This window comes from Shinella sp. (assembly GCF_052438155.1).
Taxonomy (GTDB): Bacteria; Pseudomonadota; Alphaproteobacteria; order Rhizobiales; family Rhizobiaceae; genus Shinella.
On record NZ_JBQVPI010000023.1, the window covers coordinates 1 to 81,182 of the forward strand.

Here is an 81,182-nt window from a genome sequence, read left to right on the forward strand (position 1 = left end):
GTGGCGGCCACGACTCTCCACTGCGCCAGTGCGCGGATTCGATGAATGTGGGTGGCTAGGGCTGAGTGTTTCTGGTGCGATGCGACAATCGATGGCCCATTGCTGATCCTCCGATGAATCAGCGAGACCCCCCTTCACGAAAACAGCAAATATGAGCCAGAGCCGATTGTAAGTGATAATTTCCGGCTATCCAGGGACAGCTCAGTGATAATCAACAATATGTTAAGCCGATACACTAATCTCGTGCCTTAAATCCACGACTTATACCGCAAGGAAGTCTTCCGCAACGCTACGGATGCCGGCCGCATCCAGTTTGTAATGTGCGTAAAGATGGGCCGGCGGACCGATGAGACTGTATTCGTCATAGATGCCGTGCCGCTTCAGCTTTACGCCGGCACCTTCATCCGTCAGCACTTCGGACACCGCTGCGCCAAGTCCGCCGAGCACGTTGTGCTCTTCGACCGTCATCATCTTGCTTGCGCGCGCGGCAGCCGACAGGATCGCGTCCCGGTCGAGGGGCTTGATCGACGCCATGTCGATGACCCCCACAGAACGGCCTTGCGCATTCATGACGCGCGCCGCCTCGAGCGCCCCATGAACGGCCATGCCGCAGGCGATGATCGTCAGTTCCTCTCCCTTGATATGCTCGTGCGCCTTGCCGAACGTGAAGGTCGCGTCCTTGCCGTAGACGACCGGATCGCGACCGCGGCCGATGCGGAAGTAGATCGGGCGATCGTGGTCCGCCGAAGCGCGGATTGCCGCTTCTAGCTGCGCACCGTCGGCTGGCGAGACCACCGAGAGATCCGCAATCGAACGGGTCGTGGCGATGTCCTCGGTCGCGTGATGCGAGGTGCCGTAGAAACCAAGCGAGATGCCCGTATGGTGGCCGATCAGGCGAACCGGCTGCGCGGAATAGGCGACGTCCATGCGGATCTGCTCGCAGGCGAGCAGCGCCATAAAGGATGCGAACGTCGCGACAAAGGGCGTGACCCCGCAGGTGGCGATGCCGGCCGCCGTGCTCACCATGTTCTGCTCGGAAATGCCGAAGGGAATGTAGCGATCCGGATAGACGGCTGCAAAACGGTTGAGGCCGTTCGAATATTGCAGGTCAGCGGAGCCGGCGACCACGTTGTGGCCCGCCTTCACGAGATCGATAAGGCCGTTCGACAGGTGATCCAGGCCGGGATTTAGCGCGTTGAGGCCGCGATACTGCCAGGAATTGGGCGAAAGGGTGCGGCTCATGGTCAGGCCTCCTGCGACAGGATTTCGGCGATGGCGGCGTCGGCGTCGGACGGGTCGAGATAGCCGAGGTGCCAGCCCGGTTCCGTTTCCATGTAGTCAATGCCCTTGCCCTTGACGGTCCTGGCGATGATGCAGCAGGGGACCTGACGCTCGTCGTCGGCGCGCACCCGGCGCAGCAGCTCGGTCGTCGCCGCGACGTCGTGGCCATCCACCAAGTGGACCTCCCAACCGAACGCGCGCCACTTCTCGTCAAGCGGTTCGACATTCATGACATCGTCCACCTTGCCATCGAGCTGGTAGCCGTTGCGGTCGATGATCGCGATCAGGTTCTTCGCCTTGTGCTGAGCTGCGCAGAGTGCCGCTTCCCAGACCTGGCCTTCCTGCATTTCACCATCGCCCATCATGCAGAAGACCTTGTAGTCCTCGCCAGTCCAGCGCTGTGCGAGCACCATGCCGAGACCGTTCGACAACGCATGGCCGATCGAGCCCGATGAGAAATCGACGCCCGGAACCTTGCGCATGTCGGGATGGTCGCCGAGCGGGCTGCCGAGGCGCGTATAGCTCTCCAGCCACTCCTTTGGGAAGAAGTCAAGGTCGGCATAGATCGGGAACAGGCCGACGGCCGCGTGCCCCTTGCCGATGGTAAAGCGGTCGCGCGACGACCAGCCGGGCTCGCCGCGGCGTATCCGCATGACATCGTAATAGAGCGCTGCAAAAATCTCCGCCGCGGAGAACACGGATGTGTAGTGCCCCGTCTTCGCGATCTCGATAAGGCGGATCGTTTCAAGGCGAAGGAAGCGCGCCCGCTCCCGCAGCATCGCAACCGTTTCGTCGGACGGCGCGAAACTGTTCGACTGACGCGGTTCGGACATACTGGCTGATGAGACCATCAGTGTTCTCCTGTTCGAATTGGGGCATCCCTGCCCCGGCATTGCCGATGCCGGGGCAATAGCCGATCACAGTGCACGGCTTTCCGCCTTCGCCTTGATGCGCGCGAGAACGGCGGGGTTGGACTGCGGCGGCAGCGTGGCCCAGGCGCGCTTCAGCTCCGTGAAGGCTTCGTCCGTCGCAGCAAGCGTTTTTGCGATGTCGGCATCCGTCAGCGCCGATGTCGCGAACATGTTGTGGTAGGGGTGCAGGTAGACCCCTCGCCGCACGGCGGCGGCAGCCCAGAAATAGCCGATGCGCATGTCCGGATCGTCGTCGAAGAAGATCTGGGGCATCTGCGCAGGCCCGGTCTGGCGGATGGCAATGCCGTGTGCGAGCGCCTGCTCGGCTATGCCTGTTCTCATTGCTTCCGCACGCGTGCTCATCTGTTCCAGATAGTCGGACGAGCGCACGACCTGAAGGGTGGCGACCGCGGCGGCCATCGGCACGGCGGAAAACCAGAACGAACCGGTGACATAGATGCTGGAGGCGGCTGCGCGCACCTTCTCGCTTCCGAGAAGGGCGGAGATGGGATAGCCGTTGCCGAGCACCTTACCCCAGGTGGTCAGGTCGGGTTCCACCCCGAGCAGGCTCCAGCTCGCATCTCGCGAAAGCCGGAAACCGGCGCGGACCTCGTCAACAATCAAGAGCGCATCCGCATCGTCGCAGAGCCGCCGGGTTTCCCGCGCAAAGTCCACTGACGGCAGGAACTGGTCCTCGAAGACCTCGTGCCGGAAGGGTGTTGCGAAAACGCCGGCGACATCGCCATCCGCCTGCCGGAAAGCGTCCCGCAGGCTGTCGAGGTCGTTGTAGCGGAAATAGATGACGTGCGCCCGGTCTTCCGGCAGCGTGCCCTTCGGGTTCGGCGTGTTCCAGGGCGAGGCGCCGTGATAGGCGCCGCGGGCAACAAGGATCTTGCGGCGGCCCGAATAGGCGCGCGCTGCCACCATGGCCATCGATGTCGCGTCGCTGCCGTTCTTGCAGAACATCGCCCACGCCGCATGTGTGATCATGCCGACGAAATCTTCCGCGAGCGTCACCATCGCTTCCGATGGGCCGGTCAAGGTGTCGCCCTTCAGCGCCTGGGCGCTTGCGGCCTGTTCGACGGCTGGATGACGATAGCCGAGAAGGTTCGGCCCGAAGGCGCACATATAGTCGACATACTCGTTGCCATCGGCATCCCAGATGCGCGCGCCCTCGCCGCGCGAGAAGAATTGCGGGAATTCTTCCGGCAGGAGTGCTACCGACTCATGGCCGTACATGCCGCCCGGAATGACCACACGCGCCCGCTCCCTCAACGCTCGATCCCTGGAATTCGTTCTCATCGTCATCGTCCTTCTCCCTCTCGAAACCGGCGTCCTCTCCCGGTCCGTCACTATCCATAGGCAAGCAACGCAACGCGCACCCGTTAGGCGAAGACACGTCCGTCACCCTCGTTCCAGCCGATGAGGATGTCCTCGCCAATGGCCGGTCGGCTGGCAAAATCCAGAAGCGGTTTGCGAACCACCATCGTTTGCCCCCCGCCAATATCCACGAGCGCCCGTAAATGGTCGCCAAGATAGGTCGTGTCGGCGATCCTGCCCTTGCACTGGTTGAGCCGATCACTTGCCGCTGCACCGACCACGAGGTTTTCCGGCCGCACCGCGATCTTCAGGGGCTCGCCCGTTCCGGCAAATCCGGCGGAGACGCGCATGCGCACCGTCTGGCCGCAATCCAGCAGGATGCGTCCACGACCGCTGTCGTCCAAGCCTTGCGACCGGCCGGAGAGAATATTGTTCTCGCCGATAAAGCCCGCCACGAAGACGCTCGCGGGCTGCTCGTAAAGTTGCTGCGGGCTTGCGATCTGGGTGACGGCCCCGCGCTCGAAGATCGCGATGCGATCGGACATGGCCAGCGCCTCGGACTGGTCATGCGTGACATAGACCATCGTGACGCCAAGCTCGCGGTGGATCTGCTTGATCTCGTACTGCATGTGCTCGCGCAGCGTCTTGTCGAGCGCGCCGAGTGGTTCGTCCATCAGCACGAGGTCGGGCTCGAACACCAGCGCGCGGGCAAGGGCTACACGCTGCTGCTGGCCGCCGGACAATTCGCTCGGCCGGCGGTTCTGCATGCCCTCCAGACGAACCATCTCGATCGCCTTGCCGACCTTGGACTGTATCTCCTGCTGGCTTTTCCCTCGCATCCTCAGTGGATAGGCGAGGTTTTGCGCCACGGTCATATGGGGAAACAGGGCATAGTTCTGGAACACGACGCCTATTCCCCGGCGATGCGGCGGCAAGTGCTCGATCGGCTTGCCCTTGACGAGAATGTGGCCCCTCGTCGGGGTCTCGAAGCCCGCAAGCATCATCAGGGTCGTCGTCTTGCCGGAACCGGAGCCGCCGAGAAGGGTGAGGAATTCACCCTGCCTGACGGACAGGTTGAGGTTCTCGATAACGACGGTTCGCCCGTCATACGTCTTCTCTACGCCGACGAATTCGACGATGTTGCCGGATTCCATATAAGACCTTCCATGCGCGCCCTGGCGCATCCCCTGTTTTCCGCACGTACCAGAAGTGATCTCCGCTTCGCGCTAATCCCTGTAGGAAACCTCTGTGCCGAGCCAGCCGTCCTCCTGGCGCTGCCAATAGAGGTCGTGGAGGCGGCGCGTCACCGGACCGGGCTTGCCACTGGCGACAGCCGTGCCGTCGATCGTGGTCACCGGCATGATGCCGCCGGCCGTGCTGGTCATGAAGATTTCGTCCGCGCCGAGAAGCTCAGTGATCGCGACGGGCCGGACGTCGCAGCGCAGCTGCAACTGTTCGCACAGTTCGATGACCGTACGTCGGGTCATGCCTTCGAAGACGCCGCTATCCGGGGTGTAGAGAACGTTGTCCTTCACCACGAAGACGTTGAAGCCGGCGCCCTCCGTGATGTTGCCGTCGCCATCGCGCAGCACGGCCACGATTGCATCCCGGTCATAGGCCTCGAAGATGCCCATGGTGAGGTCCAGCCAATGAAAATTCTTGATGCGCGGATCGACGGCCTGCGGCGCGATGCGGTGAACGGAGCTGACGACCATGGGGATCCCATCCCGGCGCTGCTCGTCATTGGCGATCCAGACGAAGGGCGTGGCGAATGCGTAGAACCGCTGCGTGCACAGGCGGGGATCGCGGCTGCCGACCGGCGGCAGACCGCGCGTGCATGTCATCTGCACATAGGAGTCGCGCAGTCCGCTCAGCCTGACGCACTCGATGAGGATTTCAGCGATCTGCTCGTACGTATAGGGCAGAGACATGCGCAGGCCGCGCATCGATGCGAAAAACCGCTCGATATGATCGTCGAGACGGAAGAACCGCCCTTTCCAGACATGCGCGACGTCATAGGTGGCGTCGGAACGCACGAAGCCTCGATCCAGGATCGGCACGGTTGCTTCCGCAACCGGCATATACCTTCCGTCGATGAATGCGACGCCGGCCTGCGGATTGGGAATGTGAATCTCGTTCTGCTGGGTCATGTCAGGCCTTTCCGAGGTTTCTTGCGTTGCGGTTCACCAGGAACAGCGCGGCGACGAGGCTGAGGATGGCGACGAGCATCAAGAATGTCGCCATCGCGAGAATGGAGGGTTCGATATTGTCGCGCAGCCCCTCGAACATCTTGAGGGGCAGGGTCCGCTGGCTGGGCCCGGCAAGGAACAGTGTCACCACCACCTCGTCGAACGAGGTCATGAAGGCGAAGAGCGCTCCGGAAATGATCCCCGGCGAAATGACCGGCACCAGCACGGTCATGAACGCCTTGAAGGGAGATGCGCCGAGACTGGCCGCCGCCCGCAGCAAGCCCATGTCGAAGCCCTGCAAAGTCGCGGTGACGGTGATCAGCACGAAGGGCGCGGACAGAACCGTATGGGCGATGATGACACCCGGCATGCTAGCCGTCAGCCCGAGTTTCGCCATCAGGAAGTACATGCCGAGGCCGCTGATGACGGGCGGCACGATCATTGGCGCGATGAGAAAACCGAGGATGGCGGTTGGCATCGGCAGATCGCGACGGGCAAATGCATAGGCCGCAAGCGTGCCGAGGATCGTCGCCGCCACCGTCGATACGGCGCCGATGATCAGGCTGTTCTTGAGAGAAGCGAGCCAGGGGCCGTCCGAAAACACCCGCTCGTACCACTGCATCGACACGCCCGGCAACGGATAGGAAAGGAAGCTGCCGGAACTGAAGGACAGCGGCACGATGGCGATGAGGGGCACGACAAGGAACAGCATCATCACCACGCCGAAGGCGTAGTAGAGCGCGCGCACGAGCATGGCTTGACGATGGTATTGCATGGGCGGCCTCACTTCAGTCCAGCGAGCTGGCGCACGCCCACCGTTCGTGCCGCAAGAAAATAGACGGCGACGGTGCAAACAAGCAGGATGATGCCGAGTGCTGACGCCATGCCCCAGTTGATGGTGGTGTTGGCGAAGAAGGCGATGAAGTAACCAATCATCTGGTCACGGGCGCTGGCGACCAGCGATGGCGTTATATAGTAGCCGGCGGTGACGATGAAGGTCAGCAGCACGCCCGCCCCCACGCCCGGCAGCGTCATCGGCAGATAGACGTTCAGGAAGCCCCGGACCGGATGCGCACCGAGAGATGCCGACGCCCGCATGAATTGCGGCGGGATGCCCTTCATCGTGGAATAGAGCGGAAGCACCATGAACGGTAGCATCATGTGGATCATCACGATGTAAAGCCCGCTGGTGTTGAAGATCAGTTCGAGCGGCTGCTGGATGAGGCCTAGCGAGCCGAGGAGAGAGTTCACCAGCCCCTCGCGCTGGAGGAGCACGATCCAGGCGGAGGTGCGCGCTAGCAGCGACGTCCAGAACGGCAGCATGACCGCAATGATGAGGGCGATGGAGAACGGACGCGGCGCGATCACCATGAGATTGGCAAGCGGATAGCCCAGCAGTGCGCAAACAATCGTGACGACCGCAGCCGTCTTGAGCGTGCGCAGGAGGATGTCGACATAGGTGCGCTGCTCTTCGGGCGCCTGCACGACTTGCCCGGCATCGTCAACGGTCAGATCGACTGCGGCCAGCATGTAGTAGGGCGTGTAGGCCGGAGAGGCCCGCTTCATCGCATGCCAGTATGCCGGCTCCTCCCAACGTTTGTCGATGCCAGCTAGGAACCCGCGCGCAACGCCTTCCTCGGCCAGGTCGTCGGGCAGGACGCGCAGTTTGCGGATCGTGCTGGTCAGAAGCGTGCGATAGCCGCTCACTTCGTAGTTCAAGCGCCGTGCGGCTTCGCCGACAAGGTTGCGCGGAGCAGCCGAGATTTCCTGCAGGAATGTCGTGAAAACGATATCGGGCGGCAGTTCGCCCGGCTCCTGTGGTGTCCACCGTGACAGCGCCGAAACCGTTTGCGGCATGGACCGCAACAGCTCGACATTCTCCACAGCCTTGTAGAGCATCATGCCGATCGGCAGCATGAAGGTCACGATGATGTAGATGAGCAGCGGTGCCACAAGCAGGAGGGATGTGACGCGCCGACGCTTGCCGGCACGGTCCCATGCGTGGCGGGTCGCCTTCGTTGCGGTGCTGTCTCGATCGGTCGGTGTCATCGGGATCCTGCGTTAGCCAGCCATGCCGGGCGGAGATTGCCCGGCATGGTTTTCAACGGTTTCAGCGAGATTATTGGGCAACCCAGCTGGCGAAGCGTTCCGCCAGTTCTTCGCCGTGGTCAATCCAGAACTCCGATTCGAACCGGACGGCGTTCTTCAGGTTGTCAGGGGCCGATGGCAGCTTGGCCAGACGCTCGGTCGGCAGGGCTTCCATGGCTTTGACGTTGCTGACGCCGTAGGCGATTTTGTTGGCGAAGGTAACCTGCGGGTCCTTCGACATCAGGAACTCCACGAATGCGATGGACTGGTCGAGGTTCGGCGTGCCTTTCATGATGGCCCAGAACTCGGTGGAATTGATCTGCCCGTCCCAGATGATGGCGAAGTTCTTGCCTTCCTTCTGCGCAGTGTCCACGCGACCGTTGTAGGCAGATGTCATGACGACATCGCCGGACGACAGCCATTCCTGCGGCTGGGCACCGCTTTCCCACCACTGGATATGCGGCTTCAGTTCGTCGAGCTTGGCGAATGCCCTGTCCTGTCCTTCCTTCGTGGCGATGACGCTGTAGACCTCCGAGGGCGGCACGCCATCGGCCATCAGGGCCACTTCCATGGTCAGCTTGGCGGTCTTGCGCAGCCCGCGCTTGCCCGGCCACTTCTCGACGTTCCAGAAATCCACCCAGTTTTTCGGGCCATCCGTCAGCTTCGCCGTGTCGTAGGTTAGGATGTTCGCCCAGCTGAGCGCGCCGACAGCGCATTCCTTGAACTGGCTGGGGTCGATTTCATCCGCATGGGCTTGTTTCGACCAGTCGATGTTCTCGAGAAGGCCCTGTTCGCATGCCATGGTGACTTCGTCGTCTTCCATCTGCATGACGTCCCAGGTGACGTTTCCAGCGTCGACCATCGCCTTCTGTTTAGCAAGGCCACCGTTCGTCGTGTCCTCGAGCACCGTGATGCCCTTTTCCTTGGCGTAGGGCGTGAAATAGGCATCGCGAAACGCGTCCTGAACCGCACCGCCAAAGCCCACGACCGTCAGGTCGCGCGCCTGGGCGCTGGAAAAACTGGCCGCAGCCACGACGCCGGCTGCAAGAAGCATCGTTTTATATTTATGCATGATCCTGTTCCTCTCTTTTGTTGACTTTTCGAACTGCTTTTTTTTGCGACGAGGCATTCCGCCTCAGACGAGAATTCGCATCGGGTTCTGGACAAGCCCCTTGAAGCTCGACAGCCATTGCGCCCCGACGGCACCGTCGATCGCGCGGTGGTCGAGCGAAAGCGTCACGCGCATCATCCGTGCATCGACGGCCACGCGGTCCCGGGAGACGATCCGTTCCTCGATCGACCCGATCGCAAGGATTGCAGCCTGCGGCGGGTTGACGATGGCGGTGAAGTCGCTCACCCCGTACATGCCGAGGTTGCTGATGGTGAATGAGCCTCCGCGATATTCCTCCGGCCGCAACGTGCCGGCCCGGGCACGCAGGGCGAGGTCCGAAATCTCGCTCGAAATGGCGGAGAGCGACTTGTTTCCCGCGTTTTTCACCACCGGCGTGATGAGCCCGCCATCCGTCGCCACCGCAACGCAGATATCCGTCCGTTGCAGGCTGAGGAGGGCGTCCTCGGTCCACATCACATTGCAGGCGGGAACCTGATCGAACGCGACCGCAGCCGCCTTGACTAGGAAATCGGTGACTGACAACCGGTCATCAGAAGGTCTGTCCGCATTGATCCGAGAACGCATTTCAAGCAGCACATCGACGGCGATATCGGCATTCAGGTAGAAGTGCGGGATCGTCCGCTTGGACTCGGTGAGGCGCTGGGCAATCGTCCGGCGCATGGCGGAGTGCGGCACGGCGACATGCGGAATATCGACCGCTACCGTAGCGACAGGCGCGTAGGCGCGAGGCGTTTCCGCCGTCTGCACCAGGTGCTCGGCGGCAGACAAGGCAAGCGATGCGGCGGCGGTGAAGGCTTCGACATCGCCGCGCAGGATGCGCCCGCGCGGGCCTGTTCCGTTGATGTCACCGAGGGAAATGGCGGCCTCGCGGGCGAGCCGGCGGGCGAGAGGACTTGCGAGTATCCGCGTCCCCACGCCCGGTCCAGGCGCCTTGATGGCAAGCGCCGGCGTTGCCTGTTCGTCCGCAGGTGCTTGCCGTTCTGGCGCGGTGCTCGCGGCAGCCGACAGGAGCTGCGAGACGGCGGCATCGTCCTCACCTTCATCCGTCAGAACGCCGATGGGCGTCTCGACCGCCACCGTAGAGCCATCACCATACAAGATGCGCGCGATGCGACCCGCCCTCGAACTGGGAATTTCGATGACGGCCTTGTCTGTTTCGATCTCGGCAAAAGCCTCGCCGGCGGCCACAGCGTCTCCCTCGGCCTTCAGCCAGCGGGCGATGGTGCCGTCACGCGCATTGGCGACCACGGACGGCATGACCAGAAATTCAGCCATTGCGCCGCTCCGGCAGGGCCGCCAGTGCCATCGCGATTTCCTCGCGTCCGGCATAGGCTGCACGTTCGAGGACCTTTGAAATCGAAGGCGAGGCCTCGCGCCCGGTGACCCGCTCGATTGGATGGTCCAGCCAGTCGAACAGGCGCTGCTGTATCTCGTCGGAGAGCCATGCGCCGTAGGAGGAACCGCGCGGCCCCTGCTCCACGATCACGACCATGTTGGTTTTCTTCACGCTTTCCGAAATTGTTTCCCAGTCGATGCTGGCGCGGTCGAGACATCTCAGGTCGATGACCTCGGCATCCGCGCCCACCTGTTCCACCGCGTCGAGCGTTGCCTGCACCATGGCGGAATAGGTCAGCACCGTTACCGCCGATCCCCGGCGACGCACCGACGCCTTGCCAAAAGGAATGAAGTAATCGAGGTCCCCTACCAGGGCCGGCCCCATCGTCTGGTAGAGATCGACATGCTCGATGACCAGAACCGGGTCGTTCGAGGCGAGCGCCGTGTTCATCAGACCGACATAATCGAAGGGCGTCGAGGGTGCGATAATTCTCCAGCCCGGCGACGTTGCGAAGATGCCCGCCGGATCCATTGAATGCTGCGATCCATAGCCGGTGCCGATCGCGATTTTCGTGCGCAGCACCAAAGGAATGGCCATGTCGCCGCCGAACATGTGGCGAGCCTTGCCGACCTGGTTGAACACCTGGTCGGCCGCGACCCACATGAAGTCGGGATACATGAACTCTACGATCGGGCGGTATCGCCCATCCATCGCAAGCCCGCCACCGAGACCCATGAAGGCGTTCTCGCTGATCGGTGTGCCGAGAATGCGGTCGGGATACTTCGCCTTGAGGCCGCGTGTGGCGCCATTGGTGCCACCCTTCAGGCGGTGGATATCTTCGCCCAGAATGACGATGCTGTCGTCAGTCTCCATGCGCCGGTCCAGCACGTCGGCAATGACGTCGACGAACTTGCGCTGTTCGATCCCACCGGCAAAGCCAGACTGCTCGACATATCGCAGGCCCAACAATTCAGACCCGTCGCTGCGGATGCCGACATCGCAGAAATCGGGCTTCGGCCACAGGGCAGCCTTGATAGTCCGGCGATTGTCGACCCGATCCGTGAGGTCTTCTGCCACGTCCTGCATGGCGAGCTTGCACCGCGCCCTCAGTGCATCGACCGTCGCCTGGTCGGTCAGGCCACGCGCGATCATCTCGCGCGCCACTCGGTCGAGCGGGTCCCTCGCCCGCCAGGCTTCCTCTTCCTCTTTCTTGCGATAGCCGAAGGCGCTGCCGGGAAAGGAACCGTTCTGATGGAAGTAGCGATAGACATCCGCTTCAATGATCGTCGGGCCTTTTCCGGCGCGCATGTGCGCCAGTGCCTGCTTCATGGCAAGGTTGACCGCGAGGACGTCCATCCCGTCCACATGCCAGGACGGGATGGCGAAGGCCTGTCCGCGCGCCGCCAAACGGGTTTCCGCCGTCGATTCTTCCAAACTGGTGGCAACCGCGTAACGGTTGTTCTCGATGAAGAAACACAGAGGCAGGCGCCAAGCCGCGGCGAGGTTCATCGTCTCCAGAACCGAACCGATATTGACCGCCCCATCGCCGAAATAGCTCACGGCGACCGCGTCCGTTCCGGACTGCTTGTGCGCAAAGGCGGCACCCGCGGCCAACGGCGCGCCGCCTCCAACGATAGCATTCGTGCCGAGGGCGCCTGCCGCATGCCACCGCAGATGCATGGACCCACCGCGCCCGCCGCAGAACCCCTCTGCAAGGCCCATGATTTCGGCAAGCGAGCGGCGAAGAAGCGAGCGGACCGAACCGTCAAACGCCATCCCGAGCGGCAAGCCTTCGGGCGCGATATACTTTAGGGCTTTTGCAAGAAACTGATGGTGCCCGCGATGAGAGCCGTTGATCTGGTCGTCCGGCCTGAGCGGCAGGATGGATCCCACCGCGCCGCCTTCCTGACCGATAGACGAGTGCGCCGGGCCGTGAACCAGCCCTTCGTTCGCCAGTTCGAGCACGGCCTCTTCGAAGGCCCGGATCAGGTGAAGGGACGAAAGAACCGTTTCCAGTTCACCGGCTTCTGCCGCATCCCAATCCTTCTTCGTCGTGCCCAACTCCAGCCAGCGGGTGGAACTCGATAGTGTCTTCGTTTGCGGCATGTCGTCCTCAAAAAGGCAAAGCACGGCCATGACCTGCAAGAAGCTCGCAGGCGACAGGCAATGTTCGGGCGCTACGCGCTCGGTGTCGGCGAATTGGATACGTCCGGCTGAACCGGAGCAGTTCCCACGTTTTCTGATTGTCTTGTTATGGCGAGGCTTTCACTTTCCGGCCCCACTGTCAATTGATTGTATCCATAAAAATCCTGGCCTATGCGAATTTTGCACTAAAACGCCATTATACGGCTCGACAAACCAAATTTAGCCGTCCAATTATCATCGAATGGATACATTGGCTCTTATGGCCGGGAAGGCGACCGAATGTCAGAAAGCGATCAGGGCGATCGAAACACGCGCCCCGCGCAGGCCGGTGGACTGCCAGGCCTGCGGGGCACGGAGCATATCGGCTTCACGGTCCCGGACCTGGACCAGGCAGTGGAATTCTTCGTGAACGTCATCGGATGCGAGCCCTTCTATGAGCTTGGCCCCTTCTCCTCGGATGGGGATTGGATGGAAACGATGCTTAACGTGCACCCGCGCGCCGTGATGAAAAGGCTGCAATTCCTGCGCTGCGGGAACGGCTCCAATTTCGAAATTTTCGAATATTCGTCGCCCGACCAGAACACGCGCCAGCCGCGCAACAGCGACATTGGAGGCCATCATCTCGCCTTCTATGTCGATGATATCGAGCTAGCCTTGACCTATCTGCGCGCACAAAACGTGCGCATCCTCGGCAATCCTGTCGTGCGGATCGACGGTCCGAGTGCCGGCCAGACATGGGTCTATTTTCTGACACCCTGGGGCATGCAACTCGAACTCGTGTCGTTCCCAAAGGGCAAGGCCTACGAAGCAGGTCTGTCGCGCCATCTGTGGAGCCCGGTCATTCCCGCGCCCTGACGAGACGGGACTGTCGGCCTGCCGCTAAAGTAGTGGACGGACTACGGATGTTGTCTGCTATATCTGCCGCGCCGTTACAGCATGTGGGAGTCCACTTTCATGAATGATGCCACATTGGGTCTTCGGGTCACGGGGGAAATCCGCCAGAAGATTCTCAGCGGCGAGTTTGCACCCGGCCTGCGCATTCGGCAGGAGGAGCTCGCCGCGCAATTCGGCACGAGCCGTGTGCCGGTACGCGAGGCCCTAAAGCAGCTCGAAAGCGAAGGCCTCGTCGTCATTGTCCCCAACAGCGGTGTCTGGATCGCGCGGGTCGACATCGATGAATGCGTGGAAATGTGGAAGATTCGTGAGCGGATCGAGCCGCTTGCGCTCGGTGAAAGCCTGCCGCATCTCACCGACGAGGATATTAGCGGGCTCGAAGACATCTGCCGGACCATCGACAGCACAACGGATGTCGAGGAGTTCCTGCGGCTTGATCGCCAGTTCCACCTCGCAAGCTATCGCGCAACAGCCATGCCGACGCTCATCCCCATGATCGAGCGCATCTGGAACACCACACAGCATTATCGCCGCGCCTATACGATGCTGCTCGGCAGAGAACGCTTTTGGATCATCCAGTGCGAGCACGAACTTCTAATGGAAGCGATTAAGCGACGAGATGTAGAGGACGCGGAAAGAGCGCTTTACAGCCATATCCGCCGCACTCGTATGGAGTTGGAGCGAAACCGCTTGTCTTTCAGTAATATGTCCATTTAGCATTGTTGAATATCCCCTCAAATGAACCCAATTTATTGATCCGCCGTGACCCACCTTCAGGCCGAAAGCCGATTCAGTCGGGGCAGTGCCAAATGAAAAACTGGGGAAAATCCGGCTGACATTCAACAGCACCGGCGGTGAATGCCTCAAAACGCATACCAAGCTCTGTACCCACAAGGTCGCGACTTAGATCTTCGAAGTCGTCGGGCGAAGAGTCGCAAAATCATAATTCATTTTGCGATGATGAGTTGTAGTACCGGCGTTCGCCGAGCATTCGGACCAGAACACTGCGTGGTAGCGTGGCCTTAACATTTGCGGCGGTATTTACCGGCATGCCCCCGAACCCGTCGACCGATGTCACGACGCCGCGATATAAGCGTCGTCGTTTTCTCGCCGAGATCATGGCGCATGTGGTGTGGCTCTATTTCCGCTTTCTGCTGAGCCTGCGTCACATAGAAGTTCTGCTGGCTGAGCGCGGCATAGAAGTCTCGTTCCAGACCGTAGCGGAATGGGTTGCCAAGTTCGGCCGAGAGTATGCCCGTTCCATCCAGCATCGATCCAGGGGAAGTTTGCCGACAAGTGGCATCTCGACGAAATGGTCGTTGCTATCAAAGGCAGAAAATACTGGTTGTGGCGGGCCGTCGATGCTGATGGTTATGTTCTCGGTGCATTGCTCCAGAGCCGCCGGGACAAGACGGCGGCCCTTCGACTGATGCGAAAGCTACTGAAGGGCCAGTGCGGCGCACCACGTGTCATAATCACCGACAAGCTCAGATCCTACAATGCAGCCAGGAGAGAAATCATGCCCAGTGCCGAACATCGCTCGCATAAGGGCCTGAATAACCGGGCGGAGAATTCGCATCTGGCTGTTCGACGACGAGAACGAGGCATGATCCGGTTCAAGTCGGCAGGGCAATGCCAGCGCTTCATCTCCAACCATGGCCCGATCGCAAACCTCTTCCATCTTCAACGCAAGAAGACGACCACTGCCGAATATCGAAAACTGCAAAACGCCGCCATGAACACGTGGCGGGAAATCTCCCTGTCGTCCGCAGCATAACCCAGGCCTATCGTGGCCATCCTGTGCCCGACGCAAGTTAAGACGACGCTACCCCTCGGTGACATGATCTATACACGCACGGCGGCGGGCGGGGCTTAGAAGTTTCCCCTGGCGGCCTCCGCCAGGATCATCTTGTCCAGGGGCAGGTCGGAAACAGCCCGCCGAAGCCGGGCATTCCCGATCTCCAATTCCTTCAGACGTTTCACCTGATCGCCCTTCAGACCACCGTATTCTGCGCGCCAGCGGTAATATGCAACTTCCGTCACGCCTATCGAACGGATCGCCTCCGCCATCGATTTGCCCTGTGCATTCAGCACGTCAACCTGTCGCAACTTCGTGACGATCTCTTCCGCCTCGTGTCTTTTCGCTGCCATTTCAATGGCCTTCTTCGGATCATAAGCCATACTTCAAAAAGGGTCACTTTTCAGGGGGCAGACCAAGCATCTTTGAGTTGTATAAAGGGGACCGACTCTCAAGCGGTGACGGACGCCTTGGCAGGGTGGCGTCTCCTTCACATTCGCGGAATGATATCTGGCACCAGGATGAGGTCGCCATCTCCGGCAAGAAACACTGGCTGTACGGACCGTCGGTCAAGAAGGTTACGCGCTCGACGAGATCATCCAGATTCGCCGCAACACCGAGGCTGCCAGGCGCTCGCTGATCAGACTGCTGAAGAGGCGGGCGTGGCGCCCAAGCTTCTGATCACCGACAAGCTGCACCCCTATGATGCAGCAAATCGCCTTATCATGCCGAATGTCGGGCATCGCTCGCACAAAGGCTTGAACAGCGGGGCGCCGAGGATTTCATGCGCTCCGTCTTCCAACGACGCGACAGCACCCGCGCAGGCTCCTACGCAACGCGCGATCTACCTCGACTGAAGGGTGGCGGCTTTGACGATGCGGCCGGACAGGCGTAATCTCGCAGCACATCATTTGGAGCATCAGCCATGCGTCCTGGAGTGCTCGTATTTGGTCTGGTCGCGGCCCTGGTTCCCACCTTGACCAATGCCCATAATTGCAAATGCCGAAATCGCGGTGTCATGTTCGAGCTCGGCCAGACGTCCTGCCTGAAGGTCGATGGCGGCTCTTATCTCGCGCGCTGCGAAATGAAGCTCAACGTCTCGTCCTGGACCAAGATCCAGGAAGGTTGTCCCGTGACGGAACGTGCGCTATCGCGGGCGACGCGCGTCAATTGATCACCTCCTCAGGTGGTGTCGGACCAAGCCTGAACATCGTGACCGCTTGCCGTTCGACTCAATGCGCCGGCGCTTCCGGCGTCAGCCGAAGGGTCAGGTTGCCACGGTGGCGAAGACCTGCTTCGTATTTTGGACAGTTCGCTACTTTGAAACTCATCTCGCCGATGTGGTGGCGGATGGTGGAGCTATGCTTATGTGGCAACACAGCTCAATTGTCAGGGTTTCCATCTCGACGGCTTGATGCCAAACCATTGAATTTTGATCCCTGCGCCAATGCCATCCGTACACCAACGCTCTTCTCCGGTTCTTTACTTTGCCGCAAGGACTTGCAATTTAAAGGAAGTTCTCGCATCCAGATGGGGTGTGAGCGGGCTTGGGCTGCGTTTGCGACCATTTCGCGGGAACCGAACTGTTTTTGCATTCCCTGCGCCGGTCTCCAGCAGTGAGTGCTGAGTTTCCAGTAGGTTTTCTTTGCTTTGCCGATCACGAGAGGCCAATAAATGGAGCCAGCGAGCAGGGCCAAGAGCTCGAAGATCAACGAGATTTCAGAAATCTTGATGCGTCGGATCTCGGACGGGCTGTATCAGGTTGGCGACAACATCCCCAATGAGCTGGACCTGTGTTCGGAATTCGATGCAAGCCGCTACACAATTCGTGAAGCGGTGCGCCATCTGCAGGACCGTGGGCTGGTTCACCGCAAGAAGCGCTCGGGCACGAAGGTCATCAGCGCCTCAAGCACACCGATATACGGGTTGAATTTCGAGTCGTCCGACAGTCTCGGCCATTATCTCGTCCATACCGATCTCAAGTTGCAGCGTACAATTCCGCAGCTGGCGCAGCAACCGGCCGAAACCCACCTGGATGGAAGCCTTGCGGATTGGGCCCAGTTGAATACCTACCGTTGCGCCTCGGGTACGAACCGTGCCGTCTCTTGGTCTTACATTTATCTGCGCAGGGAGTTTCTGGGCGTTGTCGACCTGATCGGCCACGAGCGCGGCGGGATCTATGAGCTTCTGATGAAAAAGTTCAAGAAGGCCGTCAAGTTCATCGACGTCGAGGTTTCGTCTGCACCCTTCACCCGCGAGGCGGCCGATGTGCTGCGCAAGGGGCGCAACAGCCAGGCCCTGCTGATCATTCGCCGATTTTTTGGCGAGGACGACAAGCTGTTTGAAGTCTCGGTCTCCTATTATCCGCCCGAGGAAGTGCAGTACAAATCCCGCATCATGGTCAATCAGCTCTGACGCTTGCCCAGCCCTGAGGCTCAACCATCTAGCGCAGGAGAACCGGACGCACCGGTGCCGCTGTTGCGCCGCGGAACTTGGGCGACAGCAGGATGAAACAGGAGGCGTGGAGCTGCTCCTGAGCCGCCTGTTCGAGCGCGAGATTCTCGATCAGATAGACGCCATGTTCGACCAGGCAAAGCTGATGCACGGGCATGATAAGGCTGGGATCGGGATTGGGCAGCACCTCGACGGCCATGTTGTCCGCGCCGATTGCGACCACGCCCTGTTCGATCAGCCACTCGGCGCCTGCGACATCGATGCCGGGCTCGCCATGCAGATATTGGGCATTGTTGATTTCGAAATGCCGACCCCAGCCGGTGCGGATCATCGCCACATCGCCGTTCTCGACTGCAAAGCCGCCGCGGTCCGCAGCACGCTTGAGGTCGTCGACCGTCACGACCTGACCGGTTTCAAGCCCGTCCTTGCCGCCGACATCGAAGAGCAACCCGCGCGTGATCATCGGTGGAATATGCTCGGCGCCCAATTCTTCCAGCCCCCAGTTCGTCACCACCTCCTCGGCGGAGCGGTTGTTGAACAGGCGATCGCCGATCGAGGCATGGCCCAGCGCATCGATGTGGGTGCCGACATGCATCGTCATCTCCACGCGTTCGAGATTGGTTCCCATCTCGTTGACATGGCCCATCTTGCGGCGGCGCTTGATCGTGTCCTTCCAGCCCGAAAAGATCGACATCAGGAAGGGCGTCTGGTTGGGCGGCATGCAGGGCGCGCCATAGTAGATGTCATGGCTGATATCGAGAACGCGTGCTTCGCGCACGAGCGCGAGCGCCGCGAGCGTTTTTTCCGGCGTCAGGTGAACGCCCGCCCCAATATCGTCACGGCAGCCCCATTGCGAATGACAATGATGCATCGGATTGCCTCCATTTTCCGGCGCAAGCGCCCTTGACCTCAATTGGCGACGCCGCCGTCCAGAACGATCGTCTGCCCCGTGATATAAGCTGCGCCGCCAGCAAGAAAGAGCATCGCTTCGGCAATGTCCTCAGGCTGTGCCATACGCTTGAGCAAGGTCCGTTCCACCGCCTTGGCGCGCCGGTCGTCGGACCATTTCTGCGTCCAGGGCGTATCGACGAAACCGGGGGCGACCGCGTTCACCCGAACCTCGGGTGCGAGTGCCGCCGAGAGGCTGCGTGTCATGTTGATCAGCGCTGCCTTGCTGGCGGCATAGGCGATGCTGCTGCCACGTACGCCGAGGCCGGAGATGGAGGCGGTGTTGACCACCGCACCCTTGCTGGCGCGCAAGGCACCGGCGGCTGCGCGCGTGCAACGAAAGACGCCGAGCAGGTTGGTCGACAGGATCTGCTGCCAGAATTCCTCGGTCATCCGGTCGAGTTCGGTGAAGGGGATTGGCTGCGGCCCGCCGGACGTGCCGGCATTGTTGATGAGGAAATCGAGCCCGCCGAGGGAGGCGACTGCGGTCGCGACCATGGCTTCGGCCTCTTCGGGCTTGCTCACGTCCCCCGCAAATCCTTCGGCCTCTATTCCAAGGCTGCGCAGTTCCACAAGCCTGGCATCGACGGACGCGTCGTCGGCAAGATAATTGATGCCGACGCGTGCCCCGCACAGGCCGAACATCCTGGCCGCGGCAAACCCGATCCCCGAGGCGCCGCCCGTGACCAGCACCGTCTTTCCCGTCAAATCAGCCTTGATCATGTACGCCTCCAAGAGTGCAGTTTTCCGCCTGAATGGATTAGGCCGGGTCGACCGCCATCGGCCGGGCGGGATCGGCCGACCAGTCGGTGAGCGAACCGTCATAGAGCGCGGCATCATCGCGGCCGATCAGGTGCAGCGCGAAGGTCGTGCCGCTCGCCGCCACGCCTCCGCCGCAGTAGCTGATGATGCGTGGACGCGCCAGGACACCGGCTGCCTCGAGGATGGTGCGGATCTCATCCTCGCTTTTGAACCGCGAGGTGCCGGGCTGAAGCAGGTCGCGGAACGGCACGCTGATGCTATCGGGAATACGGCCCGGCCGCCCGTAATGCGCGCCGCCGCTGCCCTTGAACTGCTCGGGCGCCAGCGCATTGAGCAGAACGACATCGTCGTTGCCAATTCCTGCCGCCACCTCGTCGGCGTCTGCGACCAGATCCGGGCGCGGACGGGCGTGGAAATTGCCTGACTCTGGAGCGGTCGAAGCATCGTTCAGCGGCAAACCCGCGTCCCGCCAGCCTTCCAGCCCGCCGTCGAGAATGCGGACGTCCTTTGCACCGGATGCCGTCAGCACCCACCAGCTACGCACGACCGAACCGAGATAGCCCGAACCATAAAGCACGATGATGTCGCCATCATTGACCCCATGGGCACGCAGCACATGTTCGATCTGCTCACCGCCAGGCAGCCCATAGGGGATATTGCCCGATGGGGCCGAAAGCTCGTCGGGCATCGACAGGTAGCGGGCGCCCGGGATATGGGCGCGCGCCCAGTCCTGATAGCCGCTGATGAGGATGGACTTGCCGACCGGCTGCGGCCGCATCTCGACCGTGCAGTCAAAGATGCGCAGGCGCGGATCGTCGAGATGGGCAAACAGCCATTCTTGGGAGCAGAGCATGTGGTTCTACCGAAAATCGAGGGAATAGCGAAGGGCGGAATGCGTGCTCAGCCAGGCGGATTGGTTTGTACGAACGAGGCGCGTTCGGTCATCTCAGCGTGATAGGCTGCCAGGTGCGGCCAGAACGGCGCAAGCTCGATCTCCGGGAAGCGGAAGGCCAGGTAGCCGGTCACGCAGGCCACTGAAACGTGACCGATATCGAAGCCTGCCGGCGGTTCGGCATAGCGGCGGTCGAGTTCGTGGAGCACGCTGTCGATCTTGGCGCGCTGGGCGGCGATCCAGTCGGCCGATTGCTGGGCTTCGGGCCGGGTGCTTCGCTCATAGCGGATCGAAAGGCAGGCAGCCAGCAGCCCGTCGCAGATCGACTGTTCGGTCAGTGCGCTCCAGCGCCGGGCGTCTTGCGGGAGGATTTTCTGGCCGGGAACCAGTCCGGCGAGATACTCGCAGATCACCCGGCTGTCGCAAAGGATTTCGCCGTCATCCGTCTCTAGCGTCGGGATTTGCCCCAACGGGTTGAGCGCAACCAGACCCGCATTGCGGTTGATCGGATGCGGCGTCGTCTCGATCCGTTCGATCCTGTCGTCGATCCCCAGTTCGAGCGCGCATATCAGCACCTTGCGCGCGAAGGGTGAGTTCGGCGAATAGTAGAGTTTCATTGCTGTCTCCTCCGTCATTTCACGGCCAGTGGATCGTCGCCCAGATAGGCGCGCTTGAGATCCTCGTCGTTCAAAAGTTCGGTCGCCGGCGCAGAGCGCACGAGCCGCCCGCCCTCCAGGACATGCCCGGTCTGCGAAAGGGAAAGGGCGAGGTGGGAATTTTGCTCGACGAGCAGCACCGTGACCCCTGTCTGCGCGATCTTGCGGATGGCGCCCGCCATCATATGGATCACGGCCGGCGCCAGTCCAAGGGAAGGCTCGTCCAGCAACAGGAGCTTCGGAGCGGCCATCAGCGCACGGCCAATCGCTACCATCTGCTGTTCGCCTCCAGAAAGGTTCCGGCCGAGATTCTGCCGGCGTTCGGTCAAACGCGGGAACAGCGCATAGACCATGTCCAGATCGTTTCGAACCGCCTGCGTATCGCGACGCAGAAAGGCGCCCGTCTGCAGGTTGTCGTGCACCGTCATCTCCGGGAAGAGCCTTCGGCCCTCGGGCGAGAGCGCTATACCGCTGCGGGTGCGCTGTTCGGTCGGCATGTTGGTGATCTCACGGCCATCGACGCGGATTGCGCCACCCGACAGCGGAACCAGCCCGACGATCCCGCGCATGATGGTGGATTTACCCGCGCCGTTGGCACCGATGATCGCGGCGACGGAGCCCGAGGACACGTCTATCGAGACAGCGCGTACGGCCTGGATTGCCCCGTAGTGGATCGAGACCGTGTCGAGTTCAAGCCGCATCCGCAGCACTCCCCAGATAGGCTTCGATGAAGGCGGGATTGTTGCGCACCTCTGTCGGCGTGCCGTCGGCGATCAACTGGCCTTGCGCGAGCGCGACGATCCGGTCGCAAAGCCGCATCACCATCGGCAGATCGTGTTCGATCACGATCAGCGCTATGCCGCGCTCGCTGTGCATGGCGCGGAAAAGCGCTTCCATGCGCGCGGTTTCCGCCCCGTTCAGTCCGGCAGCCGGCTCGTCTGCCAGAAGCATCTTGGGTCTGGTGGCAATGGCCATGGCGACACCGAGGATTTTCTGCTGCCCGTACGGCAGCGCTGCGGCGATCTCGCCGGCGCATTCGTCAAGCCCGGTAAATGCCAGCACGTCCTGCGCCAGCGTCTGGGCTTCCTCGCGCGCCGCGCGCATCCTGCGCGGCGAAAGCATCGCCAAGGGCGTGCCCGCCGTGTGAAAGAGGACGGCCTGTTCCAGGTGCTCGCGCACCGTCAGCCCCGGAAGGGTCATGGCGGCCTGGAAACTGCGCACCAACCCTGCACGCGCCACCTTGCCCGGCGCCCAACCCGAAATGTCACGTCCACCGAAATGAATGTGTCCGCTATTGGCGCGCATGCCGCCGGTGATCAGGTTGAAGAGTGTCGTCTTGCCAGCACCGTTGGGACCAACCAGACCGGTGATGCGGCCGGGATCGACAGCAAAGGAGACATTCTCGATCGCCTTGATGCCACCAAAGCTGCGCGAGACCGCTTTTACCTCGAGTTGCGCTGCGGTCATTTCTTTCTCCTCAGCAGGCCGGTAAGCCCTTGCGGCAGGAAGAGCATCAGCAACAGAAGCGAGACACCGTAGAGGAGCTGCTGATAGGTGATCGCGCTACGAAAGAGTTCAGGCAAGGGCACGAGGATGATCGCGCCGATGATCGGCCCGGCGATTGCCGCAACCCCGCCCACGACGTTCATCACCAGGGCGTTGATCGTGGCGGTGACGTTGAAGGCCTCGGGCGAGATGTAACTCATGTAATGGGCGTAGAGGCTTCCCGATGCACCGGCGATCCCGGCGCTGACCACGAAAACAAACCGGCGCCAGCCGAGCGCATCGATGCCAAGCGACTGCACCAGCGGCTCATTCTTGTCTAGCCCGTCGAGAATGCGTCCGGGCTGGCCATGCAACATGCCGCGCAGCACCAGAAGCGCGATCCCGACGATCACCAGAACAAACACATAGAAGCTTTCCCGGCTATGCAACGGCAGGCCGAAAATTGATGGGGCTGGAATGCTCATCAACCCGTTGTTGCCGCCGAAGGGGAAAACGAATTCGACGAAGATCAGGACGATGGCCTCGCCCATCACGAAGGTGAGGAGCGCGAAATGCACGCCGCGTACCTTGAGGATGACCGTGCCGATCAGATAGGCGATGGCGGCAGGAATGACGATGGCTGAAGCCAGTCCCAGAAGGAAGGGAAAGCCTACGTCCTGCGTCAGAAGCGCCGACGCATAGGCTCCCATTCCCATGAAACCGGCCTGGACCAGCGACAGCTGGCCGATGCGCAGCATGAGATGCAGGCTGAGGGCCAGAAGCGCCTTGATGCCGATCAGGATCGCGATGTGATAGGTGAAACGCCCGCCGAGGAAGAAAGGGCAGAGCGCGACAACGGCAATGAACACCGCGAGAATGATATGGGATTTGCGCATCAAGACCTACCCAGAATCCCTGCCGGCCGAACCAGCAAAACAACGATGACGGCCAGGAAGGACACAAGTGCTGCAACGGTTGCGTTGAACAGGATCGAAACGCCCGCCTCGATCGTTGCCAGAAGGACGGCCGCCAGCAATGCGCCCGGGATCGAGCCGAGCCCGCCCAGAACCACGACGATGAAGGCCTTCATCAGCGCGGCATCTCCCAGATTGGGCTCCGCCCCATAGATGGGCGCAGCGAGCGCGCCGGCGAACCCGGCCAGTGCACAACCGATGCCGAAGGCGATCGGGTAGGTCTTCCAGGGCGTGATGCCCTGCAATCGTGCGATCTCCGGTGATTGCGCGACCGCGCGCATGGCGAGCCCCATGCGGGTATGATTGAGCATCCAGTAGATGACGGCGACCAGAACCAGCGCCACGGCGGCAGCGAAAAGCTGGTCATAGGGAATGAAGGCGCCCCAGAGCTGGAAGGAACCGGAGAAGGGCCGATCGATCGGTTGGCTGTCGACACCCCAGATCGAGGTCACTGCACCCTTGATGGTGATGGCAAGCGCCAAGGCGACGATCATGCCGCCTGTCTCATCGCCGGTGAAGCGGCGAAACAACAGGCGCTCGGCCACGATGCCGAAACCTCCGGCGACCAGGGCCGCCAGAGGAAGTGCGATCATATAGTCTAGCCCCAGCGTGTGCTGTGCCACGAAGACCGTATAGGCGCCGATCAGCAGGAACTCGCCATGTGCGAAATTCACCACACGCATGATCCCGAAGATCAGGGTGAACCCGAGAGCCGTCAACATGTAAGTCGCAGACGAAAGCCCGGCGACAACGAGGAATTGCTGTAGCATACGACGCCTATCCGTACTCGCTGACTAGTTCAGCTTGGCTTCGCCAATGACAACGCCGTCGCCATTCTTGATCTCGACCAGCACCACCGAGCGGTAAATCTGGTGATTGATCCCGTAGGCATCAGCGCCACCCCAGGTGAGGTTGCCGACAGAACCCTGGAAAGGCGCGTTGCCTTCGAGCGCGGCAACCACGGCGTCACTGTCCGTCGAACCCGCCTTCTCGATCGACGAGAAGAGCAGGTTGGCAGCGTCGTAATACATGACGACGTAGTCGTTCATCTCGGCCTTATGAAGCGTGCCGAACTTGTCGCCCAGACGCTTCCAGACCTCGGTGCCGGGTGCCGCCATGGTGATGCCCACGACGCCTTCGGCATTTTCCGCGCCAGCCGCCTTCACGACCTCTTCGACGTCGAAGCCGCCGAATTTGGTAAAGCCGCCCTTGTAGCCGAGTTCGCGTGCCTGCCGCACGATCAGGCCCGCCGTGCGCGGCGGGGTGGTGTCGAGTTCGATTGTCTCAGGGGTCTGCGACAGCATCTTTGTGAGAATGGCGCGGAAGTCGTTCTGGTTGCGCTCGAAGAACTCGGCCGTCACGATTTCGAACCCGGCTTCGCTATAGGCGCTGCTCTGGATCTTCTGGCTGTTCCAGCCGGTTTCGTCATTGGCGGCGATCAGGCCGACGCGCTTGACGCCAGGCTTGTTTTCCTTGACCCATGCCACCGTCGACGGGGCGAATTCCTGGGTCGTGGGGCCGACGCGGAAGATGTACTTGCTGTCCTTGAGGACGCTTGCCGCCCATGCGCCGGTGAAAAGCTGCACGCCATCACGCTCCGTCAGCGGCTTCATCGCCAGAAGCGAGGCCGAACCGATCGGACCGAAAATGAAGCGTACACCATCCGGGCCCATCAGGCGGTTCGTCGCGGTCACGGCCTCGGCCGCCTTGTACTGATCGTCATAGGAAACGACTTCGAGCGTATAGGTCGTGTCGCCCACCTTGAGGCCGCCGCGCTCGTTGACTTCCTCGGCGGCGATCCTGACGCCGCCGTCAGTGCCCAGCCCCCAGGCCGCACCTGCGCCGGTCAACGGGCCGAGCACGCCGATCTTGAGCACGTCCTGGGCATTGGCGAAGCCAGCCGACAGCACGGTGCACGCGAGCGCGGCAAGGACGATTCTGCGATTGAGTTTGAACGTCATTTCTTCTCTCCCTGAAAGTGCGACGGCGATTTTGCCCTCGTCGGTCTTGGTTTCATCCACGGCGCCGAGCGTCAGTCCCGGCCGATTTCACTGAGGGCGTGTTTCAATGAAAAAAGCTTGCGATCCCGGTCCCGCAACAGTTCGGTCGGGGTCTTGTCGTCGTAGCTGTAGAATCCGTGCCCGGTTGCCACGCCCAGCTTCCCCTCGGACACCAGACGGTCGACTGCATCCGAGCGGCCGCGCAGCGCCGGTGGGCTGTAGGCCTTGTTGGCCAGATTGAGCTGGGTCACCTTGAGGCCGGTATAGTCGATCCGCTTGAGGTGGCCGAGCAGCGTCAGGCGCTCGGCCAGGCCGTACTTGATCGCCGTGTCGATCATTTCGGCGGTGGCCAGCCCTGAATCGATCAGATGGAAGGCTTCGAGACTGATCGCAGTCTGGATGCGGTTGGCGATATAACCGCTGAGAAATTCCGGCAGAAGGACCGGTTTCTTGCCGAGGTCGCGCAGGAAGCCGCACATGGCTTCGGCCAGGCCCGGCTCGGTCTTCGGCCCATTGACCACGTCGACCAGATCGATGGCGTAGGGTGGCGTATACCAGTGCACGATCAATGCACGCGCCTGTCTGCGCTCGGGCAGCAGCGGGAAAATGTCCAGATATGACGTATTGCTGGCGATGACGGCCTGTTCCGGGGCATATTGGTCAATGCGGGCAAACATCGCGCGTTTGGCATCGGCTTCTTCGGTGATCGCCTCGACGACCAGATCAGCTCCCTGCAACGCCTCGGCGAGATCGACCTCGGTCGTCATCCTCAGGAGGGCGTTGTCGACGTGCTCGCGGCTGTGGGCTCCCACCTCGACGAGCACGTCACCGGCTGAACGCGCCAGTTCCAGCGCCCGGCCAAGCGTCGCTTCGCTCAGATCGTGCAGCGTCACCCGGCACCCGCCGAGCGCGTGAACCAGGCCGATCGCATGGCCCAGAAGCCCCGCTCCAATGATGGTGACCTGCCCGAAGGCGCCTTCACTCACGTTCATTCCCCATTCTTCCGGACCGTTCGGCGCTCAGAGCAACCGTGTTTTCCAGCATGTGCGTATTCTTAATATCAACTATAGAATATGTCGATAAATCCGCAATATGTCGAACATATTGGCTAAAGACTTGTGCTGTCAACGGAGAAAACTTTCGCCAAGTGGCCCCGAATGAGCAGATAATTTCAATTTTCGAGCCCTGTGCGGATGCCTCGGTCGCTCGCCGTCTCCCGGTCCGTTACCGGGCCTGAATAAACCGGGCGGCGACATTCTCCGACCAGGCGCCGATGCTCAGCGTTGGCGGTGCGGCGGTCGGCTCCGGGAAGGCTGCCGCATCGACCACGTAGAGCCCGGGAACGCCGTGCACCTGACCGTCGGCGCCGATGACCCCTCCGGCCTCGGGACGTCCCACACAGGCGCCGCCCATCGGGTGCACGGTCGAGGGGCGGCGGCTCGCATAGACCTTGCGACCGGACAGGCGAGCCATCTCCAGCATGGTTTCATAGATCTGGGCGTAGATCGGGCTGTTTGCAGGATTAAAGCGGATTTGGAACCGGCTGCCCTCGAAAGCCACGGTGCCGTCCATGGCATCCGCCCCCATGCCACTGACCACCAGCCCGCGCTTGAGCCTCTCCCTGAATGCCTTCGGAAAGGGGTAGGCATCGACGCTGGGCATATTGTTGCGCCCGATCGCCACCCGTGGCCAAGCCTCGTCCCGCAACAGGATCGCGCCCTTGCTGGGCATGCCCTCGGTGAAATCCGTGCCATCCGCATTGAGATCCCAGAAGCCTCGGATATCGCCGTTCCCACTGAATCTCTGGCCAAGATGTGGCATGCCCGAAAGCCCGCCATGCCTGTCGCGGCTTTCCAGCAGCAGGCGCAGCGTATTCATCGTGCCTGCGCCGACGAAGACGTGATCGGCCTCGATCGCATGCCGCGTACGTTGTGCATGATTGTGGAAATCCACGCGAAAGCGCCGGCTCGCGCCCCTGGTCGCGGTGATGGAGATCGCTTCGCAAAGCGCGCGGACCTCCAGCCCATGTTTGAGCGCGGAGGCAAGATAGACGATATCCATCGTGGATTTCGATCCGGAAGGTGCGCCGAGAAATCCGTGATCGCCTGTCCTGTAGTCCGTTTCCCAGCGGCTCACCCCATGCCCGGTCTTGACCAGCTGCGGGTTGTCCTTGTCGCGTGGAAACAGAAACCCCACGCGCACATCGACCTTGGGGATCGCCGGGGCGAAATCGGGGTGGTTGGAATACATCGTCGCGGCGGTATGCGGTGGGGCATTCTCAGGTCCGGGTCGTGACGACCCGACCCGCGTGAGGAAGCTCTCGTAATGCGCTGCAATCGAGGCTTCGCTCAAATCCTCGCAATGCCCGTCCCAGTAGTCGGGCCGCAAGGGGCGGCGATGGAGTGCCGAATAGACATGACTTCCCCCGCCGACACCCGATGCACAGACAACTTCCATCCCCTTGGAGAAATAGACTTCGAACAGGCCCTTGCGGTTCAGGCGCGTGCGTCCCCAGGGGAGCAGGGGATGGTAGACAGAACGCAGGGAATGGGTGAGCAGGCGAAGTCCGCGCGGGAGAGACGTGCGTTTCTCGATCCCCATCGAACGGGTGGGCACCGTGTCCCACCAGGGTCCACGTTCCAGCAACGTGACCTTCGCCCCGGCCTCGGCCAAACGCGCGGCCGCGACCGAGCCCCCGAACCCGCTGCCGATCACGACAACGTCTGCCGCTCCGGATTTCATCGACCTTGCTCCCCTTCAATTCCACACGCAGCTGCTGGCCACGGGCGCAGATGATATTTGACAAGCGCTCGAGCCAAATGTCTAATGCATTATAAGCTTTAGATATAAGTGAATGTTATGGGGTCGATGGCTAGATTGAACCTGCGCCAGGTCGAGGCGTTCCGCCTGGTTTTCCAAACCGGCAGCATGACCACCGCCGCACGACTGATGTCGATCACGCAGCCAGCAGTCAGCCGGCTGATCCGCGATCTTGAAGAAACGACGGAACTATCGTTGTTCAAGCGCAACGGTTCGGGCATCAGCGCCACACCGGATGCGATTTCTTTCTTCAGCGAGGTCGAGCGCAGTTTCTTCGGCATGCAGCAGCTTGAGCACGCGGCCTTGGCCATTCGTCAGCAGCGCGAGAAAGTCATCCACATCGCCGCCACCGGTGCCTTCGCCTACCAGTGTCTTCCACATGCTCTAACGAAAATGCGTGAGAAATTTCCGGGCGTTCGCGTCAATCTCACCGTAACCCGATCGTCCGAGATCCTCGAACTGGTGAGCACGCGGCGCTGCGACCTGGGTATCACCGCCACCCCCCCCAATCCCGCCGGGATCGATTTCGAGGACCTGCCGAAATTCCCGGTGGTTTGTGTGTTGCCCCAGGGGCACCGTCTCGGCAGCCGTGCAGCCCTCGGTCCGCAGGATCTGCAGGACGAGGCGATCTTTTGCCCACCTCAGAGCGCCCGCCTTCATCAGGAGATCGCGCAGAGTTTCGCGCTGGCAGGGGTGCCGTTCAATATTGCCGGTGAATGCACCCTTGGTATCTCGATCTGCGAGATCGTCGCGTGCGGGGCAGGCATTTCGATCCTCGATTCACTATCAGCGCGCGGGACCGGGCACGAAAAGACGGTTATCCGCCCATTCGAGCCACGTCTCGAATGGCAGCCGAAATTGCTCTATCCCGCCGGGAGCACGCGCTCGAAACCGCTGACAGTTCTGATACGCGCGATCCACGCGCGCCTTGCGGAGATCGACGGCCTGGCGCGCGTGGATTGACGCGCGCCTAAGAAGTTCACTGGGAGAGGCGGGAACTGCCCGCCTTTAGCCTTTGCCGGGCAAGGGTTCGACCACACCGTTGATGGACAGGGCGTTGTCGACATTATCCAGAACGACATGGTTGTCATAAAAGGTCAGTTTCGGGCGCGCACCAAAGCGCTGCTCGATTTTATCAGCCCATTCCGCGGTGTACCAGGCCTCGGCCTGCTCGCGCGAATCCCAAATATAAACACCGCCGCCGCCATTCTCGCCGTTGAGAAAGTACTTCCGCGTCAGGCCCGGCATGCCGGCGAAGGTGGGGACCGACGTCCTCGCCGATCTTATTGCGTCTTCTTCGGAGCGTTCCAGGCCAGGTATCTGGACGATGGCGATCAACATGAAACTTACCTCCACTTTGGCATGTAGTCGTTTTCTTGGCCTGTCCCGCAGCGATGTCAAATGGCAATTCCTGATGGCTCATGCAGCAATGTTATGAAGCCGATCACAATCGCGCGCTCCATCATGGATAGCCCTTACGCCTCCTCGGTTCCACCGCGACGCCAGTAGGAAACTACGAGATGCTGGTCGTTGGTGAGGCACTTTACCTGGCGGGCAAATGCGCGGATAGCGCGGAAGGTTTCGAACTCACAGCCCGCCCAAACGTAGACACTCTCGGCATTTTCGGGAAATGAGACGGTCTTCATCACATCAATGAGCAGGGTCGTACTGCCTGGCGGCCGGCCGCGACGGAAAAGCCACTCGACACTGACTGCAGCAGGCGCAAGGAGCGCCTGTACTTCAGCCTCGTCTTCAACCTCGAGGAAAACTCTGCCGGAGACGGTTGGCGGCAGATGTTCGAGCATGCGGGCAATGGCTGGCAGTGCCGTCTCATCGCCGGCGAAGAGATACCAGTCGGCCACCGCAAGGCCGCCGCCTCCAGGGCCCATCACCCCGACACGGTCGCCGACCGCTGCCTTCTCCGCAAAGCAGGAACCAGGGCCGGTATCCGTGTGCAGCACGAAGTCGATGTCGATTGTACCTGCGCCAAGATCCACGGAGCGAACCGTATATTTGCGCAGGAGCGGCCGAAGATCCGGCGAATCCCAGACGATCACGCCGCTCGCACCGACCTGCGGCCATTGCGGTTCACGCGCCTCGGGTCGCTGCACCAGGATGTTAAGATGCAGCGCATCCAGACCGGCGAAGCGGGCGACATTTTCGCCGGAGAGCGTCAGCCGGCGCATGTGCGGCGTCAGCGTCCGACATTCGACCACTTCGAGAATCTGGAAATTCGGCGGCCGGACGATCTGGCCGCCGTCCCCCGTCCAGGTGATGGCGGCCAGATCGTCGTCGGAAAATTCGAGGATGTGCGATGCCACCGACATGCGGGCGAGGTAGAGGCCTTCGAGGTCCGGGGCGGCTACATCGACAAGCGTCACCTCGCCTTCGCGCGAGAACGTGGCACTGATGCCGCCAAGCCGAAGCACAGGACCGGACGGGCCTTCGGTCACGTCGGCATTGTGCTCCAGCATGTGTTCACAGAATTCCGCGATGACGGGACCGGGATTGCGAAGAGCGATGCGCCCCTGTGCGGTGTATTCTCTGCCTTGCATGACACGTCCTTACTGAGGCTGGGAATCGATCCATAGCGTGCCGTCGAGGCGCACGGTCAGGAAGTGCTGGTTGATCTCGGCCAGCGTCTCGGCGGGATTGACGTCCTTGAAGAGGTCCGGATGCATCCACTTTGCGATGCACTCGAAAAACAGGATGTTGAGCACCGAGATGGAAAGCTGGTGCGATACCGCATGCGCCCTGCCCTCGCGCACCGCGGAAAGCGCGTTGCGCGAACCTTTTTGGAGAATTCCGCTGAAGGATTTTTGCGCGGCGTCGGCGTCGATGCCACCACCGAGCACGAGGCCGCGTTCGGCCATCAGATGCGGGCCACCGGTCGCGATATAGACCTGAGGGTCGGCGCCGAGCACGAATTCCGAGCTGAGCTGGCCGTCATAGCCCGGCACGTTCGCGCCGATGCTCGCCCCGCCGGCAAGCCGCAGGTATTCCGTCATCCGATTCCCCTTGCCGGGCGTCGAGCAGCAGGTCACGCCGGCATGGGCATCGACGAGAACGGAAACCGGCGCCAGCGCTACGGTGCGATCCGTAATGCGCTTGTAGCGTTCGCGAACGAAAGCACTGAACGCGCTGCCCTTCGCATCCCGCCCGATCGCTTTTGCGAGAAGTTCGATGGAAAACGCCGTCGTGTCCGCCGGACCCTTTCCGTCATTCACAGGCCCATCGAGGAAAATGACCGGCACCCCGGCCGCCTCCAGTGTCGTGGCCGTCTCCGCCCAGCCCACTTCCCAGATAGAAACGACGAAGAGGTCCGGCTTTACAGAGAGGATTGCCTCCACCGATGTCTTCGCCGGCACGACACCACCGACGGCGGGGATTGAATCTATGGCCGGGAAACGCCGGCGGTAGGCCTCGTACATGCCGCGATCGATGCGCTGCGGCGCGGCCCAGCCGACGATGCGGGCCACCGGATCGGGATCGATCACGGCGAGCGACATGAGAAGCAGGCTCTCGTTCGTCGCGATCCGCCGCGCCGGTTCGGTGAGGCGCACCTCGCGCCCAGCCGCGTCCGAAAGCACGATCTCTGCCCTTGCAGGCACGATGACGACCACCATCAGCAGGATAAAGATAGCCGCCAACCGACTGAGAGCCGCCGGCAAGCCGGCAAGCCCTCTCTTTTCGGCGGTCACCATGAATACTTCAGGCTTGCGGTGATCGCGCGACCCGCGCCGTAATTGCAGCTTCCACCGGTGATGTTGAGGCAATGGGAGACATACTCCTTGTCGAACAGGTTCGTCACGTTGACGCGCAGCTTCGTGCCGGCAAAGTCCTTGTTGATCGCTGCGAAATCAAGTTCCGCGCCGATATCGACGAGCGCACGACCGGGAATACGCAACAGGTCGTTATAGGTGCTGTCCGTCTGGTAGGACGACGTTGCCCGCACACCGGCACTTAACGTCAGCCCTTCGATGACGTTCGGCCGATAGCTCAGCCATACGCTGCCCTGGTGTTCCGGCAAGCGCAGCATCTCGCGCCCCAGTTCCACCGCGTTGCGGGACTTCACCACCTCCGAGTCTGAAAATGCATAGGCGGCCAGCAGATCGACTTCCGGCGTCAGCTCGTATTTACCCTCGATCTCGAGACCACGAACACGCTGCTCACCGATCTGAAGGAACTGGTTCATCCCGATGCTGGTGAGCGCGTTTTCCTGCGTCATGTCGAACAGCGAGACGCTGACCAGCCCTCGCCCTTCCGCTGGCTCGTATTTGAGGCCGATTTCGAACTGTTTGGCCGTCTGTGCCTTGTACGGTTCGAGGTTCGCATCCACCCCGAGCGTCGGCAGGAACGATGTCGAATAGCTGGCATAGGGTGCAAGGCCATTGTCGAAGAGGTAGGTGAGCCCTGCCCGCCAAGTCAGCCTCTGGTCGTCGTTGGCAACGGTCTTGCCGGCGATGCGATCCGTGCTGTCTATATCGGAAAAATCATAGCGCAGGCCGAATGTCCCCACCCAGTTATCGTAGCGGATCTGGTCCTGTGCATAGAGGCCGACCTGTTGCTGCTCCTGCAAACCGGAGCGTTGGATGGCCGGCACGGGAATGTCGACCTCGCCGTATCGGGGATCGAGCAGGTCGAGCGGAGGCACGTCGACCAGGCCATTGCCGAAGTTCGTTGATGAGCTCGACTTCAGGTAGTCGAGCCCGAGCAACAGCGTATGGCCGAAAGCGCCGGTATCGAAGCGTGCTTCCACCTGCGTATCGACGTTGAAGGTCGAAACCCAGTCGTCGGACACGGCCGAGGCACGGTTCAGCGTATGGCCGTCCGGCTGATAGGCAAAAACCGGGTTGACCAGGGCCAGGAACATGTTCTGGTCGGAACGACCGTAGCGCAGGTTCTGGCGCACCGTCCAAGTCTCATTGAACTCGTGCTCGAATTCATAGCCGAGCGCGTAGAAATCCCGTTCGAAAACATCGGCATTGGGATCGCCGAAATACATGTCGCGCGGAATGTTGACGATCGGGTTGTCAATCAGCGTGCCGACGGCCGGATAGAAGCGCGGGCTGAAGTTCGGCGTGTCCTTCTGGTAATAGCCGTAGAGGGTGAGCGAGGTCTGATCCGTCGGCGCCCAGGTGAGGCTCGGCGCTAGCATGAGCTGCTTTTCGCGCTCCCGATCGACCTGCGTCCCCATGTTCTTGCCGAGCGCGACGATGCGGTAGAGCCAGTCGCCATCCTCGGTCAGGGGGCCGGTCATGTCGAGCGTGCCCTGGACGCCGCCGTGCGAGGAGGTCTGCACCCCGACCTCGTTCATCGCCGCATCCTGCGGCCGCTTGCTGACCTGGTTGACAAGTCCGCCCGGAACGGCGCGGCCGTAGAGCACTGATGTCGGACCCTTGATAACGTCGATCCGTTCCAGCGCAAAGGAATTGATGCTTGGCGTCGCGTAGTTGTTCGGATCGCCCGGCAGGACGAGGCCGTCAAGCCACATCGTGCCGTAGGTGTTGAAGCCGCGAATATAAAGCCAATCATAGCGGATGTCGTAGCCGTTTGGATCCGGAAGCACACCAGGCGTATAGCGCAAGGCCTCGGCGACCGTGTTGGCGCCCTGGAGGTCCATCTGCTCACGCGTAACGACGCTGATCGCCTGCGGCGTTTCACGCAGCGACGTATTGGTCTTCGAGGCACTGCGGCTGCGCTTGGCGACGATGCCCTGAGCCGGTCCCTTCCCATTGTCTGTTCCGCTCTCCACGATGATGGTGGCGAGCACCGTCGTACCGGCATCTTGAGCCCGTGCAACGACGCTGGTTGCGGTTAGGGAAAGCGTCACGGTAGAGGCAAGCCAGAGACGTTTGCGCCGGACTGCGCGCCTTGACTTCATCGTCGCTTCCACCGTCGTCTTTTCCAACAAACTCATAGTCCCGGCCCGCCTGTGCACTAGCTTCCTTAAACTTGACCACTTAAATCAAGTTAAGCTATCCTTATGATAACGATGGCACTCCCGACAATGGCGGCGTCTTTGCGGGAGATGCAGTTGCCTTTGCGAACCAACAAATCTGCGCAAGGTGTGGGGGTTCAACAATAACCGCAGGTCACGTTGCGCAGTTCACGGACTGCGAACACTGAAGGGTTCAGGATGGCGGCCTCATTCGGCGACGCAGGAAAACAGGGAAACGGCGGCAACATACGCGTGCGCGACTTCATCCACCATGAAGGCATCACGCTCGACAGCCCCGACGACCAGCTTTCCCCCGACGATACGTTGATGAAAGGCGCGTTTCTGCATCGGGAACTGCGCCGAGGCCTCGTGCTGCATGTCAGCGATGCCATGGAACAGCGGGCTTTCACGGCGACATCGATGCTCCCGGAAGAGCTTTCCTGCATCTTTTTCCTAGAAGGCAATGTCGATCTTGCGATCGGCGACCGCCGTTTCGCCTTCCAGGCGGATCACGGGGTGGCACGCGGGGCGACGATCATGAACGCCTCCCCGGAAAGTTTCACGCGCATTTCGCGCGGGCCACAGCGATTGCGCCACCTTGTCATATCCGCAACGCCTGAGTGGCTGTATCGCGATGCGCTGGAAGCCATCGCCGACACCAAGGGCGGCGCGCGGCTGCTTCGCAACCATCTTGCGGAACATCGCTGGACGCTGACACCGAATATGATGGAGCTTGTCCGCCAGATATTTGCACCTTCGCCTCTCATTCCGGAGCTCCTCGACCTCTATCTCGAAGGTCGTGCGGTGGAACTCGTTGCGGAAACCATGGCGACGGTGCTTCAATCAGACCGCAGCGATGCCGGCGGCAAACAGTTCAAGCGGCGGGACGCAGTCTGCCTGGGACGCGCAAAGGACTACATAGAAGCACATGTGACCGAACCGCTGAGCGTCGACACCATTGCCCGCGAAGCCGGTATCAGCGCCAGCGGCCTGCAGCGCCTTTTTCGCATCTCGGAAAATCGCAGTGTCTTCGACTACGTGCGCAATATCCGTCTTGAACGTGCTTTCGTCGCGCTCGGCCGGGGCGATGTCAGCATCCAGGAAGCCAGCGTCATCGCCGGCTACACCAGCGCGTCCAACTTCGCCACCGCTTTCCGTCGTCGCTTCGGCATCATACCGACCGCCGCGCGCGAGTAGGAGACATGTGGGTGACCCTGACCTAGCCGATGACGCGGTCGAGTCGTGCCTCTCTCGCCACGATCGCCGCGAGGTGGTCCTGCGGCGACGTGTATCCTGCAGCGTGAGCCAGATCGAGAAATGCGCCGACCCGGCGCTCGACCTTCTGCCTATGGTTTTGGGCAATATCGGCCAGCCTGTGATCCAGGAAGGGATTGGCGAAACGCTCTGTCGTGACGGCCAGGTAGCGCTCTGCCGCCTGTCCGTGCCCGAGGTGGGTAAAAACCGGCAGAACATCATCACGATAAATCGCCGTCAACTTGTCCAACACCTGAGGATTGGCGATAAAGCCACGCACGATCGGATCGCCCTGCCCGCCCCCTTGCTGCCAGATATCGACCAGAACCGTATGGCCGAGATTGAGCATGTGCAGCTTCAACCGCTCGATATCCTTCAGGTCGTCGACCATCTCGATCGCCGGATGCGTGCAAGGGGCAACGACGCCGCGCCCTTTCTGGATCGCCCAGAGCGCATAGGGTTCCGCCACGGCGCCGGCAGGCTCGATCGGCTCGGAAACGATACGATCGACAAGGCTGCAAGCCCAGACCACGCGGACCTCTATATACGAGATAAGTGCACCGCCGGCACCTTGCAGGCGCCCCACCGCCAGAACCGCGTCCCTGAGAACCTTGCCGTTGTCGACGACGAGTTCCATCGGCATTATGATGATCGCTGCCGCTCCGGCGGCGTGCCGGGCAGCCAGCAGATGGAAGAGCTTGGCGGGAAAGCTCATGGCGGGGTGGTAAGCCGCCGCACCGTCCTCCGGCCGGCTTTGATAACCCGCATCCCCTGTGTTGGACAAAACGAACTCCGCCTCCTCGACGAAAACCCGGACCACCTCCGGCCAGTCGGTGACGGCGGAAAGGCAGCGCTTTACCGACGTGACGGTCCTCGTCTCATCGACTGTGTTGCTCGCCTTGAGCCCCCGGATGCGAACCGGATAGCCCTCCGGCGCGGCAAGAGCGGCCAGCCGATGGCTGCGGGTCGCATCACCGGAGGTCTGCACCACAGTGATCGCCCGGTGCGGTGTTCCCTCCGAGAGAAAGAGATCGGCATGGGCTTGCAGGAACCGACTGGTTCCGAACTGGATGACGGGCGTCTTCATCGTGCTATCCGCCGTCAGAGTGCAAGCTCGTGCCGAAGGGTTTCCAGCCGCTCCATGGCGATCACGCCATCACGGATCGTCGGTGCCGGCGTTTGCGCACCCGCAAGCGCCGGGATCACGTCGGCGAGCAGCGAGTGATAACCTTTCGGGTCCTCGTTGGCGGCGGCGGTGAAGTTGGGCTTCCATGCCAGCGTGTCGACCGCGTCATCGAGCGTGGCCGCCGCATCGTCCACCTTGAAGGGCGGATTGCGGTTCCAGCGCACTTCGATGACATTGTCGATCTCGATGCGCTGGTGGTCACCCATGATCTCGATTCGCTCGACCGGTGCGCCGCGTGATTGCATCGTGCCCATGGCGATGGTGCCGATCGCGCCGCATTCGAAATCGAAATTAACGTGGAACAGGACCTTGCCGCGGTCCTTCTCAACCTTGCGCGCGGTCAGCTTCGTGACCGGTGAGACGAGGAAGGACACGAGGTCCATGTAGTGCACGCAATGGTGCAGGAAGAAGCCGGTATAGTCGACATTGCCGGCGAAATAGCCAGGCGCAGTCATGTAGTAGCCGGTGAGGCCATAGATATCGCCGAAGCGGCCGGAGCGCAGGATGTTTGCTGCGATCTTGTTGCCGGCGGAGTAGCGCTTCATGAAACCGACGAGCAGCGGCTTGCCGGATTTTTCCGACGCGGCGAGCAGTTCGCGCGCTCCGGCTGCACTGCCTGATGGTGGCTTTTCCATGAAGACGGGAAGACCCCGCTCCAGCGCCTTCTTGCCGAAGACGAGATGCTGGTCCGGTCCCACGGCGATGCCGACGGCATCGATATCCGTGCTCCGGATAAGCGCCTCGGCATCGCTCGTCAGGTTCGTCACGCCAAACTGCCGCCCGGCGGATGCGAGGCGTGTGCCGTCGATGTCGCAGAGCGCGGTGACCTGAACGTCATGCCGGACGAGTTGCGGAAGCAGCATCTGGGTGGCGTGCACGCCACAGCCAATCCAACCGATCTTGAGTGTCATCGACGATATTCCGTAAGCAGGATGTGGGACTTGATGAATTCGGCACTGGCGGCGAGACGCTCGCTCTCGTCCTCATGCGGGGGGCGCCACTGGGCGAAGGGAACGCCGAAGCGGTCGTCGTTGCGGCGGAAGGGTTCGAGCGACACCGGACCTTCGTAGCCGACCCCGTGCAACGCCCGGAACACCGCGACCCAATCCGTGGCCCCCGTACCCGGGAAGCCGCGGTGGTTCTCATTGGCCTGGAAATGCACGATACGCTTGCCGCCGAGCCGGATCGCCTCGGCGATCGAGGCTTCTTCCATGTGCATGTGGAACGTGTCGAGCATCAGTTGGACAGCGGGGTGTTCGACCGCATCGAGCAGTTCGATCGCCTGCTGCGTGGTGCACAACACGTCGCTCTCGAAACGGTTGAGCGGCTCCACGGCAAGGACGATGTCGCGCGCCGCCGCATGATCGCCCGCTTCCTTCAGTCCTGCAACGCAACGCGCCTTTCGGGCAAGCCGCTCCTCTTCCGAAACCGGCTGCGGCGGGCGCCCGGCGAAGACCAGCGGATTGCCGGTGAGCGGGCCGCCAACGATGGTGGCACCGAGTGCCGCGGCGCAATCGGCCGTGTATTTGAGATAGTCGATGCCGGCGCGATGGGCCGCAGGATCGTCCGACGAGAGATTGCGCTGCAGGTTGACACGGGCGGCGAGCACGACACCAATCCCGGCGGCCTCAAGGGCACGGCGCGTCTCCGCCAGATCGAGTTCGCCCGGCTCCGGCACGAGAAGTTCGACGAAATCATAGCCGAGCCTGCGCATTTCGGAAAAGAGCGGGAAGTGCTCAGCCGTAAAAGGCCGCGCATATTGCATGGAGATCAACCCGACGGGGTTCATGGTCTGTCCTCTTTCATTCGCATTCAGCCCTTCACCGCGCCCTGGGTCAGCCCGCCGATAAGGCGACGTTGCACGAGAAGGAAAAGGATGGTGGCGGGCATGGCGCCGACGACCGCACCGGCGGCGAGCAGCCCCCACTCGATCTGATATTCGCCGATCAGCGTCTGGATCGCGACCGTGACGGGGCGGACATTCTTACCGCCGAGCGTCAGCGCGTAGAGATATTCGTTCCAGGCGGTGATGAAGATGTAGATGCCGGTAGAGATGATGCCCGGCATGGTGAGCGGCAGCACGACGCGGCGCAGAGCCGTCAGCCGCGAGCAGCCGTCGATCATCGCCGCCTCATCGAGGCTCTTCGGGATCGCGCCGATATAGCTCGTCAGCATCCAGACCGCGAAAGGAATGGCGACGGTCGCGTTGGCCAGGATGAGCCCGAAATGCGTGTCGAGGATACCGACTTTGCGCATCAGCACGAAGAGCGGCAGGATGAGCAGCACGACCGGGAACATGTTGATCAGCAGGAACTGCAGCATCAGGAGTTTGCGGCCCGCGAACCGGAAGCGCGAGAAGGCATAGGCTGCCGTCACTGCGACGGCGAGGCCGAGCACCACCGTGCCGCAGGCGATGATCAGGCTGTCAAGCATATTGCCGAGGAACGACGTCTGCTGGAGCAGGCGCACGTAATTGTCGAGGCTCCAGCCGGCCGGCGAGACGGAAACACCCGTTGCGTTCAGTGCCGCGGTCGGCGTCAGCGAGGTCAACACCATCCAGGCGAAGGGCGCCATGGCGAAGAGCACGATTGCCAGCACCGGCAGGTCGGTGGTGAGGATGCGGCGGAGCGTGGACGGCTTGTTCATCGTTCGACCTCCCGCATGGTCCGGGCGAGATAGACGGCGACGATCGCGCCGAGAAGGATGGTAAAGGTCACGGCGATCGTCGTGCCGTAACCAAAATCGAGGTTCTGCCGGGCGCGCACGAATGCATAGAGCGGCAGCGTGTGCGTGGCATAACCCGGCCCGCCGCCGGTCATGACGAAGATCACGTCCATGGAATTGGCGACCCAGATGACACGCAAGAGCCCCGCCGTTGCCAGCACCGGCGCGATGCCCGGCAGCGTGATGTGCACGAACTGCCGCCAAGCCGAAGCACCGTCGATGGAGGCGGCCTCGTAGTGGCTGCGTGGAATGCCTTGAAGAGCGGCGAGGATCATGACGGCGAAGAAGGGAAAGCCCTGCCAGGTCAGCGTCGCGATGATTGCATAGAGCGCAAGGTCGGGATCGGCGAGCCATGGCACGGCCGACTGCACGATCGAGAGATAAAGCAGGATATCGTTGAGCACGCCGGTGTTGGGATCGTAGATCCAGCGCCACATCAGCGCGATCACGACGCTCGGCAACGCCCAGGGGATAATGATGAGCGCCCGCGCCAGCCCCCGCCAGGGAAACTCGCGATTGAGCAGCAACGCCGTCAACAGGCCGAGCCCCATCTGGAGCGGCACCGTCAGGCCGATCCAGAGAGCGGTGTTGCCGAGTGCGGTCCAGAACACCGGGTCGGCGAAGAGCTTCGCATAGTTGCCGAAACCGACGAAGCGGCTCGCATTAGGCTTCCAGAGGACAAGATCGTAGAGGCTGGTGAAGACCGCCTGCACCATGGGAAAGAAAACGATGAACAGCGTGACGAGCACCGCCGGCGCCAACAGCATATAGGGCATCATCCGGACGCTCCAGGGCGTCGGGATGGTCAGGGCGGTTGAAGTTGGGGCGGTTGTCGCGGTCATTCGGTCGTTCCGGGCCTTTGGCAATCAAAAGGTCCCATCCGCCCTGATGTTCGGGCTGGGCGGATGGGAGATCGGAGCGGGCCAAGGACTGCCCGCTCCAGGGAGGATCATTGCTGCGCGAAGAGCGCCTCGAGCTGCTGCATCATCTGCTCGGAGGTGATCTGGCCGGTCAGCGCCTGCTGCATCGCCGTCTGCCAGGCCGTGTTGACGAATTCCGACGTCGCCGTGCTCTGCGGCAAGACATGCGCGAAGGGCAGCGACTGGACAGTCGCATCGACGAAGCGGCGCTCATGCAGCGTCCAGTTCGCAGACCCGCTCTTGGTCACCGTCATCTGGCCGGTCGCCTTGTTGAACGCGACGTTGTTCTCGCCCTCGGCAAGGAACGCGATCCATTTCCAGGCGGCATCCTTGACCTCGGAAGAAGAGAAGACAGCCAGCGATTCATCGCCATAGGACGTCCAGCGGCCACCGCCGCATTCCGGCACCGGCGTGGCCGAAACCTTGTCGCCGAGCGCCTTCACCATGTCATTGGACGAGCCGATATGGTGGATCGTCATTGCCGTGGTGCCGTTCTTGAAGGCGGCGGTGATTTCCTGGAAGCCGTCGTTCGGCGCCGAAGCCGGGATGACCTTATCCTTCTGGAAGAGATCGATCAGCCACTGGTTTGCGGCGATCGCCTGCGGTGTCGTCAGGCCACCCGGCTCCAGCTTTGCGCCCTGCGAGAGCACGAAGGCACCCCACTGATCCCAGCCGCCCTTGCCGCCGCGCAGGCCGAAGCCGTAGGTCGCCGGCGCCTTGGTGAGCTTGATCGCCGCGTCACGGAACTCTTCGCAGGTCGTCGGCGGCTTCAGGCCGGCCGCCTCGAAAAGATCGGCGCGGTAATAGAGATAGAGCACGACATACTGGATCGGCAGGTAATATTGCTGGCCATCCGGTCCCTTGTTGAGCTCCAGAAGACTATCGAGCAGATCCGCCTTGCCGGCCCAGGCGTCGATGCGTTCACCGAGCGGTTCCAGCACGCCCATCTCCAGCAGGCGCGGCTGGGCGAAGAGCTTGACCATCGCGGCATCCGGCGCATTGCCGCCAACGAGCGCGGTATAGAGGTTGTCGTAATAGCTGTTCCACGGAACGTTTTCCGCTTCGATCTCGATGCCCGGATTGGCCACCTCGAATTTCGCGACCAGATCGGCCATCGGGTTTTCCGGATTGTCGAAATGATACCAAAAACGAACGGTTTCCGCCGACGCAGTGCTTGCCAGAAGCGACGCCGCGAGTGCGGCGCCGATTGCCAGGGTCTTCCAGATTTTCATTGTCTCCTCCTTTGAAAATCGAATTCAGTTCGAGCCGGCCATGTGCCTCGCCGCGGCTCCTGCCGCTGCCAGCGCCTCCCGCGCGGCAGCCAGATCAAGCGTGTTCTGCAAGAACCCGTGCGTGACGCCCGGCACCACCGTCAGCGCCTCGCTTCGACCGAGGCGTCTCAGGTGCTCGTGCAGCGTACTGCTGTCGGACAACAACGGATCGACGCCGGCTGCCATCAGGTGGAGCGGCGGCAATGCCGCCAGGGCCTCATCCGTCGCGAGCAGCGGGCAGGCGAGCGGGTCTGACGATACGTCACGATTTCCGACATACCATTGCCAGTAGCGCTGCATCTTCGCGGTCGTCAGACCCGGACCGTTCTCGAAGTCGCGATAGGACTCCGTGTGAAAATCGCCGGCATAGGTGCCATAGAAAAGCAACGCGCCCGCAACAGCCTGACGCCCGCTGGATTGCTCATGCAGCATCGCGGCAAGGGCAAGATTGGCGCCAGCCGAGTCACCGGAAAGGATAAGCGGACCGTCCTTGACCCCGCTGGAACCGGAAACGGCAAAGGCGTTGCGGATCGTCGCGACGACATCCATGAGGCCCGCGGGATACGGATGCTCCGGCGCCAGGCGATAGTCCGGCAAAAGCACGGGTAGACCACATTCCAGCGCAAGTACGCGCGCGCAACGCTCATGCGTCTCCGGGCTGCAGAAGGCGAACCCGCCGCCATGCACGAAGATTACCGCACCCGCGCCGTGGCCGGGCGGAACAAGGACCTTGACCCGCAGCCTTGCCGAGCCGAGGTCCGTATCCTCATCGATCCAGACGTCGGCCACCCGCGCCATCTCAGGCAGGTCGACATTCCAGCGGCGGTTGCCATCTTCCGAAAGCGCGCGACCTACGGCCGGCGAAAGCGTCGTCGGATCGACCTGCGGCCCTGCCTCGGCGGCAACGCGGGCGAGCAGCGCCGCCATTTCCGGCGAAAGCCGCGATGTGCCGGAAATGGCGGTCATTGTGTAGCATCCGGGAAGACGTCGGGGCCGAGATCGACGATCGTCGCAATGTGATGACGCAGTGCGTCGCTTGCCGCAGCTACATCGCCGCTTGCGATCGCATCGATGATCGAGCGGTGGCGCTGGGCCGTCGCCACGAGGTCGCGCGGCATCGTGCTGCGCGAGATCTTGAAGCGATGGTTGTGCACCAGGCAGCGGTGCAGGATCGGGTCAAGTGCTGGAAGCTGCGCGTCCTGAAAGATGCGACGATGAAAATCCCGGTCGAAGGATGCCAGTTCGAGCTCGTCGCCAGCCTTTGCCGCCTCCAGCATGTCGGCGAAAATCGCGTCGAGATCGGAAACCAGCGTGCGGCCTGGTGCGCGCAACACCCGAACGATGCCGTTGCATTCGATCTGCTGGCGCACGCGGAACATCTCGACGGCTTCGGCCTCGGTGCATTCGGAGACCTGCGTGCCACGGTGCCCCTGCCGGCGCACCAGCCCCTCCTCCTGCAACTGAAGGAGCGCCTCGCGCACTGTGCCCTGACTGCACGAGAAATGCGCCGCCAGCTCCAACTCTGTCAGAGCCGTCCCTGCCGGAAGCACACCCAGCATGATGTCGCGCTTGATGGCATTGAAGGCAGCAGCCGACTTGGCCGGCCTTGCCGCGTTTCGTGCATTCGACGGTGTAGAAAAATAAGTCATCACCCGACCTGCGGAGTTGCCAATCGTCGTTAGTATCATTATTGATATTGATATCGATAATGAAGGTCAAGGGCGGATTGACCGGCTGGAGGAGAAAACCGTGACAGCAATCGCATTGAGGCAGATCCGGAAGACCTATGGTTCGCTAGAGGTCATCCACGACGTCGACATCGATATTGCGAGCGGTGAGTTCCTGGTTCTCGTCGGGCCGTCCGGCTGCGGCAAGTCCACGCTGCTGCGCATGATCGCGGGGCTTGAGGAAATTTCAGGCGGCGCGCTGGATATCGGCGGCAAGGTGGTGAACGCGCTGCCGCCGTCCGACCGCGACATCGCCATGGTCTTTCAGGACTACGCGCTCTATCCCCACATGACCGTGCGCGAAAACATGGCCTTCGGCCTGAAGATGCGTGGCACCGCCGTGGAAACGATCGACCGCCGGGTATCGCATGCCGCCGATATCCTGAAAATTCAATCCTTCCTGGACCGGAGGCCCGCGCAACTTTCCGGTGGCCAGCGCCAGCGCGTCGCCATGGGCCGCGCCATCGTGCGCGAGCCCTCCGCCTTCCTCTTCGACGAGCCGCTGTCCAACCTCGATGCAGCCCTTCGCGTCGAAATGCGCCTGGAGATCGCTAAGCTGCACAACCGCATGAAGGCGACGACCGTCTATGTCACCCACGATCAGGTCGAGGCGATGACACTTGCCGACCGTATCGTCGTGCTGAATGCCGGCAGGATCGAGCAGATCGGCCCGCCGCTCGACCTCTATCACCGCCCGGCAAGCCTCTTTGTCGCCCGCTTCATCGGTAGCCCGACGATGAACACAATGCCGGTCGACGTGGTTTCCGACGGCAAAGAGACTGCGCTACGGTTCAAGGGGAAGCCCCTTCCCAACTCGGATGTGGGTGTGCATTCAATACAGGCCGGCGCGGCAACGCTCGGAATCCGCCCGGAAGACCTCACGGCCTGTCCGCAGGACGGAGCCTGGTTCAGCGGCGAACTCGCCGTTGCGGAGCGACTGGGCAGCCAGACATACGGCTATGTGGAGATCGGCGAAGCCCGCATGCTGACCGTCGAATTTCCGCGCGGCACCCCGATCAAGGTCGGCGACAAGATCCACGTGCGTCCGACCATGGACGCGATTCACCTGTTCGACACGACGTCCGGCATTCGGCTGACCTGATCGACACGACGAACTATATCGCGCCAAGATGAGCCAGCGTTAACCGGACATCACCATCAAGACCTCAATGGCGCGGGCTACCTGTTGCCGGATGCCCGTTTTGAACAATCATGTCGCGTCTTCGAAGGCCTGCGGGAAATTTTTCCGCGCCAGGGGTTCGTTGATTTTCAGCATCGCCTGATAGGATGCCGGATCGAATCCCCGTTCCGCCGGAAGAATTTCCCGCCCGAGCAACCGCGACAAACGCTCCCCGTCGAGATTGCCGCGCTCGAAGGGAGCCGTTCCGAAATAATGCCAGAGCGCATGCAGAAAGGCCGTATCGGCCAAGGCGACCGTTTGGTCGCGGGTAAGATGGCGCGGCCATTGGCCAATCACCGTGACCTTGGGGTTCGGGCGGCGAATGGTGAATTGCCACTGCGTCCCGGTCAGCCCGGGCGGAAAACCGCGATGTTTGGTCATTTCGGAGATTTTGGCCATGCCGTTTCCTTAGGCCCATGGTGCGTTGTTGGTCAAAGCATCTTGTCTCGTCGTCATTAAATTTCAACGGAATCGTATCGCCCTTTCTCCAACACGCCGCCCCCCAGCTTGTCGCGCAGAGGGCGAATGTGCGGGCGATGCCACGTCACGCTCTCGACCGTTGGCTGGATCCCAGATATCGGCAGCGCGGCGTGACCAGCCACTCCGCACTGCCGTTTCTCCATAGCTGCAAAGGTTATCCCTTTCGCGTCACCAGGCGGGTATCGAGATAGGCCTGGAGAGCCTCGGCGCCGCCTTCAGTGCCGTGGCCGGAATCCTTGATGCCGCCGAAGGGGACTTCGGGAAGTGCCAGGCCCAGATGGTTGATCGACACCATCCCGGCCTCTACCTCGTTGCCGAGTCGCGTCGCAGTCGCGCTGCTTTGCGTAAAGGCGTAGGCGGCAAGGCCGTAGGGCAGTCGATTGGCCTCGCTGATCGCTTCGCCGAGATCACCGAACCGGTTGATCACGGCGACCGGACCGAAAGGCTCCTCGTTCATGATGCGTGCCGAAAGGGGTACATCAGCCAGCACGGTCGGCTCGAAGAACCACCCCTCGTTGCCAATGCGGCGCCCGCCGGTCTTCAGCTGCGCGCCATGCTCGACGGCATCGGCGACCAGGCTTTCCAGCGCCGGTATGCGGCGGTCGTTTGCGAGCGGCCCCATCTCGATACCGGCATCGAGCCCGTTGCCGACCCGTATTGCCTTGGCGCCAGCCGTGAAGCGTTCGGTGAAGGCGTCGGCTATCTGCTCTTGCACCAGGAAACGCGTCGGCGAGACGCAAACCTGCCCGGCATTGCGGAACTTGTTGGCCACCATCAGGTCCACGGCGAGGTCGAGATCCGCATCCTTGGCGACGATGACCGGCGCGTGCCCGCCAAGCTCCATGGTGGCGCGCTTCATATGCGCGCCGGCGAGCGCCGCAAGCTGCTTGCCGACTGGGGTCGACCCCGTGAAGCTGATCTTGCGGATGACGGGGTGCGGGATGAGATATTCGGAAATCTCCGCCGGGACGCCATAGACGAGATTGATGACGCCGGCCGGAATTCCAGCATCGGCAAAGGCCCGGATGAGCGCTGCCGGCGAAGCCGGCGTTTCCTCCGGTGCCTTGACGATGATCGTGCAGCCGGCGGCAATCGCCGCCGAGAGCTTGCGCACGACCTGGTTGATCGGGAAGTTCCACGGCGTGAAGGCGGCGACCGGCCCGACGGGCTTCTTCAGGGTAATCTGCAGGACATCCGGCGACCGAGAAGGAATGACCTGGCCGTAAGCGCGCTGCGCCTCGCCGGCAAACCAATCGATGATGTCGGCGCCGGCCAGCGTTTCGACCCGCGACTGCGAGACCGGCTTGCCCTGCTCCATCGTCATCATGACTGCGATGTCGTCGGCCCGCTCACGCAGGAGATCGGCAGCCCGGCGCATCAACCGGGCGCGATCGTGGGACGATGCCACGCTCCACGAGGCGAAGGCGCGTTCGGCCGCTGCCAGCGCTTCGTCCAGATCCGCGCGATCCGCCCATGCGACGCTGCCGATCGGCTGGGCGGTCGCCGGGTTGACGACGGGAATGGTCCTGCCGCCGGATGCCGGACGCCAGACGCCGTCTATGAAGAGCAATGTATCGGGATAAGTCGTCATCATACGGTCCTCGTTATGGTCATGTCTTGCCTGTCCGGCCGGCCTGGAACATTGGTCCACCGCATTTTCGCGGAAAGCCATAGCCGTGAACTTCGACAAGGTCGATATCGGCGGCACCAAGTGCAATGCCTTCGGCAAGAATTGCATGGCCCTCTTCCGCCATGCTCGCCATCAGCCGGGAGACGATCGCCTCGCCCGCCATCTCTGTCTTCGCCCCGACAAGCGGCGCGATGACCCGCTCCGCATCGGCGGAGGGTCTTGGGCGACGGTCGCCCGCGGCATAGTCGTACCAGCCGCCGCCGGTCTTCTGCCCCTTGCGCCCGGCACGCACCAGAAGGTCCCCGGGCATGTCCGGCAGGGGCTCTCCGCGGGAACGCGCCGCCTCGCGGTAGAGGAACGCGATATCGAGACCCGCCATGTCCTGCATTTCGAAAGGCCCCATCGCAAAGCCGAAGGCCCGCATTGCCGCATCGACGGCGGCAATGCCGACACCGCCGCGAACCAGCGTTTCCGCTTCCGCCCGGTAGCGCCGCAGAATGCGGTTGCCGATGAAGCCGTCGCAGATGCCCGACCGCACCGGAATCTTGCCGAGGCGACAGGCAAGATCGTAGCCGGTTGCCAGCACATCGGGCGCCGTTTCGGGCGTGGGCACGATCTCCAGCAGTTTCATGACCTGTGCCGGGCTGAAGAAATGCAAGCCGAGAAAACGCTCCTGCCCCGGCAACCCGTCGGCGATCAAACGCGGGTCGATGTAGGACGTGTTCGTGGCAAGGATCGTATCGGGCCGGCAGACGCGGCCGAGTTCGGCGAAGACCGAGCGTTTCACGGCAAGGTCCTCGAACACCGCTTCGATCACCATGTCGCATCGCCCGGCCGCACCATAGCCGATGGCCGTTTCGAGGCGGGCCATCCACCCGGCTGCGTCGTCGTCCGAAATCAGACCTCGACGACGGGACGATTCGAAAAGGCTGGCAAGTGTCGAACGCGCGCGCAAAACGGCCGCTTCGTCCTGCTCGATCAGCACGACGGAAAGGCCGGCATTGAGGAGGGCTGCGGCAATGCCGCTCCCCATCGTCCCGCCACCGACCACGCCGACCGTTTCAATCGGGAGCGGGTTCAGAGCACGCATGTCCGCCGGCCGCAGTGCCGCGCGTTCGGCAAAGAAGAGATGGCGCAACGCTGCCGCTTCTTCCGTGGCGCGAAGCGCGAGGAAGGTCGATCGTTCGAGCGCCAGGCCGGCCTCGGCGCCGTGTTCGATGCCGTGCTTCAGGGCTTGCAGCGCCTGGGGCGGTGCTGCCGCTCCTCTCGCGCCAGCGGTCACCCGGGCTTCCGCCTCCGCCCACACGTCTGGAGGAGGCATCGAAGCCGCTCGCTGGATGCTCGACGGCGGCAACGCCTGTCCGACCACCGATCGCGCAAAGGCAACGGCAGCCGGCACAAGCGGTTCGTCGACAAGGGTATAGACCAGACCGAGCCGCAGGGCCTCCACGCCGTCCGGTGAATGGTTTTCCGCAACGATGCGGATCGCCTCGGTGACACCGACGACCCGCGGCAGGCGCTGCGTGCCACCGGCGCCCGGGATGATGCCGAGGTTGATTTCCGGTAAAGCGAAACGGGCGCTAGCAGTGGCAACGCGGAAGCGGCAGCCGAGCGCCAATTCGAGCCCGCCGCCGAGTGCTGCCCCCCGGATCGCCGCGATCCACGGTTTTGCCGAAGCCTCGATGCGGGCGATGACGTCCGGCAGGAACGGCGGCTCTGGCGGCCGGTCGAATTCGGCAATGTCGGCGCCTGCGACGAAGAGTTTTCCCGCGCCGGTCAGAACGACCGCCCGGACATTCGGATCATCATCGAACGCCACCGCCAGTGCCAGCAAGCGCTCCCGCACCGCCCCGCTCACGGCATTGACCGGTGGATTTTCGATCGTGACGATCGCGATCTCGCCATCGATTTCGACGTTGACGGTCATCATCGTTTCCTGTTCGGCTTGAAGTTTCAGCCTATGCGACCGCGCCCTGAACCGTCTCCAAGGGCGGCGCGTCCTGCAGATCGTGGCAGGCGACGACGCCGGCAAGGGCAAGGCCTTCGATGCGAGCATCGTCGAAACCCAGCACGTCGCGCAGGACGCTGCGCGTGTCCTCGCCGAGAAGCGGCGGTGCCTTGGCACCGGCATTCACCTGCGCCGCTAGGCCGTGGGCCGGACGAATGAGTGCGACCGTGCCGAGTTCTGGGTGCTCCAGATGCTGCACCACGCCACGCTCCGTCACGCTGGGGCTCTTCAGCGCCTCGGAGACGGACTTGACCTGGCCGGCCGGCACGCTCGCCGCAAGGCAGGCGGCAAGCCAGTGCGCGCAGGTCTCCTCGCGGACGATCTCTGCCAGCAGGGGGAGCAACGCTTCGCGATGCACGGCGCGCTGATGCGATGTGACGAACCGCGGATCGCGGGCAAGTTCCGGGCGCTTGACGACCTGCTCGCAGAAATCGACGAACATGCGGTCGTTGCCGACGGCAAGCGCGAACGTGCCGTCGCTTGCGTCGAAAATCTGGTAGGGCACGACGGTCGGATGCGCATTGCCGTAGCGTACGGGCTCGACGCCGGCATTCAGGTAACCCGTCCCGACATTGATCAGGAGGTTCAGCGTGGCGTCGAGCAGCGCGACGTCAATATATTGTCCCCGCCCGGTATCCCGGCGCTGGTAGAGGGCGGCCAGGATCGACTGGGTGGCGATCATGCCGGCGACGACATCTGTGAAGGCGACACCGAGCCTGTTCGGCGGACCATCCACCTGGCCGGTGATGGACATAAGCCCACTTTCGGCCTGCATGATGAAGTCGTAGCCCGGGCGCTCACGCTCCGGACCCGTCTGACCGTAGCCGGAAATCGCGCAGTAGACGATGCCCGGATTGATCGCCTTGATATCCTCGTAGCCGATGCCGAGACGCTCGACCGTGCCGGCGCGAAAATTCTCGACGACAACATCGGCCTTGGCGGCGAGATCCAGCACGATCTGCCGACCCTCCGGCGTCTTGAGGTCGAGCGCGATGCTCTGCTTGCCGCGATTGGCGCAGAGATAGTAGGTGCTCAGCCCCTTGAAGTTCGGGAAGGACCAGGCACGCGTGTCGTCGCCGCCCTTGATGTTCTCGATCTTCCAGACCTCGGCACCGAGATCCCCGAGGCTCATGGTGGTCCATGGTCCTGCGAGAACGCGCGTCAGGTCGAGCACACGAATGCCCTCGAGCGGCAATGTCAGTTCCGTCATTCCATTCCTCCAGACCCGCGTCGCTCGCGGGCCGACAAACCTGTCTCCATGGCATTCGGGAAGTGGCAGGCAACCGAATGGCCTTCTTCTTGCGCCGTCAGCGGCGGCTCCACCTGCGCGCAAAGCGGCTGGGCGATGGGGCACCTGGTCCTGAAGCGACAGCCCGACGGCGGGTTCAGCGGGCTCGGCAGATCGCCCTTCAGCACAATGCGGGTCCGGCTGCGCTCAAGCGCGGGGCTTGCGAGCGGCACGGCGGACATCAGGGCCTGGGTGTAGGGATGAAGCGGCGCGCGATAGAGCCGGTGCTTTTCCGCAATCTCGACGATCTTGCCGAGATACATGACGGCCACCCGGTCGGAAATGTGCTGCACGACCGAAAGATCATGCGCGATGAAAAGATAGGCCGTGCCGAAATCCCGCTGGATATCCTTCAGGAGGTTGAGCACGCCGGCCTGTACCGAGACGTCGAGCGCGGAAACCGGCTCGTCGAGCACCAGCAGCTCCGGTTTCAAAGCCAGCGCGCGGGCAATCACCACGCGCTGGCGCTGGCCACCGGAGAGTTCGTGCGGATAGCGTTGCCCGTGTTCCGGATTGAGCCGGACGAGATCGAGCATCTCGACGACACGCGCCTTGCGCTGCACGGGCGAGAGGTCGCTGATGCGCAGCGGCTCGGCGATGTTTTCTGCAACCCGCATACGCGGATGCAGCGACGCATAGGGGTCCTGGAAGACCAGCTGGATCTTGCGGCGCAGCGCTCGCATCTCTGTCGGGTTCGCCTCGTTGATGTTGCGACCGCGAAACAGCGTCTCCCCGCTTGAGGGCTCGATCAGCCGCAGGATGCAGCGGCCGAGCGTGGACTTGCCGCAGCCGGATTCGCCGACGAGCCCCAGCGTTTCGCCGGGCTTCACGTCGAAAGAGACGTCGCTGACGGCATTGACCTGCGCGACCTGCCGTTCGAACAGCAGGCCGCCGGTGACGGCGAAGCGCTTCGATAGGCCGCGGACGGAGAGAATGGGTTCCGGTAGTGTCATGCGGCGCTCCCGATCGGCAGGGTGGCGAAATGGCAGGCTGCCGTGTGCTCGCCGTCAGCGCGAACGGGCGGCGGCGTGTGGCGACAGATGTCCTGCGCCTGCGGGCAGCGGGGATGGAAGGCGCAACCGCCGGGCAGTTTGCCGAGCGGCGGCGGAGCACCGTCGATCGAGAACAGCCGTTCTTTTTCCTCTGCCATGTTGGGGATCGAGGCGATGAGCCCACGCGTATAGGGATGCGCCGGGCGCTCGAAGAGATCGTCCACGCCCGCCTGTTCCACCACCTCGCCGGAATAGACGACCGCGACCCGGTCGGCATGCCCCGCAAGGACGCCGAGATCGTGGGTAATGAGGATCAGCCCCAGATTGAGCCGGCGCCGCAGGTCCGTGAGCACGTCCATGATCTGCGCCTGGACGGTGACGTCGAGCGCCGTCGTGGGCTCGTCGGCGATCAACAGGTCCGGGTCATTGGCGACCGCCATTGCGATCATCACGCGCTGGCGCATGCCGCCGGAAAATTCGTGCGGGAACTGGTGGATTCGCCTGTCCGGCTGAGGGATCGCGACCAGCGAGAGAAGCTCGGCGGCACGGTCCAGCGCCGCTCTTTTCGAGACGCCCGCATTGTGCAGCCGGATCGTCTCGGCAATCTGCGCGCCGACTGTCATGACCGGATTGAGCGAGGACAGCGGATCCTGAAAGATCATGGCGATGCGGGAACCGCGCAACGTTCGAAGCTCGCTTCTCGGCATTCCCACCAGCTCGCGCCCCTTGAACCTTGCCGATCCGCTGACGGTCGCGGTCTTCGGGTGGAGGCCGAGGGCCGCCAGCATTCCGACCGATTTGCCGGAGCCGGATTCGCCGACGATGCCGAGCACCTCGCCGTGATCGACATGTAGGCTGATGCCCCGCACGGCCTCGAAGGACTGGCCCTGGCGGGTGAAAGAGACACGAAGGTCGCGAACGGAGAAAAGTGGTTCCTGCTGCATCGTGCCCCTCATTTCGACTTCGGATCGAAGTAGTCATGCAGGCCGTCACCAATGAAGTTGAAGCCCAGCACGATGGTGAGGATGGCAAGGCCCGGACCGAGGGCAACCCACCAGGAATAGAACTGCGACGCGCCATCGGAGATCATCGAGCCCCATTCCGGCGACGGCGGTGTTGCGCCGAGGCCGATGAAGCTGAGCGAGGCGGCCAGCAGGATGACCTGACCTAGATCCATCGTCGCGCTGATCAGGACCGGCGTCCAACAGAGCGGCAGGATATGTTTGAAAAGGATGCGCGTCCTGCTCGCACCGGCGGCGATTGCCGCCTCGACATGCTCGCGCTCGCGGATTTCGAGCACTTGCGCACGCATCAGGCGGGCATAGACCGGCCACCAGACGATCACCATGGCGACCGTCGCATTTTCAAGCCCGGGGCCGAGCGAGGCCGCAACCGCCATGGCGAGAAGCATGGGGGGAAACGACAGGGTGACATCGACCAGCCGCATGATCGACGAGCCGAGCAGGCCACCGGCATAGCCGGAAATCGCGCCCAGCATCGCGCCGATCGCCACCGACAGCGTCACGACGACGACGGCGATCGGGATCGAATATTGTGCGCCGTACAGGGTCCGGCTCAGCACGTCGCGGCCGAGCGCATCGGTGCCGAGCCAGTGACTCCAGCTCGGCGCCTGGAGCCTGCGCCCAACCATGTCGAGGGGCGCATAGGGGCTCATCAGCGGCGCCAGCACCGTGACGGCCAGCCAGAACAGCACGATGGCGATACCGATGGCGAGTGGAACCGACAGCCATGACGGTCGGCGAAAGGTGGTGAGGGCTATTGCAGTCATGATCTCATCCCAGACGCACGCGCGGATTGGCAATGACATAGGCGATGTCGGTGATGAGGTTCGTCAGGAGGAAGACGACGCCCCCCACGATCGTGACCCCGATGATAGCAGGGAAATCGAGGCCGCGCGCCGCCTCGACCGCATAGGAGCCCATGCCCGGCCAGGAGAAGATCGTCTCCGTCAGCACCGCGCCGGTGAGCAGGTAGGCGAAGGAATAGCCGATGACCGTCAGCGTCGGCACGAGCGTGTTGCGCAGCGCATGACGGACCACGACGCGAAGCTCGCCCGCCCCCTTGGCCCGCGCCGTCAGGATGAATTCGCGGTCGAGCACCTCCAGCATGTTGGCGCGCACCAGCCGGGAGATGGTGCCGGCAACGGCCCAGCCGAGCACAAAGGCGGGCAGGATGAGGTGCCACAATGCGTCGAGGAAGAGTTTCACGTTGCCGGCCAGCAGGGAATCGATGGTCATGAACCCTGTGATGGAGGCCGGCGGCGCCACGCGCGGATCCAGCCGGCCAGGACCGGGCAGCACGCCCCACTTCACCGAGAAGACATAGAGCAGCGCCAGTCCCAGCCAGAAGACCGGTATCGACGAGCCGAACAGCGCGAAGAAGCGCGCGGCATGGTCGATGGCCGTGTTGCGGAAGTAGGCGGCCAGAACACCCAGCGTAATGCCGATCGTCGAGCCGATGAGCATCGCGGCAAGCACCAGTTCCATCGTCGCCGGCAGGCGGAAGAACACGTCCTGCGCAACGGGCCGGCGCGTGATGAACGAAGTGCCCATGTCGCCGGTCAGAAGATTGCCGACATAGATCACGTAGCGCTCCGGCAGGCTGCGATCGAGACCCCAGCGCGCCTTTGCGGCCGCAACTGCCACCGGATCATTCATCTGTCGGTCCGAGACGATCGCCGACAGCGGGTCGCCCTTGGTGACCGTCGTGAGCAGGAAGGCCAGCGTCACGATGCCGAGAACCAGGAAGGGCATCGCGATCAGGCGCCGCAGTATGTATCGTGTCACAAATCGCGTCCTTTAATCCGTGTGCCACCCGTGTCGGCCGGGAAGATCGATACGGGCATTATTGACAAGAGGCGATGCCGACGTCAACATAAATGAAATTATATTCCAATTACGAGATAACGACGAATCCCCGGACGTCGACATCGCGCTGGAAGGAAAGGCAGAAAATGCGCAAGAGGACCAAACCGGCAGACGGAAGCGAGGGCGCGGAGGTCGGCAATTCGGCGGCATCGCTGACCCGCGGGCTTGAAATCCTGCGCGCGTTCACCGCCGACGACGCCACGCTGGGCAACCAGGACCTGATCGAGCGGACGGGCCTGCCAAAGGCAACCGTCTCGCGCCTGACTTCGACGCTGGTTGGCCTTGGTTATCTCCATTACGACGAGATGCTCGGCCGCTACAGTATCGGGCCGGCGACGGTTTCGCTTGGGTATTCGGCGCTGAGTTCGAGCGCCGTCATCCATATGGTGCGCCCCCTGATGCAGGAGCTGGCGGACCAGACCGGTGCCGCCGTCGCCCTCGGCACGCGCGACGGGCTGGAAATGGTCTATCTCGCCAATTGCCGCTCGATGAGCCCGGTTTCGCTGAGGCTGAACGTCGGTTCGCGCCTGCCGATCTATCGCACGGCGATGGGGCTCGCCTATCTCGTGGAAATGAAGCCGGAAATCCGCCAGTCCGTCGTCGAGCAGCTCGTCGCGGCCGAGCCCGAAAAGGCTGCCGACCTCGAACGCCTGATCGAGAATGCCACAGAGGACCACCGGCGCGACGGCTTCATCAGCGCCTTCGGCAGCTGGCACAGCTATATCAACGCCGTCGGTGTCGCTTTCCGCCCGACGGACGGCTCGCCGCTCGTCGCCCTCACCTGCGGCGGGATTGTCGACATCCTCTCGCGCAACCATTGCCGCGAGATCGTCGGGCCGGAGCTCGTCCGGTTGACCCGACGCCTGCGCGCAAGGCTTGCCGGGGAATCCGACACGCTCACGACCGCGCCGCGCACGCCCACCTGGAAAACCTCGGCCGAATAGGCTCAAGCCTGCAAGGACCTCACATGCCCATCCATGTCGTCTATCCGAAGGTCAGCCTCGAACTATCGAGCGGCCGCATCGCCCGCTGGCTGGTCGCCGAGGGCGAAACCGTCCGGCAAGGACAAGTGCTGTTCGAAATCGACAACGACAAGGCCGCCGTCGAGGTCGAATCACCGGCCGATGGCGTCATCCGCGAGCTGACGGGCAGCGAGATCGAGGTCGAGGTCGGCGGCAATGTGGCGCGCATCTATGCCGACGGGGAGGCCTACGGCGATGGCAAGGCCGAGGTCATCGCGGCGCCCGCTGTCGATGTGAAGGCGGCGCTTGCCGCTCCGGCGGCGGCTGCGCGCCAAAACGGTCATCGCCAGCACCCGAACCCCACCCCCCTCGCCCGGCGCATTGCCAAGGAACACGGCATCGTGCTGGACGGGCTTCACGGCACCGGCCCGGGCGGCAGGGTCCAGAAGACGGATGTCGTCGCGAAGATCGGCAGTGCCGGACACGCACGCACGGCGGCCGTCGAGAGCATCGCTATCCGACCGCAGCCTGACGCAAGCCACGCCCCCCTCAACGCCGTCTGGCTGCGCAGGGGCCAAGGTCTTCCGGTCGTCTTCCTCCACGGTTTCAGCGCGGATCTCAACAACTGGCGTGGCCTGCTTGCCGGCGCACGCGGGGATTGGCCGGCCCTGGCGATCGATATACCGGCGCACGGCCGCTCACCGCGCGACGTGCCGCAAGACCTTGACCGGATGGCGGACCATGTCGAGGCAACGCTTGCCGCCGAACAAATCGGCCCGCTCGTGCTGGCCGGCCATTCCTTCGGCGGCGCGCTTGCGGCGCGGCTGGCGAGCCGCGGCCAGCTGGATATCCGCGGGCTCTGCCTTTTTGCGCCGGCAGGCCTTGGTCCTGAGATCAACGCAGCCTTTGTCGACGGGATCTTGCGCGCGCGTCGGAGCGAGAGCCTCAGACCCTGGCTCGACCTGCTGTCCCATGACCCCGCTACCATCTCGCCCGCCTTCCTTCAGGCCGTCGTGCAGCAGCGTGACGATGAGGGCCTGACAGCGGCGATGCGCGCGTTTGCCGAACGGTTCCTGCCGGACGGCACGCAGGCGACGTCGATCCGCAGCGATCTCGCCCGCCTGCTATGTCCGGCGCGCATCGTCTTCGGCCGGCAGGACCGCATCCTGCCGTTCAGCGCGACCGCAGGCCTGCCCGGCAATGTCGGCCTGCACGCCGTCGACAATTGCGGTCACATGCCGCATCTCGAATATCCGGCGCTGGCGATGACCATCCTCGAGGAAGTCAGGCGAAGCGGCTGAGGATCAGCGCGTCGCCTGCTGGCCGTAGGTGCCGTAGCGGGTGCGTACGTCCACCAGATCTTCCGGCGTCAGCAGCACCGGCTGGCCGACGGACCGGGCGAGCACGTACTGTCGTGCCAGCATTTCCAGTTTTTCCGCCCTTGCGAGCGCAATGGTAATGTCAGGTCCGATCGTCACCACGCCATGATTGGCCATCAGGCAGGCGGAATAGGTCGTGCCCATGGCGGCGACCACGGTTTCCGACAGCGCCTCGCTGCCGAAGCAGGCATAGTCGGCGCAGGGTATCTCGCCGCCGCCGAAGCCCGCGACCATGTAGTGGAACAGCGGGATGGGCTGGCGCAGCGCCGCTAGGGCGACGCAATGGTCGGGATGGGCGTGCACGACAGCACCCGCCGTCGTCGTAGCATAGAGCCGCGCATGGATTGCCCATTCCGAAGACGGACGCCAGTCGCCCACCCAATGGCCCGCGAGATCCATCGCAACGATCTGCTCCGGCGAAAGCACATCCGGCACAATACCGGTCGGCGTGATCAACATGCCCGCGCCATGCCTGACGCTGAAATTGCCCACCGTGCCGCTGTTGAGGCCGATGGCCACCGATCGCCGGCTGGCTTCGACCAGCGCCTCTCGTGCTGCCAATTCTTCCATCATCGTCCCCTTCTAAGTGTCCATCGCTTCGATTGCCCGTAACAGGATATCGTCGGCACCCAGTTTGCCCGGCTTGAGATACAGCGACAGCGAAACCGGCCCGGGCGACACGCAAAAACCCGTTCCAAGCTTGCCTTCCGGCAGGGCGCGGACGGACGTGATACCCAGTGCATCGACAACCGCCCCTGAGGTCTCACCGCCGGCGACGACGAACCGGCGCACGCCGCGATCGCGCAGGCCTTTCGCAATGGCGCCAAGGATCCGTTCGGCGCGCCGCGCTGCCGCAACCGGACCGAACGCCGCCTGTACCGCGGCCACTTCCTGCGGGTCGGCTGCCGTCGAAATGGCAAAGGGTCTTTCGCCGATCCGCTCATCAGCCCAGTCGAGGGCGCGGGAAACCAGCCCCTCCTCCCCCGCCGGGTCCATGAGATCCAGCTTCAGCACGGGGTAATGTTCCGAAAAGGCGGCAAGCTGCGCCAGCACGACCGGGCCGACGCTGCCGGCGAGAACCGCCGCGGGACCATCCACATGCCGCGGCCACGCAACGGCATCCGCCTGTTCGGCAAGCCCGAGACGGGTCGCGTAGGCGATAATCAGCGGATCGCTCGCGACGACGACGCAAGGCATGGCCGCCGCGATAGACGCGGATACCACGACGTCACCGTCGTCGGTCGTATCGAGGAGCACATGACCGGCACCTTCGGCGGCAAAGGCCTCGATGGCGGCGATGGCCGCTTCCGGCCCCTTCAGGAGCGTCGCATGGTTGAGAAGGAGGACCCGGTGCGGCGTCTGGCGGCCCAGGAAGCGGACGAGATCGGGATCGGACATGGGCGTCAGCGGATCGAACCGCTTGATCGAGTCGGAGACGAGACGGCCACGATAGAACATGTAGCCCTGGTGCACCGTCGCGCCGAAACGCGGAAAACCGGCGCTCATCAACACCGGCCGTATGCCCGCGCGATCGGCAAGATAGTCGGCGGCAGGCCCGATATTGCCGTCTTCCGTGGAATCGAACGAGGCGCAGGCCTTGTAGGCCAGGCGCTTGCAACCGGCTCGAGTGAAGGCGTCGGCAAACCGTGCGAGTTCGCCAAGCGCCTCTGCGACGGGCACGGTGCGCGTGCGCGTGCCGGCGATCACCACGGCGGAGGGCGGAATATCCGCCCCGGGATCGAACAGAACGGGACAGTGCACGCCCGCGCTTTCGAGATAGCCGGCGACCATCAAGGCGCCGGTAAAGTCATCCGCGACGATTCCAAGGGCTCGCTGCATCGATCCTGCCTCAGGCGTTGAGCATTTCGCGTGCGATGATGATCTGCTGGATCTGCGACGTACCCTCGTAGAGCCGGAACAGGCGCACGTCGCGATAGAAGCGTTCCACTGCATAGTCCTGCATGTAACCGGCGCCGCCGTGGATCTGCACCGCCCGGTCGGCAACACGCCCCACCATTTCCGAACAAAACAGTTTGGCGCTCGCCGCCTGCTGGACGACCCGCTCGCCCCTGTCGAACTGGCGGGCGGCCTCCAGCACCATGGCGCGTCCGGCAAAGGTTTCCGTCGAACTGTCGGCAAGCATGGCCTGGATGAGCTGGTGTTCCGCGATGGGTTTGCCGAACTGGACACGCTCGCGCGCAAACCGCACGGCCTCGTCGCACAGTCGCTCCGCAGCCCCCACGCAAACCGCCGAGATATGCAGGCGGCCGCGATTGAGCACCTTCATCGCCGTCTTGAAGCCCAGGCCCTCCGTGCCGCCGATCACACTGTCGGCCGCAATCCGGCAATTGTCGAAGATGACGTCACAGGTGCGAGTGCCGCGCTGCCCCATCTTCTTGTCAATCGGGCCGAGGCTTAGGCCCGGACTGTCTTTCGGCACGAGGAAGGCACTCACGCCTGCCGGCCCGGGGCCGCCGGTGCGCGCCATGACGGTGAAGACATCGGCCACCGGGGCGTTGGTGATGTAGCGCTTGGTGCCGTTGAGCACGTACTGGTCGCCGTCCCGCCGCGCCGTGGTTTTCACGGAACCGGCGTCCGAGCCGACATCCGGCTCGGTCAGCGCGAAGGAACCGATGACCTCGCCCGTCGCCATGCGTGGCAGCCAGTAGTGTTTCTGCGCCTCGGTGCCGTCGACGATGATGCCCTGCGAGCCGATGCCGTTGTTGGTGCCGATGACGGAGCGGAAGGCGGGAGAGGCATAACCGAGTTCGAAGGCGACGCGCACTTCCTCCTCCATCGTCAGGCCAAGCCCGCCAAAATCTTCCGGAATGGACATGCCGAAGAGGCCGAGCCCACGCATGTCCTCGATGATTTCAGGAGGAACGGCGTTTTCGTCTTCGACACGCGCCTCTGCCGGCAAGAGGCGTTCGCGCACGAACCGACGCACCACCTCAACCAGGGCGTTCAGCACTTCGGCGTCCCGGATCATCGCAATTCTTCCTCTTTGGCGGCTCACGAAAATTTCTGTTGCATCCAAAGGCTGGCACAGCTTAGTGTGCCATTCAACAGAAATCGGAATTTATTTCCATAAACGAAAAATCGGCGCCCGAGACCAACGACGCGGCTCCCCTGTGAACCCGAGGATACGAATGGCACGTCAGATACCGCTCGCACCGTCCGCGCCCTGGTTCCGGCTGGAACTGGAGGAAGCGGACTGGCGCGAGGAACAGGCCCAGGACCTCGTCCACTGGTACGGCCAGATGCTGCTCATCCGCCGCTTCGAGGAAAAACTGCTCGATCTGGAAAAGGCCGGCCTGATCCACGGTCCGGCGCATGCCAGCATCGGCCAGGAAGCGGGTGCCGTCGGCGCCATGTCGGCGCTCGGCACTGGCGACAAGATCAATGGCACGCACCGCGCCCACCACCAGGTACTGCTGAAACTGCTTAATCCATCGGTCCCGGACGGCTTCGACATCCGCAAGGACACTTTCACGCCCGGCATGGACGATGCGATCTACCGCTTCATGGCGGAGATCATGGGTCTGACCCCCGGATATTGCGGCGGCCGCGGCGGCTCCATGCATATGCGGTTTTCCGGTGCGGGCGTCGTCGGCACCTCGGCCATCGTCGGCGGTAACCCGCCGCATGCGGCAGGCTATGCGCTCGCCGACAAGATGCTCGGTCGCGACCACATCTCCGTCGCCTTCTTCGGCGATGGTGCGGCCCAGAATGGCGCCAGCTACGAGGCGATGAACATCGCCGCCGCGCAAAACCTGCCGGTGATCTTCTTCATCGAGAACAACCTCTACGGCGTCGCCACCCATATTTCCGATGTGACGCGCGAGACGCGGCTGTCGTCGCGTGGCGCGATGCTCGGCATCGCCGCGATCGAATGCGACGGCATGGATGTCGTCGCCGTTCACCGGGCGATGGTCGAGGCCCGCCGCATCATCCGCGAGACGGGTGGCCCGGTGGTTGTCGAAGCGCTCTGTTACCGCCATTTTCACCAGTCCGGCTCCCGCACTGGCAGCGACTTCGGCTATCGCACGAAGGAAGAAGAGACCGCATGGCGCGAGCGTGACCCGATAGCACTTGCCGAAGCCCGCCTGACGGCGCTCGGCCTCCTCTCCGCCGAGGACCTTGCGCATATCGATGCGCTGGTGAGCGACCGCGTCGCATCCGCCGCCGCGCGGCTGACCGAGCCGGTCCCCGGCGGCAATGCGCTCAGGATTCCGGAGCGCCTCTGGCCCGATCCGGCGACGCGCGACCATGGCATTCTCGGAGACCTCTCCGAACTGTCCGGCAAACGCATGCTCGACCACGACGACATGCGGCCCGGTGCCACCGAGAAGGTGAAGTTCGTCACCGCCGCCTCCGAGACGCTGGCGGCCGCGATGGCGCGTGACCCGCGCATCATCGTCATGGGCGAGGACGCCCACCAGATGCGCGGCGGCGTCAGCGGCTTCACCAAGGGTGCGCTGGAGCGCTGGCCCGAGCGCGTCCTGCCGATGTCGATCGCGGAAAACGGCTTTACGGGCGTGGCGCTAGGTGCTGCGCTCAACGGGCTGCGGCCGGTGGTCGAGATCATGTTCGGCGATTTCTGTTTCACCGCCGCCGACCAGATCGCCAATGGCGTCGGCAAGGTGCGCCACATGTTCGGCGACGGTTTTCCCGTGCCGATCGTCCTGCGCGTGCGCATCTCGCCGCACACCGGCTACGGCTCGCAGCACTCCGGCGATCCGTCCGCGCTGTTCGGCATGTTCCCCGGCTGGCGCATCGTCACGCCGTCGAACGCCTTCGACTATATCGGCCTGATGAATTCCGCCCTCGCCTGCGACGACCCCGTCGTCGTGTTCGAGCATACCGAACTCTACCAGAAGGAATTCGACGTCCCCCGTGGCGACCGCGAGTTCTGCATCCCCTTCGGCTCGGCGCGCATCGTGCGCCCTGGAAGCGCCTGCACGGTGCTCGCGACCTCGGTCATGGTCCAGAACGCGGTCAAGGCGGCCGAAGAGACAGGGATCGACGCCGAGATCATCGACCTGCGCAACATCGATCATCATGGCATCGACTGGTCGCTGATCGGTAACTCCATCGACAAGACCGGCCGGGTCGTCATCGCCGAACAGACTGCGCGCAGCCTGTCGATGGGCGGCACCTGGGCCGCTGAGATCCAGGAGCGCTTCTTTGACTGTCTCGATCACGAAATCCTGCGCGTGACCGGGGGGCTTGCCGCCCCCACAGTTTCGGCCGCCCTCAACCGTGCCGCGCTGGCGACGGTTGCCGACGTGCGGGACGCATTGCTCAGAATTGCGGAATAACAAGTGGAACGGGCATCCGCGGCCCATCAAACTGGAGGTATAAACCGATGAAACGACTTCTTCTGCCGAAATCCAGACTGGCCTTTCTCGCCCTCGCCCTCTCGGCCACCGCGCTCGGCGGGCTCATGCAGCCCGCAGCCGCCGAGGAGCGTGCGCTCGTCATCGCCCGCGATATGGACGTCAACTCGCTCGACCCGGCGCGCGCCTGGTGCGACACCTGCCAGATCTACAACACATCCGTCTACGAGCAGCTTGTCACGCTCGACAAGGACAACAAGGTGCAGCCGTTGATCGCCTCGAGCTGGGAGGTCAACAAGGAACAGACCCAACTGACCTTCAAGCTCGACCCGGCGGCGAAATTCTCCGACGGTTCGCCCGTCGAGGCGAAGGATGTGAAATGGTCGTTCGAGCGATTGAAGAACATCAAGGGCAACGGCGCCTTCATTGCCGACCCGATCAGCTCCATCGACATTCCCGATGCACAGACGGTCATCGTCAAGCTCGCCGCGCCGAACTCTGAATTCCTCAACCAGGCGGCCGCGGGCTTCCTTGGCATCATCAACAGTGACGTCGCTGGTGCCAATGGTGCGCTCGCCGACGCGACGGCCGTCGATAAGGACACCTCGGAAAACTGGTTCCTCGCCAACTCCGCCGGCAGCGGGCCGTTCGTTCTCGAATCCTACGAACCGAACGCGGAACTGCGCCTGAAGCGCAACGAAAACTACTGGCGCAAGGCGCCGACGATCCCGCAGGTCGTCTTCCGCCAGGTCAAGGACGCCGTGGCGCAGGCGCAGATGCTGCAGTCGGGTTCGGCCGACATCGCCATGCAGATCGATCCGGAAACCGCCAAGACGCTCGAAGGCAGCGATATCGTGGTGGAGAAGGTTCCCTCCTACAACTTCGTCTACATCTCCCTTTCGCCGGGCGCGAAGGCCAACACCGTCAAGCTGACGCCTGAGGTGCGTGAAGCCATCTCGATCGCCATCGACCGGACATCGCTGATCGACTTCACCGTCGGCGGCGCCGGCCGTGCGATCGCCACGCCCATTCCGCTCGGCTTCCCGGGTGGTGATGGTCACGAGATCCCCGCCTATAACCCGGATCGCGCCAAGGAACTGCTTGCCGCGGCAGGTGCCGGCGACGGCTTCACGCTGAAGTCGATCTACCCGGACATGAACGTCTACGGCGTCGACTTCTCGCTGATGATGCAGAAGATCCAGCAGGATCTGGCAAAGGTCGGCATCACGGTAGAACTGTCGCCAGTTCCCTTCGCCAACTGGCGTGAAGCGGCCAATGGCGACCACATTCCGCTGACCGCCGTCTTCTTCGCACCCGACTTCTTCGGCACCTCGCAATATGTCGACGTCTTCGGCCTGTCGGAGGGTTCCGTCTGGGCGAAACGCGCCGGCGGCGCGACCGATCCGTCGATCATCAACCCGCAAACCGGCAAGCTGCGCGAACAGGCGCTTGCCGCCGCCACGCCGGAAGAGGCGGAAAAGCTGTGGTTCGAGGCCGGCGAGCAGATGGCAAAGGCCCGGATCATCATTCCGATGGTCAGCCCGGACCTCATCCTGGCGCATAGCCCGAGCGTCAAGGGCGTTCGCTACAGCGCCTGCTGCAACCTGCCACTCGCCGAAATCTCGAACTGATCGCCCTATCGGGAGAGGCGCAAATGCCTCTCCCGCCAAGAAAGGAACGCAAGATGACAGCGAGACTGCTCAACAGCCGCGACGCGGAACTTCTGGAACGCGCCCAGCGCGTCGTTCCGAACGGCGTCTGGGGACATATGGCGACCCGGGCGATCGCGCCGGGCTATCCCCAATTCTTCTCGCGCTCGCAAGGGTGCCGGGTCTGGGATGCCGACGGCAACGAATATATCGACTTCATGTGCGCCTGGGGGCCGAACGTGCTCGGCTATCGCCATCCCGAAGTGGAGGCCGCAGCCCTTGCCCGCATTGACCAGGGCGATATCGGCAACGGCCCGACGGACACGATGGTCGAGCTCGCCGAACTGCTCGTCGATACGCTTGACCACGCCGACTGGACACTCTTCCAGAAGAACGGCACGGATGCGACGACGGTCTGCGTCACCGTCGCGCGTGCCTCCACCGGCCGCCGCAAGATCCTCGTCGCCCGTGGCGCCTATCATGGGGCCGTTCCATGGTGTTCACCGTCGCTCATCGGTGTGACGACGGAGGATCGCGCCCATCTCATCCTCTTCGACTACAACAATATTGAAAGCCTCGACGCCGCCGTCGATGCGGCCGGCGATGATCTCGCAGGCATTCTGCTCACCGCCTTCCAGCACGATGTCGGCAAGGACCAGCATCTGCCGGAGGCCGACTTTCTCGCCCATGCCCGCGCTGTCTGCGACCGCACGGGTGCAGCCCTCATTCTCGACGACGTGCGCGCAGGCTTCCGCCTCGACGTCAGGGGAAGCTGGGCACGCTACGGCGTGAAGCCGGACCTCGCGGCCTATTCGAAGTCGATTGCCAACGGCTGGCCGCTTGCCGCCGTCGCGGGTGCGGACCGGTTCCGGGAGGGTGCCGGCAAGATCTTCACCACGGGTTCCTTCTGGTATGGCTCCGCCGCCATGGCAGCGGCCGTCGCCACGATCCGGATCCTGCGTGACAGCGACGCGCTCGCCCACACCGAAGCGATGGGCAACCGGTTCCGCGACGGTCTTGCGACGATCTCCGCCCGCCATGGCTTCACGCTTCGCCAGACAGGTCCGGTGCAGATGCCCATGGTCCTCTTCGACGGCGACCAGGATCTCAGGATCGGCAACGCCTTCTGCGTGGCGGGCCTGCGTCGTGGCATCTACCTTCACCCCAAGCACAACATGTTTCTGTGCGCCGCGCATACGGCCGAGGACATCGACCAGGCGCTGGACGCCGCCGACGGCGCCTTCGCCGACATCGTTTCCGCCGGCATCCTGGCGGCCTGAACGACGCTGCCTTTCAAAGCCTGCACGCCGCCCCATGGACGGCGTGCAAGGGCGCTTGATCATATGCTTTTCAGGGAGGACAGATCATGTCCTACACGGACCACATCTTCACTGACTATCGCCGGCGCGTGAAAGAACTCGAGGCCAGCGACAACCCGTTCGCCAAGGGCATCGCCTATATCGCGGGCGAGTACGTCCCGCTCAACGAGGCGCGCATTCCGATCCTCGACCAGGGTTTTCTCCATTCCGACCTGACCTATGATGTGCCCGCCGTCTGGAACGGCCGGTTCTTCCGCCTCGACGATCACCTCGACCGGTTCGAGAAGAGCTGTGCGCAGCTGCGGCTGAAAAGCCCGCTGCCGCGACAGGAAATTCGTGACCGGCTCGTCGAAATGGTGGCCAAGAGCGGCATCCGCGATGCCTATGTCATGTTGATCGTGACGCGCGGCCTGCGGTTCGTGCGCCAGTATGCGCCGGAGGAGTGCGACAATTTCTGCTACCTCATGGTCATGCCCTATCTCTGGGTGATGGACGAGGCAACGCAGAAGACCGGCGGCACCGCCGTCATCACCCGCACGGTGCGCCGCGTGCCGCCAGGCGCAATCGACCCCACCGTCAAGAACCTGCAATGGGGCGATTTCACCCGCGGCCTGCTGGAAGCGCGCGATCGCGGCGCCATGTACCCGATCCTGACGGACGGCGACGCGAACCTCACCGAAGGCTCCGGCTTCAACGTCATCCTCATCAAGGACGGCAAGCTCTACACGCCGAAGAAGGGGGTTCTCGAGGGGGTCACACGCAAGTCGGTGCTCGCCGTCGCCGAAACGCTCGGCTACCCATACACGATCGACGACGTGCCCGTGGAACTCGCCTACCAGTGCGACGAGATCCTGTTTGTCACGACCGCCGGCGGCGTCATGCCGATCACGACGCTCGACGGACAACCGGTGGGTGACGGCAATGTCGGGCCGATCAGCAAGGCCCTATGGAGGGGGTACTGGGATGCGCATTCTGATCCCTCGGTAAGTTTTGCAGCCCACTACTGACCGGGCTGTTTGCAGGATCACGATGCGTTGCGCGCAAGAGGCTTCGATACACGCCGGCTGGCGACGCCGTGGAGTGCGCTTCACTTCACTCCAACTGGTACGAACTCCAGGGCCACGGGCGCGACCAGCGAAGCGCCGGACAGTACCAGCAGGACGAACGCCGCGAGGCGCGGGGTACGCGCCGAGAATGCCGGGGGCCAGCGACGGGCCAGATAGATCGAGGCCAGGACAGCCGGCAACCCGGCGGCCGCCCACAGAAGCGTATGAGGCTGCCAATCACCGTGCGCCGCCACGAGGCCGAGCCGGAACAGGGAATTGAGCGAGAAGATCGCCACGAGCGTCTCGCGGACGACCCGGTGCGGCAGGGGCTGACGGTAGAACTGGAAGACCAGCGGCGGTCCCGCCGTGGAGAAAAGGCCACCCATCAAACCGCCGAGTGCGCCGAAGAACACGAATTCAGGCCCGCCCGACGATTGCGCCAGCGGTGACGGTCGCCGGATCAACTGGTACAGCCGTCGGCACAGATGGCCACGATAGGCCTGGGTTATGCTGCGGACGACAGGTGATTTCCCGCCACGTGTTCATGGCGGCGTTTTGCAGTTTTCGATATTCGGCAGTGGTCGTCTTCTTGCGTTGAAGATGGAAGAGGTTTGCGATCGGGCCATGGATGGAGATGAAGCGCTGGCATTGCCCTGCCGACTTGAGCCGGATCATGCCTCGTTCTCGTCGTCGAACAGCCAGATGCGAATTCTCCGCCCGGTTATTCAGGCCCTTATGCGAGTGATGCTCGACACTGGGCATGATTTCTCTCCTGGCTGCAAAGTGACCGGGCCGAGGAGGACGGGACGGGTGTGGATACCGAGCGCCTTCGCCTCCAGGAAGCTTTGCAGCGGCCGGTTCTGCGTCAGCGTGAAGGCCAGATCGGCGGAAAATTCCGGCACCATGTAGTGGTAGTTCGTGTCGAACCATTTCGTCATTTCGAGCGCCGGCACGCCCTGCCCGTGATGGATGTGGCTGCAGGCGGCATGCTCGCCGCCGGCCGCACCGCGTGCCATGGCGAAAGAGATGTCGAGGTCCACAGGCCCGCCGGTCCAGCCGTAGGCCGGCGGAATGGCACCCACCATGACGGCGGTATCGAGAACGTGGTCATAGAAGGAGAAATCGTTGGACGGGATCGCGTCGATCCCCTTCTCCTGCTGGAGCTTTCAGTTTTCCGCCCTCAGCGTCTTTCCGACGTCGAGCAGCGATGCACGGTCCGTCTTGCCGGACCAGTAGGCTTCGAGCGCGAATTTCAGCTCGCGATGTCTTCCAATCCTGGGAAAACCGAGATTTGCAGTTCTGATGGTCATTTTCCTACCCCGTAGGTTATGGTCAGGGAGGAATGACGCATCGACGACGACGACGCACAGGTGGCCGGTCGCAAAAGCGGCACACCGGGACACCCCGCCCGTGGACGTTATCTATCGGGGCAGGTCTCCTGGCTTGCGGGTCAGCGCTTGCGTCCGTCTTCCCGAGGCGTCTTCCTCAGTGACATGGTGGACGAAACTCGCCGCTTACAGTTGCGGGGGCAGCCCCGGCATGGACCCGAAGGTCGCACCGGATTCCCTCTTAGCTTCGGATCGGAACCCGAAGAACCTCGATGGCGGGATCATCGTCTGTCCGGAGACATTCGTCAATGATATAAAGATATCTTTATGTCTTTTTCTTATGCGCTCACGCCGTCCAGGCGGCTGATCTCGTCGAGATACCAGTCGATATAACGAAGTTCGTTCTGTTCCATCGGCGCGATCGGGCCAGGCACAAAATAGTGCGACTGTACACCGCGCGCGGTGTGCTCGATGATCGTCTTGTCTTCCGCCGTCGTGACCTTCCAAAGCCAGGTGAGCTTTTCGAGATCGTAGTCCCTGCCCGCCTCCGCCTTGCCGTCGACGAGCCAGATCAGTTCCATCTCGCACGTCTCCGCCGTCTTCGGGATGAAGCGGTAGATCATGCCGTGGTCGGGATAACAGACGAGAAAAGTCGTGCCGCCGAGGTGGATGGAGGTGACGCCGCCATCGAAATCGGAAAAGCGGCCCATCAGTGGCGCGACAGCCTTGCCGTCCTCGCTACCGCTCTGCACCCCATCATACAGCGCATAGCGGAAGGCATGGATTGCCTCGCGGCCTTCGCGTGACGTCTGCCAGTGGTTGCCCGAGCCGACCTCGATGCCAAGTGCGCAGGTGCGCGCCTCCATCGCTTCGTTCAACGCCTCGATCATGTGCAGCGGCTGTTCAAGCGCATGGGTCTGCGAATATTCCGGATGCGCCGGGCCGCAATGGTAGCACTCGACATAGTTTTCGACGGCGAGCTTCCAGTTGGCATCAACCGGATAGGTTTCGCGATAGGCGACCTTCGCGCTCGCCCAGCCATATTGCCCGCAGGTGGCGCGCAGCAGGTTTTCCACCTCGGAGAAATCGAGCGGTTCATCGGCAAAGCAGATGAAGATCAGGCCTTCGACGACGCGGACATGGAGTTTTTTCAGTCCATGGTCCTCGCGCTTGAAATCCTTCGGCATCAGGCGCGCCGCGCGCAGGCTTCCGTCATTGCCATAGGTCCAGGCATGATAGGGACAGACGAAAACGCGCGCATTGCCCTTCTGCTTGGTGCAGACTTCCGCCCCGCGATGGCGACAGACATTGAGAATGGCGTTGACCGAGCCATCCGCCGCCCGGGTGACGATCACCTGTTCGGTGTCGATGCGGAAAACCTCGAAGTCGTTAGCGTTCGGGATCACACTTTCATGGGCGATGCAGTGCCAGTGGCGCCGGAAGACCCGCTCCATGTCGCGCCGGTAGATTTCCGGGTCGTAGTAGAACGCACGGGCAAGGCCATGGCCGGGCCGATGTGCGGCGACGAGACAGTCGATACGGTCGGCAATCCTGTCGATTACGGCTTCGGCGGTATTGGCCATGCTGGGCGCCCCTAAATATCAGTGGCCAACAGAGTATTTAGGGGCGATGCCTTTCCGCAAGGTCACGAAAGGCGCACGATTAATCGATAGTGTCGATTACGATGTCCTGCGCCTTCCGAACTGAAAGGATGGCGCGCCTAAGCGCCGTCGAGCGCCAGGGCCAAATCGGCAACCAGATCATCGGGATGCTCGATGCCGATCGACAGGCGGACCGTCGATTCCAGCACGCCAATGCGCTGGCGAACTTCAAAGGGGATTCCCGAATGCGTCATCGTGGCGGGGTGGGACGCGAGCGATTCCGTTCCGCCGAGGCTGACGGCGAGCTTGAAGATCTTCAGAGCGTTCAGGAACCTGAACGAGGCTGGCTGCCCCCCTTTGATGTCGAAGGAGAAGGTGGAGCCCGCACCACTGCACTGGGCGGTAAAGGTGCGGCCGACCGCCGAAGCCGGATCGTTGAAGGGCAGATAGTGGATCTGCTCGACCTTGGGATGGTCCCGCAGGAATTCCGCGACCGTCTTGGCATTGCTGTTTGCGCGTTCCATGCGCAGTTGTAGCGTCTCCAGCGAACGCCCGAGCATCCAGCAGGAGTGGGGATCGAGCTGCGTGCCGATCGCGCCGCGCAGCGCCTTCACCTGCTTCATGACCGACTTGGGGCCAAGGGCCGCCCCGGCAATGAGATCGGAATGCCCGCCCACATATTTCGTCAGCGAGTAGAGCGAGATGTCCGCTCCGAATTCGATCGGTCGTTGAAAAACCGGCCCGAGCAGCGTGTTGTCGCAGGCGACGATCGGCACATGGCCCTGCTTTTCACCAATCCTGTCGGCGACGCGGCGGACCATTGCAACATCGACGAGGCTGTTGGTGGGGTTTGCCGGCGTTTCGATCAGAATGACCGAAACACGGCCCTTCTGCATGGCCGCTTCGGCCGCAGCCGTCACCGACGCCTCGTTGACACCATCGGCAAAACCCACGGCGGAAACGCCGAGATTGAGGAAGGTCTTCGCCAGCAGCGTTTCGCTGCCGCCGTAAAGCGGCTGCGAATGCAGCACGGCATCGCCCGGCCGCACGAAAGCCAGCAGCGTCGTGGCGATCGCCGACATGCCTGACGAAAACAGCGCGCAGCTTTCCGTCCGTTCGTAGACGGCCAGGCGGTCCTCGACGATCTCGCTGTTGGGATGGTTGAAGCGCGAATAGACGAGGCCGGCGCCCCTGCCCTCCGGCGGCTCCTTGCGGCCCGACACATAGTCGAAGAAGTCGCGGCCATCCTCGGCCGACTTGAAGACGAAGGTCGACGTCAAAAACACCGGCGGCTTGACAGCGCCCTCGGAGAGTTCCGGGTCATAACCATAATTCAGCATCTGCGTTTCGGGATGCAGGGCATGGTTGCCGATATGGGTTCTCGACGGATGCGGCGCGGTCATGGAACGTCTCCTGGAGTGTTAGAGGCTCAACCGCAAATTATACCAGATTCAGTGGTGCGTTCTTGCTATTTGGCGCGATCTCATGATGCTGGGCGCAAGTTCTTGCGGAGTTTTCTCAAAAGTGGCGCAAAAAATTGCGGATGGCGTTGACCGAAGGATTTTGAAAGAACTTTCCGCCAATGCACGCCTCACCAATAACGAACTGGCGGAGCGCGTCGGCCTTTCCGCATCGGCGTGCCTGCGCCGGTTGCGACGACTAGAGGAAACCGGCATCATCCGGGGCTATTCCGTCCTTGTCGATCCGGCTCTCGAAGGCTGGACGATGACAGCCATCGCCTCTATCCGCCTCAGCCGCCAGCACGATGACGAAATCCGCATGTTCGAGGATGCGGTCCGCAGTTGGGACGAAGTGATCGAATGCCAGCTGGTGACCGGCTCGCGCGACTATGTGCTCACCGTCATGAGCGCGGGGCTCGAATCCTACGAGCGTTTCATAAAAGACAAGATTGCCAAGCTGAATTGCGTCGATACGATCGAAACAAGTTTTGTGATGAACACGATCAAATCCCGCAAACACGGTATCGGACTATGATATGTCCGGGCGCAGGCCGATAGGCTGTGACAGTGGGTCGCTTTAAAATCGCGTACTGCATCTTCGCAGAGCCTCGCCGCAGTGCTATCTCGCCGCCATGACCGGACGTAGAGTGTGAGTAGACAATGACACTTCCAACCGCCGTGGACGACGCTGCCCTGCGGGAGCAGGCGCAGTCCACGCCCATGGTCACGTTCGAGGGCGTGACCAAACGCTACGGCGACGACGCCAATGCCTTCGTTGCGCTTGACGGCGTCGACATGACGGTTGGCCGCGGGGCGATCACCGGCATTATCGGCCGGTCCGGTGCCGGAAAGTCCACGCTCATCCGGCTTGTCAACGGCCTTGAAAAGGCAAGCGGCGGGCGGGTGGTGGTCGATGGTACGGAAGTCGGCCAGCTCAGCGAGACGGGCTTGCGCGGCCTGCGCCGCGAAGTGGGCATGATCTTCCAGCACTTCAATCTCTTGTCCTCGCGCACCGCCTTCGACAATATCGCGCTACCGCTCGAGATCGCCGGGTTCGATGCCGCTACGATCAAGGCGAAAGTCGCCCCGCTTCTCGATCTCGTCGGCCTTGGCGACAAGGCGGCGAGTTATCCGTCCGAACTTTCCGGCGGGCAGAAACAGCGTGTCGGCATCGCGCGGGCGCTCGCCACATCGCCAAAGCTGCTGTTGTCCGACGAGGCGACGTCCGCGCTCGACCCGGAAACCACACAGTCGATCCTGGCGCTTCTGAAGCAGATCAACGCCGAGCTCGGCCTGACGGTGCTGCTCATCACGCACGAGATGGAGGTGGTCAAGACGATCGCCTCGCATGTCGCGGTTATCGACAAGGGCCGCATCGTCGAACAGGGACCGACATTCGATATCTTCACGGCGCCCAAACACGAAACGACGCGGATCCTGCTGTCGTCCACGGTGGGCACCAATCTTCCGGAATGGCTGCGCACCGGCCTGAAGGCCGCGCCCGCACCGGGCGACCGCATTCTCGTTCGGCTCACCTTCTTCGGCGCGACGGCCTTCCAGCCGCTGACGGCGCAGCTCGTCACCGAAATCGGCGGCAACGTCAACATTCTCGCCGGGGCGATCGAGGAGATCGCCGGCGAGCCCTTCGGCACATTGGTCGTTGCCTATCCGGCGACCCCCGAGGTGCTTACGCGCGCCGATCGCTTCTATGCCGCAACCGGCCTTTCCACGGAGGTGCTCGGCTATGTCGCCTGAGATGCTGTTCGACCTTCTCTGGAAATCCCTGCTGCAGACGCTGCACATGGTGGCCGTGTCCGGCTTTGTTGGTTCCTTGATTGGCCTGCCGATCGGCATCTTCCTTGCCACCAGCGGCAAGAACGAACTCTTTCCGGCACCAGCGCTCAACCAGGCGATCGGGCTCATTGTCAACGCGGCCCGTTCCACGCCCTTCATCATCCTGGTCGTGGCGATCATCCCGTTCACGCGCCTGCTGACGGGCACCTCGATCGGCACCACAGCGGCCATCGTGCCCTTGACGATCGCCACGGTCCCGTTCTTCGCGCGCCTTGTCGAGGCCGCCATTCGCGAGGTCGACAAGGGGCTGATCGAGGCGGCGCGCGCCATGGGCGCAACGCCAATGCAGATCGTCTTCAAGGTGCTGCTGGCCGAAGCCCGGCCGTCGATTCTGCTTGCCTTCACCATGACCATCGTCAGCCTCATCGGCTATTCGGCAATGGTCGGTGCGGTCGGCGGCGGCGGTCTCGGCGATCTCGGCATCCGCTACGGCTACCAGCGCTTCATGCCGGAAGTGATGCTGGCCGTGGTGATCGTGCTGATCGTCCTGGTTCAGCTCGTCCAGAGCGCGGGCGACGCGCTAGCCCGGCGCTTCGACAAGCGCAACCGCAAGACCTGACTTTCCATCCTCCCAAGCCGTGTCATCATCAAGGAGATACACATGTTGAAGTTCCTCGCCACCGTGGCCGTTGCGGCCCTCATCAGCATCCCGGCGCTCGCCGAAGACATCAAGGTCGGCGTGACGCCCGGCGAGCACGCGCAGATCATGGAAAAGGTCAAGGAAGTCGCGGCCAAGAAGGGCCTCAACATCGAAATCCTGGAATTCTCCGACTACGTCGTGCCGAACCAGGCGCTCGCCGATGGCGACCTCAACGCCAACTCCTTCCAGCACCAGCCCTATCTCGACAACCAGATCGCCGATCGCGGCTTTGATCTCGTCAGCGTCGGCAAGACCATCACCACGCCGATGGGCGTCTACTCCAAGAAGGTGAAGAGCCTCGGCGAGCTGGCCGACGGCGCGACCGTCGCCATTCCGAACGACCCGACCAATGGCGGCCGCGCGCTTCTCGTCCTCGTCAAGGAAGGTCTCATCAAGGTCAATCCGGATGCCGGCCTGAAGGTTGGCCCGGCCGACATCACCGAGAACCCGAAGAACATCCAGTTCGCCGAACTGGATGCAGCACAGCTTCCCCGCTCGCTCGAAGACGTCGATGCGGCCGTCATCAACACAAACTACGCGCTGGAAGCCGGCCTGCATCCGAAGACCGACGCCATCGCCATCGAAGGTCAGGAATCGCCCTATGCCAACCTGATCGTCGTGCGCACCGCCGACAAGGACGCGCCGTGGGCCAAGACGCTTGTCGAAGCCTACCATGACGACAGCATCAAGGCTTTCATCAACGACGAGTTCAAGGGCGCCCTGATCCCGTCCTGGTAATCGGTCCTTTAACGCCGATTCAGGCGTTCGAAATGATATATGCCCGACGCTTTTCCAAAGAACAGCGTCGGGCTTCAAATCGAAGCCATCAGGCCTTCACAACGCTCGCCGTGTAGATCTGGTCGATCGTATTGGCGAGGCTGGCGTCGAAATCCTCGTCATTCATCGTCACACGCAAGTCCTCGGTCAGGGCACGCGAGAAGCTGGCGATCATGCCGTGGTTGTGGCTGAGTTTTTCGCAGGCGTCAGCGCGGCTGTAACCGCCCGACAGGGCCACGACGCGGATGACCGCCTTGTGGGCGATGAGCGGTTTGTAGAAATCCGCGACCGTCGGGATGGTGAGCTTTAGCATCACCTTCTGGCCCGCCGGAAGGGCGTCGAGTTCGCGTGCAATCTCGTCGCGCAGAATGGCTTCCGCTTCCGCCTTGGTCGGGCTCTTGATCGAGACTTCCGGCTCGATGATCGGGATGAGACCGTGGCCGAGGATCTGCCGGCCAACCTCGAACTGCTGCTTCACCACAGCGGCGATGCCGGTCTTGTCGGCATGACCGATCACCGAACGCATCTTGGTGCCGAAAATGCCCTTTTTCGCCGCGCGCGCCAGCAGGACGTCGAGATCGGGCATCGGCTTCATCACCTGTACGCCATTCTCCTCGGCGGCCAGGCCCTTGTCGATCTTGAGGAAGGGCACGACGCCTCGGTCTTCCCATAGATAATTGGGAACCGGCTTGCCCTTCGCCTCACCGTCCATGGTTTTCTCGAACAGGATGGCGCCGATCACCTTGTCGCCGGTAAAAGCGGATGCCGTCATGATGCGCACGCGCATCTCATGCATTAAACGAAACATTTCTTCGTCGCCGCTATAATCGGAATCGACGATGCCGTAGAGCCGCAGGGCTCCCGGGGTGGAGCCTCCGCTCTGATCGAGGGCGGCGATGAAGCCCTCCCCGCCGGTCATCTGCGACATCATCTTTGCGTCGGTCATTCTTCCCTCCCGTTGCGGGCCGGCGGCAATGCACACGGCCTCGCTTGTTCCACGCAAATGTTCTGCCACCGATCACGCCGGTCGGCAACGGGCGGCTTTAGGCCCTTGCCCTGCCGTCAGGCAGGCCTGGTGCGCTGGTGGCGGCCATAGGCCTTCGCATAGACGGATGGTGTCTTGCCGACATAGCCGAAAAAGGCGCTTGAAAAGGCAGAGCTGGAGGAAAAACCGACCTCGAAGGCGGTCTCGGTGATCGACCGTCCCTCCTTGCGCAGGAGTTCCATTGCGCGGTTCATGCGCATCTCGCGGATGAACTCCCGCCAGCTCTGGCCAAGCTCTGCCTGAAGGTGGCGCCTCAGGGTGCGTTCCGACATGCCGGCATGTCCGGCGACCTCCGGCAGGGTGACCCCCGGCCCGCGCCGGCTGGCGAAGTCGATCACCTTCTGCATCGAGGAGTTTTCGGCATAGGGCGTCCACAGGATGCGGTCGTGCTGGAACCAATCCGGCAGCATCTCGCCGAGCGTCACGAAAAAGCAGCGCGCCTTCCTGTCCCGCTCCGCCGCCTCGGCACTCCAACGCGAGGCATAGTCGATCATGCTTCCGGCAAAATCGCTCACCGCGCCGACCCAGCAACCATTGTGTTGCCAGGCCACTTCTCCTCCGCAGAATTTCGCGACAATACCCGCCGAAGGGATTCGCGCCCGCAGGCGGAACGGACGGGCGGGCGGAATATAGACCATGTGATCGGCCGGAATGACCCATTCGCCGGCATGGCCGAACAGCTCCAGCTCGCCGGCCGTGCAGCGCACGAGCTGGCCGCCGCCCTCGCCTTCGCTGGCAAAATCGAAGCGACCAGTGCCGAAGAGGCGCGCATGGCTGACCATCTCGGCGGTCACGTCGAAATACCGTTCTGCACTGGTCTTGTCCGCCATCCTGCGCCTCCACATTCGATTGGCCGATTTCAGGAGAAAAATGGCCGATTATCGAATGCAGGACAAGTCCGATTTTGGCACTTTATCATCACAACGTCGAAAAGCGGACAAACGCCGCAGCGATGTCCTGGGGAGGATCACCACGATGACACTGATCGACGCATGGGCGGCGGAGGATGCCGTGTTGTCGCTTGAAGGGCTGAGCAAGCGCTTTGGCGGCACGCAGGCGGTCAGCAATGTCGGGTTTGCCGTGCGAACCGGCGAGATCCTGGCATTGCTCGGCGAGAACGGCGCAGGCAAGTCGACGCTGATCAAGATGCTTGCCGGCGTCTACGGTGCCGATGCGGGCGAATTCCGCTTCCGCGGCACGCGCTTCGACCCGCGCGACGGCCATCCCGGCATCGCCTTCATCCATCAGGATCTCGGTCTCATCGAATGGATGACCGTTGCGGAGAACATGTGCCTGATGCACGGTCGCTACCCGCGTCGGCTGGGCTTCATCGACTGGCGCGCTGCCCGGAGCCGCGCCGCCGACGCCTTGGCACTTGTATCCGACGCGATCGATCCCGACGCCCGCGTGCAGGATCTCACACGCACGGAAAAATCCCTTGTTGCTATCGCCCGGGCGTTGGCACGGGACGCGCAATTGCTGGTGCTCGACGAGCCGACGGCGAGCCTTCCCCAGTCAGATGTGGAGATGCTGCACGCGGTGCTGATGCGGCTGCGTGGCCGCGGCGTGGCTATCATTTATGTCTCGCACCGGCTGGACGAAGTGTTTGCCATCGCCGACCGCGTCGTCGTGCTGCGTGACGGCTTCCGCGTTGCCGTCGAACCGATCGGCCGGCTCGACGGCACCCGCCTGATCGAATTGATCATCGGCGGCAGGATGAAGGATGTTTTCGTCCGCCCGCCAGTGCCGGCCGATACGCCGGTGGCCCTGACGCTGGAAAACCTCGTCGCCGCCGATGTCGGCCCCGTATCCCTCACGCTCAGACGCGGCGAAGTGCTGGGCCTTGTCGGCCTGCGCGGTGCCGGCCAGGATGCCGTCGGCCAGGCGCTATTCGGTCGTTGTCCTATCTATTCGGGCCGCGCCGTCCTTGGCGACGGCCGTGTGCTCACAAGCCGGCACCCGCAGGATGCCATCCGTGCCGGTATCGCCATGGTGGCGGGTGACCGCAATGCGGAATCGGTTGCCCGCGGTCTTTCGGTGCAGGAAAACCTCTTTCTCAATCCGGCACTCACCGGGCGGCGGCTCTCTGATTTCGCCCATCCGGACACGGAGGCGAAGGCGACCGCCGCGATCGGCCAGACCTTCGACATCCGGCCCAACGATCCCACGGCGGCAATCGAGACGCTGTCGGGCGGCAACCAGCAGAAGGTCGTCATGGCGCGCTGGATGCAAATCGGCGCAGACGTGCTGATCCTCGAAGACCCGACCGCCGGCGTCGATGTCGGTTCAAAGGCCGATATCTATGCGCTGCTCGCCGAGGCGCTCGCCAAAGGCCTCGCCGTGCTGCTGATCTCAACGGATTTCGAGGAAGTCGCCGGCATCAGCCACCGCGCACTGGTCTTCCGCAACGGGCGGGTCACCGCCGAACTTTCGGGCAGCGACCTCTCGGTCGAGAGCCTGCTCAACACCGCATCCCTGGAACCGCTGTCAAGGCAGGAGGAGGCCTAATGGAATCCCTACGTTCAAACGCGCTCGAACCGACACGCTCGGAGCTTGCCGGCCTTGCCGGCACCGCCCGTCTCCTGCGGCTCTTGCCGGTCTACGGACTGCCGCTCTTGACGCTCGCCCTCATCCTGTTTTTTTCGCTGATCCTGCCGGATACCTTTCCGACCCTGCTGAACTTGCGGGCCGTGCTCGGCGAAAAGGCGGTGATCGCCCTGCTCTCGCTCGCCGCGATGATCCCCATGATGACCGGCCGCATCGATCTTACCGTCGGCTACGGCATCGTCATCTGGCATGTGCTCGCCATCAGCCTGCAGACGGTCTATGGCCTGCACTGGTCGGTCGCCGTGTTGATCGTGCTTGCCGGCGGCTGCCTGCTCGGCCTCATCAACGGGCTGCTCGTCGAAGTGGCACAGATCGACAGCTTCATCGCCACACTCGGCACCGGCACGCTCATCTATGCCGCAGCCCTTTGGCATACCGAAGGGCGCCAGGTCATCGGCCTGCTGCCGCCTGCCTTCACCGCGCTCTACACGACCCAGCTTTTCGGCCTGCCGATCGCCGCCTTCTATGTACTCGCCATCGCGATGGCACTGTGGCTCGTTTCCGACTACCTGCCGATCGGTCGCTATCTCTATGCCATCGGCGCCAATTCCCGCGCGGCGGAGCTGAACGGCATTCGCACCCGCCGTTTCGTTATCGGCGCTTTCGTTGCTTCCGGCCTCATCGGTGCCTTCGCCGGCGTCGTGCTTGCCGCAAAGCTGCGCATCGGCCAGGCGAGCGTCGGCCTCGAATTCCTGCTGCCGGCCCTTGTCGGCGCATTTTTGGGCTCGACCACCATCAAGCCGGGCCGCGTCAATGTCTGGGGCACGATCATCGGCGTCATCATTCTCGCCGTCGGCATATCGGGCATCCAGCAGATGGGCGGCGCTTTCTATGTCGAGCCGCTGTTCAACGGCGCGACCCTGCTCGTGGCGATCGGCATCGCCGGCTACGCCCAGCGCCGGCGCGGTTCCGTGCGCCACGCCCGCCGCCCCACCGCAAAATCCTGAAACCGTCTTCAAGGAGGAGAGAAGACATGAAGAGACTGCTTCAAACGACAGCACTGACGCTGCTGGTGGCCCTTAGCGCCACGACAGCCCGCGCCGATGCCGTGGCCGACGCCAAGGCCTATATCGCCGAAATTACCAAGCCCAACCCCGCCTGGACGGGTCCGACGACGGGACCGGTCGCGCAGAAGGGCAAGTCGATCGTCTATGTGGCGGCCGATATGCGCAACGGTGGCGTGCTCGGCGTCTCCAAGGGCATCGAGGAAGCCGCGGCCGCCATCGGCTGGACCGTTCGGGTGATCGACGGACAGGGTACGGTTTCCGGCCGCTCCGCCGCCCTGCAACAGGCGATCGCGCTATCGCCTGACGGTATCGTGCTCGGCTCCGTCGATGCCAACGAGCAGGCGGAGGCGATCAAACAGGCGGCCGGTGCCGGTATCAAGCTCGTTGGCTGGCACGCCACGGCAACCACCGGCCCCTCCGACAAACATGCGATCGTCACCAATATCACCACCGACCCGCTGGAGGTTTCCAAGGCGGCGGCCTCCTTCGTCGTCGCCGACAGCGACGGCAAGGCCAATGTCGTGATCTTCACCGACAGCGTCTACGACATCGCCATCGCCAAGTCCGACGCCATGGCCGCGGTGATCCGCGCCTGCACGACCTGCAAGCTGTTGACGATCGAGGACACGCCGCTCGCCGAGGCCTCGACGCGCATGCCGCCGCTCACCAATGCCCTGTTGCAGCGTTTTGGCGACGAATGGACCTATTCGCTGACGATCAACGACCTGCCGATCGACTTCATGGCCTCGGCGCTCCAATCCGCCGGCAAGGCGGCGGATGGTTTTCCACGCAATGTCTCGGCCGGCGACGGCTCGGAAGCCGCTTTCCAGCGCATCCAGCAGAACTACTACCAGACCGGCACCGTGGCCGAACCGCTGTCGCTGCACGGCTGGCAGGCCGTCGATGAGTTGAACCGCGCCTTCGCCGGCGAAAAGGATTCCGGCTACGTCGTGCCGGTGCATCTCTTCCTGCCGCAAAACGTCAAGGAAGACGGCGGCGAGCGCTTCACCTTCGACCCGAACAACGGCTACCGCGACGCCTACAAGAAGATCTGGGGCGTCAACTGAAGCTTTCCGGCGGGCGTTTCGGCTAGTCGCGCCCGCCTCCTTCCCCAATGGAGACCAAGATGAGCAAACCTTTTTGGCCGGACGACATCCGGCTGGTGATTTCCATTTCCATGCAGTTCGAGGCCGGCGGCGAGGCGCCCTATGGGCCAGGCGGCCCGTTCTCGGGTTTCATCGACATGGACCCCTCCTATCCCGACTTTCCGACGAAGAGCTGGTATCGCTACGGTTATGTCGAGGGCATCCAGCGCATGCTCGACCTCTGGGACAAACACGGCATCAAGGTAACGTCCCATATGGTCGGTTCCGCCGTGGACCGCAGTCCGGCCGTCGCCCGCGAGATCGTCGAACGCGGGCATGAAGCAGCCGCGCACGGGCGCGACTGGATTCTTCAGGTCGATTTGCAGGAACCGGAAGAGCGAAAATTCATCAGCGACAATGTGGTTTCGATCAAGCGTGCCACCGGCGTCGCTCCCGTCGGCTACAATGGCGCGGCGATGCGCGGCACCGTTAACACGCTGAAAATCCTGCAGGATGAGGGTTTCCGCTACCACATCGACGATGTCAGCCGCGATGAACCTTTCCTCATCCCGGTGCGTGGCAAGGATTTTGCCGTCGTGCCCTACTCCCTCACCCTCAACGACATCGTGCAGTTCGAGGGCTACAAATTCACCAATACGGAATATGAGCGTCAGCTAAAAGATGAATTCGACGTGCTCTACGAGGAGGCCGCGACCCGCCGGCGCATGATGTCGATCTCCACCCATGACCGGGTGCAGGGCCGGCCCTTCCGCGTCCGCTCGCTCGACCGTTTCCTCGACTATGCCCTGAAACACAAGGGCGTCGTGTGCCTGCGCAAGGACGCCATTGCCGACTTCACCTTGACCGAACCCTCGATTCTGCGCGATTCCAATCCGCACGATGAATGGGCAGAATGGGAGCGCCGTCACGGCGAGCAGAAAATCCGGCCGATCGCCTGAAAGATGGACATCCGGGCGGCGGCACCGCCGCCCGACACAGGAGGCATATGTGACCGACATCACCATCATCGGCGGCGGCATCGTTGGCATTGCGACAGCCTATGAACTGCTGCGCCACTTTCCCGGACTTTCGTTGGAAGTGCTCGAGAAGGAAGCAGACCTGGCGTTGCACCAGACAGGGCGCAACAGCGGCGTCATCCATGCCGGCATCTATTACGCGCCGGGCAGCCTGAAGGCGGAATTCTGCCGGCGTGGGCTTGCCGCCACGTTGCGTTTTTCCGCCGAGCACGGCATCGCGCACGAGCAACCGGGAAAATTGCTGGTCGCCACGTCCTCCGTCGAGATGGAGCGCCTTGCCGCGCTTGAAACGCGGGCGACTGCAAACGGCCTCGATGTCCGGCGCGTGAGTGCAGCGGAACTGCGGGAGATCGAGCCCAATATCGAGGGGCTTGGTGCGCTGCTCAGCCCTACGACGGGTATTGCGGATTATGGTGGCGTCGTGCGCCGCATGGCCGCGCTCGTTGGCGATCTCGGCGGCCAGGTGACCCGTGGCGCCGAGGTAAGACACATCGAGGAGCGGGCAAACGACGTTCGCCTCACTCTTGCCGATGGCAGCACCCGCATAACGCGCCACCTCGTCGTCTGCGCTGGCGTCATGGCGGACCGGCTCGCCGCCCTGTGCGGGCTTGGCGGCGACTTTGCCATCGTGCCCTTCAAGGGTGAATATTTCCGTCTTGCGCCACGCCATGACCAGGTCGTTCGCCATCTCATCTATCCGGTGCCGGACCCCGCCCTGCCCTTCCTCGGCATCCATCTCACGCGCATGATCGGCGGCTATATTACCGTCGGGCCGAACGCCGTGCTCTCGCTTTCGCGTGAAGGCTACGGCAAGCTTGCCCTCGACTTTGGCGATCTCGGCGACATGGTACGTTTTCCCGGCTTCTGGCGCACATTGCGAGCCAACCTCTCCTCTGGCCTCACGGAGGCCGCGAATTCAGCCTTCCGCCGCCGCTACCTGAAAGCCTGCCGCCGTTACTGCCCCTCGCTCGAAATCCAGGATCTCTTACCCCATCCACCAGGCATCCGAGCCCAGGCCGTGCTGCGCGACGGCACATTGGTGCATGATTTCCTAATCCGCAGCTCCGCCCGCACCATCCACATCTGCAACGCCCCCTCACCCGCGGCGACATCGGCAATCCCGATTGCCGAGCACATTCGTAGCCTTGCCACAGAAACCTTCGGGCTCGGAAAGGCAGGGTGAAGATTACGGGATCGGGATGATCTTCCCAAAGGGCTGCGCGTTTCGAGGCCGCGCCGGCCATCAACGCCCATGCACAAAGCGCTGACTGTCATAATGGTCTGAGGATGTTAAGGTCCTGGCAACCCTATTTCCCTTGCCAGAATCGGGGAATCGGGTAACTGTCACGATATTTCGTATGAAACCGCGATAATATCGTGATTAGAGGCAGATCCCTAAATGAACGTGAAAATGGCCACTTCGGAAAAAGTGACGAGTTTCGCGGATACGATTCTCGAGCAAGGCAACAACAT

At 62.7% G+C, this 81,182-nt stretch carries 71 protein-coding genes, 5 pseudogenes and 1 riboswitch; of the genes and pseudogenes, 24 read left to right on the plus strand and 52 right to left on the minus strand.

The features are described 5' to 3' along the window. Window positions 1-261 precede the first annotated feature (261 nt). The 10 genes from ACT6VE_RS27270 to ACT6VE_RS27315 form a co-directional block, all read right to left on the minus strand. The gene (locus ACT6VE_RS27270) at window positions 262-1,242 is read right to left on the minus strand and encodes a transketolase family protein (RefSeq protein ID WP_444801449.1); all 981 of its coding nucleotides are present in this window, start codon (window positions 1,240-1,242) and stop codon (window positions 262-264) included. A 2-nt stretch (window positions 1,243-1,244) separates the two neighbouring features. After that, window positions 1,245-2,132, minus strand: a complete 888-nt coding sequence (locus ACT6VE_RS27275) for a transketolase (protein WP_444801450.1) — start codon at window positions 2,130-2,132, stop codon at window positions 1,245-1,247. 66 nt (window positions 2,133-2,198) lie between these two features. Then, window positions 2,199-3,500 (minus strand): aminotransferase class III-fold pyridoxal phosphate-dependent enzyme, encoded by a 1,302-nt coding sequence (locus ACT6VE_RS27280; protein WP_444801451.1) that lies wholly within the window; start codon window positions 3,498-3,500, stop codon window positions 2,199-2,201. A 77-nt stretch (window positions 3,501-3,577) separates the two neighbouring features. Then, window positions 3,578-4,666, minus strand: a complete 1,089-nt coding sequence (locus tag ACT6VE_RS27285; RefSeq protein ID WP_444801452.1) for an ABC transporter ATP-binding protein — start codon at window positions 4,664-4,666, stop codon at window positions 3,578-3,580. Between the two features lie 72 nt (window positions 4,667-4,738). Continuing rightward, window positions 4,739-5,662 (minus strand): aminotransferase class IV, encoded by a 924-nt coding sequence (locus tag ACT6VE_RS27290; RefSeq protein WP_444801453.1) that lies wholly within the window; start codon window positions 5,660-5,662, stop codon window positions 4,739-4,741. 1 nt (window position 5,663) lies between these two features. Then, window positions 5,664-6,476 (minus strand): ABC transporter permease, encoded by an 813-nt coding sequence (locus ACT6VE_RS27295; protein WP_444801454.1) that lies wholly within the window; start codon window positions 6,474-6,476, stop codon window positions 5,664-5,666. 8 nt (window positions 6,477-6,484) lie between these two features. Beyond that, a complete protein-coding gene (locus ACT6VE_RS27300) occupies window positions 6,485-7,750 on the minus strand; it encodes an ABC transporter permease (protein ID WP_444801455.1) in 1,266 nt (421 codons plus the stop codon). A gap of 70 nt (window positions 7,751-7,820) precedes the next feature. Further along, the gene (locus tag ACT6VE_RS27305; RefSeq protein ID WP_444801456.1) at window positions 7,821-8,861 is read right to left on the minus strand and encodes an ABC transporter substrate-binding protein; all 1,041 of its coding nucleotides are present in this window, start codon (window positions 8,859-8,861) and stop codon (window positions 7,821-7,823) included. Window positions 8,862-8,924: 63 nt separating this feature from the next. Further along, entirely contained in the window at window positions 8,925-10,196 is a 1,272-nt protein-coding gene (locus tag ACT6VE_RS27310; RefSeq protein ID WP_444801457.1) for a dihydrolipoamide acetyltransferase family protein, read from the minus strand. Further along, a complete protein-coding gene (locus ACT6VE_RS27315) occupies window positions 10,189-12,363 on the minus strand; it encodes an alpha-ketoacid dehydrogenase subunit alpha/beta (RefSeq protein ID WP_444801458.1) in 2,175 nt (724 codons plus the stop codon). The genes ACT6VE_RS27310 and ACT6VE_RS27315 overlap by 8 nt, the downstream gene beginning before the upstream one ends. 318 nt (window positions 12,364-12,681) lie before the next feature. Here ACT6VE_RS27315 and ACT6VE_RS27320 point away from each other — a divergent pair, with 318 nt between their 5' ends. From ACT6VE_RS27320 to ACT6VE_RS27330, 3 genes and pseudogenes are all read left to right on the plus strand, one after another. Beyond that, a complete protein-coding gene (locus tag ACT6VE_RS27320) occupies window positions 12,682-13,257 on the plus strand; it encodes a VOC family protein (RefSeq protein ID WP_444801459.1) in 576 nt (191 codons plus the stop codon). A gap of 99 nt (window positions 13,258-13,356) precedes the next feature. Continuing rightward, window positions 13,357-14,013 (plus strand): GntR family transcriptional regulator, encoded by a 657-nt coding sequence (locus tag ACT6VE_RS27325; protein ID WP_444801460.1) that lies wholly within the window; start codon window positions 13,357-13,359, stop codon window positions 14,011-14,013. Between the two features lie 332 nt (window positions 14,014-14,345). Then, window positions 14,346-15,073 (plus strand): annotated as a pseudogene (locus ACT6VE_RS27330) (IS6 family transposase). Window positions 15,074-15,133: 60 nt separating this feature from the next. Here ACT6VE_RS27330 and ACT6VE_RS27335 read toward each other — a convergent pair. Next, window positions 15,134-15,447: pseudogene (locus tag ACT6VE_RS27335) on the minus strand (transposase); the annotation flags it as partial. Window positions 15,448-15,590: 143 nt separating this feature from the next. On the opposite strand from ACT6VE_RS27335, the pseudogene ACT6VE_RS27340 reads away from it, so the two are divergent. The 3 genes and pseudogenes from ACT6VE_RS27340 to ACT6VE_RS27350 form a co-directional block, all read left to right on the plus strand. Then, window positions 15,591-15,867, plus strand: a pseudogene (locus ACT6VE_RS27340) (DDE-type integrase/transposase/recombinase); the annotation flags it as partial. 152 nt (window positions 15,868-16,019) lie between these two features. Further along, window positions 16,020-16,268 carry a hypothetical protein gene (locus tag ACT6VE_RS27345; RefSeq protein WP_444801461.1) on the plus strand — a complete coding sequence of 83 codons (249 nt, stop codon included), beginning with the start codon at window positions 16,020-16,022 and terminating at the stop codon, window positions 16,266-16,268. A gap of 500 nt (window positions 16,269-16,768) precedes the next feature. Continuing rightward, a complete protein-coding gene (locus ACT6VE_RS27350; protein ID WP_444801462.1) occupies window positions 16,769-17,509 on the plus strand; it encodes a GntR family transcriptional regulator in 741 nt (246 codons plus the stop codon). Window positions 17,510-17,537: 28 nt separating this feature from the next. Here ACT6VE_RS27350 and ACT6VE_RS27355 read toward each other — a convergent pair whose 3' ends face one another. The 11 genes from ACT6VE_RS27355 to ACT6VE_RS27405 all read right to left on the minus strand — a co-directional run bounded on the left by ACT6VE_RS27355 (window position 17,538) and on the right by ACT6VE_RS27405 (window position 28,007). After that, on the minus strand, window positions 17,538-18,419 hold the full coding sequence (locus tag ACT6VE_RS27355; protein WP_444801463.1) for a cyclase family protein: 882 nt from the start codon (window positions 18,417-18,419) through the stop codon (window positions 17,538-17,540). 38 nt (window positions 18,420-18,457) lie between these two features. Further along, window positions 18,458-19,219 (minus strand): SDR family NAD(P)-dependent oxidoreductase, encoded by a 762-nt coding sequence (locus ACT6VE_RS27360; RefSeq protein WP_444801464.1) that lies wholly within the window; start codon window positions 19,217-19,219, stop codon window positions 18,458-18,460. Between the two features lie 37 nt (window positions 19,220-19,256). After that, a complete protein-coding gene (locus tag ACT6VE_RS27365; RefSeq protein WP_444801465.1) occupies window positions 19,257-20,111 on the minus strand; it encodes a sulfurtransferase in 855 nt (284 codons plus the stop codon). Window positions 20,112-20,158: 47 nt separating this feature from the next. Then, window positions 20,159-20,767 carry a glutathione S-transferase family protein gene (locus ACT6VE_RS27370; RefSeq protein WP_444801466.1) on the minus strand — a complete coding sequence of 203 codons (609 nt, stop codon included), beginning with the start codon at window positions 20,765-20,767 and terminating at the stop codon, window positions 20,159-20,161. 14 nt (window positions 20,768-20,781) lie between these two features. Next, entirely contained in the window at window positions 20,782-21,507 is a 726-nt protein-coding gene (locus tag ACT6VE_RS27375; RefSeq protein ID WP_444801467.1) for an ABC transporter ATP-binding protein, read from the minus strand. Further along, a complete protein-coding gene (locus tag ACT6VE_RS27380) occupies window positions 21,497-22,273 on the minus strand; it encodes an ABC transporter ATP-binding protein (protein ID WP_444801468.1) in 777 nt (258 codons plus the stop codon). The genes ACT6VE_RS27375 and ACT6VE_RS27380 overlap by 11 nt, the downstream gene beginning before the upstream one ends. Further along, window positions 22,270-23,187: a branched-chain amino acid ABC transporter permease gene (locus tag ACT6VE_RS27385; protein WP_444801469.1), complete on the minus strand. Its 918-nt coding sequence runs from the start codon at window positions 23,185-23,187 to the stop codon at window positions 22,270-22,272. Before ACT6VE_RS27385 ends, ACT6VE_RS27380 begins: the two co-directional genes overlap by 4 nt. Then, window positions 23,187-24,035: a branched-chain amino acid ABC transporter permease gene (locus ACT6VE_RS27390; RefSeq protein WP_444801470.1), complete on the minus strand. Its 849-nt coding sequence runs from the start codon at window positions 24,033-24,035 to the stop codon at window positions 23,187-23,189. Before ACT6VE_RS27390 ends, ACT6VE_RS27385 begins: the two co-directional genes overlap by 1 nt. A gap of 24 nt (window positions 24,036-24,059) precedes the next feature. Beyond that, the gene (locus ACT6VE_RS27395; protein ID WP_444801471.1) at window positions 24,060-25,226 is read right to left on the minus strand and encodes an ABC transporter substrate-binding protein; all 1,167 of its coding nucleotides are present in this window, start codon (window positions 25,224-25,226) and stop codon (window positions 24,060-24,062) included. 71 nt (window positions 25,227-25,297) lie between these two features. Further along, window positions 25,298-26,257, minus strand: coding sequence for a 3-hydroxyacyl-CoA dehydrogenase family protein (locus tag ACT6VE_RS27400; protein ID WP_444801472.1), 960 nt, complete (start codon window positions 26,255-26,257; stop codon window positions 25,298-25,300). Window positions 26,258-26,489: 232 nt separating this feature from the next. Continuing rightward, on the minus strand, window positions 26,490-28,007 hold the full coding sequence (locus ACT6VE_RS27405; RefSeq protein WP_444801473.1) for a GMC oxidoreductase: 1,518 nt from the start codon (window positions 28,005-28,007) through the stop codon (window positions 26,490-26,492). Window positions 28,008-28,142: 135 nt separating this feature from the next. On the opposite strand from ACT6VE_RS27405, the gene ACT6VE_RS27410 reads away from it, so the two are divergent. Then, window positions 28,143-29,048, plus strand: a complete 906-nt coding sequence (locus ACT6VE_RS27410) for a LysR family transcriptional regulator (RefSeq protein ID WP_444801474.1) — start codon at window positions 28,143-28,145, stop codon at window positions 29,046-29,048. Between the two features lie 45 nt (window positions 29,049-29,093). On the opposite strand, the gene ACT6VE_RS27415 is transcribed toward ACT6VE_RS27410, so the two are convergent. The 4 genes from ACT6VE_RS27415 to ACT6VE_RS27430 all read right to left on the minus strand — a co-directional run bounded on the left by ACT6VE_RS27415 (window position 29,094) and on the right by ACT6VE_RS27430 (window position 33,969). Continuing rightward, window positions 29,094-29,426 (minus strand): monooxygenase, encoded by a 333-nt coding sequence (locus tag ACT6VE_RS27415; RefSeq protein WP_444801475.1) that lies wholly within the window; start codon window positions 29,424-29,426, stop codon window positions 29,094-29,096. A 134-nt stretch (window positions 29,427-29,560) separates the two neighbouring features. Beyond that, window positions 29,561-30,640, minus strand: coding sequence for a DUF2218 domain-containing protein (locus tag ACT6VE_RS27420; RefSeq protein WP_444801476.1), 1,080 nt, complete (start codon window positions 30,638-30,640; stop codon window positions 29,561-29,563). 9 nt (window positions 30,641-30,649) lie between these two features. Continuing rightward, entirely contained in the window at window positions 30,650-31,789 is a 1,140-nt protein-coding gene (locus ACT6VE_RS27425) for an ABC transporter substrate-binding protein (RefSeq protein ID WP_444801477.1), read from the minus strand. Then, entirely contained in the window at window positions 31,783-33,969 is a 2,187-nt protein-coding gene (locus tag ACT6VE_RS27430) for a TonB-dependent siderophore receptor (RefSeq protein WP_444801478.1), read from the minus strand. The genes ACT6VE_RS27425 and ACT6VE_RS27430 overlap by 7 nt, the downstream gene beginning before the upstream one ends. Before the next feature lie 255 nt (window positions 33,970-34,224). On the opposite strand from ACT6VE_RS27430, the gene ACT6VE_RS27435 reads away from it, so the two are divergent. After that, a complete protein-coding gene (locus ACT6VE_RS27435; protein WP_444801479.1) occupies window positions 34,225-35,223 on the plus strand; it encodes a helix-turn-helix domain-containing protein in 999 nt (332 codons plus the stop codon). A 22-nt stretch (window positions 35,224-35,245) separates the two neighbouring features. On the opposite strand, the gene ACT6VE_RS27440 is transcribed toward ACT6VE_RS27435, so the two are convergent. The 8 genes from ACT6VE_RS27440 to ACT6VE_RS27475 form a co-directional block, all read right to left on the minus strand. After that, window positions 35,246-36,367: a mannitol dehydrogenase family protein gene (locus tag ACT6VE_RS27440; protein ID WP_444801480.1), complete on the minus strand. Its 1,122-nt coding sequence runs from the start codon at window positions 36,365-36,367 to the stop codon at window positions 35,246-35,248. 14 nt (window positions 36,368-36,381) lie between these two features. Then, a complete protein-coding gene (locus ACT6VE_RS27445) occupies window positions 36,382-37,377 on the minus strand; it encodes a Gfo/Idh/MocA family protein (RefSeq protein ID WP_444801481.1) in 996 nt (331 codons plus the stop codon). Continuing rightward, window positions 37,374-38,255, minus strand: coding sequence for a sugar phosphate isomerase/epimerase family protein (locus tag ACT6VE_RS27450; RefSeq protein WP_444801482.1), 882 nt, complete (start codon window positions 38,253-38,255; stop codon window positions 37,374-37,376). The genes ACT6VE_RS27445 and ACT6VE_RS27450 overlap by 4 nt, the downstream gene beginning before the upstream one ends. Window positions 38,256-38,278: 23 nt before the next feature. Further along, window positions 38,279-39,112, minus strand: a complete 834-nt coding sequence (locus ACT6VE_RS27455) for a carbohydrate ABC transporter permease (RefSeq protein WP_069063285.1) — start codon at window positions 39,110-39,112, stop codon at window positions 38,279-38,281. Continuing rightward, entirely contained in the window at window positions 39,109-40,032 is a 924-nt protein-coding gene (locus ACT6VE_RS27460) for a carbohydrate ABC transporter permease (RefSeq protein WP_069063286.1), read from the minus strand. Before ACT6VE_RS27460 ends, ACT6VE_RS27455 begins: the two co-directional genes overlap by 4 nt. A gap of 107 nt (window positions 40,033-40,139) precedes the next feature. After that, complete coding sequence (locus ACT6VE_RS27465) at window positions 40,140-41,342, minus strand: ABC transporter substrate-binding protein (protein WP_444801483.1); 1,203 nt, start codon at window positions 41,340-41,342, stop codon at window positions 40,140-40,142. A 24-nt stretch (window positions 41,343-41,366) separates the two neighbouring features. Beyond that, a complete protein-coding gene (locus ACT6VE_RS27470; RefSeq protein ID WP_444801484.1) occupies window positions 41,367-42,347 on the minus strand; it encodes an alpha/beta hydrolase in 981 nt (326 codons plus the stop codon). Further along, entirely contained in the window at window positions 42,344-43,030 is a 687-nt protein-coding gene (locus ACT6VE_RS27475) for a GntR family transcriptional regulator (RefSeq protein WP_069063781.1), read from the minus strand. The genes ACT6VE_RS27470 and ACT6VE_RS27475 overlap by 4 nt, the downstream gene beginning before the upstream one ends. 100 nt (window positions 43,031-43,130) lie before the next feature. Here ACT6VE_RS27475 and ACT6VE_RS27480 point away from each other — a divergent pair, with 100 nt between their 5' ends. After that, a complete protein-coding gene (locus ACT6VE_RS27480; RefSeq protein ID WP_444801485.1) occupies window positions 43,131-44,210 on the plus strand; it encodes an ABC transporter ATP-binding protein in 1,080 nt (359 codons plus the stop codon). A 108-nt stretch (window positions 44,211-44,318) separates the two neighbouring features. Here the strand turns inward: ACT6VE_RS27480 and ACT6VE_RS27485 are convergent, their stop codons facing one another. The 8 genes from ACT6VE_RS27485 to ACT6VE_RS27520 all read right to left on the minus strand — a co-directional run bounded on the left by ACT6VE_RS27485 (window position 44,319) and on the right by ACT6VE_RS27520 (window position 53,493). Then, complete coding sequence (locus tag ACT6VE_RS27485; protein WP_444801486.1) at window positions 44,319-44,687, minus strand: hypothetical protein; 369 nt, start codon at window positions 44,685-44,687, stop codon at window positions 44,319-44,321. A gap of 235 nt (window positions 44,688-44,922) precedes the next feature. After that, window positions 44,923-46,359: an NAD-dependent succinate-semialdehyde dehydrogenase gene (locus tag ACT6VE_RS27490; RefSeq protein WP_444801487.1), complete on the minus strand. Its 1,437-nt coding sequence runs from the start codon at window positions 46,357-46,359 to the stop codon at window positions 44,923-44,925. A 19-nt stretch (window positions 46,360-46,378) separates the two neighbouring features. Continuing rightward, entirely contained in the window at window positions 46,379-48,325 is a 1,947-nt protein-coding gene (locus ACT6VE_RS27495) for a 3-hydroxyacyl-CoA dehydrogenase NAD-binding domain-containing protein (RefSeq protein ID WP_444801488.1), read from the minus strand. A 31-nt stretch (window positions 48,326-48,356) separates the two neighbouring features. Then, on the minus strand, window positions 48,357-49,616 hold the full coding sequence (locus ACT6VE_RS27500; protein ID WP_444801489.1) for a CaiB/BaiF CoA transferase family protein: 1,260 nt from the start codon (window positions 49,614-49,616) through the stop codon (window positions 48,357-48,359). Beyond that, window positions 49,613-50,647 carry an ABC transporter ATP-binding protein gene (locus ACT6VE_RS27505; RefSeq protein WP_444801490.1) on the minus strand — a complete coding sequence of 345 codons (1,035 nt, stop codon included), beginning with the start codon at window positions 50,645-50,647 and terminating at the stop codon, window positions 49,613-49,615. Before ACT6VE_RS27505 ends, ACT6VE_RS27500 begins: the two co-directional genes overlap by 4 nt. Beyond that, the gene (locus ACT6VE_RS27510) at window positions 50,644-51,642 is read right to left on the minus strand and encodes an ABC transporter ATP-binding protein (RefSeq protein WP_444801491.1); all 999 of its coding nucleotides are present in this window, start codon (window positions 51,640-51,642) and stop codon (window positions 50,644-50,646) included. The genes ACT6VE_RS27505 and ACT6VE_RS27510 overlap by 4 nt, the downstream gene beginning before the upstream one ends. Continuing rightward, window positions 51,639-52,475: an ABC transporter permease gene (locus ACT6VE_RS27515; protein WP_069063295.1), complete on the minus strand. Its 837-nt coding sequence runs from the start codon at window positions 52,473-52,475 to the stop codon at window positions 51,639-51,641. Before ACT6VE_RS27515 ends, ACT6VE_RS27510 begins: the two co-directional genes overlap by 4 nt. A 4-nt stretch (window positions 52,476-52,479) precedes the next feature. Then, entirely contained in the window at window positions 52,480-53,493 is a 1,014-nt protein-coding gene (locus ACT6VE_RS27520; RefSeq protein WP_444801492.1) for an ABC transporter permease, read from the minus strand. A 167-nt stretch (window positions 53,494-53,660) separates the two neighbouring features. On the opposite strand from ACT6VE_RS27520, the gene ACT6VE_RS27525 reads away from it, so the two are divergent. Both ACT6VE_RS27525 and ACT6VE_RS27530 read left to right on the plus strand, forming a co-directional pair. Then, window positions 53,661-54,518: an IclR family transcriptional regulator gene (locus tag ACT6VE_RS27525; RefSeq protein ID WP_444801493.1), complete on the plus strand. Its 858-nt coding sequence runs from the start codon at window positions 53,661-53,663 to the stop codon at window positions 54,516-54,518. 23 nt (window positions 54,519-54,541) lie between these two features. Continuing rightward, window positions 54,542-55,837: an acetoin dehydrogenase dihydrolipoyllysine-residue acetyltransferase subunit gene (locus ACT6VE_RS27530; RefSeq protein ID WP_444801494.1), complete on the plus strand. Its 1,296-nt coding sequence runs from the start codon at window positions 54,542-54,544 to the stop codon at window positions 55,835-55,837. Window positions 55,838-55,840: 3 nt separating this feature from the next. Here the strand turns inward: ACT6VE_RS27530 and ACT6VE_RS27535 are convergent, their stop codons facing one another. From ACT6VE_RS27535 to ACT6VE_RS27545, 3 genes are read right to left on the minus strand one after another with little or no spacing between them, the layout of a single operon-like run. After that, complete coding sequence (locus ACT6VE_RS27535; RefSeq protein ID WP_444801495.1) at window positions 55,841-56,488, minus strand: class II aldolase/adducin family protein; 648 nt, start codon at window positions 56,486-56,488, stop codon at window positions 55,841-55,843. Between the two features lie 9 nt (window positions 56,489-56,497). Then, window positions 56,498-57,754, minus strand: a complete 1,257-nt coding sequence (locus ACT6VE_RS27540; RefSeq protein ID WP_444801496.1) for a four-carbon acid sugar kinase family protein — start codon at window positions 57,752-57,754, stop codon at window positions 56,498-56,500. A gap of 10 nt (window positions 57,755-57,764) precedes the next feature. Continuing rightward, window positions 57,765-58,904 (minus strand): acyl-CoA dehydrogenase family protein, encoded by a 1,140-nt coding sequence (locus ACT6VE_RS27545; protein WP_444801497.1) that lies wholly within the window; start codon window positions 58,902-58,904, stop codon window positions 57,765-57,767. 160 nt (window positions 58,905-59,064) lie between these two features. Between ACT6VE_RS27545 and ACT6VE_RS27550 the strand changes: the two genes are divergently transcribed. The 4 genes from ACT6VE_RS27550 (at window position 59,065) to ACT6VE_RS27565 (ending at window position 65,229) form a co-directional block, all read left to right on the plus strand. Then, on the plus strand, window positions 59,065-61,236 hold the full coding sequence (locus ACT6VE_RS27550) for an alpha-ketoacid dehydrogenase subunit alpha/beta (RefSeq protein ID WP_444801498.1): 2,172 nt from the start codon (window positions 59,065-59,067) through the stop codon (window positions 61,234-61,236). A gap of 47 nt (window positions 61,237-61,283) precedes the next feature. Beyond that, window positions 61,284-62,885, plus strand: a complete 1,602-nt coding sequence (locus tag ACT6VE_RS27555; RefSeq protein WP_444801499.1) for an ABC transporter substrate-binding protein — start codon at window positions 61,284-61,286, stop codon at window positions 62,883-62,885. 53 nt (window positions 62,886-62,938) lie between these two features. Then, window positions 62,939-64,183, plus strand: a complete 1,245-nt coding sequence (locus tag ACT6VE_RS27560; protein WP_444801500.1) for an aminotransferase class III-fold pyridoxal phosphate-dependent enzyme — start codon at window positions 62,939-62,941, stop codon at window positions 64,181-64,183. Between the two features lie 86 nt (window positions 64,184-64,269). Next, complete coding sequence (locus ACT6VE_RS27565; RefSeq protein WP_444801501.1) at window positions 64,270-65,229, plus strand: aminotransferase class IV; 960 nt, start codon at window positions 64,270-64,272, stop codon at window positions 65,227-65,229. An 80-nt stretch (window positions 65,230-65,309) separates the two neighbouring features. Here ACT6VE_RS27565 and ACT6VE_RS27570 read toward each other — a convergent pair whose 3' ends face one another. From ACT6VE_RS27570 to ACT6VE_RS27590, 5 genes and pseudogenes are all read right to left on the minus strand, one after another. Beyond that, the gene (locus ACT6VE_RS27570) at window positions 65,310-65,681 is read right to left on the minus strand and encodes a TSUP family transporter (protein WP_444801502.1); all 372 of its coding nucleotides are present in this window, start codon (window positions 65,679-65,681) and stop codon (window positions 65,310-65,312) included. Between the two features lie 112 nt (window positions 65,682-65,793). Then, window positions 65,794-66,048: pseudogene (locus ACT6VE_RS27575) on the minus strand (DDE-type integrase/transposase/recombinase); the annotation flags it as partial. Between the two features lie 2 nt (window positions 66,049-66,050). After that, window positions 66,051-66,578, minus strand: a pseudogene (locus tag ACT6VE_RS27580) (5-methyltetrahydropteroyltriglutamate--homocysteine S-methyltransferase); the annotation flags it as partial. A 101-nt stretch (window positions 66,579-66,679) separates the two neighbouring features. Continuing rightward, window positions 66,680-66,883, minus strand: a riboswitch (cobalamin riboswitch). A 51-nt stretch (window positions 66,884-66,934) separates the two neighbouring features. Continuing rightward, on the minus strand, window positions 66,935-68,179 hold the full coding sequence (locus ACT6VE_RS27585) for an aromatic ring-hydroxylating oxygenase subunit alpha (protein ID WP_444801503.1): 1,245 nt from the start codon (window positions 68,177-68,179) through the stop codon (window positions 66,935-66,937). Window positions 68,180-68,316: 137 nt separating this feature from the next. Then, entirely contained in the window at window positions 68,317-69,600 is a 1,284-nt protein-coding gene (locus ACT6VE_RS27590) for a cystathionine gamma-synthase family protein (protein WP_444801504.1), read from the minus strand. A 121-nt stretch (window positions 69,601-69,721) separates the two neighbouring features. On the opposite strand from ACT6VE_RS27590, the gene ACT6VE_RS27595 reads away from it, so the two are divergent. The 4 genes from ACT6VE_RS27595 to ACT6VE_RS27610 all read left to right on the plus strand — a co-directional run bounded on the left by ACT6VE_RS27595 (window position 69,722) and on the right by ACT6VE_RS27610 (window position 72,889). Continuing rightward, entirely contained in the window at window positions 69,722-70,192 is a 471-nt protein-coding gene (locus tag ACT6VE_RS27595; protein ID WP_069062111.1) for an Lrp/AsnC family transcriptional regulator, read from the plus strand. A gap of 125 nt (window positions 70,193-70,317) precedes the next feature. Beyond that, entirely contained in the window at window positions 70,318-71,412 is a 1,095-nt protein-coding gene (locus tag ACT6VE_RS27600; protein ID WP_444801505.1) for a methionine ABC transporter ATP-binding protein, read from the plus strand. Then, the gene (locus ACT6VE_RS27605) at window positions 71,402-72,070 is read left to right on the plus strand and encodes a methionine ABC transporter permease (protein ID WP_444801506.1); all 669 of its coding nucleotides are present in this window, start codon (window positions 71,402-71,404) and stop codon (window positions 72,068-72,070) included. Before ACT6VE_RS27600 ends, ACT6VE_RS27605 begins: the two co-directional genes overlap by 11 nt. Before the next feature lie 42 nt (window positions 72,071-72,112). Further along, window positions 72,113-72,889: a MetQ/NlpA family ABC transporter substrate-binding protein gene (locus ACT6VE_RS27610; protein ID WP_444801507.1), complete on the plus strand. Its 777-nt coding sequence runs from the start codon at window positions 72,113-72,115 to the stop codon at window positions 72,887-72,889. A gap of 88 nt (window positions 72,890-72,977) precedes the next feature. Here ACT6VE_RS27610 and ACT6VE_RS27615 read toward each other — a convergent pair whose 3' ends face one another. Beyond that, window positions 72,978-73,874 (minus strand): fructose bisphosphate aldolase, encoded by an 897-nt coding sequence (locus tag ACT6VE_RS27615; protein ID WP_444801508.1) that lies wholly within the window; start codon window positions 73,872-73,874, stop codon window positions 72,978-72,980. A gap of 116 nt (window positions 73,875-73,990) precedes the next feature. Next, window positions 73,991-74,803 carry a helix-turn-helix transcriptional regulator gene (locus tag ACT6VE_RS27620; protein ID WP_444801509.1) on the minus strand — a complete coding sequence of 271 codons (813 nt, stop codon included), beginning with the start codon at window positions 74,801-74,803 and terminating at the stop codon, window positions 73,991-73,993. 145 nt (window positions 74,804-74,948) lie between these two features. Between ACT6VE_RS27620 and ACT6VE_RS27625 the strand changes: the two genes are divergently transcribed. The 5 genes from ACT6VE_RS27625 to lhgO are packed head-to-tail and all read left to right on the plus strand — an operon-like array spanning window position 74,949 to window position 80,892. Next, entirely contained in the window at window positions 74,949-76,481 is a 1,533-nt protein-coding gene (locus tag ACT6VE_RS27625; protein WP_444801510.1) for a sugar ABC transporter ATP-binding protein, read from the plus strand. After that, window positions 76,481-77,527, plus strand: a complete 1,047-nt coding sequence (locus ACT6VE_RS27630; RefSeq protein ID WP_444801511.1) for an ABC transporter permease — start codon at window positions 76,481-76,483, stop codon at window positions 77,525-77,527. Before ACT6VE_RS27625 ends, ACT6VE_RS27630 begins: the two co-directional genes overlap by 1 nt. Window positions 77,528-77,553: 26 nt before the next feature. Beyond that, window positions 77,554-78,654: a substrate-binding domain-containing protein gene (locus tag ACT6VE_RS27635; RefSeq protein ID WP_444801512.1), complete on the plus strand. Its 1,101-nt coding sequence runs from the start codon at window positions 77,554-77,556 to the stop codon at window positions 78,652-78,654. A 59-nt stretch (window positions 78,655-78,713) separates the two neighbouring features. Beyond that, the gene (locus ACT6VE_RS27640; protein WP_444801513.1) at window positions 78,714-79,631 is read left to right on the plus strand and encodes a polysaccharide deacetylase family protein; all 918 of its coding nucleotides are present in this window, start codon (window positions 78,714-78,716) and stop codon (window positions 79,629-79,631) included. A gap of 49 nt (window positions 79,632-79,680) precedes the next feature. Further along, the gene (lhgO, locus tag ACT6VE_RS27645; RefSeq protein WP_444801514.1) at window positions 79,681-80,892 is read left to right on the plus strand and encodes an L-2-hydroxyglutarate oxidase; all 1,212 of its coding nucleotides are present in this window, start codon (window positions 79,681-79,683) and stop codon (window positions 80,890-80,892) included. Window positions 80,893-81,182: the final 290 nt, after the last annotated feature.

What these genes read in the sequence shown, in the direction of transcription:
- ACT6VE_RS27555 (WP_444801499.1), top strand. Translation starts at nt 61,284, where the DNA reads ATGAAACGACTTCTTCTGCCGAAATCCAGACTGGCCTTTCTCGCCCTC.
- ACT6VE_RS27430 (WP_444801478.1), bottom strand. Translation starts at nt 33,969, where the DNA reads ATGAAGTCAAGGCGCGCAGTCCGGCGCAAACGTCTCTGGCTTGCCTCT.
- ACT6VE_RS27505 (WP_444801490.1), bottom strand. Translation starts at nt 50,647, where the DNA reads ATGACACTACCGGAACCCATTCTCTCCGTCCGCGGCCTATCGAAGCGC.
- ACT6VE_RS27605 (WP_444801506.1), top strand. Translation starts at nt 71,402, where the DNA reads ATGTCGCCTGAGATGCTGTTCGACCTTCTCTGGAAATCCCTGCTGCAG.
- ACT6VE_RS27515 (WP_069063295.1), bottom strand. Translation starts at nt 52,475, where the DNA reads ATGACTGCAATAGCCCTCACCACCTTTCGCCGACCGTCATGGCTGTCG.
- ACT6VE_RS27440 (WP_444801480.1), bottom strand. Translation starts at nt 36,367, where the DNA reads ATGAAGACGCCCGTCATCCAGTTCGGAACCAGTCGGTTCCTGCAAGCC.
- ACT6VE_RS27370 (WP_444801466.1), bottom strand. Translation starts at nt 20,767, where the DNA reads ATGAAACTCTACTATTCGCCGAACTCACCCTTCGCGCGCAAGGTGCTG.
- ACT6VE_RS27415 (WP_444801475.1), bottom strand. Translation starts at nt 29,426, where the DNA reads ATGTTGATCGCCATCGTCCAGATACCTGGCCTGGAACGCTCCGAAGAA.
- ACT6VE_RS27320 (WP_444801459.1), top strand. Translation starts at nt 12,682, where the DNA reads ATGTCAGAAAGCGATCAGGGCGATCGAAACACGCGCCCCGCGCAGGCC.
- ACT6VE_RS27635 (WP_444801512.1), top strand. Translation starts at nt 77,554, where the DNA reads ATGAAGAGACTGCTTCAAACGACAGCACTGACGCTGCTGGTGGCCCTT.
- ACT6VE_RS27585 (WP_444801503.1), bottom strand. Translation starts at nt 68,179, where the DNA reads ATGGCCAATACCGCCGAAGCCGTAATCGACAGGATTGCCGACCGTATC.
- ACT6VE_RS27495 (WP_444801488.1), bottom strand. Translation starts at nt 48,325, where the DNA reads ATGACCGTCAACGTCGAAATCGATGGCGAGATCGCGATCGTCACGATC.
- ACT6VE_RS27625 (WP_444801510.1), top strand. Translation starts at nt 74,949, where the DNA reads ATGACACTGATCGACGCATGGGCGGCGGAGGATGCCGTGTTGTCGCTT.
- ACT6VE_RS27630 (WP_444801511.1), top strand. Translation starts at nt 76,481, where the DNA reads ATGGAATCCCTACGTTCAAACGCGCTCGAACCGACACGCTCGGAGCTT.
- ACT6VE_RS27490 (WP_444801487.1), bottom strand. Translation starts at nt 46,359, where the DNA reads ATGACGACTTATCCCGATACATTGCTCTTCATAGACGGCGTCTGGCGT.
- ACT6VE_RS27325 (WP_444801460.1), top strand. Translation starts at nt 13,357, where the DNA reads ATGAATGATGCCACATTGGGTCTTCGGGTCACGGGGGAAATCCGCCAG.
- ACT6VE_RS27385 (WP_444801469.1), bottom strand. Translation starts at nt 23,187, where the DNA reads ATGCGCAAATCCCATATCATTCTCGCGGTGTTCATTGCCGTTGTCGCG.
- ACT6VE_RS27530 (WP_444801494.1), top strand. Translation starts at nt 54,542, where the DNA reads ATGCCCATCCATGTCGTCTATCCGAAGGTCAGCCTCGAACTATCGAGC.
- ACT6VE_RS27355 (WP_444801463.1), bottom strand. Translation starts at nt 18,419, where the DNA reads ATGCATCATTGTCATTCGCAATGGGGCTGCCGTGACGATATTGGGGCG.
- ACT6VE_RS27500 (WP_444801489.1), bottom strand. Translation starts at nt 49,616, where the DNA reads ATGACGGAACTGACATTGCCGCTCGAGGGCATTCGTGTGCTCGACCTG.
- ACT6VE_RS27390 (WP_444801470.1), bottom strand. Translation starts at nt 24,035, where the DNA reads ATGCTACAGCAATTCCTCGTTGTCGCCGGGCTTTCGTCTGCGACTTAC.
- ACT6VE_RS27545 (WP_444801497.1), bottom strand. Translation starts at nt 58,904, where the DNA reads ATGATCCGGGACGCCGAAGTGCTGAACGCCCTGGTTGAGGTGGTGCGT.
- ACT6VE_RS27360 (WP_444801464.1), bottom strand. Translation starts at nt 19,219, where the DNA reads ATGATCAAGGCTGATTTGACGGGAAAGACGGTGCTGGTCACGGGCGGC.
- ACT6VE_RS27445 (WP_444801481.1), bottom strand. Translation starts at nt 37,377, where the DNA reads ATGACACTCAAGATCGGTTGGATTGGCTGTGGCGTGCACGCCACCCAG.
- ACT6VE_RS27380 (WP_444801468.1), bottom strand. Translation starts at nt 22,273, where the DNA reads ATGACCGCAGCGCAACTCGAGGTAAAAGCGGTCTCGCGCAGCTTTGGT.
- ACT6VE_RS27470 (WP_444801484.1), bottom strand. Translation starts at nt 42,347, where the DNA reads ATGACCGCCATTTCCGGCACATCGCGGCTTTCGCCGGAAATGGCGGCG.
- ACT6VE_RS27565 (WP_444801501.1), top strand. Translation starts at nt 64,270, where the DNA reads ATGTCCTACACGGACCACATCTTCACTGACTATCGCCGGCGCGTGAAA.
- ACT6VE_RS27475 (WP_069063781.1), bottom strand. Translation starts at nt 43,030, where the DNA reads ATGACTTATTTTTCTACACCGTCGAATGCACGAAACGCGGCAAGGCCG.
- ACT6VE_RS27345 (WP_444801461.1), top strand. Translation starts at nt 16,020, where the DNA reads ATGCGTCCTGGAGTGCTCGTATTTGGTCTGGTCGCGGCCCTGGTTCCC.
- ACT6VE_RS27600 (WP_444801505.1), top strand. Translation starts at nt 70,318, where the DNA reads ATGACACTTCCAACCGCCGTGGACGACGCTGCCCTGCGGGAGCAGGCG.
- ACT6VE_RS27550 (WP_444801498.1), top strand. Translation starts at nt 59,065, where the DNA reads ATGGCACGTCAGATACCGCTCGCACCGTCCGCGCCCTGGTTCCGGCTG.
- ACT6VE_RS27300 (WP_444801455.1), bottom strand. Translation starts at nt 7,750, where the DNA reads ATGACACCGACCGATCGAGACAGCACCGCAACGAAGGCGACCCGCCAC.
- ACT6VE_RS27465 (WP_444801483.1), bottom strand. Translation starts at nt 41,342, where the DNA reads ATGAAAATCTGGAAGACCCTGGCAATCGGCGCCGCACTCGCGGCGTCG.
- ACT6VE_RS27295 (WP_444801454.1), bottom strand. Translation starts at nt 6,476, where the DNA reads ATGCAATACCATCGTCAAGCCATGCTCGTGCGCGCGCTCTACTACGCC.
- ACT6VE_RS27540 (WP_444801496.1), bottom strand. Translation starts at nt 57,754, where the DNA reads ATGCAGCGAGCCCTTGGAATCGTCGCGGATGACTTTACCGGCGCCTTG.
- ACT6VE_RS27310 (WP_444801457.1), bottom strand. Translation starts at nt 10,196, where the DNA reads ATGGCTGAATTTCTGGTCATGCCGTCCGTGGTCGCCAATGCGCGTGAC.
- ACT6VE_RS27460 (WP_069063286.1), bottom strand. Translation starts at nt 40,032, where the DNA reads ATGACCGCGACAACCGCCCCAACTTCAACCGCCCTGACCATCCCGACG.
- ACT6VE_RS27315 (WP_444801458.1), bottom strand. Translation starts at nt 12,363, where the DNA reads ATGCCGCAAACGAAGACACTATCGAGTTCCACCCGCTGGCTGGAGTTG.
- ACT6VE_RS27615 (WP_444801508.1), bottom strand. Translation starts at nt 73,874, where the DNA reads ATGACCGACGCAAAGATGATGTCGCAGATGACCGGCGGGGAGGGCTTC.
- ACT6VE_RS27535 (WP_444801495.1), bottom strand. Translation starts at nt 56,488, where the DNA reads ATGATGGAAGAATTGGCAGCACGAGAGGCGCTGGTCGAAGCCAGCCGG.
- ACT6VE_RS27405 (WP_444801473.1), bottom strand. Translation starts at nt 28,007, where the DNA reads ATGAAATCCGGAGCGGCAGACGTTGTCGTGATCGGCAGCGGGTTCGGG.
- ACT6VE_RS27420 (WP_444801476.1), bottom strand. Translation starts at nt 30,640, where the DNA reads ATGCAAGGCAGAGAATACACCGCACAGGGGCGCATCGCTCTTCGCAAT.
- ACT6VE_RS27350 (WP_444801462.1), top strand. Translation starts at nt 16,769, where the DNA reads ATGGAGCCAGCGAGCAGGGCCAAGAGCTCGAAGATCAACGAGATTTCA.
- ACT6VE_RS27560 (WP_444801500.1), top strand. Translation starts at nt 62,939, where the DNA reads ATGACAGCGAGACTGCTCAACAGCCGCGACGCGGAACTTCTGGAACGC.
- ACT6VE_RS27610 (WP_444801507.1), top strand. Translation starts at nt 72,113, where the DNA reads ATGTTGAAGTTCCTCGCCACCGTGGCCGTTGCGGCCCTCATCAGCATC.
- ACT6VE_RS27305 (WP_444801456.1), bottom strand. Translation starts at nt 8,861, where the DNA reads ATGCATAAATATAAAACGATGCTTCTTGCAGCCGGCGTCGTGGCTGCG.
- ACT6VE_RS27485 (WP_444801486.1), bottom strand. Translation starts at nt 44,687, where the DNA reads ATGGCCAAAATCTCCGAAATGACCAAACATCGCGGTTTTCCGCCCGGG.
- ACT6VE_RS27620 (WP_444801509.1), bottom strand. Translation starts at nt 74,803, where the DNA reads ATGGCGGACAAGACCAGTGCAGAACGGTATTTCGACGTGACCGCCGAG.
- ACT6VE_RS27640 (WP_444801513.1), top strand. Translation starts at nt 78,714, where the DNA reads ATGAGCAAACCTTTTTGGCCGGACGACATCCGGCTGGTGATTTCCATT.
- ACT6VE_RS27365 (WP_444801465.1), bottom strand. Translation starts at nt 20,111, where the DNA reads ATGCTCTGCTCCCAAGAATGGCTGTTTGCCCATCTCGACGATCCGCGC.
- ACT6VE_RS27510 (WP_444801491.1), bottom strand. Translation starts at nt 51,642, where the DNA reads ATGAGGGGCACGATGCAGCAGGAACCACTTTTCTCCGTTCGCGACCTT.
- ACT6VE_RS27375 (WP_444801467.1), bottom strand. Translation starts at nt 21,507, where the DNA reads ATGCGGCTTGAACTCGACACGGTCTCGATCCACTACGGGGCAATCCAG.
- ACT6VE_RS27395 (WP_444801471.1), bottom strand. Translation starts at nt 25,226, where the DNA reads ATGACGTTCAAACTCAATCGCAGAATCGTCCTTGCCGCGCTCGCGTGC.
- ACT6VE_RS27435 (WP_444801479.1), top strand. Translation starts at nt 34,225, where the DNA reads ATGGCGGCCTCATTCGGCGACGCAGGAAAACAGGGAAACGGCGGCAAC.
- ACT6VE_RS27525 (WP_444801493.1), top strand. Translation starts at nt 53,661, where the DNA reads ATGCGCAAGAGGACCAAACCGGCAGACGGAAGCGAGGGCGCGGAGGTC.
- ACT6VE_RS27270 (WP_444801449.1), bottom strand. Translation starts at nt 1,242, where the DNA reads ATGAGCCGCACCCTTTCGCCCAATTCCTGGCAGTATCGCGGCCTCAAC.
- ACT6VE_RS27450 (WP_444801482.1), bottom strand. Translation starts at nt 38,255, where the DNA reads ATGAACCCCGTCGGGTTGATCTCCATGCAATATGCGCGGCCTTTTACG.
- ACT6VE_RS27400 (WP_444801472.1), bottom strand. Translation starts at nt 26,257, where the DNA reads ATGAACGTGAGTGAAGGCGCCTTCGGGCAGGTCACCATCATTGGAGCG.
- ACT6VE_RS27290 (WP_444801453.1), bottom strand. Translation starts at nt 5,662, where the DNA reads ATGACCCAGCAGAACGAGATTCACATTCCCAATCCGCAGGCCGGCGTC.
- ACT6VE_RS27275 (WP_444801450.1), bottom strand. Translation starts at nt 2,132, where the DNA reads ATGGTCTCATCAGCCAGTATGTCCGAACCGCGTCAGTCGAACAGTTTC.
- ACT6VE_RS27285 (WP_444801452.1), bottom strand. Translation starts at nt 4,666, where the DNA reads ATGGAATCCGGCAACATCGTCGAATTCGTCGGCGTAGAGAAGACGTAT.
- ACT6VE_RS27280 (WP_444801451.1), bottom strand. Translation starts at nt 3,500, where the DNA reads ATGACGATGAGAACGAATTCCAGGGATCGAGCGTTGAGGGAGCGGGCG.
- ACT6VE_RS27590 (WP_444801504.1), bottom strand. Translation starts at nt 69,600, where the DNA reads ATGACCGCGCCGCATCCGTCGAGAACCCATATCGGCAACCATGCCCTG.
- ACT6VE_RS27455 (WP_069063285.1), bottom strand. Translation starts at nt 39,112, where the DNA reads ATGAACAAGCCGTCCACGCTCCGCCGCATCCTCACCACCGACCTGCCG.
- ACT6VE_RS27425 (WP_444801477.1), bottom strand. Translation starts at nt 31,789, where the DNA reads ATGGTGACCGCCGAAAAGAGAGGGCTTGCCGGCTTGCCGGCGGCTCTC.